General features: G+C 49.6%; 96 protein-coding genes and 1 riboswitch (2 of these 97 cut by a window edge). Of the genes, 84 read left to right on the top strand and 12 right to left on the bottom strand.

The window, feature by feature from the left end; translation table 11 throughout:
• Together ACTQZS_RS04210 and ACTQZS_RS04205 are read left to right on the top strand one after the other, a co-directional pair.
• Positions 1-696 carry the 3' portion of an ABC transporter permease gene (locus ACTQZS_RS04210; RefSeq protein ID WP_441474732.1) on the top strand. It extends 300 nt beyond the left edge of the window, so 696 of the gene's 996 nt are visible here — the last part of the coding sequence; the start codon falls outside the window, past its left edge; the stop codon is at positions 694-696.
• A gap of 333 nt (positions 697-1,029) precedes the next feature.
• Entirely contained in the window at positions 1,030-1,644 is a 615-nt protein-coding gene (locus ACTQZS_RS04205; RefSeq protein ID WP_441474731.1) for an RpiB/LacA/LacB family sugar-phosphate isomerase, read from the top strand.
• A 514-nt stretch (positions 1,645-2,158) separates the two neighbouring features.
• Here the strand turns inward: ACTQZS_RS04205 and ACTQZS_RS04200 are convergent.
• Complete coding sequence (locus ACTQZS_RS04200; RefSeq protein WP_441474730.1) at positions 2,159-2,821, bottom strand: GDSL-type esterase/lipase family protein; 663 nt, start codon at positions 2,819-2,821, stop codon at positions 2,159-2,161.
• Positions 2,822-3,359: 538 nt separating this feature from the next.
• Here ACTQZS_RS04200 and ACTQZS_RS04195 point away from each other — a divergent pair.
• The 8 genes from ACTQZS_RS04195 (at position 3,360) to ACTQZS_RS04160 (ending at position 13,282) form a co-directional block, all read left to right on the top strand.
• Positions 3,360-4,628 (top strand): uroporphyrinogen decarboxylase family protein, encoded by a 1,269-nt coding sequence (locus tag ACTQZS_RS04195; RefSeq protein WP_441474729.1) that lies wholly within the window; start codon positions 3,360-3,362, stop codon positions 4,626-4,628.
• A gap of 55 nt (positions 4,629-4,683) precedes the next feature.
• A complete protein-coding gene (gene rbsK, locus ACTQZS_RS04190; RefSeq protein ID WP_441474728.1) occupies positions 4,684-5,616 on the top strand; it encodes a ribokinase in 933 nt (310 codons plus the stop codon).
• The gene (gene rbsD / locus ACTQZS_RS04185; protein ID WP_441474727.1) at positions 5,613-6,080 is read left to right on the top strand and encodes a D-ribose pyranase; all 468 of its coding nucleotides are present in this window, start codon (positions 5,613-5,615) and stop codon (positions 6,078-6,080) included. Before rbsK ends, rbsD begins: the two co-directional genes overlap by 4 nt.
• A 93-nt stretch (positions 6,081-6,173) precedes the next feature.
• Positions 6,174-7,193 carry a substrate-binding domain-containing protein gene (locus tag ACTQZS_RS04180; RefSeq protein WP_441474726.1) on the top strand — a complete coding sequence of 340 codons (1,020 nt, stop codon included), beginning with the start codon at positions 6,174-6,176 and terminating at the stop codon, positions 7,191-7,193.
• Positions 7,194-7,283: 90 nt separating this feature from the next.
• Positions 7,284-8,240, top strand: a complete 957-nt coding sequence (locus tag ACTQZS_RS04175; protein ID WP_441474725.1) for an ABC transporter permease — start codon at positions 7,284-7,286, stop codon at positions 8,238-8,240.
• A 12-nt stretch (positions 8,241-8,252) separates the two neighbouring features.
• Positions 8,253-9,767: a sugar ABC transporter ATP-binding protein gene (locus ACTQZS_RS04170; protein ID WP_441474724.1), complete on the top strand. Its 1,515-nt coding sequence runs from the start codon at positions 8,253-8,255 to the stop codon at positions 9,765-9,767.
• A 116-nt stretch (positions 9,768-9,883) separates the two neighbouring features.
• Positions 9,884-10,927 carry a LacI family DNA-binding transcriptional regulator gene (locus ACTQZS_RS04165; RefSeq protein ID WP_441474723.1) on the top strand — a complete coding sequence of 348 codons (1,044 nt, stop codon included), beginning with the start codon at positions 9,884-9,886 and terminating at the stop codon, positions 10,925-10,927.
• Positions 10,928-11,047: 120 nt separating this feature from the next.
• Positions 11,048-13,282, top strand: a complete 2,235-nt coding sequence (locus ACTQZS_RS04160) for a hypothetical protein (RefSeq protein ID WP_441474722.1) — start codon at positions 11,048-11,050, stop codon at positions 13,280-13,282.
• A gap of 136 nt (positions 13,283-13,418) precedes the next feature.
• Here ACTQZS_RS04160 and ACTQZS_RS04155 read toward each other — a convergent pair whose 3' ends face one another.
• Positions 13,419-14,075 carry an SOS response-associated peptidase gene (locus ACTQZS_RS04155; RefSeq protein ID WP_441474721.1) on the bottom strand — a complete coding sequence of 219 codons (657 nt, stop codon included), beginning with the start codon at positions 14,073-14,075 and terminating at the stop codon, positions 13,419-13,421.
• Between the two features lie 350 nt (positions 14,076-14,425).
• On the opposite strand from ACTQZS_RS04155, the gene ACTQZS_RS04150 reads away from it, so the two are divergent.
• The 5 genes from ACTQZS_RS04150 to ACTQZS_RS04130 all read left to right on the top strand — a co-directional run bounded on the left by ACTQZS_RS04150 (position 14,426) and on the right by ACTQZS_RS04130 (position 21,823).
• A complete protein-coding gene (locus tag ACTQZS_RS04150; protein WP_441474720.1) occupies positions 14,426-16,318 on the top strand; it encodes a TerB N-terminal domain-containing protein in 1,893 nt (630 codons plus the stop codon).
• Positions 16,315-17,646 carry an ATP-binding protein gene (locus tag ACTQZS_RS04145; protein ID WP_441474719.1) on the top strand — a complete coding sequence of 444 codons (1,332 nt, stop codon included), beginning with the start codon at positions 16,315-16,317 and terminating at the stop codon, positions 17,644-17,646. Before ACTQZS_RS04150 ends, ACTQZS_RS04145 begins: the two co-directional genes overlap by 4 nt.
• Before the next feature lie 13 nt (positions 17,647-17,659).
• Positions 17,660-20,011 (top strand): DEAD/DEAH box helicase, encoded by a 2,352-nt coding sequence (locus ACTQZS_RS04140; RefSeq protein WP_441474718.1) that lies wholly within the window; start codon positions 17,660-17,662, stop codon positions 20,009-20,011.
• 5 nt (positions 20,012-20,016) lie between these two features.
• Complete coding sequence (locus ACTQZS_RS04135; protein WP_441100967.1) at positions 20,017-20,238, top strand: hypothetical protein; 222 nt, start codon at positions 20,017-20,019, stop codon at positions 20,236-20,238.
• A gap of 151 nt (positions 20,239-20,389) precedes the next feature.
• Positions 20,390-21,823 (top strand): MATE family efflux transporter, encoded by a 1,434-nt coding sequence (locus ACTQZS_RS04130; RefSeq protein WP_441474717.1) that lies wholly within the window; start codon positions 20,390-20,392, stop codon positions 21,821-21,823.
• 182 nt (positions 21,824-22,005) lie between these two features.
• On the opposite strand, the gene ACTQZS_RS04125 is transcribed toward ACTQZS_RS04130, so the two are convergent.
• Positions 22,006-22,530 (bottom strand): nitroreductase family protein, encoded by a 525-nt coding sequence (locus ACTQZS_RS04125; RefSeq protein WP_441474716.1) that lies wholly within the window; start codon positions 22,528-22,530, stop codon positions 22,006-22,008.
• Between the two features lie 349 nt (positions 22,531-22,879).
• Between ACTQZS_RS04125 and thiD the strand changes: the two genes are divergently transcribed.
• From thiD to ACTQZS_RS04030, 19 genes are all read left to right on the top strand, one after another.
• Positions 22,880-23,686, top strand: coding sequence for a bifunctional hydroxymethylpyrimidine kinase/phosphomethylpyrimidine kinase (gene thiD, locus ACTQZS_RS04120; RefSeq protein ID WP_441474715.1), 807 nt, complete (start codon positions 22,880-22,882; stop codon positions 23,684-23,686).
• 353 nt (positions 23,687-24,039) lie between these two features.
• Positions 24,040-24,291, top strand: a complete 252-nt coding sequence (locus ACTQZS_RS04115; protein WP_441100963.1) for a glyoxalase — start codon at positions 24,040-24,042, stop codon at positions 24,289-24,291.
• 201 nt (positions 24,292-24,492) lie between these two features.
• On the top strand, positions 24,493-24,783 hold the full coding sequence (locus tag ACTQZS_RS04110; protein ID WP_441474714.1) for a hypothetical protein: 291 nt from the start codon (positions 24,493-24,495) through the stop codon (positions 24,781-24,783).
• A 75-nt stretch (positions 24,784-24,858) separates the two neighbouring features.
• Positions 24,859-25,815 carry a DMT family transporter gene (locus ACTQZS_RS04105; RefSeq protein ID WP_441474713.1) on the top strand — a complete coding sequence of 319 codons (957 nt, stop codon included), beginning with the start codon at positions 24,859-24,861 and terminating at the stop codon, positions 25,813-25,815.
• A gap of 629 nt (positions 25,816-26,444) precedes the next feature.
• On the top strand, positions 26,445-27,971 hold the full coding sequence (locus tag ACTQZS_RS04100; protein ID WP_441474712.1) for a UDP-N-acetylmuramoyl-L-alanyl-D-glutamate--2,6-diaminopimelate ligase: 1,527 nt from the start codon (positions 26,445-26,447) through the stop codon (positions 27,969-27,971).
• Positions 27,972-27,996: 25 nt separating this feature from the next.
• Positions 27,997-30,231 carry a replication restart helicase PriA gene (priA, locus tag ACTQZS_RS04095; RefSeq protein WP_441474711.1) on the top strand — a complete coding sequence of 745 codons (2,235 nt, stop codon included), beginning with the start codon at positions 27,997-27,999 and terminating at the stop codon, positions 30,229-30,231.
• Between the two features lie 149 nt (positions 30,232-30,380).
• Complete coding sequence (def, locus tag ACTQZS_RS04090) at positions 30,381-30,890, top strand: peptide deformylase (protein WP_441100956.1); 510 nt, start codon at positions 30,381-30,383, stop codon at positions 30,888-30,890.
• 73 nt (positions 30,891-30,963) lie between these two features.
• A complete protein-coding gene (fmt, locus tag ACTQZS_RS04085; protein WP_441474710.1) occupies positions 30,964-31,902 on the top strand; it encodes a methionyl-tRNA formyltransferase in 939 nt (312 codons plus the stop codon).
• Positions 31,903-32,065: 163 nt separating this feature from the next.
• On the top strand, positions 32,066-32,773 hold the full coding sequence (locus ACTQZS_RS04080; protein WP_441100954.1) for a zinc metallopeptidase: 708 nt from the start codon (positions 32,066-32,068) through the stop codon (positions 32,771-32,773).
• Positions 32,766-34,289 (top strand): 16S rRNA (cytosine(967)-C(5))-methyltransferase RsmB, encoded by a 1,524-nt coding sequence (rsmB, locus tag ACTQZS_RS04075; protein WP_441474709.1) that lies wholly within the window; start codon positions 32,766-32,768, stop codon positions 34,287-34,289. The genes ACTQZS_RS04080 and rsmB overlap by 8 nt, the downstream gene beginning before the upstream one ends.
• Positions 34,290-35,360, top strand: a complete 1,071-nt coding sequence (rlmN, locus tag ACTQZS_RS04070; RefSeq protein WP_441474708.1) for a 23S rRNA (adenine(2503)-C(2))-methyltransferase RlmN — start codon at positions 34,290-34,292, stop codon at positions 35,358-35,360.
• 2 nt (positions 35,361-35,362) lie between these two features.
• A complete protein-coding gene (locus tag ACTQZS_RS04065) occupies positions 35,363-36,085 on the top strand; it encodes a Stp1/IreP family PP2C-type Ser/Thr phosphatase (protein ID WP_441474707.1) in 723 nt (240 codons plus the stop codon).
• A 25-nt stretch (positions 36,086-36,110) separates the two neighbouring features.
• Positions 36,111-38,216 (top strand): Stk1 family PASTA domain-containing Ser/Thr kinase, encoded by a 2,106-nt coding sequence (gene pknB, locus ACTQZS_RS04060; RefSeq protein ID WP_441474706.1) that lies wholly within the window; start codon positions 36,111-36,113, stop codon positions 38,214-38,216.
• Between the two features lie 105 nt (positions 38,217-38,321).
• Positions 38,322-39,203, top strand: a complete 882-nt coding sequence (gene rsgA, locus ACTQZS_RS04055; protein ID WP_441474705.1) for a ribosome small subunit-dependent GTPase A — start codon at positions 38,322-38,324, stop codon at positions 39,201-39,203.
• Position 39,204: 1 nt separating this feature from the next.
• Complete coding sequence (gene rpe / locus ACTQZS_RS04050) at positions 39,205-39,888, top strand: ribulose-phosphate 3-epimerase (RefSeq protein ID WP_441474704.1); 684 nt, start codon at positions 39,205-39,207, stop codon at positions 39,886-39,888.
• Positions 39,889-40,044: 156 nt separating this feature from the next.
• Entirely contained in the window at positions 40,045-40,740 is a 696-nt protein-coding gene (locus ACTQZS_RS04045; protein ID WP_441474703.1) for a thiamine diphosphokinase, read from the top strand.
• Complete coding sequence (locus ACTQZS_RS04040; RefSeq protein ID WP_441474702.1) at positions 40,740-42,536, top strand: InlB B-repeat-containing protein; 1,797 nt, start codon at positions 40,740-40,742, stop codon at positions 42,534-42,536. The genes ACTQZS_RS04045 and ACTQZS_RS04040 overlap by 1 nt, the downstream gene beginning before the upstream one ends.
• A gap of 334 nt (positions 42,537-42,870) precedes the next feature.
• Complete coding sequence (locus ACTQZS_RS04035) at positions 42,871-43,200, top strand: metal-sensing transcriptional repressor (protein WP_441474748.1); 330 nt, start codon at positions 42,871-42,873, stop codon at positions 43,198-43,200.
• Between the two features lie 143 nt (positions 43,201-43,343).
• Complete coding sequence (locus ACTQZS_RS04030; RefSeq protein WP_441474701.1) at positions 43,344-45,983, top strand: heavy metal translocating P-type ATPase; 2,640 nt, start codon at positions 43,344-43,346, stop codon at positions 45,981-45,983.
• 31 nt (positions 45,984-46,014) lie between these two features.
• Here the strand turns inward: ACTQZS_RS04030 and ACTQZS_RS04025 are convergent, their stop codons facing one another.
• The gene (locus ACTQZS_RS04025) at positions 46,015-46,875 is read right to left on the bottom strand and encodes an AraC family transcriptional regulator (RefSeq protein WP_441474700.1); all 861 of its coding nucleotides are present in this window, start codon (positions 46,873-46,875) and stop codon (positions 46,015-46,017) included.
• Positions 46,876-47,197: 322 nt separating this feature from the next.
• Here ACTQZS_RS04025 and ACTQZS_RS04020 point away from each other — a divergent pair, with 322 nt between their 5' ends.
• The 5 genes from ACTQZS_RS04020 to ACTQZS_RS04000 all read left to right on the top strand — a co-directional run bounded on the left by ACTQZS_RS04020 (position 47,198) and on the right by ACTQZS_RS04000 (position 51,643).
• A complete protein-coding gene (locus ACTQZS_RS04020; protein WP_441474699.1) occupies positions 47,198-48,379 on the top strand; it encodes a galactokinase in 1,182 nt (393 codons plus the stop codon).
• Positions 48,380-48,676: 297 nt separating this feature from the next.
• Positions 48,677-49,693, top strand: a complete 1,017-nt coding sequence (galE, locus tag ACTQZS_RS04015) for a UDP-glucose 4-epimerase GalE (protein ID WP_441474698.1) — start codon at positions 48,677-48,679, stop codon at positions 49,691-49,693.
• A gap of 11 nt (positions 49,694-49,704) precedes the next feature.
• Positions 49,705-49,938, top strand: a complete 234-nt coding sequence (locus ACTQZS_RS04010) for a hypothetical protein (RefSeq protein ID WP_441474697.1) — start codon at positions 49,705-49,707, stop codon at positions 49,936-49,938.
• 316 nt (positions 49,939-50,254) lie between these two features.
• Positions 50,255-50,671 carry an EamA family transporter gene (locus ACTQZS_RS04005; protein ID WP_441474696.1) on the top strand — a complete coding sequence of 139 codons (417 nt, stop codon included), beginning with the start codon at positions 50,255-50,257 and terminating at the stop codon, positions 50,669-50,671.
• 54 nt (positions 50,672-50,725) lie between these two features.
• The gene (locus ACTQZS_RS04000; protein ID WP_441474695.1) at positions 50,726-51,643 is read left to right on the top strand and encodes a ketopantoate reductase family protein; all 918 of its coding nucleotides are present in this window, start codon (positions 50,726-50,728) and stop codon (positions 51,641-51,643) included.
• 103 nt (positions 51,644-51,746) lie between these two features.
• Here ACTQZS_RS04000 and ACTQZS_RS03995 read toward each other — a convergent pair whose 3' ends face one another.
• Together ACTQZS_RS03995 and trpS are read right to left on the bottom strand one after the other, a co-directional pair.
• Positions 51,747-53,114 carry an MATE family efflux transporter gene (locus tag ACTQZS_RS03995; RefSeq protein ID WP_441474694.1) on the bottom strand — a complete coding sequence of 456 codons (1,368 nt, stop codon included), beginning with the start codon at positions 53,112-53,114 and terminating at the stop codon, positions 51,747-51,749.
• 403 nt (positions 53,115-53,517) lie between these two features.
• Positions 53,518-54,651, bottom strand: coding sequence for a tryptophan--tRNA ligase (gene trpS, locus ACTQZS_RS03990; protein WP_441474693.1), 1,134 nt, complete (start codon positions 54,649-54,651; stop codon positions 53,518-53,520).
• Positions 54,652-55,241: 590 nt separating this feature from the next.
• Here trpS and ACTQZS_RS03985 point away from each other — a divergent pair.
• The 4 genes from ACTQZS_RS03985 to codB all read left to right on the top strand — a co-directional run bounded on the left by ACTQZS_RS03985 (position 55,242) and on the right by codB (position 59,634).
• Positions 55,242-56,324, top strand: coding sequence for a hypothetical protein (locus ACTQZS_RS03985; RefSeq protein ID WP_441474692.1), 1,083 nt, complete (start codon positions 55,242-55,244; stop codon positions 56,322-56,324).
• Positions 56,325-56,517: 193 nt separating this feature from the next.
• The gene (gene tnpA / locus ACTQZS_RS03980) at positions 56,518-56,934 is read left to right on the top strand and encodes an IS200/IS605 family transposase (RefSeq protein WP_441474691.1); all 417 of its coding nucleotides are present in this window, start codon (positions 56,518-56,520) and stop codon (positions 56,932-56,934) included.
• Positions 56,915-58,054: an RNA-guided endonuclease TnpB family protein gene (locus ACTQZS_RS03975; RefSeq protein WP_441474690.1), complete on the top strand. Its 1,140-nt coding sequence runs from the start codon at positions 56,915-56,917 to the stop codon at positions 58,052-58,054. Before tnpA ends, ACTQZS_RS03975 begins: the two co-directional genes overlap by 20 nt.
• A gap of 314 nt (positions 58,055-58,368) precedes the next feature.
• Positions 58,369-59,634, top strand: a complete 1,266-nt coding sequence (gene codB / locus ACTQZS_RS03970) for a cytosine permease (protein ID WP_441474689.1) — start codon at positions 58,369-58,371, stop codon at positions 59,632-59,634.
• A 3-nt stretch (positions 59,635-59,637) separates the two neighbouring features.
• Here the strand turns inward: codB and ACTQZS_RS03965 are convergent, their stop codons facing one another.
• From ACTQZS_RS03965 to ACTQZS_RS03955, 3 genes are read right to left on the bottom strand one after another with little or no spacing between them, the layout of a single operon-like run.
• The gene (locus ACTQZS_RS03965; protein ID WP_441474688.1) at positions 59,638-60,303 is read right to left on the bottom strand and encodes a hypothetical protein; all 666 of its coding nucleotides are present in this window, start codon (positions 60,301-60,303) and stop codon (positions 59,638-59,640) included.
• A complete protein-coding gene (locus ACTQZS_RS03960) occupies positions 60,300-61,013 on the bottom strand; it encodes a YesL family protein (RefSeq protein ID WP_441474687.1) in 714 nt (237 codons plus the stop codon). Before ACTQZS_RS03960 ends, ACTQZS_RS03965 begins: the two co-directional genes overlap by 4 nt.
• Positions 61,010-62,095 (bottom strand): LacI family DNA-binding transcriptional regulator, encoded by a 1,086-nt coding sequence (locus tag ACTQZS_RS03955; RefSeq protein WP_441474686.1) that lies wholly within the window; start codon positions 62,093-62,095, stop codon positions 61,010-61,012. Before ACTQZS_RS03955 ends, ACTQZS_RS03960 begins: the two co-directional genes overlap by 4 nt.
• A gap of 734 nt (positions 62,096-62,829) precedes the next feature.
• Between ACTQZS_RS03955 and ACTQZS_RS03950 the strand changes: the two genes are divergently transcribed.
• From ACTQZS_RS03950 to ACTQZS_RS03885, 14 genes are all read left to right on the top strand, one after another.
• Positions 62,830-63,744 (top strand): ABC transporter permease, encoded by a 915-nt coding sequence (locus tag ACTQZS_RS03950; RefSeq protein WP_441474685.1) that lies wholly within the window; start codon positions 62,830-62,832, stop codon positions 63,742-63,744.
• Positions 63,745-63,757: 13 nt separating this feature from the next.
• A complete protein-coding gene (locus ACTQZS_RS03945; protein WP_441474747.1) occupies positions 63,758-64,675 on the top strand; it encodes a carbohydrate ABC transporter permease in 918 nt (305 codons plus the stop codon).
• 43 nt (positions 64,676-64,718) lie between these two features.
• Positions 64,719-66,392, top strand: coding sequence for an extracellular solute-binding protein (locus ACTQZS_RS03940; protein ID WP_441474684.1), 1,674 nt, complete (start codon positions 64,719-64,721; stop codon positions 66,390-66,392).
• 240 nt (positions 66,393-66,632) lie between these two features.
• Positions 66,633-68,129 (top strand): glycoside hydrolase family 32 protein, encoded by a 1,497-nt coding sequence (locus ACTQZS_RS03935; RefSeq protein ID WP_441474683.1) that lies wholly within the window; start codon positions 66,633-66,635, stop codon positions 68,127-68,129.
• A gap of 73 nt (positions 68,130-68,202) precedes the next feature.
• Positions 68,203-68,598 carry a flavodoxin domain-containing protein gene (locus ACTQZS_RS03930; protein WP_441474682.1) on the top strand — a complete coding sequence of 132 codons (396 nt, stop codon included), beginning with the start codon at positions 68,203-68,205 and terminating at the stop codon, positions 68,596-68,598.
• Positions 68,599-68,916: 318 nt separating this feature from the next.
• Positions 68,917-69,630 (top strand): Crp/Fnr family transcriptional regulator, encoded by a 714-nt coding sequence (locus ACTQZS_RS03925; protein WP_441474681.1) that lies wholly within the window; start codon positions 68,917-68,919, stop codon positions 69,628-69,630.
• Between the two features lie 222 nt (positions 69,631-69,852).
• Positions 69,853-70,614, top strand: a complete 762-nt coding sequence (pflA, locus tag ACTQZS_RS03920) for a pyruvate formate-lyase-activating protein (protein ID WP_441474680.1) — start codon at positions 69,853-69,855, stop codon at positions 70,612-70,614.
• An 84-nt stretch (positions 70,615-70,698) separates the two neighbouring features.
• Positions 70,699-72,963: a formate C-acetyltransferase gene (gene pflB, locus ACTQZS_RS03915; protein WP_441474679.1), complete on the top strand. Its 2,265-nt coding sequence runs from the start codon at positions 70,699-70,701 to the stop codon at positions 72,961-72,963.
• A gap of 492 nt (positions 72,964-73,455) precedes the next feature.
• On the top strand, positions 73,456-73,632 hold the full coding sequence (locus ACTQZS_RS03910) for a hypothetical protein (RefSeq protein ID WP_441474678.1): 177 nt from the start codon (positions 73,456-73,458) through the stop codon (positions 73,630-73,632).
• Positions 73,633-73,638: 6 nt separating this feature from the next.
• A complete protein-coding gene (locus ACTQZS_RS03905) occupies positions 73,639-75,342 on the top strand; it encodes a diguanylate cyclase (protein WP_441474677.1) in 1,704 nt (567 codons plus the stop codon).
• A gap of 829 nt (positions 75,343-76,171) precedes the next feature.
• A complete protein-coding gene (gene araA / locus ACTQZS_RS03900) occupies positions 76,172-77,608 on the top strand; it encodes an L-arabinose isomerase (protein ID WP_441474676.1) in 1,437 nt (478 codons plus the stop codon).
• Positions 77,609-77,757: 149 nt separating this feature from the next.
• The gene (locus ACTQZS_RS03895; RefSeq protein WP_441474675.1) at positions 77,758-78,852 is read left to right on the top strand and encodes a GntR family transcriptional regulator; all 1,095 of its coding nucleotides are present in this window, start codon (positions 77,758-77,760) and stop codon (positions 78,850-78,852) included.
• 204 nt (positions 78,853-79,056) lie between these two features.
• A complete protein-coding gene (locus ACTQZS_RS03890; protein ID WP_441099506.1) occupies positions 79,057-79,758 on the top strand; it encodes an L-ribulose-5-phosphate 4-epimerase in 702 nt (233 codons plus the stop codon).
• Between the two features lie 111 nt (positions 79,759-79,869).
• Entirely contained in the window at positions 79,870-81,471 is a 1,602-nt protein-coding gene (locus ACTQZS_RS03885) for a xylulokinase (RefSeq protein WP_441474674.1), read from the top strand.
• A gap of 221 nt (positions 81,472-81,692) precedes the next feature.
• On the opposite strand, the gene ACTQZS_RS03880 is transcribed toward ACTQZS_RS03885, so the two are convergent.
• Entirely contained in the window at positions 81,693-82,673 is a 981-nt protein-coding gene (locus ACTQZS_RS03880) for an SDR family NAD(P)-dependent oxidoreductase (RefSeq protein WP_441474673.1), read from the bottom strand.
• A 424-nt stretch (positions 82,674-83,097) separates the two neighbouring features.
• On the opposite strand from ACTQZS_RS03880, the gene ACTQZS_RS03875 reads away from it, so the two are divergent.
• The 17 genes from ACTQZS_RS03875 (at position 83,098) to ACTQZS_RS03795 (ending at position 104,078) form a co-directional block, all read left to right on the top strand.
• Entirely contained in the window at positions 83,098-84,966 is a 1,869-nt protein-coding gene (locus ACTQZS_RS03875) for a serine hydrolase domain-containing protein (protein WP_441474672.1), read from the top strand.
• 63 nt (positions 84,967-85,029) lie between these two features.
• Complete coding sequence (locus tag ACTQZS_RS03870) at positions 85,030-86,004, top strand: TAXI family TRAP transporter solute-binding subunit (RefSeq protein ID WP_441099510.1); 975 nt, start codon at positions 85,030-85,032, stop codon at positions 86,002-86,004.
• Positions 86,005-86,076: 72 nt separating this feature from the next.
• Positions 86,077-88,062 carry a TRAP transporter permease gene (locus ACTQZS_RS03865; protein ID WP_441474671.1) on the top strand — a complete coding sequence of 662 codons (1,986 nt, stop codon included), beginning with the start codon at positions 86,077-86,079 and terminating at the stop codon, positions 88,060-88,062.
• 60 nt (positions 88,063-88,122) lie between these two features.
• Positions 88,123-88,722, top strand: coding sequence for an AAA family ATPase (locus ACTQZS_RS03860; RefSeq protein ID WP_441474670.1), 600 nt, complete (start codon positions 88,123-88,125; stop codon positions 88,720-88,722).
• 151 nt (positions 88,723-88,873) lie between these two features.
• Positions 88,874-89,155 (top strand): hypothetical protein, encoded by a 282-nt coding sequence (locus ACTQZS_RS03855; RefSeq protein WP_441474669.1) that lies wholly within the window; start codon positions 88,874-88,876, stop codon positions 89,153-89,155.
• Positions 89,156-89,466: 311 nt separating this feature from the next.
• Positions 89,467-90,171, top strand: a complete 705-nt coding sequence (locus ACTQZS_RS03850; RefSeq protein ID WP_441474668.1) for a hypothetical protein — start codon at positions 89,467-89,469, stop codon at positions 90,169-90,171.
• A gap of 233 nt (positions 90,172-90,404) precedes the next feature.
• On the top strand, positions 90,405-92,822 hold the full coding sequence (gene leuS / locus ACTQZS_RS03845; protein ID WP_441474667.1) for a leucine--tRNA ligase: 2,418 nt from the start codon (positions 90,405-90,407) through the stop codon (positions 92,820-92,822).
• Positions 92,823-92,879: 57 nt separating this feature from the next.
• Positions 92,880-93,557 (top strand): endonuclease III domain-containing protein, encoded by a 678-nt coding sequence (locus ACTQZS_RS03840; RefSeq protein ID WP_441474666.1) that lies wholly within the window; start codon positions 92,880-92,882, stop codon positions 93,555-93,557.
• 286 nt (positions 93,558-93,843) lie between these two features.
• Positions 93,844-94,590 (top strand): F0F1 ATP synthase subunit A, encoded by a 747-nt coding sequence (locus tag ACTQZS_RS03835; RefSeq protein ID WP_441474746.1) that lies wholly within the window; start codon positions 93,844-93,846, stop codon positions 94,588-94,590.
• Between the two features lie 196 nt (positions 94,591-94,786).
• Positions 94,787-94,999, top strand: coding sequence for an ATP synthase F0 subunit C (gene atpE / locus ACTQZS_RS03830; protein WP_441099518.1), 213 nt, complete (start codon positions 94,787-94,789; stop codon positions 94,997-94,999).
• 184 nt (positions 95,000-95,183) lie between these two features.
• A complete protein-coding gene (locus ACTQZS_RS03825) occupies positions 95,184-95,669 on the top strand; it encodes an ATP synthase F0 subunit B (RefSeq protein WP_441099519.1) in 486 nt (161 codons plus the stop codon).
• A gap of 4 nt (positions 95,670-95,673) precedes the next feature.
• Entirely contained in the window at positions 95,674-97,488 is a 1,815-nt protein-coding gene (gene atpA / locus ACTQZS_RS03820) for a F0F1 ATP synthase subunit alpha (protein ID WP_441474665.1), read from the top strand.
• Positions 97,489-97,517: 29 nt separating this feature from the next.
• Entirely contained in the window at positions 97,518-98,507 is a 990-nt protein-coding gene (gene atpG, locus ACTQZS_RS03815; RefSeq protein ID WP_441099521.1) for an ATP synthase F1 subunit gamma, read from the top strand.
• A gap of 59 nt (positions 98,508-98,566) precedes the next feature.
• A complete protein-coding gene (atpD, locus tag ACTQZS_RS03810; protein WP_441474664.1) occupies positions 98,567-99,955 on the top strand; it encodes a F0F1 ATP synthase subunit beta in 1,389 nt (462 codons plus the stop codon).
• A gap of 90 nt (positions 99,956-100,045) precedes the next feature.
• Positions 100,046-100,462 (top strand): ATP synthase F1 subunit epsilon, encoded by a 417-nt coding sequence (atpC, locus tag ACTQZS_RS03805; protein WP_441474663.1) that lies wholly within the window; start codon positions 100,046-100,048, stop codon positions 100,460-100,462.
• Positions 100,463-100,828: 366 nt separating this feature from the next.
• The gene (gene malQ / locus ACTQZS_RS03800) at positions 100,829-102,565 is read left to right on the top strand and encodes a 4-alpha-glucanotransferase (RefSeq protein ID WP_441474662.1); all 1,737 of its coding nucleotides are present in this window, start codon (positions 100,829-100,831) and stop codon (positions 102,563-102,565) included.
• Positions 102,552-104,078 (top strand): sodium-dependent transporter, encoded by a 1,527-nt coding sequence (locus ACTQZS_RS03795; protein WP_441474661.1) that lies wholly within the window; start codon positions 102,552-102,554, stop codon positions 104,076-104,078. The genes malQ and ACTQZS_RS03795 overlap by 14 nt, the downstream gene beginning before the upstream one ends.
• Before the next feature lie 93 nt (positions 104,079-104,171).
• Here the strand turns inward: ACTQZS_RS03795 and ACTQZS_RS03790 are convergent, their stop codons facing one another.
• Positions 104,172-104,513: a helix-turn-helix domain-containing protein gene (locus tag ACTQZS_RS03790; protein WP_441099526.1), complete on the bottom strand. Its 342-nt coding sequence runs from the start codon at positions 104,511-104,513 to the stop codon at positions 104,172-104,174.
• 323 nt (positions 104,514-104,836) lie between these two features.
• On the opposite strand from ACTQZS_RS03790, the gene ACTQZS_RS03785 reads away from it, so the two are divergent.
• Entirely contained in the window at positions 104,837-105,112 is a 276-nt protein-coding gene (locus tag ACTQZS_RS03785) for a GNAT family N-acetyltransferase (protein ID WP_441474660.1), read from the top strand.
• A gap of 305 nt (positions 105,113-105,417) precedes the next feature.
• Positions 105,418-105,517: riboswitch (glycine riboswitch) on the top strand.
• Here the strand turns inward: ACTQZS_RS03785 and ACTQZS_RS03780 are convergent.
• Positions 105,492-105,671, bottom strand: coding sequence for a hypothetical protein (locus ACTQZS_RS03780; protein ID WP_441474659.1), 180 nt, complete (start codon positions 105,669-105,671; stop codon positions 105,492-105,494). Its footprint overlaps the riboswitch before it by 26 nt.
• 75 nt (positions 105,672-105,746) lie before the next feature.
• Here ACTQZS_RS03780 and ACTQZS_RS03775 point away from each other — a divergent pair, with 75 nt between their 5' ends.
• From ACTQZS_RS03775 to ACTQZS_RS03735, 9 genes are all read left to right on the top strand, one after another.
• A complete protein-coding gene (locus tag ACTQZS_RS03775; RefSeq protein ID WP_441474658.1) occupies positions 105,747-107,123 on the top strand; it encodes an alanine/glycine:cation symporter family protein in 1,377 nt (458 codons plus the stop codon).
• A gap of 184 nt (positions 107,124-107,307) precedes the next feature.
• Positions 107,308-107,580 carry a hypothetical protein gene (locus tag ACTQZS_RS03770; RefSeq protein ID WP_441474657.1) on the top strand — a complete coding sequence of 91 codons (273 nt, stop codon included), beginning with the start codon at positions 107,308-107,310 and terminating at the stop codon, positions 107,578-107,580.
• Between the two features lie 162 nt (positions 107,581-107,742).
• Positions 107,743-108,486, top strand: a complete 744-nt coding sequence (locus ACTQZS_RS03765; protein ID WP_441474656.1) for a PrsW family intramembrane metalloprotease — start codon at positions 107,743-107,745, stop codon at positions 108,484-108,486.
• A gap of 204 nt (positions 108,487-108,690) precedes the next feature.
• Positions 108,691-109,497 carry an NAD-dependent protein deacylase gene (locus tag ACTQZS_RS03760; RefSeq protein ID WP_441474655.1) on the top strand — a complete coding sequence of 269 codons (807 nt, stop codon included), beginning with the start codon at positions 108,691-108,693 and terminating at the stop codon, positions 109,495-109,497.
• A 302-nt stretch (positions 109,498-109,799) separates the two neighbouring features.
• Positions 109,800-110,897 carry a LacI family DNA-binding transcriptional regulator gene (locus ACTQZS_RS03755; protein WP_441474654.1) on the top strand — a complete coding sequence of 366 codons (1,098 nt, stop codon included), beginning with the start codon at positions 109,800-109,802 and terminating at the stop codon, positions 110,895-110,897.
• A 319-nt stretch (positions 110,898-111,216) separates the two neighbouring features.
• Entirely contained in the window at positions 111,217-111,927 is a 711-nt protein-coding gene (locus ACTQZS_RS03750; RefSeq protein ID WP_441474653.1) for a TetR/AcrR family transcriptional regulator, read from the top strand.
• A 15-nt stretch (positions 111,928-111,942) separates the two neighbouring features.
• The gene (locus ACTQZS_RS03745) at positions 111,943-113,421 is read left to right on the top strand and encodes a DUF6937 domain-containing protein (RefSeq protein WP_441474652.1); all 1,479 of its coding nucleotides are present in this window, start codon (positions 111,943-111,945) and stop codon (positions 113,419-113,421) included.
• A gap of 19 nt (positions 113,422-113,440) precedes the next feature.
• Positions 113,441-114,817: a glycoside-pentoside-hexuronide (GPH):cation symporter gene (locus tag ACTQZS_RS03740; protein ID WP_441474651.1), complete on the top strand. Its 1,377-nt coding sequence runs from the start codon at positions 113,441-113,443 to the stop codon at positions 114,815-114,817.
• 190 nt (positions 114,818-115,007) lie between these two features.
• Positions 115,008-115,343 carry the 5' portion of an alpha-galactosidase gene (locus ACTQZS_RS03735; protein ID WP_441474650.1) on the top strand. Its footprint extends 2,082 nt past the window's final position, so only the first 336 of its 2,418 coding nucleotides appear in the window; the start codon lies at positions 115,008-115,010; its stop codon lies off the right edge, out of view.

Below are 115,343 nucleotides of genomic sequence, written 5' to 3'. Positions count from 1 at the left end.
TTTTTCCTTATGTTTTTTGTTATTGCGCTTCTTGTGGGCTTTGGTGTTGGGTGTTTGAACGGAATTCTGGTATCTAAACTTCGAGTTCCTCCGATTCTTGCGACGCTGGGCGTAAATGAATTATTGCTCGGTTTGAATATTGTCATGACTGGAGGAGCAGCAATATCAGATTTCCCAAAGCAGTTCTGTGATTTCTTTTCTCAGAACATCAGAGGATTCCTTCCTATAAAGGTCATTGTTTTTGTTATTGTAGCGTTTTTTATCTGGTTTTTACTTGAAAAAACTACTTATGGCACAAAAATACGACTTTATGGAACGAATGTACATGTGGCGGTTTTTTCTGGAATTAATACAACTTTACTTATACTCAAAACATACATTTTATCGTCTTTCTGCGCAGCATTAGGTGGTCTAATGATGCTTGCTACATATTCATCTGCACGAGCGGATTATGGTTCTAATTATACCATGCAGACTATTCTGATTATGGTTTTGGGTGGAGTAAGTCCTAATGGAGGAAAAGGTAAAGTATCTGGCGCGGTTACAGCAATAGTTCTTCTTAAGTTTATTGAGTCTGGAATAAACCGGTTTAAGAGTGTATCCACTTATTACGTCACATTGATTTGGGGAGCAGTTTTGATTCTTGCTCTGATAATGGATTATTTAAGTGAAAAACCCATGAAAGCCAGAATGTAATTTGGACTATATAGAAATATATTATAGAGAAGAAAATATTTGTTAAGATTGGACGATTAAAGTCAAACAAATTAGTGGCATACAAGCGTCTTATAAGTTAGACGTAATTTCAGCAGCGTGTGAGGGGCTTAAAGACAATCAGAGATTGCAATTTAAGAAATTACAGCATCTTCATCAAAGATGCTATTGTATTCGGATATTTGGAATATATTGAATATGGTTGTAGATCTGACATGAAAAAATAGCAATAGGCTGTTAATACAACTTAACATTTAGTCAGAGCTTGAAAAAGCAACAACAAGTTCATATCTGTTTTACGAGGAGGCGGTTTTAATGAAAATGGTTAAAGACAAGCAGTTACTTATGGGGGCCGATTTTGCAGGCTTTTATTTAAAAGAAGAAGTAAAAAAGTACCTCGAAAATAAAGGATGGGAGATTAAAGATATTGGGGTTCAGAAGGATTCTGATCCTGATGATACTGAATTGATGTTCCATCGAATCGGACTGCGGGTTGGGTCAATGATTACAGAAAAAGAATATGAAAGAGCCATGATTTTTTGTGGGACTGGAATGGGTATTCACATTGCGGCAAGTAAATGTCCGGGAGTTCATGCAGGTGTTGTAGAATCTGTACCGGCGGCATTCCGTGCGATTACAGGTAATGGTGTTAATGTGCTTGCAATGGGAGCTTTTTATGTAACTCCGGAATTGGGAAAACAGATTGCAGATGCATATCTATATAATGATTTCGGTAGTGGATGGGAATGGTGGCCGGATTTCAAACGTTTTCACCAAATTGCAATTGATGAATTGAATGCCTTTGATTATGAGACATATAAGAAAAATGGATTCAAGGTGAAACATATTGACGATTGCGAGTGCAGACTGTATGACAGACCGGAGAATTTTTCTCCTGTGCCATTAATGGTTGAAAGAGGGAAGAAATAAACTAGATTTTTAAATGCCGACTTTCATTAAAACATTTGACTATAGAAAAGTTATACGTAATCTAACTAACTAAAACTTCCCACACCCAAAAGGTGTGTTGAAAACTCAATAGTGTAGGCAATTAAAAAGGCATAGACGCTGTGCCTTTGGTATAATTGAGTTGACCAGAAACAACCACACAAAGGAGACTCTCTATGCCAATGTCAATTCTACCACAGGATAAAGACGGACAGGAACTTTTTAATGCTATTTCGACAAGAAGGGATAAGGGGGTGCGGACATTTTCTTGGACTGCCTAAGTAGCAATTCCAAGAAAATGTCCGCACCCCCTATCTAGAAGCTACTTTGGGAAAGTCAAAAAAATCTTAGGTTTATTCGATTTGATTATCTCAAAATTAGCCGGGTTCGACAGGTTACTGACGATTAACCGCTTACTTTTGGGAGACAGGCGGTTCCCAGTTCTCCGGTCAGGCGGATCCGACGCACCGGAAAATTCAAACATAATTATTGCCACTCAGAGCATATTTTCCGCAATTGATTGCACTAATCCGGTTAATTTATTGGCAAATATTCTGTGGCCTTCCGGACCAAGATGAACCCCATCTGTGGGATCCGGCGAAACCCAGATAGAAGTATCGGCGAAAAGACAGTCGTAGTTCTTGGCGAGTAGATAATATTGTCTGGCAAGTTCATGGCTTTTCATCGAGGAATTTTCGTCAAACTCGTATAAATATTCTCCTGTTTCACATTTTTCGATATGTGGGGGTGCAAGAAGAAGTATTTTCGTTTGGGGATTGATAGAGGAATGTATCAACTCCTTCAGGCGGAGAATAATGCGTTGCATTCCCCGGGAAATATCCTGTGATGAAGCTGAAAAACGGGGTTTTGTGTCATTGGTCCCAAGCATAAGAATAATAATATCAAGAGGTTGATGAGAACCAAAAATTACATCGAGGTAAGCAAAGCCATTTCTGCCACTTTCCATGGGATCATCAAAAACCGTGGTACGTCCATTGAAACCCTCCTCTGATACCAGGTACTCTGTGCCTAGATTTTGTTGAAGAAGTTCTGTCCATCTGGTCTGCTCATCATAGCGAAGTGAGATACCTTCGCTTCGATATCTTCGTCCATCTGCACCATAAGTATTAGAATCTCCATAACAAAGAATACGTTTCATTATTATCCCCCTCTAACATTTGGTAAATACTAGTACATTGAATGGAAATTAACTGGCTATATTGCTCTTGACATGAGCTTTTTTTGGCATGTGATTTGATGGCAAAGCGGCAGGTATGTATTAATGAGGCTTTGTCATGGTATAAGTCTATCACCACAGATGAAAGCTCAGAACAGATCAGAGTAAAGTTTCTGGCTTTCTCGCTTCAAGTCAGCATCAAGACCGATATTTGAAATTACTTTAGACACAAATATCACCTCCTTGATATGAAGAATATAGCATATTTTCCTTGATTTACCAACATACTATGCGTCTGACAAGCACTATTAAAGGAGATATAAGTGAGACGGTGAGAGTCATGCGGCATATTAAAATCTGGAACAAGAATAATATGTTAATATGCACAAAATACATAGAAAATAATCATATAATTTGTAGAATATAACATTATATCTTGCATTTGAGGATATATGGTGGTAGTGTATGTGTAACGATTAACAAAACCGATTAACAATAACGATTAACAAGGAGGCTAACAGTGAATTCTCGCGAACGTGTATTAATGGCTTTGAATCATGAAGAAACAGATAGAGTTCCGATTGATTTAGGGTCTTCCAGATCTACAGGAATAAATGCAATTGCGTACAACAAATTAAAAAAATATCTGGGAGTGAATAGCAAAACAGTTCTTTTTGATGTGAAGCAGTTGCTGGCCGAGATGGATTTTGAAGTGGCGAAAAAAATTGGAAGTGATGTAGTTATTCTTCCGAGATTGGTTCCCTCTGTAGGAGTTCGAATTGATGAATATACTGATGGCGAACTTCCGGAAAATGGGGGCCCGTGCTTGCAGTCAAAATATTATCATCCAAAGCCTCTGGATAATGGTGGAATGGGAATATATGACAAACACGGCCATTTGATTGCGGTCAGACCTAAGGGCGGAATTTTTTATGACGAAGTATATCACCCATTGGAAAATGCTGAAACAGAAGAAGATGTAGACCGCGGACTGAGCATTGAGGGAGAAGATGGAGATAGCCAATATCTTGGACTTCCGCAGATCAGCGATTATGAAATGCACTATCTTCATGACCGTGCAAAATACATTTATGAAAATACTGATTTTGCTATTTCAGGATTTACTAGCTTTAGTCTTTTCGAGCGAGGCTTTAAAGATTTTGGGTATGAGAATTATCTAATGCTTTTCTATGAGGATCCGGATCTTGCTGAGTATTATCTTGATAAAATGACTGACGCATATATTACATACATGGAACGTTATCTGGATGCAGTGGGGGATTATATTCAGATCGTGCAGAATAATGATGATTTAGGTTCTCAGAAATCTATGCTGATATCTCCGGAAATTTATCGGGAATTTATCAAACCGAGGCATGCAAAAATCAATGCGGCAATAAAAAAGAAATGTCCGAATATGCACATTTCTCTTCATTGCGATGGAAGTATTTATCCGATCATTGGAGACATTATTGAAAGTGGATTTGATATTCTGAATCCTATTCAGAGAGATTGTGACAACATGGATCCCGTCCAGATAAAGAAAGAGTTTGGAGACAGGCTGACCATATGGGGAAGTGCATGCAGCACACAGTCAACCATGACACATGGAAGCATTGAAGATATTGTAAACGAAGCAAAAGAAATGATTCGGATTTTCGCTCCGGGTGGCGGTTTTGTTTTCTCGCAGATTCATAATATTCTTGCGGATATTCCTCCGGAAAAGATTGTCGCGTTGTTTGATACTGCAAAGAAATACGGGGTACCTGAGTGGTTTCATGCGCAGTAAGTGATTAATAATTTTTGAATTGCTTATAGAAATTAAAGATAGAAAGAGCAGAGAAATGAACGAGAAGACAAAAATTGCTGTTATCGGAAGCTATGCTGTGGGAGCAACGATTAGATGCAAACGTTTTCCTACTGCGGGGCAGACGGTACCTGGCTATGGATTTGAAATGATGCACGGAGGCAAGGGGTCCAATCAGGCAGTGGCTGCTCATAGAATGGGAGCTGATGTTCTGTATGCCACGTGTATTGGTGATGACTCCTTTGGCCAGATGTGTCTTGACCTTTATCATAAAGAAGGAATTAAGACAGACTTTATCCGAAAAAGCACAAAAGGAACAGCAACAGGTGCTGGGTTAATCTATGTAAACGAAGACGGAGAAAATGAAATTGTCATTGGACTGGGAGCAAATAATGAATTTACACCGGAAGATATTGATCGTATTTTTCCGGAAATTGAACAATGCAAAGTCCTATTAATGCAGCTTGAAATGCCAGTAGAAACCGTTTTGCATGCGGCAAAGAGATGCAAAAAGGCGGGAATTAGCTTTGTATTGAATCCGGCGCCGTTTCGGGAACTCCCGGAGGAGATTTTCCAATATTGTGACTACATAACTCCTAATCAGACTGAAGCAAGACAAATGATGGGAATATCTCTGTCCGAAAATATATCTGATGAGGAAGTCGGTCAAAGACTGAGAAAACGGGGTATTAAAAATATAGTTATGACGCTTGGTGAACGCGGAACACTTCTTGTTACGGAAAATGGGACTACTGTTGTACCAGGACTATGTGTTTCTGCAGTTGATACTACGGGGGCGGGCGATACCTTTAGCGGGGCGTTTTGCGTAGCTTTAGCAGAGGGCAAACGGCTTGAAGAAGCTGCGAAATTTGGAAATGTTGCTGCCGGCCTTGCGGTAACCAGATATGGTGTGGTTGATTCTATTCCATACAGAGTGGAAGTAGATAATTTCAGGGAGGAGAACAAATGAAATCTGGAGGAATTTTGAACAGAGATCTGATGAGAGCCATTAGCGATATGGGTCATACTCAGATCATGGTAATTGGAGATGCAGGTGTTCCGGTGCCGGATAGTGCGACAAGAATTGATCTGGCGCTTGCCGAGGACATCCCTACAATTCAACAGGTGTTGAAGTACATTATGGAAGAGATGATTTATGAGAAGGTAATTGTAGCAGAAGAACAGAAAAAATATAATCCAAAGCATTTCGAGGCTGTTTGCACATTGTCTAAAAGATGTAAGGTAGAGACTATGCCACATGAGAAGTTATTTTCAACATATCTTCCAAAGGCAAAGTATATCATCAGAACTGGTTCGTTTGAACCGTTTGGAAATGTTGTCCTTCAGTCAGGAATTGATGCGCCAAAATGGTTTGCAAAAGAAGGATGCTTAGTTCCCGGTTATTATGAGGAACGAGTGGAGTACAAGGGATAAAACTTGTTATAGGACAGACCGGTGGAAGGCGGAAAATAACCGGTGGAGAATAGAATAATGATTTACAATATATAAATAGCGGAGGGCTTAATTATGACAAGAAAAGGTATTCTTTCGTTAGCATTATGTGGAATTATGGCAGCGGCACTTGCCGGTTGCGGAACATCAGGATCAGCAACGGATGGAGCAGCTTCTCAGGGTTCATCAGCTGCAGGAGAAGTAGTTGCTTCAGGATCAGGAGATACAAAAACTGGTTCAAAGGATGTGAAGATTTCTGTTGTTATGCACGCTATGAACAGTTCCTTTTATACAACATTGGCAGATGGCGCAAAGCAAGCCGGCAAAGATCTGGGAATAACAGTAGATGTGACTTCACCATCAACTGCAAGTGACTTGGATGCACAGGTCAATTTGATAGAGTCGGCAATTGCTGCAAACTATGATGGAATTGCTACTGTAACCTGGGATCCGACTGGATTTAACTCTGTGATTAAAAAAGCAGAAGATCAGGGCATTCCAGTAGTCGGATTTAATCAGGATGCTGAAGATTGTGGTACAGATGCGTTTATCGGTCAGGATTACGAGGATGCCGGGTATCAGCTCGGCAAGTATATGTTCGGGACTGTGATGAATGGAAAAGGCAAATATATTGTGGCTAGTTGCGGACCGACAGATTCGGCTTTGGAAGCAAGAGAAGCTGGAATTAAAAAGGCTGCAGAAGAATATCCTGATGTAGAATATATTGACACAATTGATATTGGAACAGACCTGGATAATGCTTACAGCGTGATTGAAAGTGCATATTTGGCACATCAGGATGTCAACGCTATTCTTGGTGTAGATGTATTCAGTGAAGCTATTGGAAACTTTATTAATGCATACGGGCTCACTGGAAAGGTTTATGGTGCAGGATTTGATCTTACAGAAGGTACTCTGAAGCATATTAAGAATGGTGATATGCAGCTTACAGTAGGACAGAATCCTTACCTGCAGGGATATTATTCTGTTATGGAATTATACATGAACCTTGCAGATGGTGCAGATTTCATTGACATTAATACTGGAGCGCAGATGGTAACAGCAGATAATGTGGACAATGTACAACCCGAATGATATCTGGTTGATGTTGTTGAAGAGGCTCTTCTGGCGCTGTGAATGCGTCAGAAGAGAATATATAACTGAAGAACAGGGAAAGTGAAGGACATGAAGGAAAAGTTAAAATCATTTCGTGAGCTTGGAGTTATCTGCGTTCTGTTTGCATTAATTATTCTTCTTACAATTGCGAGACCGGTATTCATTTCGCCTACAAACTTTATTAATGTAATTCGACAGACGGTACAAATTGGTATCATGGCAGTTGGTATGACATTTTTAATTATTTCCGGAGAGATGGATCTGTCCGTTGGATCCATTTTTGGTACAACCGGTATGCTGGCTGCAACGTTGTATAAGAGTAATGCAAATCCAACAATGGCCTTTCTGATTGCATTGGTTGCGGGATGTGCGATTGGGTTGTTGAATGGTATTCTTATCACAAAAGCAAAAATTCCGGCTTTCATAGCGACCCTGGGAACTATGAAAATCTTCCGAAGTGTAGCATATGCAATTTCTGGAGGACAGAGTATCAGCGTTTTTCCCGAATCAGTGACTAAAAGTTGGGTTTTCAAAATGGGAGGCTCCGTAGGACCGATTCCGATTCAGATTTTTATTATGGCGGCCATTTTTATTGTTGCAGGAGTCGTTCTGGCAAAAACGGAAGCCGGTTACAATATGTATGCTACAGGAGGAAATCCCAAAGCAGCTAATCTTGTTGGAATCAATACAGATCGTGTAAAAATTCTGGGATTTATTATATCAGGAGCAGTAAGTGCGCTTGCAGCCATGATAAGTATTGCGTATTTGGGTTCTGTTCCGACAACTGCAGGCGAGGGACGTGAAATGGATGTTATCGCGGCGGTTATTCTTGGAGGTGCTTCTTTAAGCGGTGGACGCGGAACAATGCTGGGAACCTTTATCGGGGCAATGATTATCAGTGTTGTAAAGAATGGAATGGTTCTTCTTAGTGTACCAGTGTTCTGGCAGGATGGCTTTATCGGAGTCGTTTTGATTCTTGCAGTATTATTGGATACTTTTATGCATAGAAAAGATTCCAGAGGATAACAGGAGGCTGCTATGGAAGCTTATATTCAGTTTAAGAATATAACCAAAAAATTTGGCGGGACGACTGCATTAAATAAGGTATCCTTTGATATTCGTGAAGGCGAGGTACATTGCCTCTGCGGAGAAAACGGTGCAGGAAAATCTACGCTGATTAATCTGTGTGGAGGAATTTTTCAACCGACCGAAGGGCAGATTTATATTGGAGGAAAACCAGTCGTTATTAAAACGGTGGAACAATCAGAAAAATTGGGCATCTCCATTGTGCATCAGGAAATTCCTCTTTGTTTAAATATGACGATAGCTGAAAATATTTTTCTGAACCGTAAAGAGGCTGTAAAGGGACTATTTTTGGATAAAAAGTATATGAATGCCGAGACAGAAAAACTCCTGAAACGGTTCCAACTTAACTTGAAGCCAACACAACTGGTAGAAGAGCTTAGCATCGCAGAACAGTCTATAATACAGATCGCAAAGGCGGTATATTATAAACCCAAGATACTGATTTTGGACGAACCTACTGCAGCACTTACAGATGACCAGAGAGACGTTATGTATTCAGTCGTAAGAGAACTGGTTAAGAATCAGAAAACAACTGTTCTCTATGTCTCTCACAGGCTTGAGGAGTGTATGGAGCTGGGAGACAGGGCTACGATTCTTCGTGATGGGTGCTTTATCACAACCAGAGATATTAAAGATCTAACCATGGATGATATTGTGACATTGATGGTTGGCAGAAAGATAGATCGTTCAAAGAAGAGACAAAGCTACGTCAGGGACGAAGTGCTAATGGAAGTGAAACATTTCAGTAAGAAGAGACAGTTTAATGATGTCAGTTTTCAACTGAAAAAGGGCGAAATCTTAGGACTTGCCGGATTTGTCGGAGCTGGACGTACGGAGGTTCTCACTTCAATTTTTGGAGCAAACAAACCCGACAGCGGAGAACTCTATATCGAAGGAAAAAAAGTGCTTGTGAAATCACCGGCTGACGCGATCCGGTATCGAATCAGTATGATTCCAGAGAATCGAAGAGATGATGGGTTGATTGCCTCTATGTCGGTACAGCAAAATGCGCAGATGGTTGTTCTTGATAAAATCAAGAAAGGAATGTTCCTGAACAAGAAGAAATCCGATGCTCTGATGGAAAAAATGACCTCAGCTTACAAGATTAAGGCAGGTAATCCATCAAATCCGATTTTTACTCTAAGTGGGGGCAATCAGCAGAAGGTAGTTATTGCAAGATGGATAGCAAACAATCCGTCAATATTGTTATGTGATGAGCCTACACGCGGCATAGATGTTGGGGCAAAGGATGAGATATATGGAATCCTAAGGGAGATCGCCAGAAGAGGGATAGGAATTGTGATTGTATCATCAGAACTTCCGGAACTTATTTCGCTTTGTGACAGAATTCTTGTTATGCATGAAGGAAAAATTACTGGAGAAATAAGCGGAGATGAAGCAACAGAGACCGGTATAATGCGATATGCTGCTGCTTTGAAGGATGATTATCACTTTGCAGAGGTATGATTTTCTCTTGCATGTTTTCGTTGTCAATATTTTATAATGGGGTTAATATTAAAACAAAATCAGCACACAAATTTAATTTGCAACATTGGTGATATTATAGTTAGCAGGTTTGGTTGATGAGTAAAAAGGTAACAATCCGGGATATAGCAAAAGAGAGTGGGGTATCGACGACCACGGTTTCCAGGCTATTGAATCATGTTGAGGGTTATTGCTCAAAGGAAACGGAACAGAGAGTCTGGAATGCTATTGAGAGGCTTAATTATCATCCCAGCAAGATTGCAAGATCACTGGTTACACAGAGGACAAATCTTATAGGAGTGATCTTTCCTGATATATACAATAGCTTTTTTCAAGATTTGTTCCGAGGAGTAGAAGAGTATGCATCTAAACTTGGATATCAGCTGATATTATGTAATACAGATGGAAGTTCCAAAAAAGAAAGGGACTATCTTTTGAATCTTGCTGAAAACCTGACGGATGGAATTATTATCAGTACATCAAATGGTGAAGATGATAATACGACTATTGTAGATCTTCATAAAAGAGGATTCCCGATTGTTACGGTGGAAAGGTATGGTGAGGAGCTCAAAGATGTACCGAGAATTCTTTTCGCAAACCGGGAAGCCGAGGAACAGGTAGTGAATTATCTGTACAGATGTGGACATAGACGTATAGCATATATCAGTGGCCCGCCAACTGCTACGAATGCGATCCGGAGACTGGAAGGATTTAAAAATGGACTGAAACAAAATGGACTGAGTGCAGATAATTCTCTGATCATGACAGGCAATTATAAGATGGAATCTGGACAGGATTGCATGCGGAAGATTCTCGATGCATGTATGCACAAAGGCGGAAAGCCAGATTTTTCTGCGGTTATAGCTGGAAATGACTTAATGGCAATCGGGGCATGCAAGACAATCCTTGAGAGAGGACTGCGGATACCGGATGATATTTCTGTGGTTGGTTGTGATGGAACCATGTTAGCTGATTTGATCCGACCGAAAATAGGAACTATTCGACTGGGCGGAATTGATATGGGGAAAAAGGCTGCAGAATATCTGATTAATGAGATTAGATCGCAGAATACCGAGGAGAAAAAAGTCCTCTTTCAGCCGGAATTGTTACTCGAAGGAAGAATAAAATCAATAGAGACCTGATTTAAGGAATTATTAAAATTCCAAATTTTTAATTGTAAAATCGCATAAATTTCACTTGACAAAATAGTGCAATGTGCCAGTATAAATTGCGTAGACTTCCATTTATGAAGAGGCTTGATAATGATGAAATTTCTGGGACGTATGTTTTCTTTCGTGCTCTCAGGCATCACCGCATGCATGCTGGGATTTGCACTATTTTTTTCACTCATCACGGGGTTCGGAAAGGGACTTTCGGATATGGCGGTAGAGGGAATCATACAGCGCTTTCCGGAGACCTGGTCTTCTGTTGAGATCCGTGTCTTTCTGATTGCGCTGATTCTGCTGTTTGTGGGATTCATTTTCCTGGCATTTGCCTGGATTGATCGTGCGGGTCATAGGAAAAGGCTGCTGATGTTTCTGATTCTCGGCGGTGTATTTCTGGTGATGCAGCTTTTCATCGCGTTCGGACTGCGTACCATTCAGAATACGGATGCCTTTGAGGTTCAGGATCAGGCGCTTGCTATCGCGCGGGGCGTTCACCAGATCGTTGATTATACAAAATCCACGTATTTTGCCAAATATGGAAATAATGATCTTTACCTGATTTTCTGCGTTCAGGTCTTCAGGGTCTGTATGTTGCTGCATATTCATGCGTATCGCACGGTGTTTGCGGTGCTGAATGTGGCTGCCGTCGATCTTGGCATTCTCATGACCTGGCGGACGGTTTTTCTTCTGAGGGGGCCGAAGGCAGCACTGAAGGTATTTGTGCTGAGCGTTTTCAATCCGCTGAATATTCTTCTGATATGCTGGCCCTATACCTGTACGCTCAGCATGCCGCTGATGATGCTGAGCCTGTGGATGGCTGCGGCGTTTCTGAAGGGGAAGGACAGCGGAACACTGCATTTTGTGGAGTTTCTGGTGATCGGACTGACGGCTGTGACCGCATATTATTTTCGTCCGACGGCCGCGTTCCCGGTAATCGCTCTCGTTCTGTGCGGCGTATGCGCAGGCGTGCAGAAGCTTTTAAAAGAAACATCTTCCTTTACACGGGAAAAGAACCGGAAATTGCGGAATCTTGTCAGAAAGGGTATCCCTGCTGTCTGTGTGATTTTTCTGATGGCGGTGACATCTTCTTCGATCCGAAACGCTTCCCTGCGTCTCGATCCGGTGACAGACACACAGTTTCCGACCGTATACTGGCTGATGCTTGGCGCTTCGGAGACCGGACGGGTGAACTCGGAAGATATGAATTTTAACCGGCGCATGTACACCGAGAAGGAGAACAGGGAAGCGGACATTGCAGCAGTCCGGCAGATTCTGAAGGAACGTGGTCTGGCTGGCAATGTGAAGCATTATCTGGAAAAAACAGGACTGACATGGTCGGATGGAACCGCGGAATATCTCAGCCGCAGCATGGGATCAGAGAACAGTATTCCGTGGCTGTATCAGTTCCTGAATGGACCGGGTGCCGGAATTCTTTATCTGTGGTGCCAGGCATATCGTATGGTGATGCTTTTTATGGCTCTTGCCGGGATTCTGGTCTGGCTTTGTTCCGGGAGAAAATCGGGATGTGCCGGCAATTTTATCTTCCAGGTATGCGTCATCACCCTGCTTGGAGGTTTTGTCTTCTATACATTCTGGGAAGGAAAGCCGGTTTACAGCTATCCCTTCCTGCCATATCTGATTCTGGTCAGCCTGCCCGCCTGGGAAAAAGCGTACCGCGTATATGAGGGAAAATATCAGGATGCGCCGTCTTCCGCGAAAACCATACGTCGGCTCGTACTCGTTGTTCTGCTTGCCGTAACCGGGCTCGGGCTGTTTCAGAAATACGTCATCACAGCGGCATCGGGCGTTTTTGATGTACCTTCCATTGTGTGTGACAGTACGGCTCTGGCCGACTGGGTCAGTGTTCCGGAAGGCCAGACGCTGACTCAGAGCTACTATCCTTCGGGAGCATTTAATACCATTCTGATCCGGGCAAGAACGGCAGGCAGAGGAAATACGAAGGACAAGTACCGGATCGTCGTGGTCTCCGGTGATTCCGGAGAAGAGGCAAATTCTGCCGCATATCGCCCGGAGGATGTCATTGCGGACAAAACAGTTCAGGCTGGCAAGATAAAGGATCGAAGAATCATCCTGAATTTCCCGACGGTTTTTCCGGCAAAAAACGAAGCCTTCCGGATCATTGTCACGAATCTTTCCACAGAGGGAAAAGGGCAGGACGGACTGCAGTCTACAGTACGTTTCGGAACCCGGCTTTGTTATGTGATGGATGAGTATAAAGGAAATTGCGTTGTCAAGGGCAGGAGGCATGCCGGTGATCTTCTGATTCGTGTCGGCCGGATAGATGAACCGGTTGTAATGGAACGCGGGTAATCGCATGACGAACCGGTCCGGACGGAATGCGGGAAACCGGACAGACGAACCGATGCGGATGGAACGCGGGTAATCGCATAGCGGACCGATGCGGATGGAACGCGGGTAATCGCATAATGATCTGGTGCAGATGGAATCAGTCCGGACGAACCGGAGCATGGCGGGAAACAGGGGTGATAATCATATCGTCCAGCATTTCTGCGGCGATTTTCTCCGGATCTGAGTCCGGGCAAATCCAGTCCCCGATTGCCTCTCGAGGAAGGATGACAGGCATTCGGTTGTGAATACGCGCGAGTTCCGGGGTCGGCTCTCTTGTGAGAACGGTGAAGACCGGATATGTCAGGCCGCTCGTCTCTTCCATGTGGTACAGCCCGGCAAGGTAGGTCAGATCGGATGCTTCGGGACGTACTGCGTACTTTTCACCGGTTTGTATCCGTCCGCCGGACGTCCGGATATGCTCCCATTCGAAATACCAGGATGCGGGAATGACGCAGCGATGCCGTCTCCAGTCACAGGAAAAGGAGACTTTCTTGTTTGCGGATTCGATTCTGGCGTTCACGACGGGCCCTTTCACACCGGGGATATGATATCCCCATATCATCGGATACACAGCTTTTTCTGCGGAAGCGGAGGGCGCAATTACGGCGGCAATATCGGTCGGACGGATTTCTCCGGATGTTCTGAATTCTCTTCCCAGCCGATCGGTCATTCTGCGCAGAAGCGCCGTGCTGCCCGCTGCCTCCGTGTATTGATTCATTTCTTCAGAAGGTTCGATAAAAAATCGCGTACACATATTCGTTTCAACTTCCCTTATCTTTTCATCAGCTTTAAGCGTCTGGTCGTCTCCTATACAATACCACACAGAGTCAAAACAGATCCCGCAATAATCGAAAATTTGTTCTTTTTCATTGCAGCTGATATAATAATTGAGAATATAACAGAATCGGATTTCGGATTTTGTGATTGAACAAGAATCGTGTTTCGGATTTTGGAATTGTGATAGAAATGGTTTCTGTAATTAGAGATTGTAACAGAAACGGATCCCGGATTTAGAGATTGTAACGGAACGGTTTCTGGATCTTTAAATTGGAAAAAGTATCTGTTTGTTGATTTGGTGAAGAAAATGTCATGGAGAGGTCGGAATTGACTGCCAGTATTGTGGTGGACAACACAGGGAAGGGAAAAAATAAAAGAGAAGACGTATACCGGGATACACCGCTTCCATTTGCGGGCAGCATTTCCGGGCAGTTCCCGCGCAAGGAAAGAGCAGCCAGGTGCAATGCAGAAGCGAAACAGGGTGCAGAAGCAGAAGGAAGCCTTTCAGCAGGCCGGGGTTTTTCGGCGGAAGAAAGTCATTCAGCGGGCCGAGGTTCTTCGGTGGAAGGAAGCCTTTCAGCGCGGCGGGGTTCTTCGGTGGAACAAAGTCATTCAGAGGAACGGAACGGATACTCCTCTGATGTGCCCGGACAGATTCTGGAAATGATCCGTCTGTATGAGTTCGGGGACGGTTCGCCTGAACACCGTGCCAGGATGTTCTGCAGGCAGGGAAAATTCATGGAGAAGTATGAGGATGATTTCCCCTGGAAGGGTGATTTCAGACGTTATTTCACGACCTATCATGATCTGAATATCCGTCAGCTGCGCGGCTACTTTACCTGGAGAACCGTAATACGAAACGGAGAATACCGCCCGATCTCCACGTCGCTTGCCTATATGTACCTATACGAGCTTCTGTGCGGCATCGGCGCGTCATCGGTTGACGATGTGCTTCAGAAGATGGAGACATTTGAGGAAAACTATGTAGATGCCGGCATCAGTGATCCGGGAATGCGGAAAAACATTCGCCGGTGGATGTTTGAATATGCGGTGCTTCATGGACTGCCGGCAGAGAGGGTTCGCTCATACGCAAATCCGGAAGCTTTGGATTTTGATCATTCTCTTGTGATCCTGAAAAACCCGGAGAATCATTCGGATGAGGAGATTTTTCATGCGATGAGCCGCTTCACAGGACAAACGATTGAAAAATCCGCCGTTCTTACCCGAAACAGAAGGAAGGGTAGTCAACTTCTCGCCGGAATCTGGAGATATCTCTCTGAACATTTTGAGGATAACGGGAGGGATATTTTTACGGTGTGTTTCGGCACAAGGAAATGTTATCCGTGGCATCCGCTCTCAAATGCAGTATACTGGGAGAAAAGGGAACTTCCGGACATGGATTTCGAGATGGATGAATGCAGAACATTTCATCTGCGGGACGGGAAGTGGCAGGAGGAGCGGTACGGCGGTCTTGGATTGCATCTGGACTGGTTCCGTTCCCTGCTTCGCGCCTCGGACAGGATTTTACGCAGAGAGCTGAGAACGGGACATTATCTTCGGGAAAGAAAGGACGAGCAATGGGCGGTTCCTTACATTGAAGCTGCGCTTCGGGAGATGGAGGCGGAAGAGCAAAGAGCAGCGATGCCCGTGATTGAAATAGATTATGCGGGTCTGAAGCAGATCCGGGAGGATGCCGCGATCACGCGGGACAGCCTTCTGACCGATGAAGAGATAGAGGAAAGCCGGGAGCCGGAGAGCACGGGCGGACAGAAGATGGATTCCGCTGTGAAGATGGATCTGTCGTCGGCTGAGGCAGATACAGAGGTAGTTGTGAACAAGATCCGACCATCGTTGTATATGGCAGACATAGAGCCTGCCGTCAAGAAAATGCGGCCATCGTCGAGTGATGTGGATACAGAGGCCGTCGTGAAGAAGGATCGGCCGTCGTCGGGTGAAGCGGATGGAGATGCGGGAGTAAAACCGAAAACCGGTGCGGACAGCCTGTACCGCCGGATTTTGCTCATGCTTCTGGACGGGAAGCCCGTGAACGATGTGGTAAGAGAAAATCATCTGATGCCTGCTGTTATCGCGGATGCGATCAACGAGGCGTTTTTCGATGAAATCGGCGATAGTGTCGTCGAATGCGACGGGGATGAGATCTGCGTCGTTGAGGATTACAGAGAGGATATGATTCAAGCGTTGGGAGAGATCAGCTTATGAGTGATGAGCACAGAAAAGTACCGAAGAGAATCGCGCAGACGGTTCTGAATTCGCTGAAGGGCGGCGTAGTTCCGAGGATCGGACTGCCCTATATCGCAGTCGGCAGAAAGAACGAGATCGAGGCGCTTTTACATGATGTAGACATTATCTCAGAGGGAGGCGCATCCTTCCGGTTCATTGTCGGAAGGTACGGATCAGGCAAGAGCTTTCTGATCCAGACGATCCGGAATTATGTGATGGACCGCGGTTTTATTGTGGCGGATGCGGATCTTTCGCCGGAACGCCGTCTTCAGGGAACGCGTGGACAGGGCCTCGCGACGTATCGGGAACTGATTGGAAATCTCTCCACAAAGACAAAGCCGGAGGGAGGGGCACTTACACTGGTTCTGGATCGGTGGATCAGTGCGGTGCAGGCGGATGCATCAGGGGAGACGGGACGGATGCCGGGCGATCCTCTGCTCACGGAGGCGGTAGACCGGAAAATCGTCGCTGTCACCTCGCAGATCAGCGAGCTGGTGCACGGATTTGAGTTCGCTTCTCTTCTGTCGCGCTATTACCATGCTTACATTGATGGAGATGACGAGACAAAGGGAAAGGTTGTCCGCTGGTTTCGGGGCGAATACGCGCTGAAACGCGAGGCGAAAGAGGAGCTCGGCGTAAATATCATTATCACGGACGATGACTGGTACGATTATCTGAAGCTGTTTGCTGTTTTTTTTCGCCTGGCGGGCTACTCGGGGATGATGATCATGATCGATGAGCTGGTGAATCTGTATAAGATCCCGAATGCCATCACCCGGCAGTACAACTATGAGAAGATGCTCACCATGTATAATGACACCCTGCAGGGGAAGGCAAAATACCTTGGCATCATCATGGGAGCGACACCGCAGGCGGTGGAAGACAGGCGCCGCGGGGTGTACAGCTACGAGGCGCTTCGATCCAGACTTGCGGAGGGGAAATTTTCGAGGCCGGGGGCGAGAGATCTCCTCGCGCCGGTCATCCGGCTTGATCCTCTGACTCCGGAGGAAATGCTGGTCCTGTGTGAAAAATTGTCTGACATGCATGCCGGATTGTATCAGTACGAGAGAAGAGTTACGACGGAAGAGCTTGGCGATTTCATCAAGCTTGAGTATGGACGGATCGGAGCGGATCAGAACATCACGCCCAGAGAAGTGATCCGTGATTTTATCGAGCTGCTTGATCTGCTGTATCAGAATCCGTCCCTCGACATGGAGAAGATGCTTGCATCGGACGCATTTACGTACACGAAGTCGGAAGCTGTATCGGATCAGACAGACAGCAGCTACGCGACCTTTACGATCTGAAAGAGAGCAGGGAATGAATGTATTCGCAAGGTATGCACCATTTATACAGGATTATATTTACCGCTCCGGCTGGCAGACGCTTCGGGGTGTTCAGAATGCAGCGGGAGAAGCAATCTTCGGCTCTGACCAGAATGTTCTTCTGACTGCGCCGACTGCCTCGGGCAAAACCGAAGCGGCTTTTTTTCCCATCCTGTCTCTATTGGATGAGGAACCATCCCGAAGTGTCGGTGTTCTGTATATTGCACCACTGAAGGCATTGATCAACGATCAGTTCGGGAGGCTGAATGAACTGTGCGAAGAAGCCGGGATCGCTGTCACCCGCTGGCACGGAGACGCGGCACAGTCGGGGAAGCGAAGGCTTCTGAAGAAGCCATCAGGTATTCTGCAGATCACACCCGAATCTCTGGAGTCTCTGATGATCAATAAACATATGGAGATTCCTTCCCTGTTCGGAGATCTGCGATTCATCGTGATTGATGAGATTCATTCGCTTCTGCGGGCGGACCGGGGACTGCAGACCTTCTGCCTGATCGAACGGCTCTGCAGACTGGCAGGCTGCAATCCGAGGAGAATCGGGCTGTCCGCCACTATCGGGAATCCGGAGGAAGCGGGGAAATTCCTGTCTGCCGGCAGCGGAAGAGGCTGCATCATTCCGGAATTCGAGGGCGCGAAAGAGGTCTGGCATCTCTCGATGGAGCATTTTTTTAACACCGCTCCGCAGGCGGATGAGGGGAAAACGATTCCGGAGAAGCTACCGGCTGCCGGAATAACAGCCGGTGCCGGACCGAAGGCTTCGACAATGGAAGAGGCAGCCGGTGCCGGGCCGAAAGCTCCGGCTATGGAAGAGGCAGCTGATGCCGCGCCGAATGGCGCTGTAATGGAAGAAGCAACCGATACCGCGCCGAAGGCGGCTGATCCCGGAATCGGGTATATTTTTGAACACACCCGGGGAAAGAAATGCCTGATTTTCACAAATTCACGTGAGGAATGCGAGGCGGTCTGTCAGCATCTGAGGCAGTACTGCGAGGCGGTGCACGAGCCTGACCGTTTTCTGATTCATCACGGAAACCTGTCGGCATCCTATCGGGAGAGTGCGGAAGAAGAGATGAAGGAGGAGGATTCCCTGATGTCGGTGTGTGCCACGGCAACACTCGAGCTCGGCATCGATATTGGAAAACTGGAGCGCGCCTTTCAGATCGATGCGCCGTTTACGGTGTCCGGTTTCCTCCAGAGAATGGGAAGGACAGGCAGAAGGGGCAATCCTTCAGAGATGTGGTTCGTGATGCGTGAGGATCACCCGGAACCCAGAGCGATGCTGCCGGAGATGATCCCGTGGTATCTGATACAGGGGATTGCCCTGGTTCAGCTGTATCTTGAGGAACGCTTTGTCGAGCCGCCCCGCACCGGCCGGCTCCCGTTCAGCCTGCTGTACCATCAGACCATGAGCACGCTTGCGTCCTGCGGAGAGATGACGCCTGGAGAGCTGGCATCGCGTGTGCTGACGCTCTCGGCCTTTCATCGGATCACGGCTGACGATTACCGTGTGCTTCTGCGGCATCTGCTGGAGATCGACCACATCAACCGGACCGAAAACGGAGGGCTGATTGTGGGAATAACGGGCGAGCGGATTGTCAACAACTACAAATTTTACGCCGTCTTTCAGGAAAACATCGAATACACCGTGCGCTCCGGATCCGAGCAGATCGGAACCATCGTGAAACCACCGCCTGCAGGGGACAAAATTGCCATCGCCGGCCGCGTCTGGGTGGTGGAGGAAGTGGATCATAAGCGCAGAGAGGTGTACTGTACGCTCGTCAAGGGAAATATCCCCGCCTATTTCGGTGATGTGGCCGGAGATATACACACCCGCATTCTGGAACGGATGTACGGGGTGCTCTGTGAGGAAAAATCATATCCGTATCTCATGCGTCACGCCGTGGGAAGACTTTTCGATGCGAGAGAGACATTCCGGAAATCCGGAATGAAGGAGCATCCGCTTGTACATCTCGGAGGAAACATGTGGGCGCTTTTTCCCTGGCTCGGAAGCTACGCGTTTCTTGCGCTGGAGCGTTTCCTGAAAATCCGGTGCGCAGGGCGGCTGGGTCTGAAAGGGCTGAATGCGTCCAGACCGTATTACATGCAGTTTACCATGAAAACGGACGAGACGGAGTTTTACCGGATCGTATCTGAGGAGGCCGGGAAAGATATCGACCCGCTAGAGCTGGTATATCCGAAGGAGGTTCCGGTTTTTGAAAAATATGACGAATACGTTCCGGAAGAACTGGTCCGGAAGGGATTTGCGTATGGAGTGCTCGATATCGAAGGAATGCGGGATCGTGTGCTCTCCTGGAGCAGGGAGGTGTAGAAAAAATGTTTGGTCTTTTGCTGCTGATATTGATCGTGATCGGACTTTTTAAGCTGACAGGCATTATCTTGCATGCTGTCGGGAAGATCCTTGGCGGAGTTCTGGGCATTTTCGGCTGGCTGGTTCTGGCGGGACTTGCGGCAACAGTATTCGGATTTGGGCTGTTTATGTTCGCGATTATCCTGATTGTCGGGGCGATCGCATTGATTATCAGTGTGATGACATAAAGAAGATGAGAGGTTAATTGAATTGCTTTGAGAAAGCATACCCAAAACCTATACGGTAAACGGCCATACGATAAGTCGTGCCACATTCTGTATAGAGGCAGGAGGACAAAAATGACAGGATTTGATGTGATTGACGGGGTGTGGAGGAATCATGAGAGGTGAAGGCAGATCAGCGCTGAGCGGTGAGAAGAAGGATATGGGCTTCTTTCTGCACAGCAGAGAGTTTTACAAATCTTTTTTTGTCATGATGGCGCTTCTCGTCTTCCAGAATATCATTACCTATTCGGTAAATGTGGCTGACAACATCATGCTTGGCGGTTACAGTCAGACAGCGCTGTCCGCCGCAGCTGCCTGCAATCAGATTCAGTACATTCTGCAGCAGTTTACGGTCATGGGACTCGGCGAGGGAATTGTCATTCTTTCCAGCCAGTACTGGGGAAAAAAAGACACGGAGATGATTCAGAGAATCTCCGGCACGGCGATGCTGTGCGGGATACTTGCGGGAGCGGCTCTGACGGCAGCTGCGTTCGTCGCGCCGGACCGTATGGTTGGTATCTTTACCGATGATCCGGATATCATCCGGATGGGAGTCTCTTATCTGTCGATCATCCGGTACACGTATCTGATCTTTATCGTGACGAATCTGATCCTGTCAACGCTGCGCAGCGTTCAGGTTGTACGGATTGCGTTTCTGCTTTCCTGCCTGGAGCTTGTGATCAATGCGGGAATCAATTACTGCCTGATTTATGGAAAATTCGGTTTCCCGGAGATGGGAATTCATGGCGCGGCGATCGGTACGCTGATTGCGAATCTGACGGGGCTTGTGGTGCTTGTGTTCTATTGCCGGTTCAGCCGGAACGTCCCGCTTCGTCTGGATCTCCGGAAGATGATGCGGGTGAACGGAGATATCCTGAAGAATTATCTGAAGGTGGCGCTTCCGTGTGTGGTTTCCGCCATTGTGTTTGCCAGTGCGGTGGCGATTCAGACCGTGATCTTCGGTCATCTCTCCAGTGATGCGCTGGCAGCCTCCGGAGTCGCCGGAACCTTTTTTCAGTATGTCAAGATGATACCGGTCGGCGCCTCGTCTGCCGCCGGCGTGCATGTGGGCAAAACCGTTGGGAGCGGGAAAATCAGGAAGCTCAGACAGATGGTGCATTCGCTCCAGGCGATTTTCCTGGTGGTCGGCTGCACATCGTGTGTGATTCTTCTGGCACTCCGGTACCCGGTGCTGTCTCTGTATAAGCTGACCGATACGGCATATTCCTATGCGCTGACGCAGATGACTATACAGGCCTTTATTGCAATCGGCATGTCTTTCCAGATGCCGGAGCAGATGGGAATCATCCGCGCCGGCGGGGATACCCGTTATTCTATGATCAGCGATATTGTATACAGCTGGATTGTCGTGATTCCGATGGGCCTGGTCGGCTGTTTCGTGCTCGGCTGGCCGTTCTGGGCGATGGTGCTCTGGCTGAACATGGATCAGATCCTGAAATGCTTTACCGTGACGCACAAGGTATCAACCTATTCGTGGATCCGGAATCTTGCGGGCGCGGAAACGGCGAAAGACGCAAACGGACTTTGATTTACGCGAACAGTGAGCCGCAGCCGAATGCGAAGCATTCGTGTGCGGCGAGCGTCGCGATAGCGAGATAAAACTCGCGCAGCGTGTTTTATCTCGTTTGCTGCCGGCAGATGTCATCCGCCGGCTGTGCTTCTGGAAAATACAGTGTCCGGCCGCTTTGGAGAGACGGCCGGCAGCTGGCTTCAGTCGACGGTGTTGCAGGAGAACTTATGCTTCTCCGGGATTTCGCGGTCGGAATATCCGGCTTCGGTCTGGCCGAGAATAATGGAACCGGTGGGAGTGAAGCCTTCCGGCAGGTTCAGCTTCGCGACGATCGCCGGATCCTGGGAGAGTGCGTAGGTGGCACCGTAGATATCGCAGTGACCAACGCCCTCCTCTACAGCGGCAAGGGACATGTTCTCGATAATCATGGCTACGTTGGCACTTGCCACATTGCCCTGATCGCTGGAGGAAACGACGATCAGCATCGGTGCGCCGTAGAGCGGGTGCATGGACGGATTCCCGAAGAATTTTGCGCCCGCCTTGTCGATGGCGTCCAGAAGCTCTTTGTTTGTCACGATGGTGAGGTGGATGCTGTCATATTTCCCCATTCCGATTGGTGATTCATACGCAGCTGTAAGTATAGATGCAAGCTGAGCGTCGGTAATGGGTTTTCCGTTATAGGAGCGGATTGATTTTCTGTTGTTCATTGCCTTCTTCAATTCCATGATGGTAACCTCCTTGTTTTACACAGTATACACAGAATGTGTCTCGGTATGCCGGAGTTAAGCCAGCATGACCGTTTGCTGCGATATGGTCTGGATACATATAACCGCTATGATCTGGATACGTATAACCACTGCTATTATAGCATAATGCAGAGATCATTACGATAAGGGGTTCTGCGGATAGTCTGGGGATTCTGCGGATATTCTTGGGGGTCTGCGGATAGTCTGGGGATCCTGCGGATATTCTGGGGTCTGCGGATAGTCTGGGGGTTCTCTGAATAGTCTTGGGAAGACGAAGAGATGTCTGACATTGGCGGGGAAACAGCGAATCAAAGTGGAGGTTGAGCATATGAAACGAAAAACAGCTTTATCGATTGCGGGAAGTGACTGCAGCGGGGGTGCCGGCATTCAGGCGGATCTGAAGACGATGACGATAAACGGTGTCTATGCCATGAGTGTGATAACGGCGATGACGGCACAGAATACCACCGGGGTGAGAGCGGTTCAAGAGGCAGTTCCTGAATTCCTGAAAGAACAGATTGATGCGGTTTTTGAAGATATCTTTCCGGATGCCGTGAAGATCGGAATGGTTCCGTCGGCCGCGCTGCTGCATGTCATCAGTGACAGGCTCCGGTATTACGGGGCGCGAAATGTGGTCGTAGATCCGGTCATGGCAGCAAGCACCGGGTCTCTTCTGGCGAACGAGAATTCGGTAAAGGCAATGACAGAGGAATTGCTTCCCGTTTCTTCCCTTGTCACGCCGAATATTCCGGAGGCACAGATCCTGTCGGGCATTTCCATTGAAAACAGGGAAGATATGGTCCGTGCCGGGAGGAAGATCAACAGCCGCTATCATTGCTCTGTGCTGGTGAAGGGAGGACATATCGCGGGGAACGCGGATGACCTTCTGATTGATCAGGGTGAGATTTACTGGTTCAGCGGAAAACGGATTGAAAATCCGAACAGCCATGGAACCGGCTGCACGCTGTCGAGCGCGATCGCATCAAATCTTGCAAAAGGCAGCACGATGTATGACGCGGTGCAGAAGGCGAAGGACTATCTGACGGGCGCGCTTTCTGCCATGCTTGATCTTGGAAAGGGAAGCGGCCCTCTGGATCACGCATTCTGTCTGAAAAAAACGTCATTTTTTCCATAAAAAGGCAGAAATAATCTTGACATGAGGAGTCTGATTCGATACGTTTGTATTATAAATTACGTGTTGTATCCGGCTATAAATTACATGTTGTATCCGTCCCTGATAGGTTACGGAATTTATCCCGTTCATACCTGGTAGAGGGATGAGTGTGAAGCCGTGTGAAACACGGCGAAAACGTGAATATGCGCGGGCAGTGAGCCACATCCGCTCACACAAGGTGTGAAGCAATGAGGCAAACGCCGCGACAGACCGACGAAGCCGGTCACATGTAGGATTGCAGGAACGCAAAGCACGGAGCAATCCGTAGCTGATACAGTCTGTGGCGCCCCGCTTGTGGGGCATGGGGGTTTACTATGCAGGATTATGATGAGGCAGTGTTGAAATGCTTTCTTGAAAATCAGGACAGATTATTCCCGGAACCGGTAGCTTCTTCAGAGGAAGAGGCGGAGTACTTCCTGGAGGATGTCTGCGCGGTTGTTGTAGATTCCAGGGATGAGGTTCGCCAGTATTTTGAGGAGGAGGGCATTGATCTTGAGGGAGATCCGCTCGAAGAGGCGGAGGTCTTCAATATCGGTGACGGCAGATTCCTGATTGTAGAAGGATGAGAGTTTAAGAATACCGGAGAAATACGAACTTAAGAAAATCTAAGAGATGCGAACGTATGAATATCGAGGAGATATGAACTTAAGTATATCCGGGAATCGTAACAAACAGAAGATGATATGCAGCAGACAGTCCTGTCCGACGGTTTATTATACCGCGATGGGAATGTCTTTTTTGTGCCTTTATGGATCAGGAGGTAAGCCATGCAGAGGAACAGGAAAGAAAAAAAGTCCGGAAAGAGAAAAAAGGATCACCTGACCCGCGCGCAGCAGCTGCGGCGGCTGAGTCTCTTGTTCCTCCCAGTTGGAATTGGCCTTGGCATCGCGGGAGCATTTGCGGGAATCATGGCGGGAAGGCTGATCTATGTGCTTGCTTTTACAGCCCCGGCAGTCTCCTTTCTGGTGATGGGGATCTTCTTCCGCGAGTTTCCGGTCGGTGAGGATATGCCGGACAGAGATGGAAGCGGAGAAAAAGAGGAAGGAAAGATAGAATGAGAATAACTGCCATAAAAAGAGGAAGAGAAGACAAAATGAGGATAACTGAGACAAAGAGGAAGGAAAGACAACAGAATGAGGGTTAGTGACACAAAGAAAAAACTGGATCTGACATCGGTTCCGGCAATTATCCTCCTGGCATTTATCAGCTGCTTTTTGTGGGGAAGTGCTTTTCCGTGTATAAAAATCGGCTACCGGATGTTTGACATTGCCGCCTCGGACACCGCGGGGCAGATTTTTTTTGCCGGAGTACGGTTTGCCATTGCGGGGCTGATGGTTCTCCTGACCGGAAGCCTGCAGCAGAAGAAACCGCTGCGTCCGAAAAAGGAGATGATCGTGCCGGTGATGGGCCTCTCTCTGATGCAGACCATCGGCCAGTATTTCTTCTTTTACATCGGACTCGCCCATTCAACGGGAGTGAGTTCGTCTATCATTGAGGGGGCGAATACCTTCTTTACGATCCTGATTGCCGCGCTGATTTTCCGGACGGAGCATCTCACCTGGAATAAGATACTGGGATGTGTGGCTGGGTTCGCAGGGGTTCTGCTGATTCAGCTTCCGTCCGGAGGCGGAGCGAGGCTGGGCTTTACCTTCGCCGGAGAAGGCTTCATTCTGATTTCAACCATCCTGGCCGCGTTTTCTTCTTCCTATATTAAAAGATGTGCCCGGAGAGAAAATCCGGTTACGATGTCGGGCTATCAGTTCCTTTTTGGCGGCGTTGTACTTGCGGCTGGCGGATTTTTTGCGGGAGGCAGACTGAGGGTTCATCCGGCGGGGATTCTGCTGCTTCTGTATATGGCTTTTATATCTGCGGCTGCGTATACGATATGGAGCATGCTCCTTGCCGCTAATCCGGTTAGCCGGATCGCGGTCTTCGGCTTTTTCAACCCGGTCATCGGTGTCTTGCTGTCAGCGGTTCTTCTCGGAGAGTCGAATCAGGCATTCAGCCTCCGCGGGCTGCTGGCCCTTGTGCTGGTCAGCGTTGGAATCGTGGTTGTGAACCATGCGTTTTCCGGCGGAGATCAGGCGTGATGATATGGTTTATCAGATGCCACCGTACAGCCCCATGCGCTGGCAATGGGGAGATCAAGTATTCGGGCAATGCATCGGTTACATTACCAATCGTACTGCCCCCTGCGTTGGCAATGGGGATATCAGGCGATTCTTTGCTTAAAAAAATATAGAGCGGAGTTTATACTTTTTTATGAAGACGATCACAGATTGTACACATCTGTTCCGTATGATGAGACACAGATAGTTGATTAACCACTCACTATCTCCCCCTCATTTAAAGAAGCACCGGCAGGATTTTTCTGATGAAACGGAATTCCGCCGGTGCTTCTTTACGTATCGGACGCAATATGGTATTCTTTAGTTTGAGTTTTTGTGTCCTTCACATAAACCGGGATGCTCTGCAAGGACGCCACATATGGTGTAAGCTGCGGATTGCTTCGTGCCCCGCACTCCCGCAATCCTGCCGGTGTGAGATGAAAAGTGTTTTTTATTTACGCGAACAGTGAGCCGCAGCCGAATGCGAAGTATTCGTGTGCGGCGAGCGTCGCGATAGCGAGATAAAACTCGCGCAGCGTGTTTTATCTCGTTGCGGTAAATATCCGGAACATCACGCGGATATTGCTGGTTTAATATAAGGAGAGTGAAGAATGGAAAAGAATCTGAGACAGCTGCTGGCTGGACTGAAATATGAGGTGATTCAGGGCAGTGAAGACAGAGAAATTATGGGAGTCGCTTATGATTCCCGGAAGGTGGAGGAGAATTTCCTGTTTGTCTGCATCAAGGGCGCAGTATCTGACGGTCATAAGTATGCGTCGGTTGCTGCACAGAAGGGCGCGTGCGCGATTGTGGCGGAGGACGCAGTTGAAGTTCCGTCTTCTGTGACGGTGATTCGGGTCGAGAATTCCCGGTATGCACTGGCCTTGATTTCCGCGGAGTGGTTTGATCATCCGGCGAAGAAGCTGACGACGATCGGTATCACGGGAACGAAGGGGAAGACGACCACCAGTTACATGATTCAGTCGATTCTGAACGCGGCCGGCCACAAGTGCGGCCTGATCGGAACGATTGAGAGCATCACCGGAAAGCGTGTGATTCCTTCGGAGAATACGACACCGGAATCATATCTGATCAATGAGTATTTCTCGGAGATGGTTGAGTCCGGGTTTGACAGTGTGGTGATGGAAGTGTCGTCTCAGGCGCTGATGCTGGACCGTGTGGCGGGAATCTATTTTGACTTCGGTATTTTTACCAATATCGCGCCGGATCATATCGGCCCGAATGAGCACAAAAGCTTTGAGGACTACATGGAGTGCAAGAAAAAGCTTCTCCGGCAGTGCCGGATCGGTATCGTCAACCGTGATGACCGCCATTATGAGCAGATCGTCGAGGGCAATACCTGCGAGAAGCTGGAGACTTACGGATTTGACAGCAATGCCTCGCTCAGAGCCTCCAATGCCATGATGCTCAGCAAGAGAGGAAGACTGGGAATACGCTATGAGGCGAGCGGAATCGTCAATATTCCGGTGGAAATCGATATTCCCGGCAAGTTTTCCGTGTATAATTCTCTGGCGGCTATCGCCGTCTGCCATCATTTTGGCGTGACACCGGACGCAATCATGGACGCTCTGACCCATGCGAAAGTGAAGGGCAGGGTGGAGATGGTACATGTATCTGACAATTTTACCGTCATGATCGATTATGCGCATAATGCGATGGCGCTGGAAAGTCTGCTCTCGACATTGCGTGAATATCATCCGTCGAGACTGATCTGTCTGTTCGGATGCGGCGGTAACCGCGATCCCGAGAGAAGATTTTCCATGGGAGAGGTTTCCGGCAGAATGGCAGATCTGACGATTATTACGTCGGATAATCCGCGAAATGAGGAGCCGCAGGCGATCATCGACAATATCGTGACCGGTATCCGGAAGACAGATGGCCGGTACGTGACGATCATTGATCGCCGGGAGGCGATTGCATGGGCGATTCATCACGGAGAACCCGGAGATATCATCGTCCTTGCGGGTAAGGGCCATGAGGACTATCAGATCATCAAGGGGAAAAAATATCCCATGGACGAGCGCGTTATCATCCGGGAGATTCTGGACAGAGATGCGGAAACGCTGAAGGCAGGCGGAGAGATCAGGGACAGGGAGTATACCATTCATCAGGGCTGAGACGTTTGATCAAGGGGAGCAGCAGGTGAGTTTAGAGAAGGAAAGATATGCGGATGTGATCGTGGATGTCACACAGGCGAGCATGGATCGTTCCTACCAGTACCGGATTCCTCCGGAGCTTGAGAATAAGGTCCGGATCGGGTGCGTCGTGAGGATTCCCTTCGGAAACGGAAAACGGTCGGCGGAGGGATATGTGCTCAATATCGGAACTGAACCGAGAATTGCAAGGGACCGTATCAAGCCGATCCTTGAAGTGCCGGATAACCGGGTTACGATTGAGTCAAAGCTTATTGAGCTGGCGCTCTGGATGAAGACGACGTACGGCTCCAGTCTGAACAATGCCCTGAAGACGGTTCTTCCGGTGCGTGAGAAGGAAAAGCACGCGGTACGGGAAGAGGTTTCGCTGGTGTGGCCGGAGAAGAAGACGAGAGTTCTTCTGGAACAGTATACAAGACGCCATTACGCGGCAAAGGTCCGGCTGCTGACGGCGCTGCTGAAGACAAACGAGCTTGAGAAGAGCTATGTGACAGGAACGCTGAAGATCACTCCGGAGAGTCTGAGAAGCCTGGAACGTGAGGGCGTGATTTCCGTGAGAAGCGCGGATCTTACGAGAACTCCGGATGATCTGCAGGAACCGGAGGAGAAGGAAGAACCCTGTATTCTGACGGCGGAGCAGAGCCGGGTGTGCAGCGGTATTCTCAGAGAGTGGGAGGGAGCGAACCGCCCGTGTCTGATCCGGGGAGTGACCGGGAGCGGAAAGACCCTTGTCTATATGGATCTGATGGAGAAAGTGCTGAAAGAGGGAAGGCAGGTGATTCTGCTTATTCCGGAGATCGCGCTTTCCTGGCAGAATGTGAAGAGGTTTCGCAGCCGTTTCGGGAATGCCGTTACGATTCTGAATTCGAAGATGTCAAAAGGGGAACGGTATGACCAGTTCGAACGGTTGAAGAAGGGGGAGGCGCAGATCGTGATCGGTCCGCGGTCTGCCCTTTTTACTCCGTTCCCGGAGCTTGGCCTGATCATCATCGATGAAGAGCAGGAATCTTCTTACCGCAGTGAAAATGCGCCGAGGTATGACGCAAGAGAGACCGCGCTGGAGAGAGCGAGGATCGAGAACGCCCATGTGGTATTCGGATCCGCGACTCCTTCGGTTGATTCCGTCTTCCGGTGCAGAGAGGGCCGTTACGCCGGTTTTCTTCTGGAAAGCCGTTACGGAAATGCTGATCTGCCTGCGGTCCATGTGGAAGACATGAGAGAGGAACTTAGGCACGGAAACCGCTCCATACTGAGTGAAGCTCTCCGAAAGGCGATCAGTGAGCGACTTGCGAGGAAGGAACAGACGATCCTGTTCCTGAACCGGAGAGGATATTCCGGTTTTATTTCCTGCAGATCCTGCGGAGAGGTGATCAAATGTCCGCACTGCGATGTCTCTCTGACATTTCACACAAACGGCAAGCTGGTGTGCCATTATTGCGGCTATGAAATCGGCCAGGTGAGCCGGTGCCCTTCGTGCGGATCTCCGTATATCGGGGGCTTTCGGGCAGGAACAGAGAAGGTCGAGGCGGAGCTTCACCGTTTTTTCCCGGAGGCGGGTATCATTCGTATGGATGCGGATACCACAAGAAAAAAGGACGGCTATGCCAGAATACTGCGCTCCTTTGCCTCAGGCGAGGCGGATATTCTGGTCGGAACCCAGATGATCGTGAAAGGACATGATTTTCCAAGGGTTACTCTGGTGGGCGTTCTCGCAGCCGATCTCTCGCTGTTTGTCAGTGATTACAGAGCGGCGGAGCGGACGTACCAGCTTCTGGTACAGGCGGTGGGCCGCGCCGGAAGAGGCGATCTTCCGGGAGAGGCTTATATCCAGACCTACCATCCGGATCACTACAGCATTCGGGCAGCGGCGAAGCAGGACTACGATGCGTTCTATGACGAAGAAATGCTTGCGAGGGAGATGATGCATTATCCGCCGGCATGCAATCTTCTGGCGATTCACGGGTCCTGTGCGGACGAGCAGAGACTCGTTGTTGCGATGGGGCACCTTAAGAGGTATCTGATTCGCAATCAGAGCAGGGATACGGTGATTATCGGACCTGCTCCCGAGAATATCCGGAAGATACAGGATATTTACCGGCAGGTACTTTATGTAAAGGAACCGGATGAGGAGCGGATTATCCGGCTCAGAAGACTGGCGGAGAAGTTCATTGAAATCAATTCCGGGTTTAACCGGATGATGTTTCAGTATGATCTGAATGCGTAGGCGCAGGGCATCTGACCACGTTTTCCGGCAATCATGCGTTGACTGCGCACCGTCGGGAGGCAGGAGCCGGGCTGGCTTTTATGTATGAGCTGGCTGCCGGCGGGAAGCGGGAGCACAGCAGATTTATATATATGAAGGAGAAATAGATTATGGGTATCAGAAAGATCAGAGAAGAGGGAGATCCGATTCTCACAAAGAAATGCAGACCGGTTGAGAAGATGAATCTCAGGACAAAGATTCTGATTCAGGATATGTTTGAGACGATGTATCACGCGTACGGCGTCGGCCTTGCCGGCCCGCAGGTCGGGGTGCTGCGACGGCTGTGTGTCATCGACGTGGACGGTGAGCATCCCTACGTGTTCATTAACCCTGAGATCATCGAGCAGTCCGGTGAGCAGACCGGTGAGGAGGGCTGCCTGAGCATTCCCGGGATGTGCGCGCTCGTCACGAGACCCGAACATGTAAAGGTAAGGGCGCTCGACATCAATATGGAGCCGTTTGAGCTGGAGGCTGACGGTCTCCTTGCCCGCGCCTGCTGTCACGAGTTTGATCATCTTGACGGCATTATGTATCCGTCACGCGCGCTCGAGCCGATTCACCCGGTGGATCAGGGAGAGGATGAAGAGGATGAAGAGGAAGCACCGGAGGATGAGCTTTAATCCGGCTGCCGGTGGATTGAGAAATTGCAATCTGCGCTGTGTATGACGCAGACAGAAAGTGATGAGGTGATTTATGAGAGTTGTATTTATGGGCACGCCGGATTTTGCGGTCGGTACACTGAATGCGATCGCGGATGCGGGGTATGAGATTGCGGGTGTTGTCACCCAGACGGACAAGCCGGTGGGAAGGAAGCAGGAGCTGAAGCCTACCGCCGTCAAGGCAGCTGCTCTGAAGCGTGGATTGGCGGTGTTCCAGCCGCGGAAGCTGCGGAACAATCCGGAGTTTCTGGAGACGCTGAGGGAGCTTGCGCCGGATGTCATCGTGGTGGCAGCATACGGAAAGATTATTCCAAAGGAGATCCTGGAACTGCCGAAATACGGATGTTTGAATGTACACGCGTCTCTGCTTCCTAAATATCGTGGAGCGGCGCCGATTCAGTGGGCGGTCATCGACGGCGAAGAAAAGTCCGGAGTAACGATTATGCAGATGAACGAGGGACTGGATACCGGTGACATGCTGGCGTCGGTCGAGGTGGCGATCTCGAAAGAGGAGACCGGCGGCTCGCTGTTTGACAAACTCGCGAAGGCGGGGGCGGAGCTTTTGGTGGAAACGCTGCCAAAGGTGGAGAAGGGCGAGCTTCATCCGGTGAAACAGCCGGCGGAAAGCCCGACCGCATACGCGCGTATGATCAGCAAGGAGGATGGAAGAATTGACTGGTCGCTTCCGGCCAGGAAGCTGGAATGTTTCATCAGAGGAATGAATCCCTGGCCAGCCGCATACACCTCCCTGCAGGGGAAAGGACTGAAGATCTGGAAGAGTCAGGTTGAAACGGGAGAATCCGGGGAAAAGCCCGGCACGGTACTTGCCGCGGATGAGAGCGGCCTGCTCGTTCAGACCGGTGAAAATGCACTGCGGATCACGGAACTTCAGCTGGAAGGAAAGAAGCGCATGAAAGCTTCGGATTTTCTGCGCGGACACAGTGTGAAGACGGGGACCGTTCTCGGGGAATAACAGGGTGTTATACCGGGTATAATACAGAGACAGATTTTCCCGGGGAATAACCGGGTTTTATACAGATACAGATGGTTCCCGGAAAATTGCCGGGATTCCTATTAACGAGAGGATTCCCGGAAGACAGCCGGGATTCATTCGCATCAAGAGAGGAGGCTCTCCTATGTACTACGGCGGATACGGATTGTATTTTGACTGGACTTATATTCTTGTCATTCTTGCGTTTGTACTCTCGCTGATTGTTCAGACGACCATGCAAAGCACGTTCCGGAAATACAGCAGGGTTCGAAGCTCATATGGCATGACAGGGGCGGAAGTGGCGCAGAGAATTCTTGAAAGCGAGGGTATTTACGGAGTTCAGGTGCGCCGCGTCAGAGGAAGTCTGACGGATCATTATGATCCGAGGTCGAAGACGGTGAATCTGTCGGAATCGATTTATGGAAGTACATCGGTAGCGGCGCTTGGCGTCGCCGCACATGAATGCGGTCATGCGATTCAGGATGCGAAAGACTATGCGCCGCTGCGTATTCGTTCGGCACTAGTTCCGGCTGCTGATTTCGGCTCGCGTTTTTCGTGGATCCTGTTCTTCATCGGCCTTGTATTCCAGTCCGGTATTCTGACGGAGATTGGCATCCTTTTGTTCTGCCTCGCACTGCTGTTCCAGCTTGTGACGCTTCCGGTAGAATTCAACGCGTCTCACCGGGCTATGCAGAAGCTGAAAACGATGGGAATGGAAGAGGGACGGGAACTCTCCGATACGAGAAAGGTTCTCATCGCGGCTGCGATGACCTATGTTGCCGCAGTATGCGCGTCCCTTTTGTATCTGCTGAGGATGATCATTTTGTCAGGAGGAAGCCGTAGACGTGATTGAGAGAATCAATATCAGAGAACTGGCGCTTGAGACTCTGCTCGCCATCCGGGAGGATGGCCGGCAGAGCCATTTCGTCATCCGGGACGTTCTGCAGCGCTACGGGTGGCTGTCGGATCAGGAGCGTGCCTTTTATCTTCGTCTGACGGAGGGAACGCTGGAATATCAGATCCGTCTTGATTATATTCTGAATCTCTTTTCAAAAACAAAGACAGAGCACATGAAGCCGGTGATCCGGGAGATCCTGCGGATGGGCGTGTATCAGCTGCAGTTCATGGATTCGGTGCCGGATTCCGCTGCGGTAAACGAGAGTGTACGTCTTGCGGGAAGAAAGGGATTTTCCGGTCTGAAGGGATTCGTGAACGGGGTGCTGCGGAATATTTCGAGGCATCCGGAGAGGATCGTTTATCCCCCGATGGAAGAGCCGGTCCGGTGTCTGTCGGTCCGGTATTCGATGCCGGAGCTGCTGGTGTCAGACTGGATCAATGCGTTCGGCATTGAAAAAACGGAGGACATCTGCCGCGGATTTCTTGAGCAGAACGAGGTAACCATCCGTGTCCGGAAACGGAAGGAAGACGGATTATATGCCGGGGCAGAAGATGTCGTGAGAGAACTGAAGACAGAGGGGGTGGAGCTGGAGAAGGCTCCTTATGTGCCGGATGCCTGGTATCTCAAGAATGCGGGAAATCCCGCGGAGCTTTTACCATTTGAAGATGGCGGGTTTCTCATGCAGGATGTGAGCTCACAGCTTGCGGTCCGCTGCGCGGGGATCCGTCCGGGGGATCTGGTTTTCGATCTCTGTGCAGCTCCGGGAGGGAAAAGCCTGCTCGCGGCTGATCTGATGGAAGGCACGGGGAAGGTGATCTCCGGTGATCTCACGGAAGCGAAGGCAGCTCTCATACGGGAGAATGTGGATCGCTGTCAGGTGAAAAATATTGAAATAGAGGTGCAGGATGCCTCCGTTCCACTTCCGGAGCGCTTCGGGACAGCCGATGTGGTCATCGCGGATGTGCCCTGCTCCGGCTACGGTGTCATCGGCAAGAAACCGGATATCAAATACCGTGCTTCTCATAAGAAGGAAATGGAGCTCGCTGCTCTTCAGAGAAAAATTCTGACAAACGCTGTGTCGTATGTGCGTCCGGGAGGAATTCTGCTGTTCAGCACCTGCACCATCGCCAGGACCGAGAACGAGGACAATGTAAGATGGCTTCTGGACAGATTCCCGCTGGAGAGCGTCGGACTTACGGATATTCTGCCGGACGAGCTGCTCGCAGACGAGAGCTTGAGAAAAACCGCAGAAAGGGGCTTTGTGCAGCTGCTTCCGGGCATTCATCACTGCGATGGATTCTTCTTCGCGAGGTTCCGCAAACTGGAGGGAAGCCGGAAGCAGGAGAAGAAGCAGAACGCTGCGGATGCCGCAAACGAAGCAGGCGCCGGGAAGACAGCTGCGGCCGGCGGAGAAGAAACCGGCCGGGAGAGTTGTTCGGCCGGCGGAGAGACAAGGGTCGGGAGGATTTAAATGATCAGCAGTGAGGAAAAATTGCAGGGCGTGACAGATATTAAATCAATGCTTCCTGGGGAACTGGAGGAGTGCATGCAGAGCCTCGGGGAGAAAAAGTTCCGGGCGGCGCAGCTTTTTTCCTGGATGCATCAGAAGCGGGTGGAGAGCTATGACGAGATGACCAGCCTTTCTCTGAAGCTCCGTGAGAAACTGGGACAGGAGTATCCGCTGACGAGACTGAGAGCGGTCCGGGAGCAGGTTTCGGCGATTGACGGAACGAGAAAGTATCTGTTTGCATTAAATGACGGGAATGTGATCGAGAGCGTCTGGATGAAATATCATCACGGAAATTCCGTCTGCATTTCTTCCCAGGTTGGATGCAGGATGGGATGCCGTTTCTGCGCATCCACCCTGGACGGTCTGGTGCGTTCGCTTACCGCGTCGGAGATGCTTGAGCAAGTCTATCAGATCCAGAGGATTACCGGGGAAAGGGTTTCCAATGTCGTCATTATGGGAAGCGGAGAGCCCATGGAGAATTACGACAGCGTGGTTCGCTTTGTACGTCTCGCAAGCGCAGAGGAGGGGCTGAATATCAGCCAGCGGAATATCACGGTGTCGACCTGCGGAATTGTTCCGAGAATCCGTCAGCTGGCGAAAGAGGATCTTCAGATTACCCTCGCGATTTCCCTTCATGCTCCGAACGATGAGAAGAGAAGGAAGCTGATGCCGGTCGCGAACAAGTACAGCATCCGGGAGCTGATGGACGCATGCCGTTATTATTTTGCGGAAACAGGACGCAGGCTGACGTTTGAGTACGCGCTTGCGAAGGGACAGAACGATTCGGAGGAGGATGCCGCTGAGCTGGCAGGCTTGCTCCAGGGGCTCAATTGTCATGTGAATCTCATCCCGGTCAACCCGGTAAAAGAGCGCCATTTCGCCCGTTCCGGCCGTCAGGCGGTTCTGAATTTTCAAAATAAACTTGAAAATTACGGGATTAATGTTACTATAAGAAGGGAAATGGGCGCTGATATCGACGGTGCCTGTGGACAATTGCGCAAAAGTTATATTGACAGTAACCAGGAGAATTAGGCATGAGGGTATTTTCTGCAACCGATATCGGCCAGAAAAGACATATGAATCAGGATTTTATCTTTACTTCAGAGGAGTCGGTGGGCAATCTGCCGAATCTTTTTGTGGTTGCGGATGGAATGGGCGGACATAATGCCGGCGACTTTGCATCACGATATGGGGTGTCGGTACTGGTCGAGACCGTTCGCAAGGATAAGAATTTCAATCCGGTAAAGGTCATGAGGAATGCGATCGAGGCGGCAAACCGTGAGGTTTTTTCTCAGTCCAGAAATGATCCGTCTATGGCTGGCATGGGAACGACAATGGTGGTATGCACCGTGGTCGGCGGATATGCGTACATCGCAAATGTCGGAGACTCCAGGCTATATCTGGCGGGAAGCGATTCCATGACACAGATCACGCAGGACCATTCTCTGATTGCTGAAATGGTTCGCCTTGGAGAACTGACACCGGAGGAGGGCAGAAATCATCCGGACAAGAATATAATTACAAGAGCGGTCGGAACAAATGAGGATGTCAAGATTGACTTCTTCGATGTAAAACTGGATACGGGGGACCAGATCCTGATGTGTTCGGATGGCTTATCCAATATGGTCGAGGATCAGAGAATCTTCGAAATTTTGAAGGGTGAAGATACAGAAGCAGATAAGGCGCAGGTTCTGGTTGATGAGGCTAACGCGAACGGCGGACGGGATAACATCGCTGTCATTGTGGTAGAGGCATGAACAGAGCAAACGAGGTGAGAGTGTTATGTTAAAAGAGGGAGTTATACTGGGCGAACGCTATGAGATCATGTCCAGAATCGGATATGGCGGTATGGCGGATGTTTATAAAGCTCAGGACAGAAAACTGAATCGTCTCGTCGCGGTCAAAGTCATGAAGGCGGAGTTCCGTGAGGACAGCAGTTTTGTAGCGAAATTCCAGAAGGAGGCTCAGGCGGCTGCCAAGCTTTCCCATCCGAATGTTGTAAATGTATATGATGTCGGTGAGGACAGGGGCCTTCAGTATATTGTCATGGAGCTGATCGAGGGGATCACGCTCAAGAATTACATCGCAAAGAAGGGAAAACTGAGCGTAAAGGAAGCAACCAGTATCGCGATTCAGGTTTCTCTGGGTCTGGAGGCTGCCCATAATGTGGGAATCGTCCACAGGGATGTCAAGCCCCAGAATATCATGATTTCAACCGACGGAAAGGTGAAGCTCTCCGATTTCGGTATTGCCAAGGCCATCAATTCGAATACCATTACGGCCAATGTGATGGGATCGGTGCATTACAGCTCTCCAGAGCAGGTTCGGGGAGGTTACTCTGACGCCAAGAGCGATATCTATTCACTTGGCATCACGATGTATGAGATGGTAACCGGAAGGGTTCCGTTTGACGGCGATACGACGGTTGCGATTGCGATCAAGCATCTGCAGGAGGAGATTGTTCCGCCGTCAATATACACGCCGGATCTTCCGTATTCCCTGGAGCAGATCATTCTGAAGTGTACACAGAAGAATCCGGAGCGCCGCTATCAGAATGTCGGTGAGCTGATCGATGACCTGAAGCGTTCGCTGATCGACCCTCAGGGCAATTTTGTTCAGATTGCGCCTCTGGCTTCTCACGCGGCAACCGTGAAGATGACCGACCATGAAATGAATGAGATACGGCGCGGCATGAACAATGGAACGCTTCGCGGCGATGACGACGATGATGACGACGACAGATATGAGCGCCGCAAGAAATACCTGGATCATTATAACGATGATGACGATGATGACGATGAGGAGGATGCCGGAAGCACGAAGCTGGAGAAGGCAATCACGATCGGCGGATTTATCGTCGGCGCGATCATTATCGTGATTCTGATTCTTGTCATCGGCAATATGGCAGGGGTATTCCATTTCGGAGGATCTTCCTCCAAGAGCAGCAGTTCCGCGGCGGCAACCTCAGCGAGTACGTCAGAGGAGAGCTCCTCTTCGTCCTCGGATTCTCAGGTGGAGGTTCCGAAGCTTCTCGGTATGACACTGGAGGAGGCACAGCAGGCGACAAACAAGCTTGGAATCGGTGTGAGTGAGACCGATGAGCAGACATCGGAGGATTACTCCGAGGGTCAGATCATGGCCCAGTCGATTGAGGCGGGTACGAAGGTTGATCCCGGAACAACAATTAATGTTACGGTCAGCACAGGAAAGGCGGATGTCACGGTGCCCAGCGGTATTACCGGAGCTACGCAGCAGCAGGCGACGGATCTGCTGACGGGAGTGGGCCTTCAGGTAGAGGTTTCTCTGGACTACAGCGATTCCGTTGATGTGGGTTATGTCATCTCATGTGATCCCGCAGAGGGAACCAGCGTCGCTGCAGGAAGCACGGTGACACTGACCGTCAGCAAGGGAGAGGATGACTCGAACAAGGTGCAGGTTCCTTCTGTTGTCGGATGGTCAAAGGAAGATGCGGAATCTACCCTGGATTCCATGGGGCTTTCTTACAAGGAAAAGGAATCTGAGGATAAGACACAGGCGGACGGTGTTGTTCTTGCCGTGAGCCCGGATGTCGGCACATCTGTGGACGCAGGATCGAGTGTGACACTGACGATCAATAAGCTGAGCAGCACCAGCAGCACTTCCGCGAAGAAGTATGTGTGCTACAGCCCGCTGTCCCAGCCGTCCGGATACAATGGCGGAACCGTTAAGCTCGAGCTGGTACAGGGCGACCAGACCACAACAATTTACGAGGGCTCGGACCCATGGAATGGCGGAACGTACAGTACTCCGATCGAGAGCACTTCCGGTGAGACCGGTGTGATCAATGTATATGAGGATGGTACGCTGATCGCGAAGTATCCGAATGTAACCTTCCAGGAGGAGAGCTGACAGACAGGAAAAAGATACAGGCTGATGCGCTGACCGGGAGAGATCCCGGGCGGTGTACAGCCTTTTTCTGTTTCCGGTAATCAGAGAATCGGCAGGATGTGAGGAATGACAGGGAGAATCATTAAAGGAATCGCCGGTTTCTATTATGTAGAAACCGAAAAAGGCGAATACGAATGCAAGGCGAAGGGAATATTTCGAAAAGAGAAGATGAAGCCGCTGGTCGGGGACCGGGTGGAGATCGAGGTGCTTGATGAGACGAAGCGGACGGCAAATGTAGTGAGGATCCTTCCGCGTAAGAATTCGCTGATCCGTCCGGCGGTGGCGGGTGTGGACCAGGCTCTGGTTTTTTTTGCGCTGAAAAGTCCGGATCCGGAATCCGGGCTGTTGGACCGGTTTCTGATCTCGATGGAGAGGCAGCATATTCCGGTACTCATCTGCTTCAACAAGAAGGACATTGCGGACAGCAGGGAAGCGTCTCACTGGCGGGATATCTATGTGTCCTGCGGGTATGAGGTCCTTCTGATCAGCGCGGAGAGGCAGGAGGGGACGGAGGAGGTGATCCGCCGTCTGAAGGGGAGGACGACCGTTGTGGCAGGCCCCTCAGGAGCCGGAAAATCAACGCTCACCAATCTTATGCAGAGTGAGGTCCATATGGAGACCGGGGAGCTCAGCCGGAAGCTCGGAAGAGGAAAAAATACCACCCGGCATTCGCAGCTCATTGCTCTGGGGGAGGACACCTACTTCTGTGACACACCCGGATTTACCTCGCTGGATCTTCCGGAGATGGAACCGGAGGAGCTTCAGAAGTATTTCCCGGAATTTGCACAATATGAGCCGAACTGCCGTTTTCAGGGATGCTCTCATATACGTGAGCCGGACTGCGGTGTCCGGGAAGCGGTGGAGAATGGAAAAATTTTTCAGGAGAGATATGACAATTACTGCAGGTTTTATGAAGAACTGCGTGAGATGAAGAAAAGGAGATACTGACATGACTAGAATTTACCGACTTAGCCCCTCTATTTTATCTGCGGATTTTTCAAAACTCGGCGAACAGGTACGCATCCTGGAAGACGCCGGAGCACCATGGCTTCACATTGACGTGATGGACGGTCAGTTTGTGCCGCCGGTTTCCTTCGGTGATGTCGTGATCCGTTCGGTCCGGCCTGTTTCGAAAATGTTCTTTGATGTTCACATGATGGTGACCGAGCCGGACCGGTTCGTGGACGATTACGCGAAGGCGGGCGCGGATATGTTTACCGTTCACGCAGAGGCCTGTGCGCACCTGGACCGGACGCTTCAGCATATCCATGAGAGCGGAATGAAGGCCGGGGTTGCTCTGAATCCGGCGACACCGCTGCAGGTGCTTGATTATGTGCTGGATAAGGTGGATATGGTTCTGATCATGACCGTGAATCCGGGATACGGCGGACAGAAATATATACCGTCAATGACGGCGAAGATTCGTGATCTGCGGCGGAAGCTGGATGAGGCCGGGTATCAGGATCTTCCCATTGAGGTTGACGGCGGCATCAATGCTTCCACGATTGATACCGTTCTGGACGCCGGCGCGTCTGTGATTGTGGCCGGATCGGCTGTTTTCCGCGGCGATATCGCGAAAAATGCATCCGATCTGATGAAACGGATTCATGAGAAGGAGATATCAGGCAGCTGAGTCACGGACTGAAACACGCACCGGACGCCGGAGAAGGCTTGCGGGTATAAATTTTTAAGGTAAGAAGCCGGAATAATCCTGCAGTGATACGGCAGGGATAGATGAGAGCGGAACAATACGCGGGGATAAGAACGAGCGAGAGGAAAGAAGAAAAACGTGCGGAAAGTGGTTATTTTTTCCGGGGGAAGCATCGATAAAAGGGCTGCCCTGGAGTATCTGAATAAGGAAAAACCGGAGATCTGCATCGCGGCGGACCGTGGCGTACGGTTCTGCTATCAGAACCAGATCACGCCGGATTATATCGTGGGAGACTTTGACAGCCTTTCCGCGGGTGGAACGGCACTGTCATCGAAGGAGAGAGCGGAGGCTTCCCCGGAGCTTGCCGCATTCCGGAGGGCAGGTATCCCGATCGATGAATACCGTCCGGAAAAGGATATGACGGATACCGACATTGCTCTCGAGAAGGCTGTATCCGTCGGCGCGGATGCCGTCTGCTTTTTCGGGGCTACGGGTTCGAGGCTGGATCATGTCTTCAGCAGTGTGTTTGACCTGTATAAGCTCTATGCACAAGGGATTGAGGGCAGTATCATCGACGGAACGAACCGGATCTCCATGCCGGTGGGACGGAAAATCGTGATCCCAAAATCGGAGCAGTACGGAAAGTATGTCTCGGTCTACCCGTTTCGCGGAGAGGCTCACGGGGTCAGCCTCACAGGATTCCGATATCCGCTGAAGGACGCGGACATCATCCAGGGCGACGGAGGGCTTACGACAAGCAATGAGATTGTCGCAGATGAGGGTATCATCGAGTGCAGGGAAGGAATTCTGATCGTCATGGAGACAAGGGACTGATGAGGGATCATACATTCGGACAACACTCAAATGACGGATCCGGTCACAGACGATCTTATCCGCATCTGCGGTTTGCAGGCATACTTGTCAGCCTCTTTGCCGCTATGCTCCTGTTTCTCGCGCTTCCTGCCGCCGGAGCGGAAATTTCCGGTACGGTGAGTACCGCAGGAAAGAGTTCATGGGCGGAAAATACCGAGACAGTGCGTACGGTTAAAACGGATGGCGCGGCTGCGGGGACGGCAGATGAAAACCGCAGAATTGTCTTTGTCGGGGATTCCAGAACGGTCGGCATGTACATCACGCTTTCCGGGTCCGGCTACAGCGAGGACATTAACGCATCTCTGGGAAATGAGATTTATATCGGACGTGTAGCCATGGGTTTTGACTGGTTTGCCGGAACAGGTATGGCAGAGGCAGAGCCCTGGATGGAACAGGGGAATACAGATCTTGTTATCCTCATGGGCTGCAATGATATGGGTTCCCCTGTGAGCAGCGCGAACCGTTATGCGGAATATGTGAATGCGAACGCAGACAGCTGGAGCAGGGACGGCAACCGCGTGTTCTTTGATTCCGTGAATCCGGTCGGCCACCGAAACGGAGGAGCGGAGACGTCCTCATCGGTTTATTCCAATGATGGCACCTGCGCGCCGTTCAATGATACGCTGAGGAACGCGCTGAGTGACAAGGTTACCTGGATCGATTCCTACAGTAGCCTTCTGTCGGGAGGCTACGCCACAGTGGATGGAATTCATTATGACGACGGCACCTATCGGGCCATTCATGATTACATCCGGAATGCGGTGTCGGAGGCGGAAAAGAGAGAATATACGGTTGTCTTTGACGCGGCGGGCGGGACCTGCCCTGTAAAAGAGAAAAAGATCCGGGAGGGAGAATCCCTGACAGATCTGCCGGCACCTGAAAAAAAGGGATATGTTTTTGACGGCTGGTGTCTGAACGGAAGCAGAGTGACGGATCAGACAGAGATGCCGTCTGAGAATATCACCCTTACGGCATCGTGGAAGACATCGGATCACACACCGTATCAGGTGATTTTTCACTGCGGGAGCGAAGCGGATGATGTGGAGACGAGATATGGGACGACCGGGGAAAAAATAACGGTGAATCCGCCGGCAAAAGATGGATACAAGACTCCCGATGCGCAGACCGGCGTCATTTCCGCAGACGGTGCCGCAAAATTTGAGTTCACTTATACTCCGCTGTCGTACAAGCTGACGATTCACGCCGGAAAGGGAGTCAGTCTCAACGGGGAATCGGTTCCGGGAAGTCAAAAATCCGGCGATCGGGAGCGGAGTTTTACGATCCGCTGCACGTTCGGCGATGAGGTCAGTCTTCTCGCGTCGGAGGAGAGGGGATACAAAGATCTGAAAATTACCGGAGATCTGCCGGATGCGCTGCCGGGCAATGAGGCGGATGGCGCTGACTTCCGGATGCCCGATCATGATGTGGAAATCACCATGAGTGCCGAACCCGTCGTCTATCATATCCGGTACACTCCGGGGGTATACAGCATTGCGGGGCTTCCGGAGACGTACACCGTGGAGAATCTGCCGCTCCGGCTGAAAAATCCGGCAATGCCATTCCTGACGTCATTCGGATTCTGGACCGATGAAAATGGACGGGAGGTTCGGACGATTACAGAGGCAGAGAACGGAGATCTCTCGCTCACAGGGGAAGTCTTTGATTATCGGGCTGCCGCTGCAGCAGATGCTGCAGGAATTCTTCTGATGGTCATCCTGGGCGTCCTGATTCAGATGAAAAACCGCAAAAGAGAATGAAAAAGCAGGCTGCTGCACGAAAGTGCGGCAGCCTTTTTTACAGGAACAGTGAGCCGTAGCCGAATGCGAAGTATATTTCAGATGATTGCCAGTTACAACGGATAAACTATGTTGCCAGTCACCAATGATAAAATATAGTTGCCAGTTAGCAATGAAAAAATATGGTTGACATATACCCCGTAAGGGTATATTCTAACAACAGATGAGATACCCGGCCGGGGTATTACGGGAGGCGGTTATGAAAGATTTAGAAGAGAAGAAAACAAAGATACCTGCATGTTGTTCGGATCATGCTTTGGACGGTGAAGACTGGCAGGCGGACAAGGACGCTGAAATGCTCGAAGAAGCAGTTCTTGCGGGAGAAAATACCTGCGGATGTGGATCGGGAAAGCACAAGGCGAGGACGCCGGAGGAGCAGAAGGCTTTGCTGACTCGTCTGAAAAGGGTGGAAGGACAGATTCGTGGTATTGAGAAGATGGTGGAGAATAATGCCTACTGTCCGGACATTTTGATTCAGGTTTCAGCCGCGACAAGTGCGCTGAACAGCTTCAACAAGGTGCTTCTCGGCTGTCATATCCGTGGCTGCGTGGCAAATGATATCCGTCAGGGCAATGATGAGACAATTGATGAGCTGTGCAGTGTGCTTCAGAAGCTTATGAAATAAGTGAAATACGGAAAGGAAAGCGTTTCGGGCGTGAAATGCGGAAAGGGAAGTATTTTGAGAAACGAATACAGAGATGGATGCATTTTGAGTAAGAATTGCGGAAATCGAAGGATTTAACATGAAGAAAGAAGGTCAAAGTCACAATGAATCAGTATATTGTAACAGGTATGACATGTGCTTCATGCCAGGCCCATGTGGAAAAAGCTGTTTCAAAGGTTCCGGGAGTGAAATCGGTATCGGTTTCTCTTCTGACCAATTCGATGGCTGTTGACGGTACAGCCGGACCGGCTGAAATCATAAAAGCGGTGGAGGATGCCGGATACGGTGCCGAGCCGAAGAATGCTGCCGCACAGAAGCAGAGTTCTGCCGCAAAGCTTGCGGCAGAGGAGGACGCACTGAAGGACCGCGAGACGCCGAAGCTTGTCCGTCGGCTGATTCTGTCTGTCGGATTTCTGATCGCGCTGATGTATATCACAATGGGGCACAATATGTGGAACTGGCCGGTACCGGAATTTCTGGTACATAACCACATCGGTCTTGCGATTCTTCAGATGCTGCTTACGATCGTGGTGATGATCATCAACCGGGCATTTTTTATCTCCGGCTTCAAGTCGCTCTTTCACGGCTCTCCCAATATGGATACACTGGTGGCTCTGGGCTCCGGCGTATCCTTCGGCTGGTCCCTGTTCATCCTGTTCCGGATGACATATCTGCTGACAACCGGCACATCGAACATGGACCTGATGCCGCTGTATCATAATCAGCTGTATTTTGAGTCGGCGGCGATGATACCGGCACTGATCACCGTTGGAAAGACACTGGAATCTCTCTCCAAGGGAAGAACGACAGATGCTTTGAAGAATCTGATGAAGATGGCTCCGAAGACGGCGGTTGTGGAGCGGGACGGACAGCAGGTCGAAATATCGATTGATGAGGTGCATCCCGGGGACATTTTTGTTGTGAAACCCGGCGAATCCATTCCGGTTGACGGTGTGATCATCGAAGGCACAACAGCTGTTGATGAATCTGCGCTCACCGGCGAGTCCGTTCCGGTTGATAAGGGAGTAGATGATCCGGTCAGCGCCGCAACGATAAACCGTTCCGGATATATTCGTGCGAGGACGACAAGGATCGGAGAGGACACCACGTTCTCACAGATCATTCAGATGGTCAGCGACGCTGCGTCGACGAAGGCTCCGATTGCCAGAATCGCCGACAGAGTTTCCGGAATTTTTGTGCCGGCGGTTATTCTGATCGCTGTTGCGGTGATGGTGATCTGGCTGCTTCTCGGACAGACACCGGCATTTGCCCTTGAGCGGGCCATCAGCGTTCTCGTCATTTCCTGCCCCTGTGCACTTGGACTTGCCACTCCTGTGGCGATCATGGTCGGAAACGGGATGGGTGCGAGAAACGGAGTGCTGTTTAAGACCTCGGAGGCCCTTGAGAACGCGGGAAGAGTACAGATTGTGGCTCTTGACAAGACCGGAACCATCACCGAAGGCAAACCTGCGGTTACCGATATCATCCCTGCTGACGGAGTCGGTAAGACGGAGTTGATGAGCGTGGCTTACGCGCTCGAGCAGAAGAGTGAGCATCCTCTCGCAAGAGCAATTGTGGCCGAGGGAGAGAAGGAGGGACTGCAGGCGGCTGAAGTGGCAGATTTTGCTGCACTGACCGGAAGCGGTCTGACCGGACGGATAGACGGGCAGGTTCTTCACGGAGGTTCCGGAAACTTTATCTCCACGCTTGCCGCGGTCCCTGAGGATCTGCTGAAAAGGGCAGATTCCCTTGCGAAGGATGGAAAAACCCCGCTTTATTTTGAACGGGAGGGGAAGCTTCTCGGGATTATTGCCGTAGCGGATATTATTAAGGCGGATTCCGCACAGGCCGTACAGGAACTCCGGAATATGGGGATTGAGGTTGTTATGCTTACCGGAGATAATGAAGCGACCGCAAAGTCGATCGGCGCGCAGGCGGGCGTGGACCGTGTGATTGCGGGCGTTCTCCCGGACGGCAAGGAGGCTGTGATCCGCGAGCTCCAGAAGCGCGGCAAGGTGGCAATGGTCGGAGACGGCATCAATGATGCGCCGGCGCTCACAAGAGCAGATACGGGAATCGCGATCGGAGCAGGCACGGACGTCGCTATCGATTCGGCAGATATTGTGCTGATGAATTCCCGTCTGACCGATGTATCCGCGGCGGTTCGTCTGAGCCGCGCGACTCTTCGCAATATTCATGAGAACCTGTTCTGGGCGTTTGCTTATAACGCGCTGCTGATTCCTATGGCGGCGGGACTCTACCCGGGCATAGAGATGAATCCGATGTGGGGAGCGGCTGCCATGTCTCTCTCAAGCTTCACGGTATGCATGAATGCGCTCCGTCTGAATCTGTTCAAGGTGCATAACGTATCCCGCGACAGAGCGATGAAGAAGAGAGCGCTGCCCGAGGCATATACGGCAGGGCCTGCCGAAACATCAGCGACAGGGATGGCTGCGGCTGCCGGTACGGATCTCTGCTGCAATGCAGCTGAAGATAAGAATGATACCAATGAGATGAATAAGGAGGACAAAAGGATGACAGAAACTGTAAAAATTGATGGAATGATGTGCAATCACTGTGAAATGCATGTAAAGAAGGCACTTGAAGCACTCGACGGGGTGGAGAGCGCGGAGGCGTCCCATGAGAAGAAACAGGCCATTCTGAAGCTCAGCCGGGAAGTGCCTGAGGATGAGATCCGGAAAGCTGTCAAGGATGCCGGATACGAATTCGTGGGAATCGAATGAATGAGATGCAATTAGAATCCGGTTCCGGCGTTCAGCCGGAACCATGCGCTGGCGCCCTCTGATTTCTGAAATCGGAGGGCGTCATTCCTGTCATACGACGGAATGCCTTCGAAAAATAAAGCCCATTGTCGTAACCCACGGAAGCTGCAACAGAAGCGATCGTGAGGTTGGTGTCTTTCAGCAGAAGGCAGGCGCGGCGGATGCGGTAGCGGTCCAGGTATTCCTTTGGAGAGATGTTCATGCCCTCCCGGAATTCCCGGAACAGAGTACTCCGGCTTACGCCTACGTAGGATGCAATGTCGCCGATGGTAAGGGAGTAGGAATAACGTGAGGCAATATATTCGATGGCGCGGGAGATATTGTCTTCCGCGGTCGCCGGAAGACGTACCTGACGGGTCGCATTGGAGATCAGAATTCCGAGCAGCAGGTAGAGCTCTCCTGTCATTCGCACAGCGTCGCAGAAAGTATTCCCGAAAGCTTCGTCAATCCGCCGGAGGTGCTTTCTTACCTCAGCTCCGTATGGAAGCTGTCGAAGGACTAGCTGACTGCTGGAAAAATCTGTTCTGCTCACGAGAGCGGCAGCATCTGCACCCGCAAAGCCAACCCATTCATAAGTCCAGGGATCACTTTCGTCTGCCTGATAGAAAATCTCAGTCTCCGGCATGGCCAGAAACATATCTCCGGAATGAAGGCGGAAGGTATGACCGGCGGCGGTGTACGTCCCGGAACCCGAGCTGATGTAATGAATCAGAAAATGATCCCGGACACCGGGACCCCATTTATATCCGGGTGTGCACTTTTGTCTGCCGACGTTATAGACGGACAGAGAAATCATGTTCTGTTTTTCTGATACCTTGTTGCTCTGCTTGAATCCCATGGGAAGCTCGCTCATTTCTTCCGCACCTCTCTTTGGAAAATCATGGAATATGTGGTAAAATGTATCCGGTTCAGATGCGTTTCTTACAGACCGGCTGCAGGATTGCGCGGGAGCAGGCATTGTCATGCAGCTGCCGTGACTGCTGAGTTCAGTATATGCCGGATGAAGCTCTTCTGCAACAAAATTACATATGGATAGTACGAAATGCTATTGTACTGTTATGGGGAATGGTGCACAATAGAGATGGTAGCAGATGGTCATGCCATATAGTGTGTGGCACGACTTATCGTATGGCCGTTTACTGAACAAGCTGCGGATTATACAGGGGAAGGTAAGTATGACAGATCAGAAAGTAATCGAAGAATTGAGAAAAACATTTGAAGAAAAGTTCGGCGGAAGCGGAGAACGGGTATTTTTTGCGCCGGGGCGTGTGAACCTGATCGGGGAGCATATCGATTATAATGGCGGGCACGTATTTCCGTGCGCGCTCACTCTCGGCACCTATGCGGCTGTCCGGAAGAGAGATGACCGGAAGCTGAGGTTTTATTCCGTGAACCTCGCAGAGGACGGCGTGATTGAGGCGGATCTGGACGATCTCACCTACAAAAAGGAAGACGGATGGACGAACTATGCCAAGGGCGTCGTGTGGGCTTACCGTCAGGCGGGTATGGATATACCGACAGGATTTGACTTCGTATGCAGCGGAACCATTCCGCCGAAGTCCGGGCTCTCCTCAAGCGCGTCTCTTGAGGTGCTTACCGGGGAGGCATTGATGCGGCTTTACGGTTTTGAGGAGGATCAGATCCGGAACGCAAAGCTCGGGCAGATCGCCGAGAATCGCTTTGTCGGAATGAACTGCGGGATCATGGATCAGTTCGCTTCCGCTATGGGACGGAAGGATATGGCTATTTTCCTGAATGCGGCGACGCTGGAATATCAGTACGCGCCCCTTCCGATCGGCGATGCGAAGCTTGTGATTGTGAATACGAATAAGCCGCATGAGCTGGCAAATTCCGCGTACAACGACCGCCGCCGGGAGTGTGAAACCGCGCTGGAGGATCTGCAGAAGGTTCGCCCGGAACTCAAGGCACTTTGTGAGCTCAAGCCCGCAGAGTTTGAAGAGCTGAGCAGCACGATTGCGGATCCTGTGTGCAGGAAACGTGCGAAACACGCGGTCTATGAAGACGCCCGCACCACGGAGGCGGTGGAAAAGCTCAATCAGGGAGACATTCAGGCTTTCGGAAAGCTGATGAATGCATCTCATGTCTCTCTCCGGGATGATTTCGAGGTTTCCTGCAGAGAGCTGGACGTGCTGGCGGAAGAAGCCTGGAAGATTCCGGGGGTGATTGGCGCCCGGATGACCGGAGGCGGATTCGGCGGATGTACGGTTAATATTGTGAAGGATGATGCCATTGATACATTTGTCGATCAGGTCGGCAGAAATTATACGGACAGAACCGGTCTTGTGCCGTCCTTCTATATTGTATCCATCGGAGATGGCCCGTCGGAGATATGCTGAAATCAGGAGCAGCGTGGCTCGGAAGCGTCGGAGCATAGAGATGCCGTTGCAGAGGGAAAGCACCGTTTTGAGACGCCGCAGCAGAGGAACCGCGCAGGGCAGAGATTGCCTGCTGCAGAAAGAACACAGAATTGAGACAGCACAGGATGGTGACCGCGCAGCACAGACAAAGTGCGGGATACAGATTTCGAAGAAACAGACTTCGAAGAATGAAAATGAGACAGAATCAGGAGATCGCGTGACCCGCGGGCGGGTTGCGTCATGCATCATCTTCAGGATGACAGGAAGGAGAAAGCAATGCAGATTTTAGTTACAGGCGGAACTGGATTTATCGGAAGTCATACCTGTGTGGAGCTTCTGAACGCAGGCTATGATGTGGTGATTGCAGACAATCTTTACAATTCAAAGGAACTTGTGGTGGACCGGATTGAGACAATCACCGGAAAAAGACCGAAGTTCTACAAGATTGACATATGTGACCGCAAGGCACTGGATGCTCTGTTTGACGCTGAGAAGATTGATGCGGTAATTCATTTTGCCGGTTACAAGGCGGTCGGAGAGTCCACGAGAAAACCGATTGAATATTATACAAACAATCTGCTGAGTACGCTTACGCTTACCGATGTTATGAGAAATCACGGCTGCAAACAGTTTGTTTTCTCATCCTCCGCCACGGTGTACGGAGACCCGGCCGAAATTCCGATCACGGAGAAGTGCCCGCTCGGTACTACGACGAATCCGTACGGAGAGACGAAAGCTATGCAGGAGAGAATCCTGACCGATATCTGGAAGGCGGATCACAGCTGGAAGATCATGCTGCTTCGTTATTTCAATCCGATCGGCGCACACGAAAGCGGTCTTATCGGAGAGGATCCGAAGGGAATTCCGAACAACCTTCTGCCCTATGTCGCACAGGTCGCTTCGGGAAAGCTTGAGAAGGTTCATGTCTTCGGCAACGATTACGATACACCGGATGGTACCGGCGTTCGTGATTATATCCATGTCGTAGATCTGGCGAAGGGACATGTGAAGGCTATCGAAGGATTCCAGAAGCTTGATGATGTTCAGATCTTCAATCTTGGTACCGGTGTGGGGTATTCTGTTCTCGACATCATCAAAGCGTTTTCCAAGGCCTGCGACAAGGAAATCCCGTATGTCATTGATCCGAGACGTCCCGGAGATATCGCGACCTGTTATTCGGATCCGACAAAGGCAAAGGAAATTCTCGGATGGACAGCCGAGAAGAACATTGAGGATATGTGCCGGGATTCCTGGAACTGGCAGGTGAAAAATCCCGACGGATATGGAGAATAAGATCGCAGACAGTGATTCTGACGCAAATTCAGCGGAGAAGAAAACAGGGATACAATCTGTTGACGACGGAAGCCTCTGCAGGAGATGATAATCATCTACTTGAGCAGGTCTGCTGGACGTTCCCTAGCGCAAAGCTGAAATCCGTATTTGCGGATATCAGAAATGTCATCAATAAAGAGGTGGATGATTATTTTCAGATCATGCTGCGCTTTGATAAAATAAAAGTTACTGATGGCAGCAGGTGACATGATCTGCCATTCAATATGTATACCAAAACCCCGGCGGATCAATTCGCCGGGATTTTTGTACTGTATAAGTCCAGTCGCAATGTTCTTGGCCCACGGGGAGCTTGCTCACCTGTGGACAAGAACATTAGCGACGACAACAGGTATGAGCACGAAGTGACGCGGGGACTTATACAGTTTGTGGCACGAAGTATCATATGAGTGTGTACTGTATAAGTCCAGTCGCAATGTATCGTATTGGGGTTACTCAATATGGTATAATAAAAAAGGCGTGGATTTTGTTTTACTCTTTTTAATGAGAGGAAAGGAGAGCGGTATGTGGCTATTTTTTGCAATTGGTTCGTCGATCTTCGCGGCATTGACCTCAATACTTGCCAAGGTCGGTATTGAGGGCGTGAATTCAACGCTGGCTACGGCAATTCGAACGGTTGTGGTCGTCATCATGTCCTGGGGAATGGTTTTTCTGACAAATGTGCAGGGTGGTGTCGCCTCCATCAGCAGAAGAAGCTGGATCTTTCTGATTCTGTCCGGTCTTGCGACAGGAGCATCCTGGCTGTGCTATTACAGAGCGCTCCAGATCGGAGATGCTTCAAAGGTAGTACCGGTTGATAAGCTGAGCGTTGTGATCACCCTTGTCATGGCGTTTCTGTTTCTTCACGAGCAGGTTACCGTGAAATCTGTGATCGGATGCGTGCTGATCGGCGCCGGCACACTGCTCATGGTCATCGCATAAACAGAAGACAGGAGGAGAATGACAGCCAGAGGTTTGCATCAGAAGGAGGAGGAAATGAGAAAATATCTTGTAATCGGTGCGGGAGGCACCGGAGGCGCACTGGGCGCGTATCTGGCTCGCGGAGGAATGGATGTGACCTTCATTGCCAGAGGCGCACATCTGCGAGCAATGAAGGATAATGGCCTTCGTGTGATACGGACGGACGACGAATTCACACTGAAACCGGTAAAGGCCTGCACAATGGAGGAGTATACGGATCATCCGGACGTGATTTTTGTCTGTGTGAAGGGATATTCTCTGGAATCTCTGTATCCGTTTCTGCGGAGAATTGCCGGCAAGGACAGTATCGTCATCCCGATCCTGAATATCTATGGAATCGGGGCAGTCATGCAGAAGCAGCTTCCCGGCATTCTGGTAACGGATGGCTGTATTTATGTCGCCTCCCAGCTTCGCAGTCCGGGTGTAATACTGATGAGCGGTGATATCCTGCGGGTTGTCTTTGGTGTGCGGGATTCCTCGGAATTCCGTCCGGCTCTTCGTGAGATAGAAAAAGATCTTGCAAAATGCGGAATCGGCGGCGGACTCAGCGACAACATCCAAAGAGACGCGCTGCTGAAGTTTTCCTATGTCTCACCGCAGGGAGCATGCGGCCTTTATTTCGGAGTCAGCGCAGGGGCGATGCAGAAAGAGGGGATATATCGTAACTTCTTCTGTGAGCTTGTCCGCGAAATCGGAAGAATCGCGGAAAAAGAGGGAATTGTCTTTACGGAAGACATTGTGAAAAGAAATCTGCATATTCTGGACAGTCTGAAACCGGATATGACAACATCGCTTCAGAAAGATGTCGCCTGCGGAAAGGCTTCCGAAATTGACGGATTGATCTTTGAGGTCGTCCGGAACGCCCGTCGCCTCAAGGTGGACGCTCCGGCATATGAAAAAGTGGCGGAAAAACTATCCGGCGCCGCCACATGAAGAAGCGCTGGAGAGGTTTTCCGGCGGCAGTATATGAAGCAGTGGCGGAAAGGCTGTCCGGCGCCGGCTTATGAAGAGGTGGCAGAAAAGCTTTCCGGCGACATCAGCGGGTGAGATTGCGCAGCCAGCGGTATTTGTGAAAGTGGTGAATGACCCATGGAATTTTTCCAACCTCATCGAGGCAGGTGCAGGCGTAGACCAGAAGAACCGGCCAGTGAAACAGGAAGGCTCCGCATAGCGCGACCGGAATGGCAATTCCCCACATGACGACAATGAGGGAGTAGACATCGAATTTCGTATCTCCTCCCGCGTCGAAGATACCATTGATTACGACCGTGTTCACACATCGGCCGATCATATAAAATGAGGTAATAGCAAGCATGCCGGCACATAATGTTCTTGCATTGGGAGTCAGCCGGTAGAAAAGCAATACCGGATGAATCACTGCAAGAACGACCGCGGTCGTGATAAATCCAATGAGGAAGGAAAGCTTCATCAGTCGTTGTCCATAGATTTTCGCCATGTCCAGATTCCCCTGACCGAGTTGATTCCCGAGAAGGATGGATCCGGCATTCGCGATACCGTTGCACATACAGCAGGTAAGATCCCGTACCACGGCGGCAACGGAGTTGGCGGCAGCGGCATCCTGACCGAGATGCCCCATGATGGCGGAATAGGAGGTAAAACCGATTCCCCACAGAAGAGAGGCTCCGAGAAGCGGCAGACTGATTTTCCGGAAATCCGATCCCAGCAGGCGGTTGCGGTGAAAAAGCCTCGTAAGATCCGGGCGGACAAAGCCCTTCTGAAGAGAGGACCCCGCAGCCCATGCCAGCTCGACGATTCTGGAGATCAGCGTGGCGAGCGCGGCTCCCTTTGCGCCCATCTCCGGGAAGCCGATCAGGCCGAAGATGAATATCGTGTTCAAGACAATATTCAGGATAACGGCACTTGATGAGATGAGCGCTGTCCGGTTCGCGTGGCCTGTGAGCTTCATGATGGTCAGGTAGCACTGCGAGATACCGGTCAGCAGGTAAGACCAGCCGGCGATCCTGAGATAGGAGACACCGATCTCCGAAAGTGTCGGGTCGTTGGTGAAAAAGGACATCAGAAGACCCGGGGTCAGGATGCAGAGTAGTCCGAACAGAAGATCAATCAGAAAAGAAAGACGAAGCATGAGATTGAAGATATCGTGCAGACTCCGCAGGTCCTGTTTGCCCCAGTACTGGGAACCGAGAATGGACCCTGCCGAGACCACGGAGCTCAGAAACATGTTCATTACGAACTGAATCTGCGTTGCAAGCGATACCGCTGCCATGGAGTTCTGATTCAGCCTGCCCAGCATAATGGCGTCCGCAGCCGCAACCGCTGCCAGCATAAGGCTCTGCAGAGCAATCGGGACAGCGAGAGACACCAGCTTCCGGTTAAATAACGGGTCAGAGAACAGACCCTCTTTCATCGACGGCGATGGCATTTCATATTACCTCTTTATCTTTCTCAGTCTTTTTCCGGTTCTTTTCTTCCGTTCTTTTTTCCTCAGTTTTTCCCCGGTTCTTCGCTGCACAGCTCGCGTTCATCAGAAACGCAGAACAAAATTCGTCCGGCCCCTGGCGCACCTGGCGTCTGGTCCGGACGAATCAGAATTTACGCGAACAGTGAGCCGCAGCCGAATGCGAAGTATTCGTGTGCGGCGAGCATCGCGATAGCGAGATAAAACACGCGCAGCGTGTTTTATCTCGTTCTGTGACTTATGCCCCGGTTCAGTGATTGACCCGGGATTCTATGCTTTATGCCCCGGTTCAGTGATTAACCCGGGATTCTATGCTTTATGCCCCGGTTCAGTGATTAACCTGGGATTCTATGTAATGTCCCGTGGTTCAGTGATTGATCCAGGCTTCCCAGTCACCGATTATGGCATCATCATCAAAATAATTGATCCGCATCGCGTCGCGAACCTCTTCGAGTGTCCGGTTTGTCTCTTTCGCGGCATGCTCCGTTCCTTTCCGGAGTATGTTGTACACCTCGGGAATATCGGCTGCCCATTTGGCCCTTTCCGCGCGGATCGGTGTGAGCATTTCTTCCAGTACCTTGATCAGGAACTTCTTGCATTTCACGTCACCGAGGCCGCCTCTTCTGTAATGATCTTTCATCTCTTCCAGATTTGCGTACTCCGGAAGGTATTCGGCAAACTGCTCATCTGTGCAGAATGCGTCCAGATAGGTAAACACAGCGTTGCCCTCTACATGTCCGGGATCGGCGATGTTCAGGTGCTGCGGGTCGGTATACATCCCCATGACCTTTGTCTTGACCGTCTTCGGATCATCAGACAGATAGATGCAGTTACCGAGCGATTTCGACATTTTGGCGGTGCCGTCGGTACCGGGAAGCCGTCTCTGGGTTTCATTTTCCGGCAGAAGAATGTCAGGCTCCACCAGAACATCCCGGCTGTATGTTGTATTGAACTTGCGGACAATCTCGCGTGTCTGCTCCAGCATCGGCTCCTGGTCTTCTCCGGCAGGAACAGTGGTTGCCTTGAAGGCAGTGATGTCCGCGGCCTGAGATACAGGATAGGTGAAGAAGCCGGCGGGAAGTCCCGCCTCATTGTTGTTCACGCCTTCGGAACTGGAGAAGCCTCTCAGGGTCATTTCGTTCTTTACCGTGGGATTGCGGCTCAGTCTCTGGGTGGTTACAAGATTCATGTAGTAGAAAGTCAGCGCATGGAGAGCCGGGATACCGGACTGAATGCAGATGGTGGATTTTTCGGGATCAATGCCGACGGACAGATAGTCCAGAGCAACCTCAATGATGTTGTCGCGGATCTTCTGTGGGTTGTTCCAGTTGTCGGTGAGTGCCTGATCATCGGCGATCAGAATATTAATTTCATCAAACTTCCCGGAGTTCTGCAACTGTACCCTTCTCTTCAGTGACCCCACGTAATGACCGAGATGAAGACGGCCTGTCGGGCGATCTCCGGTCAGAATTACTTTCCTTTTACAGTCTTTTGCTTCCATACTTCCTCCCATATATTTATCAGAAAAATTTTAAATTGCAAAATAAAGTGCAGTCTGAAACGCAATCCGAAATGCAGGCTGAAATACAGTCCGAAATGCGGTCCGAAATACAGTCCGAAATGCAGACTGAAATACAGCCTAAAATGCAGGCTGAAATACAGTCGGAATTGCAGACTGGATTGCACTGCGCAGACCCGGGCAACCTTCTTGCCCGACTTATACAACTATAGCATAAAAAAAGGAAATTTGAAATGAATTGTTCGTTCCGGAGGCGATCAGGCGAAATCCGGACAGCGTTCCGGTTCTGGTCAACAGGCAGAGGAGAATTCACAGGGGATTTGCTTGTGGGTGATTTTGTTTTTGCGATTCTGTTTTATTTTTTTAAAGTTGATGAATTCCGGTCTGTTCTGTGGTAGTATTGAAAAGAATTTGTCCGGCTTTTGTCTGGATGAAGCAGATGATACAGAGAAATGCATACGGAGAGATGCTTACCGCGAGCTGCATACAAACCGTTGGATGAGGAGAGATGCTTACCGCGAGTTGCACATAAACCGTTGCGTACGGAAAGTGATTGAGGGGGAATTGTTATCGTGGAGAGCAGGTTATATATCGAAAAGGAATTCTCGGAACAGGGAGTCGATTGCTATAAGCTGAAGGGCAAGGATTATCTGAATCATTATTACATTGTCTCAGAGTCGGAGACCAGGAAGCTGATGAATACGCCGGAGATTGTCGGCTATGAGGTATACAGGTGCATGCTCCCTGCCACATCACAGATGATGTATTATTTCAAAGAAAACGGGAAGGTTTCCTGCGCGAATATATTATCGATTCTGCGGGGAGCCTTGAATTACCCGCTTGAAGAGGCATGCTATCGGGAACATGTGAGGATTCATGACATCAGCTTTTTGTCGAGTGAGCGTGTCTTCAATGAAGAAGAGCTTGCCGGCCTGAAGATCAAGTATTCAAAGCTGACCATGGTGCCGGACAGCACACTGCTGATCGGAGATATCATAGCTTCAGGGGAGACGCTGATTCAGTGCCTGGAATATGTGACGGATTTTTACAGGGCGAGCGGCGCGGCACTTCGAAATATCATCATCTTTACGATTGGTGGAACGAAGGCTGTCGAAATTCTTGAAAGGCTCACGGAGAAATTCCGGGAGTTCTGGCCTGCGTTCGAGGGGTTCTACTGCGTCTTCTACGAGGGAATCTTCAGCACCTATCAGGACAGAGGCGTATCCGGAGTCAATATCCCTGATGTTGATTTCTACTGGAAGGACGGCATTATTTCGCCGGAATTCCGCAGGGTGACGCTTTCCATGCGGGACCCCCTTTTTGAAAAATGTATCATCTACGATGGAGGAGCCCGCCGTTACGAGATTCATGAGCACGTGGACGAGGTGCTCGGCTTCTGGAGAGATATTCGGGATCGGGCAGATCGGATTCAGATGAAGGATCTTCTTGAGGAGAAGCTGGGACACGGGACACCGATCACTTATGAGGACTGGGTTCTGGACTGTCACTACGGGCACCTGAATCCGAGCGTGACACATTGGCTCTACCAGCAGGAACTGGGGTATATAGAGAGCCTGAAGAGGACAGATCTCAGGGAAATCGCAGATGAGAGAATCCGCGATTTTACAGATTCCTTAAGAAAATACATTCTGTAGGCGTTGCGGGAAATCATTTAACACGCCGTAAGCAAGAAATCCCCCACCTCTATATGTGGCGGGATGAATTGCATAAACACGGCTTATACGGGATGAATTGCATAAACACGGCGTTTTTGACTTTGGTGTCTTGCTATGTTATAATCTGATTATAAATAGGTCAGTCGTACTTATTATAGAGGTTATAAATACAATGCAATTAGACACAAATAATCATTCGGTATTCATGCTGCACTATCATCTTATCATGTGCGTAAAATATCGGAACAAGGTAATCGATGACGAGATTTCTATACGTCTGAAAGAAATATTTGTGAGGATCGCTCCTACATATAACATAACATTGGAAGAATGGAATCATGATGTCGATCATGTTCATATTCTTTTTAGAGGACAGCCAAATACAGAGATCAGTAAATTTATCAATGCCTATAAATCTGCAAGCAGCCGTATCATAAAGAAAGAATTTCCTATGATACGTAAATCTCTTTGGAAAGAGATGTTTTGGTCACAAAGTTTTTGTTTGCTGACTACAGGAGAAGCTGCTGTAGACATTATTAGGCAATACATTCAATCTCAGGGTAAGAAAGATGGCAAACAGGGCAGTTAAGTATCGGATATATCCTACAACGGAACAAAAGATCATGTTTGCAAAAACCTTTGGCTGCTGCCGCAAGGTTTATAATCTCATGCTCGCAGATAAGGTGGAAGGTTATAAAGCAACTGGTAAATTCCCAACGGTTACACCGGCAAAGTATAAGAAAGATTATCCATATCTCAAGGAAGTCGATAGTCTTGCTCTCGCCAATAAGCAGCTGGATCTGCAGGCAGCTTTTCACAATGCTTTTAGCAAAACCCGTAAGAAGAAAAATGGTTTTCCAAAGTTCAAATCCAAAAAACATAGCCGAAAATCTTATACGACAAACAACCAGAAAGGTACGGTTGCGATTATAGATAACAGGTATATCAAACTTCCAAAGGTTGGTAAAATCAAAGCTGTGATCCACCGTATTCCTGATAGCAGATGGATCATAAAATCTGCTACGGTTTTCCAGGAATCAGATGGAAAATTCTATACTTCTGTTCTTTTTGAATTTGAGCTGGTCGAAAACGATTATATAGCCGACAAGACAAATGCGATCGGACTTGATTATGCGTCGGATGGCTTATATGTAGACAACAATGGTATTGTCGGCTCAAACCACAAATACTATCGTGAAAGTCACAGAAAGCTGGCAAAGGAACAGCGTAAGCTATCACGAAAAGCAGGTTCTAAAAAGAATGAGATAAAGTCGAATAATTATCTCAAACAACTCCGTAAGGTGAATAAGGTTCATAGACATATTGCTAATCAGCGGATGGATCATCTACACAAAATATCTACTAAGATAGTCAATCAGTATGATGTTGTTTGTGTGGAGACATTGAATATGCGATCTATGGCAAATCATGGGTTCGGTAACGGAAAAGCCACTCTCGACAATGGATATGGAATGTTTCTTTCGATGCTTGAATACAAGCTGTCTGATAGAAATAAGTGTCTTGTCAAAGTAGATAAGTGGTTTCCTTCCTCGCAGCGATGTCATTGTTGCGGTAAGATCCATCCGGAGATGAAAAGTTTGCAGACACGTATCATAAAATGCGATTGTGGGCTCACTATGAGCCGTGACCAGAATGCAGCAATCAATATCCTGCATGAGGGATTACGATTACTTGCTGAAACAGCCTAAACAAAATATATAGTAGGGATGGAATAGCCCGAACTTATACGCCTGTAGACATTGTGTAAGACATTGAGTTACGTATCATCGTAGCCAACGCAGTAGTGGTTGAAGCAGGAAGCTCCGACTTCTATAAGTCGGAGTAGTTCACAGGTATTGCACCGGCGCACCGGGAGGTCTGCTGTACATCCGGGAAATGCACTTCGCAATACAGATGAAGGGCATATCAGTCTGCATCTGTCGCTGATCAATGCTATTTATATTATTTATGAGTTATGAGTTTATGAGATTTATGCTATTTGTGCGTTTATGAGGGAGAGAGAATGAGAGGGAAGAATCAGAAGCAGCGGGAAACTACGGTGGATATCGACTATGCCGAGCAGTCGGTGCCGGTTGATCGGAGACAGAGCTTTATTACAATGTTCATGATTATGCTCGGTTTTACTTTTTTCTCGGCGAGCATGTGGGTCGGGCAGGAGATGGCGAAAGGTCTGGATTTTTACGGCTTTCTCGGCTCGCTGTTTCTCGGAGGAGCTATCCTTGCCGTGTACACGGGCCTTCTGGGATATGTCGGAGCTAAGACCGGAATGAGTCTGGATCTGATGAGCCGCCGTGCCTTCGGACTGAAGGGAAGTTATCTTCCATCGGCGATGATCAGCTTCACCCAGATCGGCTGGTTCGGTGTCGGTGTCGCGATGTTTGCCATCCCGGTGGCAAATGAGCTGCTCGGCGGGAGCAGACTTGCGGAGTGGATTCTAGTGCTCGTGGCCGGCGCGTGCATGACTTCTTCGGCGTACTTTGGAATAAAGTCTCTGACAATCGTCAGCTATATAGCGGTTCCGCTTGTGGCAATTCTCGGAACAGTGGCTATGATTCTCGCGGTTCAGAGAGGCGACGGGACTCTGATCAGCCAGTTCGCAAAGTCAAGCGGTACGCTCACCGTGATCGGAGGAGCGGGGATGGTGATCGGATCCTTTGTATCCGGTGGAACAGCTACGCCGAACTTTTCAAGGTTCGCCAGAAATGCCCGGCAGGGTGTCGTTACTACGGTTGTCGCCTTCTTCATCGGGAACTCACTGATGTTCTTCTTCGGCGCGGTTTCTTCCATTTATGTGGGAGGAAATGATATCTTCGAAGTAATGATCAACCTGAATCTGTTTTATCTGGCTGTTCTTGTCCTTGGACTGAATATCTGGACAACGAATGACAATGCGCTTTACTCCGCCGGCCTTGGCCTCGCGAACATCTTCGGCCAGAAGAAAAAACCGATGGTTCTGATCTCCGGCGTCATCGGAACGGTGACCGCCGTATGGCTCTACTGGAATTTTACGCACTGGCTCAATATCCTGAACTGCACCCTTCCGCCGATCGGAGTGATCCTGATTCTGGACTATTTCCTGCACAGAAAAAACTACACCGATGATTTCCGGGATTTCCAGACCGTTAACTGGTTCTCCGTCATCGGTGTTGTCGCGGGAGCGCTGGGAGCAAATATCATCACCGCGGGTATTCCGTCGATCACCGGAATGGCGGTGGCGGCGATTATCTATCTGATCGGATACTTTACCTCGGGGAAGAGCAGGGCATAGGCATTATTGCTGAAGCATTTCCAGATATTTTTCTGCTGATTCCGGCCGCTGTGTATTCCGGATGATCCCGGCGTATACAGGTTCGGAAAAGCCTGCCTTCCGGTACAGAGAAGTGCCTTCCAGTGATACGCACGCAGACATATAATCCTGGCGCTGAAAAATATCACGGGTGTGCTGATCCATGAGGACGACGTCCAGCTTTTTATCTGTGATCATAGCCAGGAGCTTCATCTGGGATGCGTAGGAGTATTCATAAGATGCTCCGCCGTCCGCAGCTGAACCTGTGTAAGGCACTCCGCTATCCGTGCCGGAAGCTGTGTAAGTCGCTCTGCCATCCGTGCCGGAACCTGTGCTTCCATCCTGAGTGCTGTCCTCCGGATCGGCAGCGATCAGAAGATTACGTTCATACTTTACCGTCCCGCCGGAAAAATCTTCCGGTTCCATCTGCAGGAACTGATCGGTGAGGGGGTCGAGGATGCTGTCGTCCGCCTGAACATTCACAAGCGCGACGGAGAGAACGGTTTTCTTTCTGGTGAGGACTGATGTAAGCGAATAGATCAGAATTCCTCCCGCGATGATCAGGAGGATAAAAAACCATTTGTAATAATCCCAGAGGTAAGTGATTCTCTGTCTGCGATCCATACCGCGCAATGTTTCTCTGAGTTTCATTTTTCCTCCCGGTGAAAAATATTATCCTGATGTGTGGCGTCGGCGTCCCCGGATCTGTTTCCGGGGACGTTTTCTGCATTTTCGCTGTCTGAGACCCCGTCCGGATTTTCGAGCTTTCGAAATACCGGTTTCAGAAGGTAAGAACAAAGAAAGGCAGCAAAGCCCTCGCCGAGAAAGATGACCGGCGTAAAATAGCGGATGGCGATAAAGTATATCGCGAAATGAATGGCAGCCATTACGATCGTGCAGACGGGATAGCGGATCCCGATCATAAACGCGTTCTTCAGGGTGCCCTTCCAGGAATTATCGTAGCGCGAAAGGAGCGGAAACGCGTACAGAACGATAATCGCGAACACAATCAGAAATACAATATACAGACCGAAGCCGATCATGAACAGAGGAGAGGTTATCGCGCGCTGACGATAGAAACGGCCGGAGAAGAAGAAGGCAATCGCAATCGGAATGATCAGACAGGACAATTTGGTTCCCTCGCGAAAATTCTGGCGGAAGGAGTGAAAAAAATCCTGAAGAAGAGAGATTCCGGAATCATTGACAAGCTTAAGCGTGCAGTAGTAGAGTGCGCTGGTCGACGCTCCAAGCGTGAAGAGCGGCAGACTGCACAGAATCCATAACAGGTTCAGAAGTATGCAGTCAAGCAGTTTTCCGAGAAAATTCATGACTGGGTTATACGGATTGATGAAATGATTCATTCGTGATCCTCCTGTCTTCCCTCTGTTGATTCTCTGAGTATCAGATTGGTCTCGCAGCTGCAGGTGCGGTAATTCAGTGCCGGATTCTGAATCCGGGACAGAATCAGGTCAGTGGCGGAGAAACCCATGATCTGACTGTGTATATGCACGGTCGAAAGCTTCGGCGTCACCAGAAGGGACTCCGCGGAGTCGTCGAAGCCCAGAATCATGACATCCTCCGGGACACTGAGATCCAGATGATTCAGCGCGTGCATCAGATCAATTGCCACAAAGTCATTGGCGCAGATAAAAACGCGCGGTATTTTCCGGAATTCCTTCAGCTTTCTGTAGAAGTAACCTTCCGCAGGACTCATTCCGGCGGAAGCGGAGGCGGGATCCGGCTTCTCTGTGATGCACCATTCTTCATGGATTGGAAGGGAACACAGGTACATGCTGTTCCGGTATGCCATGAATCTCTCGAAAAAGGAACGGCAATGCATGGCCTCTCCCGCAAATCCTATGTCACATATTCCGCGCTTCTTCATAAGGTGAATGAACTGACTGATGCCTTCATTATTGTTCATGGTGAGAATGTCGGCGGGAAGCGGGTCTGCACCGGGGTCGGCAGGGGCATCAACGAAAAGAACCGGGACACCGGACTGGCAGATAAATCTCGCGTAGGACGCGTCAAAAACTTCAATACATATAATTGCCGCGCAGTTTTCAAGGCGCAGAGAGGCGGGCAGTCTCTGGGCTGCAATATCTTCTGCTCTGGCGAAATGCATAGTCATGGAGTATCCGCGCTTGGATATTTCCATCTGAAATTTATCCAGCATCATTGCGGAGAAGTGAGAGCCGTTCAAGAACCAGGTGGTGATCAGTGCAATTTCATTTTTAGCGGGAGCGGGCGGGGTAAGACTGTTCTGTACCGCGTCGAGATCAAGGTAGGAAAACTGCTTATATCCCATTTCAATTGCCCGCGCGAGAATCTTCTGACGGGTGCTGTCCGCGAGGACTCCGGTGTTATTGATTGCCTTGGAGACGGTATTCCTTGATAATCCAAGCGAATCCGCAATGTCCTGAATTGTGACTCTGTTTTCCATATATTATCAACCTCTTTTACTCGTCTATTGAGCCTCCGGTCAATGGGAGGGGTAATTCATCTGCAGTGCTGTTCTCAATTTCTGTTTGTCTGCAGTTTTGTTCCCGATTTCTGGCTTTCTATCGTTATCTTCTCTGTCAGCTGCGTTCAATGTTTCTGTTATAGTGCGTGCACTGTTGCTGTCTTTCTACAATATAATATAATGCACTTATAATAATTTGTCAAATGTAAAAACAAATATGTTACATAATGCCTGTTAACGTTGTCGGAAAAGCAGATCTGTATTACCTGAATATTTACGCAAAAAAAACAGAGGGGCTTGTCCGGCAGACAGCCTGACATATCGGGCAATTCTGAGGGCATATCCTGAATTTTGTGATCTGCATCCTGTTTTTTGCGTGTCCTTCCTGGTTCTGAGACAGGCATCCGGAAATGTTCACAGTTTTGGTTGTTCATTCTTGTATAAGTTTTACAAAAAGCTCATTTTCCGACGCAGAAGTAGTGCAAATGCACATTTTACAATTGACAAATGACCACCCGAGAATTATATTGAACAACGAAGACAGAGCGATAAAACAATATAGAGTGACCGGACAACAGAACAACGAGTCGACAGAACAACCGGACAACAAAGTAACCGTCAACAGAGCAACCGGACAACAATATGGTGAGACAGCAGGGTGACAGATCAGCAAGGCATCTGACATGCAATGATTTATGAGGAGGTATGGAAGCATGGAGGAAAAGGCAAGAAAAAAAGGAAGAGGGCTCCTGTATTTCAGGCAGCACTGGCAGCTTTATGTGATTTTTCTCGGACCGGCATTTCTGCTTACACTGATTTTCAAGTATGCGCCCATGGGAGGCATACTGATCGCGTTTCAGAATTTCAACCCGATCAAGGGAATCTTTGGAAGCCAGTGGGTGGGCATGAAGTATTTCAAGAGATTCCTGGAGTCTCCGGATTTCATCCGCTATCTGGTAAATACACTGAAGCTGAGTGTATACGGATTGCTCTGGGGATTCCCGATTCCGATCATCCTGGCGTTATTCCTGAATCAGATCAAACGCACGGGCATCCGGAAGAAGATTCAGACGGTTCTGTATATGCCGAACTTCGTGTCGGTCATCGTACTTTGTGGTATGGTCCGTATCCTTCTTTCTGTAACGGGACCGGTAAACGGCCTGCTCCACACAAGCATCAATTTCATGACCATACCCGAGGCGTTCCGTCCGATCTACATCATTTCCGGAATATGGCAGGGAGCCGGATGGGCTTCCATCATGTACACGGCGGCATTGTCCAATGCAAGCCAGGAGCTGCGTGAGGCAGCGGCTCTGGATGGAGCAAATATCTGGCAGCAGATCCGCGTGGTAGACTGGCCGGCAATCAAGGACATGGTTGTGATCCAGTTCATTCTTCAGGCAGGAAATATCATGAGCATCGGATTTGAGAAGGCTTATGCGCTGCAGACGGATATGAACCTGAAATCTGCGGAGATCATCGCAACCTATGTGTACAAGAAGGGACTTCTCGACGGAGACTACAGCTTCTCTACAGCAGTAGGTCTGTTCAATACGATCATTAATGTCATACTTCTGATCGCGGTCAATAAGATCGTGGAGAAGATGAATGACGGACAGGGAATATGAGGAGGAAAAAGCAATGGCGGAAATCAACGCAGCGGTCAGAAGGCATCCGTTTTCCAGATACGGGAAATCTGACAAAGCCTTTATCATTATAAGCAGACTGTTTCTTGCAATTTTTGTAATTGCGATTATCGTTCCGATGATCTACATTGTGATCGCGTCCTTTATGGATCCGGTGACCCTTCAGAATCAGGGCATCACCTTCAACTTCAAGAAGTGGACGGTGACAGCGTATCAGAGGGTGCTGACCAATAAGCAGATCTGGATCGGTTTCCTGAACGCGGTCATCTATTCCGTGGCTTTCACCGTGATCTCGGTTGCGGTCACCATGCTTGCGGCATACCCGATGTCCCGGAAGGACCTGAAGGGAAGAGGATTCTTCAACGTGATCTTTGTCATCACGATGTTCTTTGGAGGCGGACTGATTCCTACCTACCTGGTAATCAGCGACCTCGGACTACTGGACACGATCTGGGCGGTCATTCTTCCGGGTGCGTTTTCCGTATGGAACATGATCATTGCCAGAACCTACTATCAGGGCATTCCGAAGGAGCTGAGAGAGGCTGCTGCTGTAGACGGCGCCAATGAGGTGCAGTATTTCTTCCGGATTCTTCTTCCGGTCTGCAAGCCGCTGATTGCCGTCCTGGTTCTCTGGCAGTTTGTTGCCATGTGGAACAGTTATTTTGACGCAATGATTTATATCAATACGGCATCCAAGCAGCCGCTGCAGCTTGTGCTTCGCGCGATCCTGATTCAGAATCAGCCGCAGTCGGGAATGATCGCGGATATTCAGAGCACCGCGGCAAGAGCACAGCTTGGAGAACTGTTAAAATATGCAACCATTATTATTTCGTCGCTGCCGCTGATCGTCATGTATCCGTTCTTCCAGAAATATTTTGACGCGGGTATCATGGTCGGTTCGGTAAAGGGTTGATATTGAGATAGGGTTACAGCAGAATCTGCGGAAAGGCTGAGAAATGTTTAAAAAGTGGATGAAAAAAATATGTGCCGCATCACTTGCTGCGGCCATCGCGGCGACATCGCTGACCGGCTGCGGTGAATTGTTTTTTGGATATAAAGAGGCAAGAAATAAGCCGGAAGAGCCGGCTTCCTATACCTTCCCGCTCAAGGAGAAGGAAACGATCAGCGGTATGACCAGCTATCCGAGTGCCACAGAATCGGATCCGAATAAGAGAGCGATCTTCGAGAGACTGGAGAAACAGACAAACGTACATGTAAACTGGAAGGCAATCTCATCCGATCAATGGTCAGATAAGATCTCGCTTCAGATGAGCAATTATTCTACACTTCCGGATTTCATTTTTACCGCGGGATTTTCAGACAGTGATCTTCTTCGTTATGGAACGCAGGGCGTCATCATCCCGCTGGAGGACTATATCGACAAGTATATGCCGAATCTGAAGAAGGTCTTCGACGAATATCCGGAATACCGTTCGATGTGTACCGATGAGAACGGCCATATCTGGGCGCTTCCCTGGATCGAGCAGCTCGGCGAGGGCAAGGAAGCCATTCAGACCATCGGTGATATGAGTTATATCAATAAGAAATGGCTGGACTACCTTGGACTGAAGATGCCGACGACGGTGGATGAATTTGAGGAGGTTCTGAAAGCGTTTCATGATCACTCCAAGGATCTTCAGGAACATTTCAATATTAAGGGAAGTATCATTCCCATGTCATTCATCATCAATGACGGGGATCAGGATCCGGCGATTCTGATTAACGGATTTGGAGAGGGATACGGCGATGGAGACAGAGGGCGCCATATTGCGGTCACGGACGACAAGAAGGTGATCTGCTCCGCGACGCAGTCCGGTTACCGCAAGGGAATCGAATGGCTGCATAAGCTTTATAAGGAAGGACTGATCGATCCGGAGTGCTTCACGCAGGAATGGTCCACTTACGTATCCAAGGGAAAATCCGGAAGATACGGAGTATGCTTTTCCTGGGATATCGCCAATATCGATAATCTGAAGGACTGGGAGCCGCTGCCGGCTCTGACCGCGGACACCAGGAATATCACGCCGCAGAACGGCTCGTACACAAGTGGATTTGACCGCGGAAGATGTGTGGTTACCGCTCTGGCGAAGAAGCCTGCTCTTGTCTGCAGCTGGCTGGATCAGATGTATGCGCCGATGCAGTCTCCGCAGAACAACTGGGGAACCTACGGCAAGAAGGGTGAGTTCCACATTTTTGAGATGTCGAAGAATGCAGACGGACAGCCGATGCTGAAGCACATGGATCTCGGCGATCATTCTCCGGTAGAGGTCAGAGAGGCAGAATGTGTCGGCGGACCGCTTGCGGTGCTGAATGATTACTATGGCAAGTATGTAACCTGTCCCGCGGACGCGCAGTACCGTCTGGACTGGATCAAGAACATCTACACGCCGGATATGCACGGAAAGTACGTATACCCGAACCTGTTCATGAATCAGGAGGATACCGAGCATCTTTCGAACCTTACAGCGGATATCACCACTGAGATCAACGCCAGAAAATCCGACTGGATCATGAACGGTGTGACTGACAGCGAGTGGAATTCGTATCTGAAGAAGCTGGATGCCTACGGTTTAAAGCAGTATCTGGGAATTTTCCAGAAATATCTGGATCGCTATGATCTGGATCAGTAAGCAGGACAGATAATGGCAGAAAGTATGACCGCAAATACCGGCGCAGAGAAGCAGTATTGAGAATCCGGGTGGAACTTCATCAAATGAGAATCGGAAAATGGTATCGTTATTATGGTGATGAACATCAGGAAATCATATTGTTATAATGGTGATGAACATCAGAAAACCATATCGTTATCATGAAAATGAAATCCGGGAATCACCGGAGAAACGAAACAGAGTATGAAAGGAAGCAGATTGATGTACAGATCAGACGAACTTCTTAAGGCAAGAATTACAGAACAGTTATATGAAAAGAAGATCCGTCCGGAGGAGAGACCGGCGTTTCATCTCACTCCAAGAGTCGGGTGGATGAATGACCCGAACGGATTTTCATGGTATCAGGGTGAATACCACATGTTTTATCAGTACAATCCTTATGATACACAGTGGGGCCCGATGCACTGGGGACATGCGGTGACAAAGGATCTGATCCGCTGGGAGAACAGACCCTGTGCGCTTGCGCCGGACACATTTCCGGACCGGGAAGCGGGATGCTTTTCAGGAGACGCTGCAGAACTTCCGGACGGTAGGCATCTTCTGATGTATACCGGATGCCGCCGGGAGAAGCACCTCGATGGAACCATCTGCGATGTGCAGACACAGAATCTTGCCATCGGCGACGGCGTGGATTATCAGAAATATCCCGGCAATCCGGTTCTTTCCGAGCTGGATTTGCCGGAAGGCGCGAGCCGTATTGATTTTCGTGATCCGAAAATCTGGCGGGAGTCCGACGGGTCCTGGAGGTGTGTAGTCGCGAACCGGGCGGAGGATGAGACAGGGCAGCTTCTGCTCTTCACAAGCCTGGACGCGTTTCACTGGTCGTATCTGTCAAAGCTGGCAGTAAATCACGGACGGTTCGGAAGAATGTGGGAGTGCCCGGATTATTTTGTGCTTGATGGCAAAAGCGTGATTCTGATGAGCCCGCAGGATATGGAGCCGGATAGCCTTGGATTCCATGCAGGCAACAATGTGCTCTGCATGATCGGCCATCTCGATGAGGAAGATGAGAACGGGTGTTTCCGGGAGGAATTTGTTCATCCGGTTGATGATGGAATCGATTTTTACGCGACCCAGACGGTGCTCTCGCCGGACGGGAGGAGGATTCTCACCGGCTGGATGCAGAGCTGGGATACCGTGCCTTATCGCGTGGACAACGCGAAGTGGTTTGGCCAGGTATCTCTTCCGCGAGAGCTGACGATCCGTGATGGACGGCTGATTCAGAGACCTGTTCGTGAGCTGGAACAGTACAGGACGGACAAGGCCGAGAGACGGAATGTCGCGGTTGACGACAGCCGGGTCTTCGCAGATCCTGCGCTTTCGGGAAGAATAGCGGACCTGATTTTTGAGATCCGTCCGGAGGAGGATTGCCGGGAGGTAGAAATTCGTTTCGCGGAGGGCGGCAGTCATTATTGCTCTGTTACTTATCGTTCGCAGGATCAGACCCTCACAATAGACCGCTCTCATTCCGGGGTGATCCGGGATGTACTTCATTCAAGAACGGCGAAGGTATCCGCGGCAGACGGAAGTCTGAAGCTGAGGATGATTCTGGACCGGTACAGTGCGGAAATCTTCGTGAATGACGGAGAAACGGTGATGAGCATGACGCATTACGCAGATCCGGAGGCAGCGGGAATCTCGGTCCGTGCGCGCGGAGAAGCGGCTGTGGATATCACGAGGTATCTTCTGAATATTTAATGACCTTCTTGACAGCTGCGGAAACGGAACCTATTCTGAATTTGTTGACACTTTACGATTCAGGAGGTTGAGCATGGATATTGCAGTGAGATATTATTCAAGATCGGGCAACACAAGGGCTGCGGCGGAGGCAATCGCAAAGGCCGCAGGGACGGAGGCGGTTTCGGCAGACGCACCGGATGCGGCACTTCCAGGAACAGTGGATATCCTGTTTGTCGGCGGCGCACTCTATGCCTACGGCATTGACAGAAAGCTGACGGAATATCTGCGCAGCCTGAAGAAGGAAGAGGTCAGGAAAGCGGTTATCTTCTCCACTTCCTGGGTATCAAAGCATGCAATCGAACTCATTCGGAAGGAACTGGAGGCGAAGGAAATTCCCGTAGAGGATCGGACATTTTATTTCCGCGGCAAGCCAGGAGAAAAGCAGCTGAGAGAGGCGGAGACTTTCGCAAAGCAGTTTCTTGCCTGAGGCAGCGATGAACAGACGGCGCATGATGACTTCATGCGCCGTCCGTAATTTACGCGAACAGTGAGCCGCAGCCGAATACAAAGTATTCGTGTGCGGCGAGCGTCGCGATAGCGAGATAAAACTCGCGCAGCGTGTTTTATCTCGTTTACGCGAACGGTGAGCCGCAGCCGAATGCGAAGTATTTGTGTGCGGCGAGCGTCGTGATAGCGAGATAAAACTTGCGCAGCGTGTTTATCTCGTTTTCCGGGCGATGGAACAGGCATGATTGACAGCCCGGCGCGCTGCATGATTGATTGTCCGGAACAGTGGAGGAATTCTATGGAAAAAGAGGGATGCAACAGAGAAAACTGTGAATTTCGGGAACGGAACAAATTCTGCATTTCCGAAGTGCGGATGTTCCGGGGACTGTCTCCGGAAATTCAGCAAAGACTGGTTAATCATTCGGTCCATCATACCTATCCTGCAGACGTGCGTATCGTATCCGAGAATGACAGCATTGATTCTATCATCATCATACGCAGGGGAAAGGTGAAAATATCGAGGACGGATGTCATGGGGGAGGAACATATCCTGGATGTCCTTCATGACGGCCAGAGTGTGTGGCACGGCATCTTTTTGAAGGAGCACCGGTATAATTATGATGTGGTAGCTCTGGAAGAGGTGAAGACCTGTGAGATCCCTCGGTCGGTCATCATGCGGATGATCACTGAAAATCCTCAGATATCGTTCAATATGATTGAGGTTCTTGCCAGTGATATCACTGACGCGGAGGATAAGATCTTCGTCCTTTCCATTCGTGAGCCTCGTCAGAGGGTAGCTGCTTTTCTGCTGCGAAGGGAGCGAAAATGCCTTGGAGATGTGATCAATTTGAAGCTGGATGACATTGCGTCCTCGGTCAATCTGCGGCCGGAAACGGTCAGCCGGAACATTTCGTTTCTGGAGAAGGAAGGAATGGTGAAAAGGCTGGGCCGCGGGTGTCTGAAGGTGATAGATCATAAGAAACTGCGGGAATATACCGAAAAAACAGGTTGAAAATCAGGCCAAAAAATGTGTTAAAGTAATAGCTTAAATTTGATTATAATCAAGGAGTTGTCTGCCATATTCTGTTACGATCAGCTTGTCACAGGGAGCTGACAGATGGCAGATCACAGAACCGTCTGACACGGAAAGCTGAGGAACGGAGGAATACGGAGCCGTTCGTGACAGCCTCTGTGACAGGCGGTTTTTCTTTTGCGTTTTCAAAGGAGGCAGAACATGATCAGGGGAAGAATTCATTCGATAGAGACATTTGGCTCGGTAGACGGGCCCGGCGTCCGTTTCGTAATTTTTCTGCAGGGATGTGCGATGCGGTGTAAATTCTGTCACAACGCAGATACCTGGAAGCTTCAGTCCGATGATCTGAGAAGCGCGGATGAGCTTATTGATCAGGCGTTAAGATATCGTCCTTACTGGGGCGATGAGGGCGGAATCACGGTGTCCGGCGGAGAGCCTCTTCTCCAGATCGACTTTGTCACGGAGCTGTTCCGGAAGGCAAAGGAAAAAGGAATTCACACGGTCATTGACACAGCGGGACAGCCATTCACGAGCGAGGGCGAATGGTTCGAAAAATTCAGAAATCTGATGCAATATACAGATCTGCTTCTTGTGGATATCAAGGAGATGGATCCGGAAAAACACCGGAAGCTGACAGGCGTCAGGAATGAGAACATCCTGTCCATGATCCGCTATCTGAATGAAATCGGGAAGCCCGTGTGGATCCGCCAGGTACTTGTCCCCGGCTGGACCGACGCGTCGGAGGATCTGAAAAAGGAGCGGGAGTTCCTGAACGGACTGAGTAATGTTCAGAAGGTAGAGGTACTGCCGTATCACACGATGGGCGCCTACAAGTGGGAACTGCTCGGTATTCCGTATGCGCTGGAGGGGGTTAAGAGTCCCACGGCGCAGCAGGTGAGAGCAGCGGAAAACATTCTCGGTGCCGGTGAGCATCCGCAGACTTCCGGTGAAAAGAGCGCGTAAGGCGCAGGAAGGATTTTCAGCAGCACAGTTAACAGTTGTAAAGACTGATGATAGCAGACAACAAGAAAGAAAGGAGACAGAGCTATGAGAAACGAGTGGAGAGACTTTAAGGGCAGTAAATGGACGGACGATATCGATGTCCGTGATTTCATACAGAAGAATTACACTCCGTATGACGGCGACGAGAGCTTCCTCGAAGGACCGACAGAGGCAACCGATATTCTGTGGGGTAAGGTACAGGAGCTGCAGAAACAGGAGCGCGCAAAGGGAGGCGTGCTTGACTGTGAAACAGAGGTTGTTTCCGGACTGACCGCTTACGGCGCAGGATACATCGATGAATCCACAAAGGATCTTGAGAAAATCGTCGGACTGCAGACAGACAAACCGCTGAAGAGAGCGTTCATGCCTTACGGCGGAATCAAGATGGCGGAAGAGGCTGCAGAGACGTATGGATATCATATCAATGACAAGTTCCACAAGATCTTTACAGAATATCACAAGACCCATAATCAGGCCGTTTTTGACGCGTATACACCGGAAATGAGGAAGGCAAGACATTCTCATATTGTAACGGGTCTTCCGGACACATATGGCAGAGGCCGAATCGTCGGTGATTACCGGAGAGTTGCCCTGTACGGAATCGATCATCTGATCGCGAAGAAACAGGAAGATTTCGCAAACTGCGGAGACGGAACGATGACCGATGATGTCATCCGTCTGAGAGAGGAAATCAGCGAGCAGATCCGTGCACTTAAGGGCATGAAAAAGATGGCGGAGGCATATGGATACGATATTTCCGCACCGGCAAAGAATGCGAGGGAGGCGGTTCAGTGGCTGTATTTCGGTTACCTTGCCGCAATCAAGACACAGAACGGAGCTGCAATGTCTGTCGGAAGAATCTCAACCTTCCTGGATATTTATATTGAGCGTGATCTGAAAGAGGGAACTCTCACGGAGAAAGAGGCGCAGGAGCTGATTGATCATCTGACCATGAAGTTCCGCATGGTAAAATTTGCGCGTATTCCAAGCTACAATGAGCTGTTTTCCGGCGATCCCGTATGGGCAACACTTGAGGTTGCGGGAATCGGCATGGACGGCCGTTCCATGGTCACAAAAAATGACTATCGTTTCCTTCACACCCTGGAGAACATGGGACCGTCTCCGGAGCCGAATCTGACGGTGCTTTACAGCTCCGCACTTCCGGAGAGCTTCAAGAAATACGCGGCTTCCATTTCAATCCGGACTTCATCTATTCAGTACGAGAACGATGATGTGATGAAACCGGTCTGGGGAGACGACTACAGCATCTGCTGCTGCGTCAGCGCGACACAGACCGGAAAGGAAATGCAGTTCTTCGGCGCGAGAGCAAACCTCGCGAAGTGCCTCCTGTATGCAATCAATGGAGGAAAGGATGAAAAATTCCTGGACAAGCAGGGAAATCACATGCAGGTAGGGCCGGAGTACGCGCCGATCACCTCTGAATATCTCGATTACGACGAGGTTCTTCACAAGTTCGACATCATGATGGACTGGCTTGCAGATCTTTATGTGAATATCCTGAATCTGATCCAGTATATGCATGATAAATATTATTATGAGTCGGCAGAGATGGCACTGATCGATACCGATGTCCGCAGAACCTTTGCGACCGGAATCGCAGGATTCTCACATGTCGTCGATTCCCTGAGCGCGATCAAATACGCAAAGGTAAAAACCGTCCGCGATGAGTCCGGACTTGTGACTGATTATGAGATCGAGGGAGATTTCCCGCGCTACGGAAATGATGACAGCAGAGCGGATGACATCGCCGTATGGCTGCTCAAGACCTTTATGAAGAAGATCAGAAAGCATCACACCTACCGGAATTCTGAGCCTACTACTTCGATCCTCACCATCACATCCAATGTGGTATACGGAAAGGCAACCGGAGCACTTCCGGACGGAAGAGAGGCTTACAAGCCGTTTGCTCCCGGAGCAAACCCGGCTTACGGAGCGGAACAGAACGGCCTTCTGGCTTCCCTGAATTCCGTGGCAAAGCTTCCGTATGAGTACGCTCTTGACGGCATCTCAAACACACAGACGATCAATCCCGGAGCGCTCGGCCATGATGTTAATTCAAGAAAAGAGAATCTGGTCCGGGTACTTGACGGATACTTCGATCAGGGCGCGCATCATCTCAATGTCAATGTCTTTGGTCTGGAGAAGCTTAAGGACGCGATGGAGCATCCGGAGAAGCCGGAATACGCAAACTTCACAATCCGTGTCAGCGGTTATGCGGTAAAGTTCATCGACCTTACGAGAGAACAGCAGCTGGATGTCATCTCCAGATACATTCACGAGAAAATGTAAAATCGGAAATAAATTTTTCAATCAAAGGAATGCATGCCAGCCATTTCGACAGAAATATATATCTGAGAATGCAGGTCATTTTGACAGAAATATATATCTTAGAATGCAGGTCATTTTGACAGAAATATACATATTTCGTTAAAGAACAGAGATATAAAGAGTTATTGTCAAATACAAAGATATCCTCAGGTTCTTCCCTGACTGGTAATGTTGATCCATTACATTTTCAAAATCGTAAAAACGGGGGTTGCTGCAAGATTATGCGACAACCCCTGTTTTTGTGTGCGCTGCGGTGTGTAAAATGTGAAAAGCAAGCCAGTGCATCCATCCTGCTTTCCTCCACTGTATCTATGTGCGCTACGGTGTATAAAATGTGAAAGCTGAAGATTTTAGGGCTTTATCATTTGTGGCTTATTGAAGATTCCGGGACTGAAATATTTTTGGCTGAAAGATTTACGAGTCTGTTGTATAATTGAAGAGCGCTTTGTCTGTTTGAAAAAACAAAGATTCAAACGGAATCCGGAGAAAAATGTCAACACCATAGACCGTAAAAATGGTCATCTGATTATGAAGCGTGACGGGGAGAATCGGTTATACGATTGCATATATGCGTGTTTCTATAGGGAAATCGTGGCAGAGAAGGCTGCGATCGATTATCTGCACTGGTGATTTATCATGAAGAAGAATTCATATCACTCGGGGAAGAGTAATTTTGCTCTGAGAATCAATCTGATTATGTTTATGCTCGTTGCAGTTGAGCTTATCGTGATTTTCACGGTCAGCACCAGACTGCTTTTGAGCAAGAATTCAGAGGTTATTTCCAATATCATGCTTGCTTCGGATGAGAAAGTGCTGAAGAATTCGGTCGATAACATTATCCGGGATATTGAAAATACCAAAGAACTTCTGAAAAAAGAAGGAAAGTCAGATTCAGAGATAAAGAACGTGATCCGGAAGCAATTATATGCGAAAGTACATTTAAATGAATATGAAAACGGAAGATATATATGGGTCAATGAGATCATTGATTATAACGGCGGTGACGGATATGCGATTCGTCTGATGCATCCGAATCTTCCGGATACCGAGGGAGAAAAGCTTTCGACGAATACCACAGACGAACATGGCAATAAGCCTTACCAGGAGGAACTTGATCTGGTGAACCGATCCGGAAGTGGATTTTACCGGTATTTTTTTAAAGAACTGCACAGCGACAAGGTGACCGAGAAGATGACTTACTGCCGACTGTACAGGGAATATAACTGGGTCATCTGTGAAGGCGAAAATCTTTCCAGTATCCGGGAATACGAAACAATTCAGCGAAGGTATCTCCTGCCCTATGTGTTTCGTACAAATTTAATCATGATGATTGCCGCACTGATTGTCACGATGATAACGGTGGGTTTATTCAGCAGAAAATATAATTCCATACTTGTTGAAAAGAACCGGGAACTCGGGATGCTTGTATACCGCGATCATCTGACGGGTCTGTACAACCGGGGCGGTCTGATTGCACATCTGGATGATTACTGCAGTTCGTATGACAGGAATGAGATGACAGGTGTGTTTATCGATCTGGATGATTTTAAGCTGATTAATGATCTGTACGGTCATGCGGCAGGTGATGCTGCCTTGCGTGATCTGGCGGAATACCTCGTTTTTGCTTTTCCGGGATGTCTGATCGGAAGAACCGGAGGAGATGAGTTCTGCGTGATTATTCGAAATAAGTCTCCGGAGGACTGTGCGAAGATCATTCTGGATGCACTCACAGAGGATAGAAAATTCGAATTTGACGGGAAGATGATTCGCTACACAATTTCCGGCGGATATGCTGATTTTCCGTCACAGGCTTCAGATCGTGAAACGCTGATGAAGCAGATGGACAGTGCGCTCTACGCTGCGAAAACCACAGGAAAACATACAGTCTTGCATTTCAAATCGGATATGATGAATATCAGCCGGGATTACATGGGATTTAATGTCAGAAGCATGGTTACAGGGCTCCCGGGGGCTGTTCTCATCTATCAGGCGGAAGGAGATGAGCGGATTCTATTTGCAAATGATGATCTTGTCCGGCTGTTCGAATGCAAAAATCACAGAGAATTTCTGGAATACACACACTCCAGTTTCCGTCATATTGTTCATCCGGATGATTATATAGAAGTGGAACAGTCCATACGAGATCAGATTCTGCACGAGAAAAACTCGTCGGATCCGCTGAAATCAACGTTTGATGACTATGTGGAATATCGGATCCTGACAAAGAACGGAAATGTCCGAAATGTAATCGATATAGGGAGAATGGTCCATGATGAGCATTTCGGCGACATTTTTTATGTATTCATTCAGGATAAAGAAAAATTGAAAAAACATGAATGATAAACTGCGTGATTCATCGAGGGGACGGTGCCGAATCGTCCGGCGATTGGAGGAGGGCATGCAGTGTAACGGGGCTGCTCCCGAGGGTCGGATATATATTCTCTGATCTGCGGGAGCAGCCCCGTTATTTACGCGAACAGTGAGCCGCAGCCGAATGCGAAGTATTCGTGTGCGGCGAGCGTCGCGATAGCGAGATAAAACTCGCGCAGCGTGTTTTATCTCGTTTACGCGAACGGTGAGCCGCAGCCGAATGCGAAGTATTTGTGTGCGGCGAGCGTCGCGATAGCGAGATAAAACTCGCACAGCGTGTTTTATCTCGTTCTGTGGCGAAAAATACGCAGGACAATGCTATGCGGGAGAAAAATTTAAAGTAAAAGTGTGTGGAACAGAAGAACCTGTAATGTCCATCAGACAAAGAGCAGAATTCCGGTGGCGGTGTGTGTGCTTACATTAGACCTGAGATATACAAGGTGTACAACTTAATGCTTCAGAGAAGAAAATTTCCCAAAAATTAAACGTACATATTAGTGAAGACAACGAAGATATACCATACATATTGACAGTAAAATACATGAATGGTACATTAACAATTACAAGGTGATTTGTACATATTAACAAGGTGCTGCAAGATGTAAAGATAATTCAGGACTGCAGATGCTTGGAATGTCCACACAGACGATGCAGATGATTGAGAGTGTTATCTTCCTGGTGTTTGTACTGATTTTTGCGGACAGACAATCCATTCAGGTTATTAAATAACTCCCATACGATACATCGTGCCACATACTGTAAAAGCGCATATTAACTGATTTATTTAGGAGAAAATAAAATGGAAAAACTATATTTCATTGTCGGCAGTCAGGATCTCTACGGTGAGGAGTGTCTTCGACAGGTGGCAGCGGATGCCGGAGAAATGACAGCGTTTCTGAACAGCAAATTATCGGACACAATCCGCATCGAGCTTCTGCCGACAGTGATCACCTCAGAAACCTGCGTGAAGGATATTCGTAAAGTAATGGATGATGATGACTGCGCCGGCGTGATCACATGGATGCATACGTTTTCGCCGGCCAAGATGTGGATCAAGGGCCTTCAGGAACTGAGAAAGCCTCTGCTTCATCTGCATACACAGGCAAATGAGAGACTGCCATACGACGCAATTGATATGGATTTCATGAATCTGAATCAGTCCGCACATGGAGACAGAGAATTCGGTTATATCCTTGCGAGGCTGCACATTCCGCATGAAGTTGTTGCGGGATATTACAGACACGAGAATGTGTTGGACGGAATCCGGCGCTTCGCTCAGGTAGCGAAGGCGGTGAGATTTTCTCACAACCTGTGCGTCGCAACGTTCGGCAACAACATGCGTGATGTCGCGGTGACCGACGGCAATCGCCTCGAGGCAGAGATCCGGTATGGATGGGAGATTAAGTACTGGGGAATCGGAGAAATTGCGGACCGTTCTGCGAAAGTGACGGATGATGAGATCAACGCAAAGATGGAGGAATACAGCGAGAAGTACACCATGGCGACCGATAATCTCGATGCGGTACGCGAGCAGGCACGATACGAGGTGGCTTTCGAAAAGTTCATCCGGGAGAACGGGTGCTCTGCGTTTACCGATACATTCCAGGACCTGTTCGGCCTTCGTCAGCTTCCAGGACTTGCTGCCCAGGATCTGATGGCGAAAGGCGTCGGATTCGGACCGGAGGGGGATTACAAGATCGCCGCTCTTTCTGCGGTTCTGATGAAGATGGCTGAGGGAAGAGAGGGAGCGACAGGATTCATTGAGGACTACACATATGATCTCCTGCCTGGAAAAGAACTGGAGCTTGCGTCGCATATGCTTGAGGTTCCGGCATCCTTCGCCGCGAACAAGCCGGAGATTCAGGTACATCCGCTTGGCATTGGAGGAAAGGATGATCCTGCCCGGCTGGTATTTGACGGTGTAACCGGAGACGGAATACAGGTGACCCTGGTGGATATGGGAGATCATTTCCGGATGATCTGCGCCGATGTTGAGCTTGTGAAACAGCCGGAGCAGATGCCGAAGCTCCCGGTCGCGAGAATTATGTACCGTCATAAACCGGATTTTCAGACCGGAACCGCGGCATGGTGCTATGCGGGAGGCGCACATCACAGCGTAATATCAACTGCACTTGACCGCGCGGATATTGAGATGTTCGCAAGGCTGACCGGAACCGAGCTGATCACCATCGGAGATGATACAACCCGGGAGGATCTCAGACGCTTTTCGTGTTGAACGGATGCGTTTTCCTGAAAAAGAGAAAATTTTATTTTCATGCTGTGAATGATCTGTGCGTTGGGTGTATAATTTGTGACAGTATAATTTTCTGCGGATGAATACATAGAACAGCCACAGCCTGACATTCAGAGAAATGAGGAAAAAGTATGACAGAGCAGCCTAAATATCAGACGGTGATCCGATGGATCAAGGAGGGAATCCGGGATGGAAGTCTCCGGTATGGCGATAAGCTGATGTCTGAAAAGGAGCTCAGTCAGAAGTTTGGTTTAAGCAGGCAGACGATCCGTCACGCGACGGGAGAGCTTGAGAAGGAACATATTCTGACCCGTGTCCAGGGAAGCGGCACCTATATCGGCGCGTCCTTCCAGCCGGTTCGCAGAGAGCGGTACATGAACATTGCCGTGCTCAGCACGTTTAATGAAAGCTATATTTTCCCGCCGATTCTGAGGGGGATCGTCTCCGTTCTGCAGAATGCCGGTTACACGACGCAGGTGGCATTCACCGATAACCGGCCGGATATTGAGAGACGGAATCTGGAGTCGGTTCTTGAAAAAGGGGATATTGACGGGTTCATCGTAGAGGCTACGCAGAGCGCTCTTCCGAATCCGAATCTCCCATATTATCAGGAGATTCTGAGCAGACATATTCCGATTCTGTTCTTCAATACCTTTTATCCCGATCTGAAGGTACCGTGCGTCAGAATTGATGACCGGAAGATCGCGGACCACGCGACCGAACTTCTGATCCGGAACGGCCACAGGAAAATAGCCGGAATATTCAAGTCCGACGACGGTCAGGGACCGCTCCGTTATCAGGGGTATGTCGATGCGATCATGCGAAACAACATTCCTTTTGAGCGTTTTTCCGTAATCTGGTATGATACTTCCATGCAGCAGAACATCCACCGGCTGGAGGATTATCTGTTGTACCGGCTTTCCGGCTGTACGGCGGTTGTCTGCTATAATGATGAGGTGGCGATGGAGGTGATCAACATCCTGCTGTCGCACGGAGTGAAGGTACCGGAGGACATCTCTGTGGTCGCCATCGATGATTCCAATCTCGCGTCGATCTGTCGTGTTCCCTTTACCTCGTTTCCGCATCCGAAGGAAAAGCTCGGAATCCGCGTCGCCGAAAATCTTTTGAAAATGATTGAAAATCCGGATTTCGACGGGAATTATCTGTATGACGCTGAGCCGGTGATCCGGGAATCCGTGAAGAAGATAGAAAAATCAGAACAGTAACACAGATGAATACTGCAGAAGAAAAACGCACAACAACGCACAACAAAAACGTGGAAGAATACTGCAGAAGAAAAACACACAACAATAACGCGGAAGAATAATACAGAGAAAAACGCACAACAAAAACGTGGAAGATTAACATAGAAGGATAATAACGATAATAACGATAATAACAAAGAAGATTAATATACGGGAGAATATGACATGCTGGAAGAATTAAAGAAGAAAGTCTGGGAAGCGAATCTGCTTCTGCCGGAATATCATCTGGTCACCTTTACATGGGGAAATGTCAGCGCGATTGACCGTGAGAGCGGCCTGTTTGTCATCAAGCCGAGCGGTGTGGATTATCAGAAGCTGAAGCCGGAGGATATGGTCGTAGTAAATCTGAAGGGGGAGAAGGTGGAGGGACGTTATAACCCTTCCTCTGATACGCCGACACATACCGTTCTGTATAATCGTTTTCCGGAAATCGGAGGAATTGTTCACACGCATTCTACCTGGGCGACCAGCTGGGCACAGGCAGGGCGTGGAATCCCCTGCTATGGAACAACACACGCGGATTATTTTTACGGGGACATTCCCTGCGTGAGAAACCTGACAAAAGAGGAAATCGAGGAGGCCTACGAGACCAATACGGGTGTGCTGATCGCGGATGATTTTGAGGAAAATCACAGAGATCCCGCCGCTGTGCCGGGAGTTCTCTGCAAGAATCACGGAGTATTTACCTGGGGAAAGGACGCAAAGGAAGCGGTTCACAATGCTGTTGTCGTAGAGGAAGTGGCGAAAATGGCGGCGCTCTGTGAATGCATCAATCCAAAGGTGCAGCCGGCACCGCAGGAGCTTCAGGACAAGCATTATTTCCGCAAGCACGGAGCAGGCGCGTACTACGGTCAGAAGGAGGAATGACTCCGGGATCTCCGGGGTTATATGGCAGCCCCGTAAGTTGCAGGGACTGGGTGAGAAATAGCTGTCTGAGACAGAGAAAAGAGCTTTGTGTGAAAGGAGAAGGGAGAGAATATGGGAGCAGGAGAACAAATCGCTGCCGGACAGACGGCGCTTGGCATTGAGTTCGGCTCGACGAGAATCAAGGCGGTTCTGATTGACCTTGACGGCAATGTGCTCGGCACAGGTGTGTATGACTGGGAAAATAAACTGCGGGATGGTATCTGGACCTACAGCTATGAGGAAATTGACAGGGGCCTTCGGGGGTGTTATACCTCGCTGCGGGAGAATGTCAGACAGAAGTATGGTGTTGTGATCCGGAAGCTTGGTGCGCTGGGCATCAGTGCCATGATGCATGGATACATCGCGCTGGATCAGGAGGATCATACGATTGCTCCGTTCCAGACATGGCGGAATACAAATACGCAGGCGGCAGCGGATGAGATGACGGAATTGTTTGATTTCAACATCCCGCTCCGCTGGACATCAGCGCATCTGTATCAGTGTGTTCTGGATCATGAGAAACATCTGGATAAGGTGGATTTTGTCACCACCCTTGCCTCTTACATGCACTACCGCCTGACGGGTCGGAAGGTGACCGGCGCAGGAGACGCGTCTGGAATCTTCCCGATAGATACCTCAAAAATGGACTATGACGCGCACATGATGGAGCTTTTTGACGGACTTCTTCAGAAGCACGGGTATTCCTTCCGCGCGGAAGATCTGTTCCCGAAGGTCCTGTGTGCGGGAGAGGATGCCGGGACTCTGACAGCGGAGGGAGCGGCCCTTCTGGATGAGAGCGGAAATCTGGAGCCGGGCGTGCCGATGGCTCCGCCGGAAGGGGATGCGGGAACCGGGATGGTCTCCACGAATTCTGTCGCACCGGGAACCGGAAACATTTCTGCGGGAACCAGCACGTTTGCGATGATTGTGCTGGAGAAGGGACAGACGCTGAAGAAGCTTCACCGGGAAATTGACATGGTTACGACGCCGGATGGGGCGCCCTGCGCGATGTCTCACGCGAACAACGGCACAACAGACCTCAATGCCTGGGTGGGGATCTTCCATGAGTTCTGCGAGCTGATGGGGATTCAGGCGGATATGGGAGAGCTGTATCAGAAGCTCTACACCAATTCACTGAAGGGAGATCCGGACTGCGGCGGACTTCTGGCATACGGTTATTACTCGGGCGAGAATGTAACCATGCTGAACGAGGGACGGCCGCTGTATGTCAGAATGCCGGACAGCCGGTTCAATCTGGCAAATCTGATGCGCGCAAATCTGTATACTTCTCTGGCTGCGGTTAAGCTCGGGATGGATATCCTGAAGGAGGAAAATGTGCATATCGACCGCATCACCGGTCACGGCGGACTGTTTAAAACGGAAGGAGTGGCGCAGAAGTATCTGGCTGCCGCCATTCATGTGCCGGTGACGGTCATGAAGACCGCCAGCGAGGGTGGTCCATGGGGAATGGCTGTATTGGCAGCGTACCGGATCAGCGGCGCGAACGAATACGATTCACTGGGCAATTACCTGTCACAGAAGATTTTTGCCGGACAGGAGGGAATTACGATCGATCCGGATCCTGCGGACGAGGCGGGATACGAGACCTTCGCTGAACACTACCGCGCGGGAATTGCGGTAGAGAAGGCCGCTATTGATCATCTTTCCTGGTGATTTACTTTTCACAAATAGCGAAAAACGTATAAAAAACATAAAAAGAGAACTTGCGGGAAATGCCCGGTCTGAATTTCGAGAGGAATGCGGACCAGGCATTTCCCGTTTTGACTTTGAATATCATATGCTGATGTGGACCAGATATTGAAGCTCTGGTCTGAGGGAACAACCCCTTATGTCAGATACAAAGAGGAGGCTGGGAATATTCCGGTCAGACAATGTCAAAGGAAAAATGTCATGATATACGCAAGAACCTCGTCCGGTATCCATCCGGCGAAGATGCGGTCAAGCGTGCAGAGAAGACCTGGCGTGGAGAGCGCGTGGTGGTGCTGCACATCGAACAGGGAGATCCGGACCACACGGGAGGCGGTTGAAGCGAGAAAGAGGTCTTTCTGCTTACCGGCTGCCTTTGCTATAAATTCCGTATCTTTGATCCAGTAAGGGCAGACGGCAGTGACACTGATCCCTGAATTGAGAAGCTCGATCCGGAGCGCGCGGCTGTAGGAATAGAGCAGAGACTTGGACGCGGCATAACAGTTAAAGAACGGGATTGGCTGAAAACCGGCGACCGAACAGACTTCGAGGATCCGGCTTCCGGCATTCATATACGGGATGACGGCGGCAGTGACACTGATCGATACCTTGTCGTTTGTATCGATCATCCGGCATTCCTCCTGCCTTCCGATGTCTCTCGAGGAACCGTATTTCCCATAGCCGGCACAGTTCAGAAGCATGGAAACCGTGAAGGCAGAGGAACCTCCAGCGGATGCAGATTCCTGTTCCAGACATTTTTCAAGGAAGTCGATGTTTTCAGAATCTGTCAGGTCTAGGCAGAGAACCTTCACCGGGAGATGAAGCCCGGATGCCAGAGCCTCAAGGCGGTCTCTGCGCCTCGCAATCAGCCAGAATTCTGTGACATCGTATTTCGCGGGATTTCGGTCAATGGACAGAGCGTATTTCCGGCCGAGGCCGCTGGAGGCTCCGGTAATGACGGCCACTTTGCGGACAGCGGAGCCTTCCGGTATACGTGCGCCTGAAAGAAAAGATTTTTCTTCCTTTTTATATGCTGCTCTTTTATAATGATATCTGTATTTTTCAATAAGGAAGACAATCAGAGAGATCAGGAAGGCGGCTGTGACAACGTTGCCTGAGATACTGGAAAGGGTGCGCCAGATTTTCTGGATCCATGTAAAAATATTCATAAAGTACTCCGTTTATGCTATCATTACTATATGTGTCGGGTTGAAATGCTGCTGACAGGTATTTGAAATCGCATCCAGTCTCTTACACACGCTTCGCGCCAGGCGACCTGTCTGCGTTTTTGGTTACAGTGAGACGTACTGTATAAGCTACGGATTGCTCCGTGCTTCGCACTCTCGCAATCCTACAGGTGACCGACTTCGTCGGTCTGTCGCGGCGTTCGCCCCACCGCTTCACACTTTTGTGTGAGCGGATGTGGCTCACTGCCCGCGCATATTCGCGTTTTCGCCGTGTTTCACACGGCTTCACGCTCATACCTGTTGCCTTCGAAATCGCATACAGTCTCTTACACACGCTTCGCACGTGACGATCCTGTCTGCGTTTTCGAAGAGCTTATACAGTACAGTATACATCATGAGGAGAGATATGGCAGAGTTCAGGTTTTCTTTTATTCAACTTTTCTTTCGGATTCTGGCGAGACAGACGGGGCAGATCGGCAAGATTGATTTTGTGCCGCAGAAACCGCATTTTGAGGGGAAGCCTGTGGAGCAGCCTTTTGAGCGGGCGACTCCGGAATCGCAGGGGATTTCTTCGAATCATATCAGGGAGTATTTGATTTCTCTTCATGATGATCCGGAGGCGGCTATCCAGCAGGCCATGGTTATCCGTCATGGGAAGGTGATCTGTGAATGCAGCTTCGCGCCTTATCAGCGTGGCATGTGGCACGTGACTTATTCCATGTGCAAGACCTTCACCGGCATTGCGACGGGATTGGCGATCCATGAGGGACTGCTGACTCTGAACGAGGGATTGGATGAGATTTTTCCTTCCAATATTAAGCTCCTTAGCCGGTTCAGCCGCAAGCGGGTCACGGTGCGGGATCTTCTTCAGATGACAAGCGGGGTGGATTATTCGGAGTCTGGCGCATTGGATGGCAGCGACTGGTGTACGAATTTCATGTCAGCGGGATTCAAGTCGGATCCCGGAACAAAGTTTGATTATAATTCGATGAATTCCTTCATGCTTTCTGCGGCTATCCAGGTGAAAAGCGGACAGACTATGTTTGATTTCCTGAAGGACAGGATCTTTGACCCGATGGGAATCCGGGAGATTTTCTGGGAGAAAAGTCCGATGGGATACACGAAGGGCGGATGGGGGTGTTTTATCCGGCCGGAGGACGCCTGCAAGATCGGTCAGCTTTTGATGAACAAGGGCGAGTGGAATGGAAAACAGCTTGTGCCGAAGCATTGGGTAGAGGAGATGACCAGATCTCACGTGGATAACGGCAAGTTCGGCTATGGCTATCAGCTCTGGATGGAGGAGCGTCCGGGTGGATATGCCATGAACGGGCTGTTCGGGCAGGATGTCATCTGCTACCCGGATCTGGATATGATCCTTATGGTTAACGCGGGCAACAGAGAGCTGTTCCAGGAGGGCAATCTGACTGAAATTATGAGGCGGTACTGGGGCGCATCTTTTGTGGCTTCGGATGGTCCCCTGGCGGAGAATCCTGCGGCTCTTCGCAAGCTGATGAGTACCATTGCCGAGTACAGCGGATATGATACCTTCGGTGGTTCCGGTGTCGGAAGCGCGGTTCTTTCAGTGGCAGCGAAGCAGAATCTGGCAGAGATACCGGTGTATCATAAGAGGCGGAGGAGAAGAAAGGGCTGGGGTTTGTGGTCGAAAAAATCCACCGTGATGTCTCCTTCTGAGATGCTGGACGTTCTGGATGCACACACCTACGTGATGGAAAAAGGCAGAGCAGGTATTTTTCCACTGGTGTGCCAGGTAACGCACAATAACTACACGGACGGCATTCAAAAGATCGGATTTCAGAGGGTTGAGGATACGATGGTCATTCTTCTGTACGAGGGAGATGACGTTCATCATGTCAATGTGGGATTTGAGAGACCCGAGATCAGTGAGATTGTACTGCATGGAGAACCGTATTATATCGGAACCACCGGGCGGATTGCGACGGATGAGTACGATCACGTGGTTCTGCTTCTGGAAATCGCTTTTCTGGAAGAAGCCTGCACACGAAAAATCAATCTTTACTTTGACGGGGAGGATGTTCTGGCGCGCTTCTCGGAGACGCCGGGCGACGCGGTTATCGCGGATGCCATCCGTTACTCCGGCGAAGATCCGGATTTCCTGAAGCTTCCGTTTATACGCCAGTTTGTGGAGCAGGGAGGACGGGATCTTCTTGATGAGTCCCTGCAGGCGGCGATCCATCCCAGGGATATCGGTCATGTCATGTCGGCTGCAGATGAGAATTCCAGGGAGGGAATTTGACGTTTCATGGTCAATGTCATGGCCAGACAAGTGAACAAATAATTTGAGGGAGAGATTTATATCATGAGAAAACAAAAAGGATTCCGAATGCTGTGTGTGCTGCTTGTACTTGCTGTCTCGGTGAGCATGACAGGCTGCACACAGTATAAGGAGAGGATGATGTTCGGTACCGGAGGAACGGCAGGAACGTATTATTCGTACGGCGGTGTTCTGGCCCAATATATGAAGAATTACGCGAATGTCCGTGTAACAGCTGTTTCTACGGGAGGTTCCAAGGTGAATATCCAGAGCATCCAGGACGGAGATTTTCAGCTCGGATTCACGCAGTCGGACGTGATGTCATACGGCTGGGACGGTACCCGCGCTTTTGAGAAGGACGGCGGGACGCATTCCTTCCGTGTGCTCGGGGCGCTCTACGCGGAGACGGTTCAGCTGATTACCATGGATAAGGATATTCAAAGCGTATCGGATCTGAAGGGTAAAAGCGTATCCATCGGAGAAGCCGGATCTGGAGTATATTTCAACGCGATTGACGTTCTTGCCGGAGCGGGACTGGATATCGACGATATCAAACCGCAGTACCAGTCTTTTGAGGATTCCAAGGAATCTCTCAAAGACGGCAAGATCGATGCCGCCTTTATCGTCGCGGGTGCACCAACCTCGGCGATCACCGAGCTCGCAACGACCAACGGAGTGAACTTTGTAAATATAGACGGAGAGGTCCGGGATTCCATCATGGAGAAATGTCCGTATTATGAATCTTATTCCATTCCCGCCGGCACCTATCCGGGGCAGAAGAAGGATATAGATACGATTACCGTGCTCGCAACTGTGATTGTGTCGGCATCCGCGGACGCGGACACAGTCTATGATCTGACCAGGGCAATATTCTCAAACGCGAAGGAAATCGCGAAGGAGAATGCGAGAGGCGAGGAGCTGAATCTGAAGACGGCGACAAGTATCACGACAGTCCCGTATCATGAGGGCGCTGCAAGATATTATAAAGAACAGGGCTACACCGTGAATACGGAAGAATAAGCTGAGACATGAAATGAACGAATATTCTCGCAGAATGCCTGTCTGTTCGATTCAAATGAGGAGGAGATAAGATTGAACGATTCAAAAGAAAAGATAAAGCCGGGAGCTTCCAGTGCGGAAGTGACAAACGGGGACGGTCAGGGCGCCGTGAAGGACGATCTCGACGCGTTGATGCGGAAGTATGACCGGGAATCCAATACCAGGATATGGACCGGAAAACCGAAGATCATGATCACCGCAATTCTGGCGGCTTTTTCGATCTGGTGCATCTACGTAACTTTGTTCGCCACCTTTCTGGAGGAGATCCGCCTGACCTCCTTTCTGGGGCTGGTCATCCTGATGGGATTTCTGATCTATCCTTCGAAGAAGGGAGTCCAGAGGGAAAATTACATGCCGCTCGGTGATATCATCTTCATGATTGCGGGTGCCGCATCGTTCTTTTATTTTACGTTTTCCGCGAACACCATCATCAATCAGGGTACCCGGTTTCAGTGGTATCAGATCATCATCGGTATTATCGGTATTGCCGCACTCGTCGAGATTACAAGAAGGTGCGTGGGACTTCCGATTTTGATTGTCGCGGCGGCTTTCGTTATCTATGCACTGACCTACGGACTGACGAACCCCGACTTTTTCGGACGGCTGAAGTATCTGGTTCGGAATCTGTTTTATACGAAGGAGGGAATTTTTTCAACTCCGGTCAACGTATGCTCCAAATACATTGTCGTGTTCATTATCTTCGGAGCGTTTCTGGAGAGGACCGGAATCTCCAATTTCTTTATTGATCTGGCAAACTGCGTGGCCGGAAGGTTTGCTGGAGGGCCGGCAAAGGTTGCGGTCATTTCCTCGGCACTCTGCGGCATGGTCTCCGGATCGTCGGTCGGCAACACGGTGACCACCGGTTCCGTGACGATTCCGATGATGAAGAAGACCGGTTACCGTCCGGAATTTGCCGGAGCGGTAGAGGCCGCGGCCTCTACCGGAGGCCAGATTATGCCCCCGATCATGGGAGCAGCCGCGTTTCTGATGGCTGACTTTGTCGGAGTTCCATATTCGGATATCATCGGAAGAGCAGTTCTCCCGGCGATCCTGTATTTCATGGGCATTTTTATCTCGGTTCATCTGGAAGCCAAAAAACTGAATCTTCACGGCATTCCAAAGGAACAGCTTCCGCGCGCGGGCAAACTGATGAAGAAGATCTATCTGCTGCTTCCGCTGGTGATGCTCGTCATCTGGGTATCCGGAAACTTCATGACCATGCAGAAAGCGGCTTCTCTTGCCATTGTTCTTTCCATCGTGGTCAGCCTGTTCGACAGGAATAACCGGATCACTCCCCATAAAATTATTGATGCGCTGGAGGCAGGAGGGCGGAGCACCATCACGGTGGCGGCTGCCTGTGGAGTTGCGGGAATCATTTCGGGATCGATCACAATGACGGGACTGGCGAATGATCTGATTAACGCGATTGTCGGAGTGGCCGGGAATAAACTGATCATCGCGCTTCTTCTGACCATGGTCTGCTGCATCATCCTGGGTATGGGCGTACCTACGACGGCAAACTACTGTATCATGGCGGCGACGACCGCACCGATTCTGATCCGGATGGGAGTACCGATTCTCGCGGCGCATTTCTTTGTGTTCTATTTTGGAATCGTAGCAGATATTACACCTCCGGTTGCGCTTGCCGCCTACGCGGGATCCGCGATCGCAAAGAGCAATCCGATGAAGACGGCGTTTAATGCCTCGAAGCTGGCGATTGCGGTGTTTATTGTACCCTATATGTTCTGCTACAACCCGGCCATGCTGCTGATTGATACATCCGCGCTGACCGTCGTAAGGATCGCGATCACTGCGGCCATCGGCATCTTCGGCATTGCCGCCTCATTCGAGGGATATTGCTTCTCCGGTATGCATCCGGTGATGCGGGTGATCATTGCGGCGGGTGGTCTGCTGCTGATTCACCCCGGCACGCTTACCGATGTGGCAGGTCTGTGCATTGTTGTAATTTGTCTGCTGATTCAGTACGGAAAGCGCAGAAAGAGTGCAGCGGTTTCGTGATGTCTGCACCATTTTTGAATGACGCGGCCGGCGGATCCGGACCGCGCAGAAAGGAAAATTATGACTGAGTTAAGGTATCCTGTGATTACGATCAGCCGTCAGTATGCCGCGTATGGACGCACCGTGGCGAAGGGATTGTCGGAGGAGCTGGGAATCCCGTATTATGATAAGGATGTGGTCCGGAAAACAGCCGAGCAGAGCGGCTTCTCCGAGGAAGATATCAAGCGCGAGGGAGAGGACCTCAGCAGGGCAGGCAAGTTCATGAATGATCTGCTGAACAATGCTGCCTCCTATCCGAGTTCGCACGACAGAATTTTTGAGGCGCAGAAGGAGGTGGTCCTGAAGCTTGCGGAGGAACCCTGTATCATCGTCGGCAGATGCGCGGATCACATCCTGACAGAGGCCGGTATCCCGGCTTTCCGGGTCTTTCTGTATGCGGATGAGGAGCACAGAATCCGCAGAGCCGCGGAACTTGAGGAAAACCGGGGCCTTGATGCGAAGAAGGCAGCATTCAGAAAGGAACAGCTTCGTGAGATCTACTACAAGACCTACACCGGGGTTGAGATGGGACAAATTTCCAATTATAATATCTGTATTGATACAGGAGCTGTCGGTGTCAGGCAGTGCATACAGATCCTCAGTGAGATCCTGAGAAAATAAAGCGTCTGTTGTCTGAAGTGCACTGGACATGGGAGCCGGAGATGAAGGCGTCTGTTATCTGAAGCGCACAGGACATGGGAGCCGGAGATGAAAGAATCTGTTATCTGAAGCGCACCGGACATTACAGTCGGAGAGGAAAGGAGGATAAGATATGAATTTTCAAATGAGTGATGATTTCTTTAATGAGTATGCGAATGAGTCGGACCGTGAACATGCGAAGCTGGTATGCGGAAGAGTCGCGGAGAGCGCGGCAGTCGTTCAGAAGCTGAACAAGTATAACCTCACGCTGCGCGATGTGGAGGTTCTGGAGCGAATGGCAAAGCATTTTGCAGCGCCGGACGCGGATTCCTTCATTATCTTTTGTGAGGGCTTTGCAAGAGGCAGAATGTACGAACAGGACAGAGAGAAAAAACAGACGGAGAATCAGGGCTGAATCTGCCGGACAAGAACTTTAGTAACGTCAACAGGTATGAGCATGGAGAGGTGCTTTGCACTTTTCCATGCTCATACCGGTTATCGGCACGGAAGCTTTGGAGCAGCAAAGTGACGCGGAAGCTTTGGCGCAGCAAGGTGACGCGGAAACGGTGGAGCGAACATCTCGGCAGATCGGCGAAGCCGGTCAACTGCAGGATTGCGGGGAGCGCGAAGTATGGAGCACGGAGCAATCCGCAGCTTATACTTTATGAAGAGTTACGCATGCGCAGGGCATGGCAGTTCTGGACTGTGATTAAAGGAAGAAAGAAAATGGATGATTTGATCAGTGAGAGCGCAAAGAGGCAGCTTCGGAAGGAGATCCCGGCATTAAAGGCGGAGATTCTGGCGCTTTACCGGAGTCTGGACCGGAAATTTGGTCTGCATGCGGCAGAAGTACCGATTGAATTCGGATTCGATGAAGAAAGACTTGGAGCTTATACACCGTCCGGGAATGGACAGGAGGAGAGCTTCTACTTTTCCCTTGTGTTTGTGGGATTTTTGAGCAGAGATTCCCTGCACAGGGAAGACAAACTGGATTTGTACAAACATGAGTATGCCCACTACATGCAGTTTCACATGGATATTCCGAAGGAATACCGGTTCCGGAGCGGTCTCCATGGAAGTGCCTGGAAATACTGCTGCTCTCTGGTCGGAGCGGCTCCAAGTGAGTACTACCGGTTCGGAAAGGGAAGAGAGAAGCACGACTATGAGAAGGCGTTGAATAATCCGTGGAAAAATCCGCACACCGCGCTCCTCGATCTTGCTCATCGGAAGAGGGAGGCCGAGGACAGCAGGAACCGGACGATTCGCTACAGGAAGGGTGATATTGTGGTTCATCCGAAGTTCGGCCCCGGAACGATTGAGGATCTCGAACAGATGACGGGTTCCGTGCGTCTGACCATTCGCTTTCCGGATGCGGTGCGTAAAATCGATCAGAAGTGGCTTCTTCGCTCGAACTATAAAAAAAGAAGCTGAAGCTTTCGAGAATGATTGGAGCAATGTTTAAAGAGCAGAGGGGTACAGCTTTTTCTGACTATTCTGTCAGGGCTTTCTGGTTTTTCCGGCTGCGGATCGGCTGCACGAAGACAAATACCTGTTAAGAGTTGACACAAAGGTGGAAAATGGAACATAATAAAAAGAATTACGCGTAAAACAGACGCGGCAGTATAATGAGGCCGTGCATTTTATCAGAGAAGAAGGTGCAGAAGATGAAATACGATTTTAATACCGTTGAGCCGAAGTGGCAGAAGGCATGGGAGGAAAATGACGCTTTCAGGGCGGTCGATTTTTCTGATAAGCCGAAGTGGTATGGGCTGGTGGAATTCCCTTACCCGTCAGGAGCAGGCATGCATGTCGGACACATTAAGGCATACTCCAGCATTGAGGTTATCTCCCGGAAGAAGAGAATGCAGGGCTATAATGTTCTCTTCCCGATCGGATTCGATTCGTTCGGCCTTCCGGCGGAGAATTACGCGATAAAGACGAACACGCATCCTCATGACATCACAGAGAAAAACATTGCCCATTTCTCGGATCAGCTCCGCAAGGTCGGATTTTCCTTTGACTGGAGCCGCGTGATCGCCACCTCACACAAGGACTACTATAAATGGACACAGTGGATCTTCGAGAAATTATTCGAGCACGGACTGGTATTCCGCTCTAAGACACTGGTCAACTACTGCCCGCACTGTAAGGTTGTTCTGTCCAATGAGGATTCTCAGGGAGGTAAATGCGACATCTGCCACAGCGATGTTGTGCAGCTGCCGAAGGACGTATGGTTCCTCCGGATCACTGATTACGCGGACAAGCTTCTGGAAGGTCTGAATCATGTGGACTATCCGGAAAGCATCAAGCAGCAGGAGATCGCCTGGATCGGAAAATCTACAGGAGCGTTTGTGAACTTCCGCCTTGCCGGAACCGATGAGAAGCTCGAGATTTATACTACGCGGTGCGATACCTTGTACGGCGTAACCTTCATGGTTGTTGCCCCGGAGCACCCGGTTCTCGACAAATATAAGGACAGAATCCGCAACTGGGACGCAGTCGAGCAGTATCGAAGAGAAAGCGCAAAGAAGACGGAATTCGAGCGCACCCAGCTGGTAAAGGACAAGACAGGTGTGAAGATCGACGGACTGACAGCAGTCAATCCGATTACCGGCAAGGAAATTCCGCTCTTCATCGCCGACTATGTCATGATGGGATACGGAACAGGAGCGATCATGGCTGTTCCGGCGCATGATCAGCGTGACTATGATTTCGCAAAGAAGTTCGGAATGGACATTGTGCAGGTCATCAAGGGAGGAGACATCTCAAAGGAAGCCTATACCGGAGACGGAGAGATGATCAATTCCGGATTCCTGAACGGCTTTACCAATAAGAAGGATTCCATCGAAGCGATGCTGAAGCATATTGAGGAAGAGGGAATCGGGCACAAGGGCGTTCAATACAAGATGAAGGACTGGGCGTTCAATCGTCAGCGGTACTGGGGCGAGCCGATCCCGCTGATTCACTGTCCGAAGTGCGGCACCGTTGCCGTTCCGGAGGATGAGCTTCCTCTGGAGCTTCCGCCGGTCAAGAATTTTGAACCGGGTACCGACGGGCAGTCCCCTCTGGCCAAGATCGACAGCTTTGTAAACTGCACCTGCCCGAAGTGTGGCGGACCGGCAAAGCGCGAGACCGATACGATGCCGCAGTGGGCAGGATCTTCCTGGTATTTCCTTCGTTTCTGTGATCCGCACAATGACAAGGCATTTGCTGACCGGAAGAAGCTGGAATACTGGATGCCTGTCGATCAGTATAACGGAGGTATGGAGCATGTGACGCGTCATCTGCTTTACTCCAGATTCTGGCACAGATTTCTGTATGATATCGGTGAGGTGAACACACCGGAGCCGTACGCAAAAAGAACCTATCAGGGAATGATTCTCGGCGCGGACGGAGAGAAGATGTCCAAATCCAAGGGAAATGTCATTGATCCTCTGGATATCGTAAAGCTTTACGGGGCGGATACGCTTCGCACCTATGTCATGTTTATGGGAGATTATCAGAGCGCCGCTCCGTGGAGTGACGAGGCGGTTCGCGGCTGCAAGAGATTTCTCGACCGTGTGGCGGGACTTACGGATATCATGACCGCGGAAAAGGAAGATCCGAAGCTTGAGAACAGCCTTCACAAGACGATCCGTAAAGTTACGGAAGATATTGACAACATGAAGTTCAACACCGCCATCGCGGCGATGATGTCGCTGATCAATGAATTCTATAAGGCGGGGAGCATCACAAAGGATGACCTGATCACCTTCATCAAGCTGCTTTCCCCGTTCGCGCCGCACATTACCGAAGAAATCTGGCAGTATATCGGAATGAACCCGGACGGCAAAACCTTTATCACCCTCTCCTCCTGGCCGGAATACAGCGAGGAGAAGGCGAAGGATTCTGTCATCGAGCTTGGCGTTCAGGTCAACGGAAAGGTGAGAGGAACCGTACAGCTTGCGGCGGATATCAGCAGGGAGGACGCTCTTGCGGCCGCCAAGGCGGAGCCGAATGTGGCTAAATTCCTGGAGGACGCCACAATTGTCAAGGAAGTATACGTTCCCGGCAGAATCATAAACTTTGTAATCCGCAAATAACCGGCAATGATAAGGAGCAGGTGTCTCACCCGCTTTTCAGAACAGGACAGATAACGTATGGCGAAGAAGAAAACGGACGGTTCGGAACTTGAACAGAAGAAAAAGCTTGCGCTGGAGGTGATCCGGCGTCTGAAAAAAGAATACCCGGACGCTCACTGCACGCTGGCATATGAGGATGCCTGGCAGCTTCTGGTCAGTGTCCGTCTGGCTGCGCAGTGTACAGATAAGCGGGTGGATATGATCACGCCGAAGCTCTTTGCAAAGTTTCCGTCGGTTGCAGCTCTGGCAGCTGCCGAACCGGCGGAGATCGAAGAAATTGTCAGACCCTGCGGCCTGGGGCCGAGCAAGGCCAGAGATATCTCCGGCTGCATGCGGATGCTGCACGAACAATATCATGATCGTGTCCCGGATACGATGGGGGAGCTTCTGAAGCTCCCCGGTGTAGGAAGAAAGAGTGCCAATCTGGTGATGGGAGACGTCTTCGGAAAGCCTGCCATCGTCACGGATACACACTGCATCCGCCTCTGCAATCTGATCGGTCTTGTGGACAATGTGAAGGAGCCGGCAAAGGTCGAGAGGGAACTGTGGAAAATCATTCCTCCGGAGGAAGGCAGCGATCTCTGTCACAGATTCGTCAATCACGGACGGGCAGTCTGCGTCGCAAGACATCCGAAGTGCGGGATTTGCTGCCTGAAGGATATCTGCCGGTACGGCAGCTCCCAGGCTGCAGGGTAACAGCTGTCTACTTTTGACCGTAATAAGCGTCGATTTGACTATAAGTCAGCCGCAGTAATTATTGACTATCGTAAATGAAAGTGATAAAAAAATAATAAAGTAATCACTTGCAATCAGAGCCATCTTGCTTGACTGTAAAATTGCCGGTGATTATTTTTATGCGCGTATATTGCGCGATACCCCGGAAACGGGGTGAAACAAAATGTATCAGCTGCGGAATGCCTCGCTGGGTTTACCCTGAATGCTTCAGCAGTAACACGTTAGAAAGAAGGTGGTGAGAATGAGTATGGCACAGAAGCTTGTGGAAGATCTTAAGGTCCAGGACGCATTTGTGATCCCTGTCTTCGGGGGTATACATATTGCCGAATCTGTTGTAGTCTCCTGGATCGTCATGGGTATTCTTTTAGCACTTGCACTCTGGCTGACTCATGGAATGAAAGTTCGGAACCCGGGGAAGAGACAGGTTGCGGTTGAAGCGTTTGTAACCTGGCTGGAGAAGACGATCAAGGGTATGCTCGGTCCCGACGCGGGAGAGTATGCGGAATATCTGATGACGGTCATCATGTTTATCGGTCTTTCCAACATTATAGGACTTCTTGGAATGAAGCCTCCGACGAAGGATCTGGATGTGACGGCTGCACTTGCCATAATGAGCATTGTGCTGATTGAGGCGGCAGGTATTAAGCGGAAGGGCGTTCTGGGATGGCTGAAGAGTTTCACACAGCCGGTCGGAATTGTTACACCGATTAATATCCTGGAGGTATTTATCCGTCCGCTTTCACTTTGCATGCGACTTTTTGGTAACGTACTCGGATCCTACGTCATCATGACATTGATCGAAAATCTGATTCCGGTAGGAGTTCCGCTTATCTTCAGCTTCTACTTTGATATCTTCGATGGAATGATTCAGGCATACGTATTTGTATTCCTTACCTCACTGTTTATCGCTGAGGCGGCAGAGATCACTCCGGAAGAACCGAAGAAGAAAAAGACCAGAAGGAGAAAAAAGAAAGCTGTTGCCGTTGCCGCGTAAGCTGTTCCGGCGAGAACGCAGATCGCGGTCAGATGTATCCACTGGTCACAATCATTTACATAGTCAATTATTTAAAGTCAACGTTCAATCCATTATTTTTACGGATGGAATCCGTGTATGAATTCCCGGGATGCTCCGGGGAGTATTGAGAAGAATTTCCGGTCTTATGCCGGAAGATTACAGGAGGAAAGAAAAAATGACAGCACTTGGAGCAGGAATTGCAGCACTCGCTTGTATCGGCGCAGGACTTGGAATCGGTATCGCAACCGGACATGCAACAGACGCTATCGCAAAGCAGCCGGAAGCTGACAACAAAATCATGAGAAACCTTCTTCTCGGATCCGCACTTGCAGAGGCAACCGCTATTTACGGTTTTGTACTGGGTCTGATGATTCTGTTTGTAGCATAAGCCATATCGGGAAATGCTTCGGTTATTCTGAAACGAGATAAAACACGCTGCGCGAGTTTTATCCCGCTATCGCGACGCTCGCCGCACACGAATACTTCGCATTCGGCTGCGGCTCACTGTTCGCGTAAATAAATTTCAGTGACAATGATTTCGTATCAGAGTACGGAACAACTTAGGAGAAGACATGTTACGTTTTGATTTAAATGTTTTATGGACGGTCATCGATCTTCTGATTCTGTATTTCCTTCTTAAAAAGTTCCTTTTTGGAAGAGTACACAAGATCCTCGATCAGAGAGCAAAAGACATTGAGAAGTCCTACACGGACGCAGAAAAGGCACAGAATGATGCCAATGCTCTCAAGACACAGTATGAGGATACAATCAAGAGCATTGATGATGAGAAAAAGAAAGCTGCTGATGAGGCAAGAGCAAAGGCAAACGTGGAATACGACCGTATTGTCGATTCGGCCAAAGCAGACGCTGACAAGATCATTAATGATGCCAGAGCCAAAGCAGCTGCAGAGACGACAGACCAGAAGCACAAAGCTGAGGAAGACATTGTTGAAATGGTTAAGGATGCCGCTGCCAGAATCGCAGAGGCTGAGGATGACGATAAGATGTATGATGCCTTCCTGAAGAAGGTCTCAGCGAATAAAGATAAGAAAGACTGACACTATGAGTGAGAACAAAACAATAAAGTTGGACGAGAACGGAAAGCTTCATGCGGTTCTTCGCTGTGTAACCGAGCCGAGCGAAGAGCAGAGACAGAAATTCGTTCAGTTTCTGAAAAACAAGTATGAGCTTGAAGACACGGATCAGGTAAATCTTGAGATCGTTCAGGATCCGGATGTACACGGTGGTTTCATTCTCGACATCGGAAGCGATGAGTACGACTGGAGTACCCGTGGAAGAGAGAGACAGTTCGAAAATCAGATCAATGATGCCAGAGCCAGAGCTGCGAGAGAAAAAAGCCAGGAAGGCATCATGGAGATCATGCGTGCAGCCGTGGAACAGTTCCATCTTGAGGCGGAACAGTCTGAAGTCGGTCATGTTCTGACAGCCGGCGACGGAATTGTAACCATCACAGGTCTGGATCATGTGCAGTATGGAGAGATTCTGGTCTTTGAAAACGGCGTAAAAGGAATGGTTCAGAATATCGGTGAGGACGGGATCGGCGCGATTCTGTTTGACGCCGAAGGAAGCATCGGAGAGGGAACCCGTGTAACCGGTACCGGCAAGCGCGCAGGTATTGCATGCGGCGACGGATATCTCGGCCGTGTCATTGACGCGCTGGGCAATCCTATTGACGGAGGAGCACCGATAAAGGGCGACGAATACCGCGCAATTGAACAGCCGGCACCTGGAATCATTGACCGTCAGCCGGTTACGGTCCCGCTGGAAACCGGTATCCTGGCAATTGATTCCATGTTCCCCATTGGCCGCGGACAGCGAGAGCTGATCATCGGTGACCGTCAGACCGGTAAGACATCCATCGCAATGGATGCCGTGCTGAACCAGAAGGGGAAGGACTGCTACTGTGTCTATGTCGCAATCGGACAGAAGGCATCAACAGTAGCCAGCATTGTAAACACACTGAAGAAAAATGACGCGATGTCTTATACGATTGTTGTGGCATCCACCGCGGCAGATCCGGCACCGCTTCAGTACATTGCGCCTTATGCCGCGACATCGATTGCTGAATACTTCATGCACAGAGGCAAGGATGTTCTGATCATTTATGATGATCTGAGCAAGCATGCCGTTGCATATCGTACGCTGTCACTGCTTCTTGGAAGATCTCCGGGACGTGAGGCATATCCGGGTGACGTATTCTATCTGCATTCCAGACTTCTCGAGAGATCCTCAAGGCTTTCAGAGAATCTGGGTGGAGGTTCCATCACCGCGCTGCCGATCATTGAGACACAGGACGGCGATGTATCCGCTTACATTCCTACCAATGTAATTTCCATCACAGACGGACAGATTTTCCTGGAGTCCGATCTGTTCTTCGAGGGACAGAGACCGGCCGTTAACGTCGGACTTTCCGTATCCCGTGTAGGAGGAGCAGCTCAGACCAAGGCAATGAAGAAGGCTGCGGGTTCCCTGCGTATCGATCTGGCACAGTTCCGTGAGATGCAGGTGTTCACCCAGTTCAGTTCAGATCTGGATGAAGCAACGCAGAATCAGCTGAAACAGGGAAATGTTCTGATGGAGCTGCTGAAGCAGCCTCTTGGTCATCCGCTTTCAACAGCAGATCAGGTTATTACTCTCTGCGTTGCCGAGCATAAGAAGATGATCAATGTTCCGGTTAAGAATGTGAAAGCTTACCAGAAGGAGATGCTTGCGTTCTTCGCCGATAAGTATTCGGATATCGTCGAGGAGATCAACAAAAAGGGACAGCTTCCGGATGAACTTACCGAGAGAATCCTGGCAGCAGCGGATGAGTTTGGCGCGGAATACGCAGAAGCGCATAAGACAAAGAACGCATAAGCTCAGCCGGAAATTGAAGAAGGAAAAATATGTCAGCAACACGTGAAATCAAGGAAAGAATTGATAGCGTCAATAATACACTGAAGATTACGAACGCTATGTATATGATTTCTTCTACGAAAATGAATAACGCGCGGAAAGCGCTGGCAAATACCGAACCGTATTTTTATGCGCTGCAGGACATGTTCGGACGGGTGCTGCGTCACCTTCCGGACGGCTACAGCCATCCGTATCTGGATGAGCGTGAGGTTACTTCGAAAAGCGATCTCCGCAGGGCGATTATCTGTGTGACCGCAGATAAGGGACTTGCAGGTGCATATAACCATAATGTACTGAAGCTGACAGAGGAGAAGCTGAGACCCGCGAATAATGACATGCTATATGTCGTCGGAGAGGTCGGCCGTCAGTATTTTGCAAATCACAATGTAAATGTAGACGGCGCCTTTCATTATACCGCCCAGAAACCGACACTTTCCAGGGCAAGGTCGATCGCATATCAGATGCTTGATCTGTTCGAGCGCAAAGAAGTTGATGAGGTATATATCATTTACACCAGAATGAAGAACTCCATGGAAACCGAGACGGAGATCCGGCAGCTTCTGCCGCTGATCCGTCTGAATGAGGAGTTTTTCAAACAGAATATGACAAAACTGAGCGGTGTGTATCAGGAGACCTTCGACATGGAACCGGGGCCGGATCTTCTTCTGAATAACATCATCCCCGACTTCATCAACGGTTATATATACAGTGCACTTGTGGAATCATACTGTGCGGAGCACAGTTCCCGTATGCAGGCGATGGACGCTGCCAATAAAAACGGCAGTGAACTGGTCCAGGAGCTGAGCATTCAGTACAACCGGGAGCGTCAGGCTCAGATCACGCAGGAGATTACGGAGGTTTGCGCAGGCGCGAAGGCACGTGCGCTGCAGCAGAAGAAACATAAGAAGAAAGACATGCCGAAGTTTGAAAACCAGCAGGGAGAGGATCTTGATACTTTCCAGGCCGGCGCACTTCATTGAGCTTGTAACGCCCTGCCTTAAGAGGTAGAGGCGTTGACACAATAGAAAGGACATGACACATGCAAATCGGAAAAATTGTCCAGGTCATGGGTCCTGTTGTCGATGTCGCATTTGAGGATCTTCCTCTTCCAAAAATCAAGACAGCGCTGCAGGTTGACAACCATGGCGAGAAGGCAATCATGGAGGTACAGCAGCATATCGGTGATGATATGGTCCGCTGTATCATGCTTTCTGCCAGTGAAGGCTTACAGAAAGATATGCCTGTGATCTCACTCGGAACCGGAATCGAAGTTCCGGTCGGCGAGAAGAATCTGGGACGTCTGTTCAATGTGCTTGGCGATACCATCGACGGCGGCGAACAGCTCAGAGATTCTGAACAGTGGGAGATTCACAGAAAGCCACCGAAATTTACAGATCAGAAACCAGTACAGGAGATCCTGGAGACCGGAATCAAGGTTATTGACCTGATCGCGCCCTACGCAAAGGGTGGTAAGGTCGGACTGTTCGGAGGCGCCGGAGTAGGTAAGACCGTCCTGATTCAGGAACTGATCCGCAACATCGCGACGGAGCACGGCGGTTATTCGATCTTTACCGGTGTCGGAGAAAGATCCCGTGAGGGAAATGACCTCTGGAGCGAGATGACAGAGTCCGGAGTTATCAAGAATACCGCCCTGGTATTCGGACAGATGAACGAGCCCCCGGGGGCACGTATGCGTGTTGCGGAGACGGGGCTTACCATGGCCGAGTATTTCCGTGATGTTCAGAAAAAAGATGTTCTTCTGTTCATCGATAACATCTTCCGTTTCGTACAGGCCGGTTCCGAGGTATCTTCTCTGCTTGGACGTATGCCGTCTGCTGTAGGATATCAGCCGACCCTGGCAAATGAAATGGGTGAGCTTCAGGAGAGAATCGCTTCCACGACAAACGGATCCATCACATCGGTGCAGGCAGTATATGTACCGGCCGATGACCTGACTGACCCCGCGCCGGCTACGACATTCGCTCATCTGGATGCTACGACCGTTCTCTCACGAAAGATCGTAGAGCAGGGTATTTATCCTGCCGTTGATCCGCTGGAGTCTTCCTCACGAATTCTGGAGGAGGATATTGTCGGGAAGGAGCATTACGAGACTGCACAGTCTGTGCTCCAGTATCTGCAGAAATATAAGGAACTTCAGGATATCATCGCCATCCTTGGTATGGAAGAACTTTCTGACGAGGACAAGACCGTCGTATATCGTGCCCGTAAGATCAGAAACTTCCTGTCACAGCCGTTCCACGTAGCGGAGCAGTTCACCGGAATTCCCGGAAAGTATGTTCCTCTCGAGGACACCATCAAGGGCTTCCAGGCAATCCTGAATGGAGATATGGATGATTATCCGGAGAATGCGTTCTTCAACTGCGGCGGCATCGAAGATGTCGCGGAGCATGCAAAGAAGGAAGCGTAAGAGAATCCGGCACATGCATCAGCAGGCAGAGGGAGGCGGAAGTTCCGCACCCGCTCCGCTGATGCGTCAGGAATAAGATTGAGGTGTAACATGGCAGAAGCCAAATATTATCTCAGAGTCATCGCATCGGATAAGTCCTTTTACAAAGGTTACGTTACAAGTCTGAAGGTTCCTACCATTGACGGAAGGGAAGGCTTCCTTGCGCACCATTCGCAGATCATGCTTGCGATCGTGCCCGGGGAGATCGATTTTACGACGGCGGACGGCAATAAGGTAACGGCTGTCTGCGGCAACGGCTCCATGATTTTCGCAAATAACCGTGCAACGATCCTGGTTGACACTTGTGAGTCCCCGGATGAGGTCGACAAGCGGCGTGCCGAGGAGGCGCTGGAACGGGCGAAGGAGCGTCTGCGTCAGAAGCAGAGTCTGCGTGAATACAAGATGACGCAGGCTTCCATGGCGCGTGCTCTTTCACGTCTGAAATTTAAAGACAAGTATATCAACTGATCATGGAACCGCGACGGGTAACCGGTGCGGCACCGGGAAATGAAACAGATAGATTATATCGGAGACCTCCTGCAGAAGCGGCAGCGCTTGACAGGGGGTCTTTTTTTATGCGAACAGTGAGCCGCAGCCGAATGCGAAGTATTCGTGTGCGGCGAGCGTCGCGATAGCGAGATAAAACTCGCGCAGCGTGTTTTATCTCGTTAGTCCCTTCATGGGAAAGCTGGATCAGAGATAAGGGGATATCTGGTTTTTACGGAAATAATTCACGATTTTAACGGAAAATTAAGAAAAATGGTTCGACAGGTGTACACCTGCCCTGTCTTTATATTATAATAAAACAATATGTGAACGGGGAAGGAGTAGGGTATGAAGCGTCAATGTGGTATTTTGTTTCCTGTATTCTCGGTACCGTCTGAATTCGGAATCGGTTGTTTCTCGAGGGAAGCATATGAATTTGTGGATTTTCTGAAAAAGTCCGGACAGAGCTACTGGCAGGTGCTGCCGCTGGGCCCGACCGGCTTCGGAGATTCACCTTATCAGCCGGTCTCAGCGTTTGCGGGAAATCAGAATTATATCGATCTTAGAACGTTAATTGATGACGGGCTTCTGAGAGAAGATGAGGTTCGCTGCCTGGATTTTGGTCAGGATCAGGAGCGTGTTGATTACGGCGCACTTTATACAAACCGGGGCAGGGCACTTCGGATGGCGTATCCGGCCTTCTGTGAGCGTATTCTGGACTCAAAAAAGCGGACGGAAGAAATCAAAGACGCTCAGAACAAAACGGCTGCAGCTTATACGGTTATGACGGACGGCACTGCGGGAGCAGCGGCGGAGAACGTCACGGATCCAGCAGGACCTGCGGCGGAAAGAGCTGCGGATGCAGCAGCCTCAGCGGTGGATATGAAATCAGAGAATACGGTACTCCCTGAGAAGAGCCTGTATGAAAAGTATACCGAATTCTGTGAGAGAGAATCGTACTGGCTGGACGATTACTGTCTGTACTGTGCGCTCAAGGAAAAGTTCGAGGGAAAGAGCTGGCTGGAATGGGACGACGGTTACAGGGAGCGCAGGGCGGACACACTCAGCCGGGCGAAAAAAGAGCTTCAGGATGAGATATCTTTCTTCCGTTTTGTTCAGTTCGAGTTCTTTACACAATGGGAGCGGCTTCACCGTTATGCCCGGAAACAGGGTATAGAATTTATCGGGGATGTCCCGTTCTATGTGTCGATGGACAGCGCGGATGCGTGGGCCCATCCGGAGGTATTCCGGTTTGACCGCGATCTGAAGCCGGAATATATTGCGGGATGCCCGCCGGATGCTTTTTCCGTGACAGGCCAGCTGTGGGGAAATCCTGTATACGACTGGGAGAGAGGACGGAAGGATCACTATTCCTGGTGGATCCGCAGGATCCGGGCGAATATGGAGCTGTTTGACATCCTGCGGATTGATCATTTTCATGGCTTTTCGAATTACTATGAAATCCCTTACGGAGATGAGACTGCTGAAAATGGCATCATGAAGAAGGGACCGGGCATGAGCTTTTTCCGGGAGATGAAGAAGGCTCTCGGAGAGGTACCGCTGATAGCCGAGGATCTTGGTACGATTACCCCGGAGAATGAACAGCTTCTGAAGGACAGCGGATATCCGGGGATGAAGGTCCTTCAGTACGCATTTGACGGATCAGAGTCGAGCTGGTATCTGACCTACCATCATCCGTTCCACTGCGTCGTCTACACTGGCACACACGACAACACGACGATTCTGGACTGGGTGGAACATGCGTCTGATCATGACCGGGATTTTGCCAGACAGTTTATTCATTCGGAGAATACCGATTACGGAGCATTTGTGTGGGATTTTATCCGCGAGGCATATCGATCGCCGGCAGACACCTGTATTGTTCCGCTTCAGGATTATCTCGTGAAGGGAAGTGAGGCCAGGATCAATACACCCGGCTCGCAGGGAACCAACTGGCAGTGGAGGCTCGCGCCGAATTATCTGTCAGACGCACTGGCGGTCAGCATTCACAACCTCGCAAGGATCTACGGACGGCTGCCAAAGACCGAGCCGAAGATTACAGGCGGACAGAATGATAGAAAGTAGAGGGATTGACGGTATGTCAAATGTAAGCAGAAAATCCGACAGGGAAAAATTCGGCTCCAGAATCGGCTTCATCCTGGTTTCTGCAGGCTGTGCAATCGGAATCGGAAATGTATGGAAATTCCCCTATCTCTGCGGACAGTACGGCGGAGCAGCTTTTATCCTGATTTATCTGGTATTTCTTCTAATCCTTGGAATTCCAGTCATGATCTGTGAATTTTCGGTCGGACGTGCAAGCCGGAAGAGTGCGGCGAGATGTTTCGAGACGCTGGAGCAGAAAGGATCGAGGTTCCACTGGCTGAAATACATCAGTATCATCGGAAGCTATATGCTGATGATGTATTATACAACCGTTGCCGGATGGATGCTTTATTACTGCTATCTTCATGTCACGGGTACATTTGCCGGCGCGGACAGCGCCAGAATAAAATCCGATTATGCCGCGATGCTTTCCAACGCGCCTGGCATGGCTTTCTGGACAATTCTGGTGTGTCTTATCGGTTTTGTGATCTGTTATTTTGGAATTCAAAACGGGGTGGAGCGGGTGACAAAGGTTATGATGACCTGCCTGATGGTTCTGATGGTAGTGCTTGCTGTCCACTCGATATTCCTGAAGGGTGCGGCGAAGGGAATCGCCTTCTACCTCGTGCCGGATTTCCGGAACATGGCGGAGCGCGGTGTCGGAAACGTCATCTTCGCTGCAATGAGTCAGGCGTTCTTCACCTTGTCCATCGGAATCGGAGCCATGCTGATCTTCGGTTCCTACCTGAATAAGGACAGAAGCCTGACGGGAGAAGCAGTCACGATCACGGCGCTGGACACCTTTGTCGCGCTGATGGCGGGATTCATTATCATTCCAGCATGCTTTGCCTATGGGATCGAGCCGGATGCCGGACCAAGTCTCATCTTCCTCACCATACCGAATCTGTTCAGCCAGATGCCGGGAGGAAGAATCTGGGGTGCGCTTTTCTTCGTCTTCCTGTCGTTTGCGGCGCTGACCACGGTTATTGCGGTATTTGAGAATATTATTGCCTTTGATATGGATCTGTTCGGCTGGACGAGAAAGAAGAGCGTCATCATCAGCGCTGTCCTTGTCGTGCTTCTCAGCCTGCCGTGTGTATTCGGCTACAATATCTGGTCATCGTTTCAGCCGCTCGGCGAGGGAACACATATTCTGGACCTTGAGGATTTCATCGTCTCCAATAATCTTCTGCCGCTGGGCAGTCTGGCCTTTGTGCTTTTCTGCACCCGGAAAAGCGGATGGGGATGGGATCATTTCATTCAGGAGGCAGACGCGGGAGAGGGGAGAAAATTCCCGAAAAAACTCAGAACATATATCACCTTTATTGTGCCTGTGATCATCATCGTCATCTACCTGAAGGGATATTACGACATGTTCTCGCCGATGGGAACCGCTGTGCTGACCGGATGGATGTGCATCGCCGTCCTGTTTCTGCTCTTTATTTTTTTCTGCGCGTTCTCAAGAAAGAAAATAACCAAAAAGGCAGCCGGCTGAAACGGTTCCGGCTGGTTTCCATGGCCATTAGACGCAGAAAAAGCAGCCGCCAGGCAGGCAACTGCTTTTTCTGAGTCAACGGTTCGGTCAGTCTTATCGGTCAATGATTCTAAGAATGTCCAGAATTTTCTGCTTCTTTTCGTCGGAATATCTTGAAATAATGGATAGAAGTTCGTTATCGAGAGCTGTGGTGCGATATTCGGGTTCGATCTTCCCGACAAGAGAATCCAGTGTGATTCCGGTCAGTTTTGCGTAGTAGGATAATACGCGAAGGGACATCGCCGTCCGGTTGTTTTCAACGTTGCTGATGTATCCCGGGGTTACGTGAAGTTCAGAGGCAACCTGGTTTTGTGTCAGACCGTTTTTAATCCGAAGCTCTTTAACTTTCCGACCCAGGTCTTCAAAGTCAAAAGCATTTTCGGTTTCCTTACTCATAAAAAGTTCCTCCGTAAATGATGGATGCTGCATATGTCTTGGGCAAACATTATATATTTGAAATATACAATGCTTTTCCTGGTATTAAATATAAAATATTGCCCATATGTAAAAAACTGACGAACAATTCAATGACCACCTAATTTTACCACCGTTATAGGGATAAATAAATATACTATTTTCATATAATATTGAAAAAATGCGCTCTTTTGAACTCTTTTTTATAAAAGCGTTGGAAAAGAGAGTGCATCATGGCGCAGGGTGTTTATCTTTAAGAAAAGAATAAACAAAGAATTTGCATTTTTATAAGAAGGGAGACAGGCATGGAACTTACCATCAGATTTGAAAACTACAGAAACCGTGCGGCGGCATATGACGGAGATCACGAGGTGGGTGAGTGCACGTTCACACGATCGGACAATCGCTGGGTGATTGAACACACAGAGGTAGACCCTTTGTATAATGGGAATGGGATCGCGGGGAAGCTTGTCGATGAGGTGGCGCAGAACGCGAGAAAGATCGGGGTGAAAATTCTTCCGCTCTGTTCCTACGCAAAGAAAAGAATGCAGAGACCGGAATACGCGGATCTTGTAGTCTGACCGTTCAGGATAAAATGATCCGGGAAAAACCGCCCGGGATGAAATGATCCGGGAAAAACCGCCTGGGATGAAATGATCCGGGAAAACTGCCCAGATAAACCGGCTACGATAAATCTTAAAAAATCATAAACCGGTTTGTTGACGGTATCGGATATCCATGTTATAGTTTACTCAAATTTAATACTTACGTAGATGTTTTTAGGAAAAGCGGAATCCTGTACAGGAATTCTTTCAGTATAATCTGTGCCGGAGGACCTGCCGAAGGAGTAAAACTCTCAGGTGTCGTGTGGACGAAGACTAAAAACGGAGTGGACTCTGGAGAAACCCTTCAAGGGTGCCGAAGGTGCAAAGTATCTGCGCAATGCAGGTATGGAATCTCTCAGGCAAAAGGACAGAGTTGTTGATGAACCGGCCGGGCTGTATTTTCAGATACCGTCATCTGTGCGTCGCCGCGCATCGGATGATGAAAGCCGCAGCCAGGCAGTTTTTTCAGCAAAAAGTGCTCCAATTCACATTGCCGGTCGTACCGGCTGGTGGTTGGGGCTTTTTTATTCGCCATGAGTGCTGCCCGGGAGTCTCCTTATTTCTGATACAGATACGCAGGTAAAGAGATTAATCTTAAAGGAGATTTGAAATGGACGCTCTCAACAGTATTGTGGCACTTATTGATGATAAGGTGTGGTTTCTCCTTCTGTTCGTGCTTGTGGGTACGGGAATCTATTTCTCGTTCCGGACAAGATTTGTTCAGGTCCGTCATTTTGGAAGAGCATGGAACCGTGTCTTTGGCAACTTCTCTCTGCATGGCGAAAAGGCCGGGAAGGATGGCATGAGTTCATTCCAGGCACTTGCGACAGCAATCGCGGCACAGGTCGGAACGGGCAATATTGCCGGATGTGCGACGGCACTTGTCGGAGGCGGCCCCGGAGCAATTTTCTGGATGTGGCTTGCGGCATTCTTCGGAATGGCAACGATCTACGGAGAGGCCTGCCTCGCTCAGGTTACGAGATCCCGTGATGATCAGGGCAATATCATCGGAGGTCCGGTTTATTATATCCGCAAGGCATTCAAGAACGGTTTTGGAAAGTTCCTCGCATCGTTCTTCGCGATCATGATCATCCTTGCGCTCGGCATCATGGGCAATATGGTGCAGTCCAACTCCATCAGCGACGCATTTCACACTGCCTTCGGTGCCAATAAGCTGATCATGGGTATTATCATCGCCGTGATAGCTGGATTTATTTTTATCGGCGGAATCAGCCGTATTGCGTCCTTTACGGAAAAGATTGTTCCGATCATGGCGGCGCTTTACCTTGTCGGCGGCTTGATTGTTCTGATTATCAACCACAGAAATCTGCTGCCGGCGCTCGGATCGATCTTTGTCGGAGCCTTTACACCGCAGGCTGTTGTCGGAGCCGGTGCCGGAATCACAGTCCGTCAGGCGCTGAGGCTTGGTGTAGCCCGCGGACTGTTCTCCAATGAGGCAGGTATGGGCTCCACTCCTCACGCGCATGCGCAGGCACAGGTTGATAAACCTCAGGATCAGGGCGAAGTCGCTATGGTAGGTGTGTTCATCGATACCTTTGTCGTACTTACCATGACCGCGCTGGTTATTCTTTCATCCGGTGTTCTTGGCAATTCCATTCCGTACGCGGGTGATACCACCGGTACACCGGTTGCACAGGCTGCGTTCAGTACGGGATTCGGAGCGTTCGGCTCGAAGTTTGTGGCAATCTGTCTGTTTTTCTTCGCGTTCTCAACGATCATCGGCTGGTTCTTCTTCGCGCAGCAGAACATCAGGTACATGATAGGCTCAAAGGCTGTGAAGCCCTTCGCTGTCATTGTCGTTATCTTCATCCTGATCGGGTCAGTCCTGAAGGTAGAGCTGGTGTGGAATCTGTCGGATTTGTTTAACGGGCTGATGGCGCTGCCGAACCTGATCGCGCTGATTGCGCTTTCCGGGGCGGTTGCGAAGATGGCACACGGAACGATGCTCACACATAAAGATCTGTAAGAAAAGTTCAGCGCTGTGCTCATACCTGTTGCCCTTGGAATCGCATCCAGTTCCTCACTCGCTTCGCGGCAGGCAGCCTGTCTGCATTTTCGAAGAGGTTCACACTTTTGTCATGAAATTGGTGTAGAATAATGTTATAAAGTTTTTGGTGAGATTCAGGGAGTATGATTTAAGGGGAATATGTATGAGACTGAGAAGCTGGAAGATGATACAAAAGGATCTGGTTGGCAGTGTAAGCGGCAGCCGGAAGTATGATGACGGGACGTTTATTCATACTTCACCGGTGATTTCCATGGCTTACGATGACGGCCTTTTCATGATGAGAACAGAGAATTCCATCTATGAGTGTGATGTGCAGGATTTTATCGGCACGGAGGTTGAGCTGAATCTGCTGATTGAGAACGCAGAGCATCATGACAGACAGACCACGACAACACTCGACGGGTATCATTACTGAGAGACGATAAGCTGATCCTATAGCGATGCCACAAGATTATGGGTGAAATATTATTCGATTGTGTGCCGTAAAGAGGGTGGGCGCCTCACAAATAGTTGAATATGGAAATCCCCCGGACGGATGGTATAATAATAGAAAATACCATTTGAAAGGGGGCTTTTTATGTTTCTGCTTCTTCCGGCAATGTACGTTTTCTTTTTATATCTCTTTCTCGCGGTCCTGCCTGCTCTGATTCTTCTGATTTATGTGTACCGGCAGGATAAGGTTGAGAAAGAACCGGTCGGACTTCTGATCCGTCTGATCTTTATGGGTGTTGTCGCGGCATTTCTGTCAATGCTTCTGGAAAGAATCGGCAGCTATTTCCTGGACCGGTCCTCTCTGAATCCTTCAGGACTTGCGTACACTGCGGTCATGGCGTTTCTGGTTGTCGCTGTTGTTGAGGAAGGCACGAAATATGCCCTGATGGCGGCGGTTACCTGGAAAAACCCGGCATTTAACTACAGATTTGACGGAATTGTCTATTCGGTTTTTGCGTCGCTGGGTTTTGCTGCGATGGAGAATATTATCTACGAAATGGGGTATGGACCGGGTGTTTTGGTCGGGAGATCGGTTCTGGCAATTCCGGGGCATATGAGCTTTGGTGTTCTGTTTGGAACCTTTTACGGCAGAGCTAAGATTCAGCAGGCGGAGGGGCATCATATCCGTCAGGTTCTATGCATAGTGACCGGGTACATTCTGGCTGTTTTTCTTCATGGCATCTATGATACCTGCGCGATGCTCGGAACGGGAGCTTCGACGCTTGTCTTTGGCATTGTGGTTGTCGTGATTTATCTGGTGTGCTTCCTGCTGGTACGCAGAGAGTCGTCCCGTGATGAAAACGTCTATTATCACAGAAGATTCTTTTGACGAAGGCAGATTCGGTGTGCAAGACGTTTCAGAGACAGGAAGTTTTATCAGAGACTGGATACTTTTGCAGAGACTGGATACTTTTGCAGAGACAGGATGCTTTTGCATAGACAGAAAGTTTTATCAGAGACAGGATGGGGTTTCAGGGACATCAGGTACTGAGACTCAGGGAAAATACCTGATACTATAGAAAGGGGTGTGGATATGTATATCGATAAGTATGAGAAAAGATCCGACCGGGTCCGTTATCTTTCGGGACTTAGTGAGGAGCAGAAGTATGACGCGCTCAATGAGATGATCCGCGCAAGCCGGCATATTGTATTTTTCGGCGGTGCGGGCGTGTCGACCGAGAGCGGAATTCCGGATTTCCGAAGCAAGGATGGTCTGTATAATCAGCACGATGTGAAATTTGACAGCTACACACCGGAATACCTTCTTAGCTGCGATTGTCTGTATCAGCATCCGGAGGTTTTTTACGAATTTTACAGGCAGAAGATGAATGTCGAAGGGATCGAGCCGAATGCGGCGCACAGAAAACTGGCGGAGATGGAGCGGGAGGGGAAACTTGACTGTGTGATCACGCAGAACATTGACGGGCTTCATCAGAAGGCGGGAAGCAAAAAGGTGTATGAGATTCACGGCTCAACACTTCGAAATTACTGTGATCGCTGTCATAAGCGATACCCGTCGGATTACATCTTCCGAAGCAAGGAACCGGTCCCGAGATGCACCGAGCCGGGCTGTGCGGGAATTGTGAGGCCGGATGTAACCCTGTACGGGGAAATGCTGCCTGAGGATGCCTGGAGGAATGCGGAGCGCGCCTGCCGGGAGGCGGACATGATGATTGTGGGGGGCACATCCCTGAGTGTGTATCCGGCAGCCTCGCTTCTGGACTACTTCAGTGGCAGATACCTCGTTCTGATCAATCGAGACAGGACGGTGCGCGACGGGGACGCGGATCTCGTATTCCATGACAGCATCGGAAAGGTTCTGAGTCACTGCGGAAATTGATTGTATCGTCTGTTTATAACAGATTTTATGACAAACATAAGAAAAATCAGATAAAAATTTCTGATTCATGTGGCTTTTTCCAAAATATTCTATATAATAAGGGTATGGAATGAAAAAAGTAAACCAGTTGTGTAAGTGATTACACAGCATCAGGAACGCTGCAAAGCTGGTATGGAGTGGGAAAGAATCACAGCAGACGTGTAAGAGTGTGAATCACAACAGACGTTTAAGGGTGTGAATCACAGGATTCACTTGAAACTTCAGGTTCATCGGGACAGGATCAGAAAGAACAGGTACAGAAGATGGCAGACAGAACGTATTCATCAGACGGACAGCAGGGGAATGCCGATATTACAGAAGAGAGGGACGAAGCGGCGACGAAGCGGCCGGTGACGATCCGGGATATCGCAAAGAAGTGCGGAGTATCCGTCGCTACCGTCAGTAAGGCGCTGAACGGTTACAAGGATGTTTCCATGGAGACATCCCGGAGAATCCGCAGAATCGCGGAGGAGATGGATTATCATCCGGATCCTTCTGCCATTTTGCTTCGGACAAATATTTCTCATAATATCGGTGTGGTTTTTGAGGATGACACATCGTCCGGACTCGTGCATCCTTTTTTTTCAGTGATTCTGAACAGCGCAAAGAAGGAACTGGAGCGTCTAGGCTATGATATCACGTTCATCAGCCAGAAGATGGTCGGGGACTCCTTTCTTCAGCATGTGCGATACCGGAAGTGTGACGGAATTCTCATCGCGAACGTGAATTTCCATGCGCCGGGGATCATTCAGCTCGTGAGAAGCGAGATCCCATTTATCACTATTGATTATCAGGTGAAGAATCACAGCTGCGTGATGTCAGATAATGAAGAAGGCGGTTACGAGCTTACGAAGTATCTCATCGACCATGGACACAGAAGGATTGCCTTCATACACGGCGAAGATACGCTCGTCACACAGAAGCGGCTGGTGGGTTTTTACCGGGCGCTGAAGGAGTCCGGGATCGACGAGGATGAAGTCTCGGTTCATGACGGGAGATACAACGACCCGAAATTTAACAACGAAATTGTGAAGGAGATCATGAACAGCAGGAATAAGCCGACAGCCATCATGTTTTCGGATGATTTTTCTTATATTGGAGGACGGAGAGTGCTGCGTGAGCTCGGATACCGGATCCCGCAGGATGTGAGCGCCGTGGGTTACGACGGAATCGACGTCGGGCAGATCATGGAGCCGGCCCTCACCACATACCGGCAGGATGCCGAGGGCATCGGAAGGCTTGCGGCCCAGAAACTGATTGAGATGGTGGTTAACCGCAAATCAAGCATTATTGAAGAGATCGGAGTAAAGGGAAGGCTTCTGGTGGGCGAGACCGTCCGGGATATCCGTTACAGAAATTAATTCTCTGAATGAGCAGGCACCCCGTCGTAAGGAAGGAGCGTCTGCTGATATTTACGCGAACAGTGAGCCGCAGCTGAATGCGAAGTATTCGTGTGCGGCGAGCGTCGCGATAGCGAGATAAAACTCGCGCAGCGTGTTTTATCTCGTTAAACAAAATAAATGCATCTGTGGGAGTATGCAACTCGCACAAATATAGGAAACTATTTTTATATAAATAGTTTCTTATTTTTTTGCGGGTAAAGTGGTAAAATAAGCCCATGGAAACTGAAACAGATAATTTAGTTTCCGACATCTTGTCGAAGATATGGAGGTCCCGGACGTGATCGATTTTCAGACGGAACAGACAGAGTGGACAGAGCAGACAGAGCAGACAGAGCAGACGGAACAGACAGAGCAGACGAAACCGATGAGTACAGATGCTGCAGCTTCGGATGATGTTTTGTCAGAAGAGTATTGCACCGATCAGGATATCCGGGAAGACATTCTGGAGACAACGCTGCGGCTTTTTAACCGGAAGGGAATGAAGTTTACGATGGATGATCTCGCGAAGGAGCTGCATCGCAGCAAGAAAACCCTTTACGTCTATTTTCCGGACAAAAAGCATCTGCTTTATGAGATGGTGGATTACATCTTTGATTCGATCAAGGAAGATGAGCAGAAGGTGTATGAGAACCGGGAGATGGACATTGTCGAGAGGGTGAGAAGGATTCTGGGCGTAATGCCGGATCGTTATCAGAATGTGGATTTCCGTCAGCTATATGATCTGCGTGACAAGTACCCGTCTGTTTATCATCACCTGAAGGAGCGGCTGGAAAGCGGATGGGAATCAACCGTGGAGCTTTTGAAAGAGGGTATGCGGCAGGGAAGAATCCGGAGATTTTCCATACCGGTTTTTCAGACAATGATGGAGGCAACACTGGAGCAGTTTTTCGAGAGAGATATTCTGATTGAGAAAGGGTTAACTTATCACGCGGCGCTGCAGGAGGTCGTGGATATTCTGGTAAAGGGAATTGTGATCCGCGATCCGTAATCGGAGGAGGCAGTCATGGAAGACAAATCAAGAGAAATATTTGGAAACAGGATACGTGAGCGGGACTATCGGAAAGCGGAAGCTTCCGGGAAAAGGTACGCCAGAAAGTATGGAGATGACGCAAATGCGTCTTATCGTACCATTATCCGGAAAAATCGTTACATCGGTGAATCGCTCGGCGTGAGCGACATCTGTCTGCCGGAGGACGATATTGCAGGAGAGGAGGAATTTGACACCGGAAAGGGAATCATCGTCGGCAATATCCGGATGGGATTCGGACACTACAGGATTTCTATGGCGATGGCTTCCTGCGCGCATGCGATGGGATACAAGCCATACTGGATGGATCTGAATTCGTATCCGCAGACAGCTTGCACAAAGGTAATACGGGCGCAGAACGACCTGTATTCCATGGGCTCCAGGCTGTCCCAGAAGAGCAGGCTGTTCAATAAGGTCATCTGGGAGCCGCTGAACTATGAGGGCTTCCGGAAGCTTTCCTACAATGCCTCCGATCAGAAAAACGCTGAGATTATGGCGGCAGTGTTCCGGAATGTTCCGAAGGATATCCCGGTGATTGGAACGCATGTGTGGCCGGCACAGGCAGCGGTTCACGCAGGTATGAAATATGTCGTAAATGCCATACCGGACAACTGGCCCATGGCGCTTCATCTGGCGGAGGGCAGTATTCACACGGTACAGACGCATCAGGCATATCAGGGATACCGGATTCTGAATGGTATGGACGGGAATCGGGTGCTTCATCCCATGCCGCCGGAATCACTGATCTACACCGGACATTATGTGGATGATGAGCTTGTCCGGAATATTGAAGAGGACTGCGCCGCAAGAATCCGCAGAAAGGACGATGGCAGGCCGATGAGGTTCCTTTTGACAATCGGAGGAGCGGGCGCCCAGAAGGAGATTTTTGCCGGAATCATCCGGCACCTGCTTCCGGTGATCCGAAAGAAGAAGGCGGCGCTTTTCATCAATGTCGGAGACTACCGGAACGTATGGGAGGAGCTGTGTTCGGAAGTGAGCGGGCTCGCGCAGGTCTCGGAGGAACATTTCAACAACTGGAAGGAAACAGAGGAATTTGCGTCGACAGCTCTTTCAGATGATGCGGTCGGGGGTGTACACGCTTTCTGGCATGAAAATATTTTCGAGGCGGTCTACTGTACCAATCTTCTGATGAGAAGCTGCGACGTTCTGGTCACAAAGCCGAGCGAGCTCTCCTTCTATCCGGTGCCGAAGCTGTTCATCCGTCGAATCGGGGGACATGAGAAATGGGGCGCCATCCACTCTGCGGAGATCGGAGATGGAACACTTGAATGCCGGGATCTTCCGCATATTCTTCAGATGACAGATCTTTTCCTGGAGGATGATGTGCTTCTGAAGGACATGTGTACCAATATTATCGGGAATAAGAAGGCGGGAATCTATGACGGCGCATACCGGGCAGTCAGAACGGCTGTGAATCTGAAGCGTGGAATTTGAAAAAGAAATGGGGGTTGAAATGAAACTGACGATACGTAACAAAGCGGCGTTCTGCTTCGGCGCTTTTGGCAAGGATATCGTATATATGCTGGTGAACAGCTATCTGCTCTACTATTACAATGTTGTGCTCGGGATCAGCAGTGCGTTCATCGGAGCGGTTCTGATGGGCGCGAGAATCTTTGACGCGCTGAACGATCCGATCATGGGAATCGTGGTTGCAAAGACGAGAACTAGATGGGGTCGTTTCCGTCCCTGGATTCTGTCCGGAACAGTACTGAACGCGCTGACCGTCTATGCTCTTTTCGCAGTGCCGGACAGCATGAAGCCGGGCTCGATGAAGATCTGGCTAACACTGATTTACCTCGCCTGGGGCGTCACATACACACTGATGGATATTCCCTTCTGGTCCATGATCCCGGCGATCACGGAGCCGGGTAAGGACAGGGAGCAGCTTTCTTCCCTTGCGAGATCAAGTTCGGGAATCGGTGACGCGATTCCCACCGTTCTCACGATGATCGTCGTGCCGGTGCTGTCCGGGACAACGGCGCTTGCGGGATACCGGATCGGGTTCCGCTATTGGGCGCTCATCATCGCAGTGGTATTTCTGGTATCAGAGATCGTATTTGTGAAAAATGTTCCGGAGAAAAAACCGGAGGAGATGAAATCCGCTTCGATTGGCGAAATGTTTGGATCCCTCTTCCGCAACGACCAGGCGCTCTGTGTCGTAGCGGCGGTGATTCTGGTCTATCTGGCACTTGATATCGTTGGAAATCTGATCCTGTATTTCTTCCAGTTCGACCTTGGAAACACCGATGTATACAGCATATTCACGGCCGGATGTTTTCTCGCACAGGTGATTTTCATGATGCTTGTTCCGGTTTTCCGCAGAAATATGGAAAAACTGAAACTCTTTTCCGTTACGATTGTGCTTCAGATCGCCGGCTTCCTGATACTTCTTGCCTTTGCTTTCAGCGGGATTTATAAAGGGTCATGGATTGTTCTGCTTGTTCCGGGCATTCTGGTCTATGCATCTTACGGTGTGCTGAATGTAATGCTGACCATCTTCCTGTCAGACGCCGTAGACTACGGTGAGGCGAAAAACGGAAAACGGGAGGAATCCGTAATTTTCTCTATGCAGACCTTTACGGTGAAGCTGGCATCGGGTATCGCGGCATTTATTTCAGGGCTGGCCATTGAGTGGATCGGACTTGACACGGAGGCAGCCGCGCAGAACGCAGCGACCCTCGGCGGGCTCCGGCTGTGGATGACGGTTCCGTCGGCGCTTCTTCTTGTCGTTGCCTTTCTGTTATTCAGGGGCTTCTACAGGCTGAGTGACAAAAAAATGGCGGAGGTGATGAGCACGCTCCGCAAACAGAAGCAGGAAAATTTAAGATAGCTGTGTTTCGTTCAGAAAAGCGGAACAAAAGGGCTGCCGCCTGCACGAATAAGAATGTGCGGCGGTGGTCTTTTTTTACATCGTTTTGCAACATAATTACATTGAAGGATGTGCAGTGATCATAGATAATAATATAATATATAGAAAAAAGACCATGCACCTGTCTGTATATTTATGAGAGGAAATGCTGATGATCAGAAAGATAAAGAACATATTCATGCTCGGAACACCAAAGACAACTTATGTTTTTCAGGCCCTGCCCAGCGGACACCTGGAGCATCTGTATTACGGCCCCTTATTGGGGGATTTTTCAGAGAAGACAGATGAGGAGCTGCTGCAGGATGCGAAATGTCTGGAAGAGAAAAGGGCATTTCCGGCAGGCAATATGATCTCCTACGATCAGGAGCACATGGATCTCACCCTGGAGGATCTGCGTCTGGAGATGTCATCTCTCGGGAAGGGAGATATCCGGGAACCGTTTCTGGAGATCACGCATGCCGACGGAAGCGTGACCTCGGACTTTCTG

The organism is Bilifractor sp. LCP19S3_H10 (genome assembly GCF_052119185.1).
In the GTDB taxonomy this organism is placed as follows: Bacteria; Bacillota; Clostridia; order Lachnospirales; family Lachnospiraceae; genus Bilifractor.
This window is presented reverse-complemented; position numbering and strand designations above follow the sequence as displayed.

What these genes read in the sequence shown, in the direction of transcription:
- ACTQZS_RS03840 (WP_441474666.1), top strand. Translation starts at nt 92,880, where the DNA reads ATGGCGAAGAAGAAAACGGACGGTTCGGAACTTGAACAGAAGAAAAAG.
- ACTQZS_RS04020 (WP_441474699.1), top strand. Translation starts at nt 47,198, where the DNA reads ATGACAGATCAGAAAGTAATCGAAGAATTGAGAAAAACATTTGAAGAA.
- ACTQZS_RS03925 (WP_441474681.1), top strand. Translation starts at nt 68,917, where the DNA reads ATGGAAAAAGAGGGATGCAACAGAGAAAACTGTGAATTTCGGGAACGG.
- atpG (WP_441099521.1), top strand. Translation starts at nt 97,518, where the DNA reads ATGTCAGCAACACGTGAAATCAAGGAAAGAATTGATAGCGTCAATAAT.
- ACTQZS_RS03860 (WP_441474670.1), top strand. Translation starts at nt 88,123, where the DNA reads ATGACTGAGTTAAGGTATCCTGTGATTACGATCAGCCGTCAGTATGCC.
- ACTQZS_RS03885 (WP_441474674.1), top strand. Translation starts at nt 79,870, where the DNA reads ATGGGAGCAGGAGAACAAATCGCTGCCGGACAGACGGCGCTTGGCATT.
- ACTQZS_RS04100 (WP_441474712.1), top strand. Translation starts at nt 26,445, where the DNA reads ATGGAAAAGAATCTGAGACAGCTGCTGGCTGGACTGAAATATGAGGTG.
- atpC (WP_441474663.1), top strand. Translation starts at nt 100,046, where the DNA reads ATGGCAGAAGCCAAATATTATCTCAGAGTCATCGCATCGGATAAGTCC.
- atpD (WP_441474664.1), top strand. Translation starts at nt 98,567, where the DNA reads ATGCAAATCGGAAAAATTGTCCAGGTCATGGGTCCTGTTGTCGATGTC.
- ACTQZS_RS04110 (WP_441474714.1), top strand. Translation starts at nt 24,493, where the DNA reads ATGCAGAGGAACAGGAAAGAAAAAAAGTCCGGAAAGAGAAAAAAGGAT.
- def (WP_441100956.1), top strand. Translation starts at nt 30,381, where the DNA reads ATGGGTATCAGAAAGATCAGAGAAGAGGGAGATCCGATTCTCACAAAG.
- galE (WP_441474698.1), top strand. Translation starts at nt 48,677, where the DNA reads ATGCAGATTTTAGTTACAGGCGGAACTGGATTTATCGGAAGTCATACC.
- pknB (WP_441474706.1), top strand. Translation starts at nt 36,111, where the DNA reads ATGTTAAAAGAGGGAGTTATACTGGGCGAACGCTATGAGATCATGTCC.
- ACTQZS_RS04005 (WP_441474696.1), top strand. Translation starts at nt 50,255, where the DNA reads ATGTGGCTATTTTTTGCAATTGGTTCGTCGATCTTCGCGGCATTGACC.
- ACTQZS_RS04025 (WP_441474700.1), bottom strand. Translation starts at nt 46,875, where the DNA reads ATGAGCGAGCTTCCCATGGGATTCAAGCAGAGCAACAAGGTATCAGAA.
- ACTQZS_RS03875 (WP_441474672.1), top strand. Translation starts at nt 83,098, where the DNA reads ATGGCAGAGTTCAGGTTTTCTTTTATTCAACTTTTCTTTCGGATTCTG.
- ACTQZS_RS04165 (WP_441474723.1), top strand. Translation starts at nt 9,884, where the DNA reads ATGAGTAAAAAGGTAACAATCCGGGATATAGCAAAAGAGAGTGGGGTA.
- codB (WP_441474689.1), top strand. Translation starts at nt 58,369, where the DNA reads ATGAGAGGGAAGAATCAGAAGCAGCGGGAAACTACGGTGGATATCGAC.
- fmt (WP_441474710.1), top strand. Translation starts at nt 30,964, where the DNA reads ATGAGAGTTGTATTTATGGGCACGCCGGATTTTGCGGTCGGTACACTG.
- ACTQZS_RS04175 (WP_441474725.1), top strand. Translation starts at nt 7,284, where the DNA reads ATGAAGGAAAAGTTAAAATCATTTCGTGAGCTTGGAGTTATCTGCGTT.
- rbsD (WP_441474727.1), top strand. Translation starts at nt 5,613, where the DNA reads ATGAAATCTGGAGGAATTTTGAACAGAGATCTGATGAGAGCCATTAGC.
- ACTQZS_RS03975 (WP_441474690.1), top strand. Translation starts at nt 56,915, where the DNA reads ATGGCAAACAGGGCAGTTAAGTATCGGATATATCCTACAACGGAACAA.
- ACTQZS_RS04155 (WP_441474721.1), bottom strand. Translation starts at nt 14,075, where the DNA reads ATGTGTACGCGATTTTTTATCGAACCTTCTGAAGAAATGAATCAATAC.
- ACTQZS_RS03895 (WP_441474675.1), top strand. Translation starts at nt 77,758, where the DNA reads ATGACAGAGCAGCCTAAATATCAGACGGTGATCCGATGGATCAAGGAG.
- ACTQZS_RS03835 (WP_441474746.1), top strand. Translation starts at nt 93,844, where the DNA reads ATGGCACAGAAGCTTGTGGAAGATCTTAAGGTCCAGGACGCATTTGTG.
- ACTQZS_RS03775 (WP_441474658.1), top strand. Translation starts at nt 105,747, where the DNA reads ATGGACGCTCTCAACAGTATTGTGGCACTTATTGATGATAAGGTGTGG.
- malQ (WP_441474662.1), top strand. Translation starts at nt 100,829, where the DNA reads ATGAAGCGTCAATGTGGTATTTTGTTTCCTGTATTCTCGGTACCGTCT.
- ACTQZS_RS04000 (WP_441474695.1), top strand. Translation starts at nt 50,726, where the DNA reads ATGAGAAAATATCTTGTAATCGGTGCGGGAGGCACCGGAGGCGCACTG.
- ACTQZS_RS03790 (WP_441099526.1), bottom strand. Translation starts at nt 104,513, where the DNA reads ATGAGTAAGGAAACCGAAAATGCTTTTGACTTTGAAGACCTGGGTCGG.
- ACTQZS_RS03870 (WP_441099510.1), top strand. Translation starts at nt 85,030, where the DNA reads ATGAGAAAACAAAAAGGATTCCGAATGCTGTGTGTGCTGCTTGTACTT.
- ACTQZS_RS04130 (WP_441474717.1), top strand. Translation starts at nt 20,390, where the DNA reads ATGAGAGGTGAAGGCAGATCAGCGCTGAGCGGTGAGAAGAAGGATATG.
- ACTQZS_RS03765 (WP_441474656.1), top strand. Translation starts at nt 107,743, where the DNA reads ATGTTTCTGCTTCTTCCGGCAATGTACGTTTTCTTTTTATATCTCTTT.
- ACTQZS_RS03960 (WP_441474687.1), bottom strand. Translation starts at nt 61,013, where the DNA reads ATGAATCATTTCATCAATCCGTATAACCCAGTCATGAATTTTCTCGGA.
- ACTQZS_RS04030 (WP_441474701.1), top strand. Translation starts at nt 43,344, where the DNA reads ATGAATCAGTATATTGTAACAGGTATGACATGTGCTTCATGCCAGGCC.
- leuS (WP_441474667.1), top strand. Translation starts at nt 90,405, where the DNA reads ATGAAATACGATTTTAATACCGTTGAGCCGAAGTGGCAGAAGGCATGG.
- atpE (WP_441099518.1), top strand. Translation starts at nt 94,787, where the DNA reads ATGACAGCACTTGGAGCAGGAATTGCAGCACTCGCTTGTATCGGCGCA.
- pflB (WP_441474679.1), top strand. Translation starts at nt 70,699, where the DNA reads ATGAGAAACGAGTGGAGAGACTTTAAGGGCAGTAAATGGACGGACGAT.
- rbsK (WP_441474728.1), top strand. Translation starts at nt 4,684, where the DNA reads ATGAACGAGAAGACAAAAATTGCTGTTATCGGAAGCTATGCTGTGGGA.
- rlmN (WP_441474708.1), top strand. Translation starts at nt 34,290, where the DNA reads ATGATCAGCAGTGAGGAAAAATTGCAGGGCGTGACAGATATTAAATCA.
- rsgA (WP_441474705.1), top strand. Translation starts at nt 38,322, where the DNA reads ATGACAGGGAGAATCATTAAAGGAATCGCCGGTTTCTATTATGTAGAA.
- ACTQZS_RS03780 (WP_441474659.1), bottom strand. Translation starts at nt 105,671, where the DNA reads ATGGCGAATAAAAAAGCCCCAACCACCAGCCGGTACGACCGGCAATGT.
- araA (WP_441474676.1), top strand. Translation starts at nt 76,172, where the DNA reads ATGGAAAAACTATATTTCATTGTCGGCAGTCAGGATCTCTACGGTGAG.
- atpA (WP_441474665.1), top strand. Translation starts at nt 95,674, where the DNA reads ATGAGTGAGAACAAAACAATAAAGTTGGACGAGAACGGAAAGCTTCAT.
- ACTQZS_RS03940 (WP_441474684.1), top strand. Translation starts at nt 64,719, where the DNA reads ATGTTTAAAAAGTGGATGAAAAAAATATGTGCCGCATCACTTGCTGCG.
- ACTQZS_RS04080 (WP_441100954.1), top strand. Translation starts at nt 32,066, where the DNA reads ATGTACTACGGCGGATACGGATTGTATTTTGACTGGACTTATATTCTT.
- ACTQZS_RS04205 (WP_441474731.1), top strand. Translation starts at nt 1,030, where the DNA reads ATGAAAATGGTTAAAGACAAGCAGTTACTTATGGGGGCCGATTTTGCA.
- ACTQZS_RS03890 (WP_441099506.1), top strand. Translation starts at nt 79,057, where the DNA reads ATGCTGGAAGAATTAAAGAAGAAAGTCTGGGAAGCGAATCTGCTTCTG.
- ACTQZS_RS03740 (WP_441474651.1), top strand. Translation starts at nt 113,441, where the DNA reads ATGAAACTGACGATACGTAACAAAGCGGCGTTCTGCTTCGGCGCTTTT.
- ACTQZS_RS03825 (WP_441099519.1), top strand. Translation starts at nt 95,184, where the DNA reads ATGTTACGTTTTGATTTAAATGTTTTATGGACGGTCATCGATCTTCTG.
- ACTQZS_RS03905 (WP_441474677.1), top strand. Translation starts at nt 73,639, where the DNA reads ATGAAGAAGAATTCATATCACTCGGGGAAGAGTAATTTTGCTCTGAGA.
- rpe (WP_441474704.1), top strand. Translation starts at nt 39,205, where the DNA reads ATGACTAGAATTTACCGACTTAGCCCCTCTATTTTATCTGCGGATTTT.
- ACTQZS_RS04180 (WP_441474726.1), top strand. Translation starts at nt 6,174, where the DNA reads ATGACAAGAAAAGGTATTCTTTCGTTAGCATTATGTGGAATTATGGCA.
- ACTQZS_RS04200 (WP_441474730.1), bottom strand. Translation starts at nt 2,821, where the DNA reads ATGAAACGTATTCTTTGTTATGGAGATTCTAATACTTATGGTGCAGAT.
- ACTQZS_RS03950 (WP_441474685.1), top strand. Translation starts at nt 62,830, where the DNA reads ATGGAGGAAAAGGCAAGAAAAAAAGGAAGAGGGCTCCTGTATTTCAGG.
- ACTQZS_RS03945 (WP_441474747.1), top strand. Translation starts at nt 63,758, where the DNA reads ATGGCGGAAATCAACGCAGCGGTCAGAAGGCATCCGTTTTCCAGATAC.
- ACTQZS_RS04170 (WP_441474724.1), top strand. Translation starts at nt 8,253, where the DNA reads ATGGAAGCTTATATTCAGTTTAAGAATATAACCAAAAAATTTGGCGGG.
- ACTQZS_RS03785 (WP_441474660.1), top strand. Translation starts at nt 104,837, where the DNA reads ATGGAACTTACCATCAGATTTGAAAACTACAGAAACCGTGCGGCGGCA.
- ACTQZS_RS03930 (WP_441474682.1), top strand. Translation starts at nt 68,203, where the DNA reads ATGGATATTGCAGTGAGATATTATTCAAGATCGGGCAACACAAGGGCT.
- ACTQZS_RS03995 (WP_441474694.1), bottom strand. Translation starts at nt 53,114, where the DNA reads ATGCCATCGCCGTCGATGAAAGAGGGTCTGTTCTCTGACCCGTTATTT.
- ACTQZS_RS04160 (WP_441474722.1), top strand. Translation starts at nt 11,048, where the DNA reads ATGATGAAATTTCTGGGACGTATGTTTTCTTTCGTGCTCTCAGGCATC.
- ACTQZS_RS04125 (WP_441474716.1), bottom strand. Translation starts at nt 22,530, where the DNA reads ATGGAATTGAAGAAGGCAATGAACAACAGAAAATCAATCCGCTCCTAT.
- ACTQZS_RS03955 (WP_441474686.1), bottom strand. Translation starts at nt 62,095, where the DNA reads ATGGAAAACAGAGTCACAATTCAGGACATTGCGGATTCGCTTGGATTA.
- ACTQZS_RS03880 (WP_441474673.1), bottom strand. Translation starts at nt 82,673, where the DNA reads ATGAATATTTTTACATGGATCCAGAAAATCTGGCGCACCCTTTCCAGT.
- trpS (WP_441474693.1), bottom strand. Translation starts at nt 54,651, where the DNA reads ATGGAAGCAAAAGACTGTAAAAGGAAAGTAATTCTGACCGGAGATCGC.
- pflA (WP_441474680.1), top strand. Translation starts at nt 69,853, where the DNA reads ATGATCAGGGGAAGAATTCATTCGATAGAGACATTTGGCTCGGTAGAC.
- ACTQZS_RS03770 (WP_441474657.1), top strand. Translation starts at nt 107,308, where the DNA reads ATGAGACTGAGAAGCTGGAAGATGATACAAAAGGATCTGGTTGGCAGT.
- ACTQZS_RS04145 (WP_441474719.1), top strand. Translation starts at nt 16,315, where the DNA reads ATGAGTGATGAGCACAGAAAAGTACCGAAGAGAATCGCGCAGACGGTT.
- ACTQZS_RS04135 (WP_441100967.1), top strand. Translation starts at nt 20,017, where the DNA reads ATGTTTGGTCTTTTGCTGCTGATATTGATCGTGATCGGACTTTTTAAG.
- ACTQZS_RS03745 (WP_441474652.1), top strand. Translation starts at nt 111,943, where the DNA reads ATGGAAGACAAATCAAGAGAAATATTTGGAAACAGGATACGTGAGCGG.
- ACTQZS_RS04140 (WP_441474718.1), top strand. Translation starts at nt 17,660, where the DNA reads ATGAATGTATTCGCAAGGTATGCACCATTTATACAGGATTATATTTAC.
- ACTQZS_RS03855 (WP_441474669.1), top strand. Translation starts at nt 88,874, where the DNA reads ATGAATTTTCAAATGAGTGATGATTTCTTTAATGAGTATGCGAATGAG.
- ACTQZS_RS03755 (WP_441474654.1), top strand. Translation starts at nt 109,800, where the DNA reads ATGGCAGACAGAACGTATTCATCAGACGGACAGCAGGGGAATGCCGAT.
- ACTQZS_RS03795 (WP_441474661.1), top strand. Translation starts at nt 102,552, where the DNA reads ATGATAGAAAGTAGAGGGATTGACGGTATGTCAAATGTAAGCAGAAAA.
- ACTQZS_RS03760 (WP_441474655.1), top strand. Translation starts at nt 108,691, where the DNA reads ATGTATATCGATAAGTATGAGAAAAGATCCGACCGGGTCCGTTATCTT.
- ACTQZS_RS04115 (WP_441100963.1), top strand. Translation starts at nt 24,040, where the DNA reads ATGCAGGATTATGATGAGGCAGTGTTGAAATGCTTTCTTGAAAATCAG.
- ACTQZS_RS04065 (WP_441474707.1), top strand. Translation starts at nt 35,363, where the DNA reads ATGAGGGTATTTTCTGCAACCGATATCGGCCAGAAAAGACATATGAAT.
- ACTQZS_RS03850 (WP_441474668.1), top strand. Translation starts at nt 89,467, where the DNA reads ATGGATGATTTGATCAGTGAGAGCGCAAAGAGGCAGCTTCGGAAGGAG.
- ACTQZS_RS04035 (WP_441474748.1), top strand. Translation starts at nt 42,871, where the DNA reads ATGCTCGAAGAAGCAGTTCTTGCGGGAGAAAATACCTGCGGATGTGGA.
- ACTQZS_RS03965 (WP_441474688.1), bottom strand. Translation starts at nt 60,303, where the DNA reads ATGAAACTCAGAGAAACATTGCGCGGTATGGATCGCAGACAGAGAATC.
- thiD (WP_441474715.1), top strand. Translation starts at nt 22,880, where the DNA reads ATGAAACGAAAAACAGCTTTATCGATTGCGGGAAGTGACTGCAGCGGG.
- ACTQZS_RS04040 (WP_441474702.1), top strand. Translation starts at nt 40,740, where the DNA reads ATGAGGGATCATACATTCGGACAACACTCAAATGACGGATCCGGTCAC.
- ACTQZS_RS04105 (WP_441474713.1), top strand. Translation starts at nt 24,859, where the DNA reads ATGAGGGTTAGTGACACAAAGAAAAAACTGGATCTGACATCGGTTCCG.
- tnpA (WP_441474691.1), top strand. Translation starts at nt 56,518, where the DNA reads ATGCAATTAGACACAAATAATCATTCGGTATTCATGCTGCACTATCAT.
- ACTQZS_RS03935 (WP_441474683.1), top strand. Translation starts at nt 66,633, where the DNA reads ATGTACAGATCAGACGAACTTCTTAAGGCAAGAATTACAGAACAGTTA.